Raw genomic sequence first — 115,343 nt, forward strand, 5'->3', positions numbered from 1 at the left:
TCCGCTATTCTGATCATATCAGCGAAGAAGGAATCAGCTTTTTTGAGGAAATGAATAAAATGGAGCTGGAAGGCATGATGGCCAAGAAAGCTGACAGCGTTTATACGGAAAACCACAGGACCACCGACTGGCTGAAAATCAAATTTTCCAATACGGATGAAATCATTATTTGCGGCTTTACAGAGCCCAGAGGTTCCAGAGAAGGCTTCGGCGCTTTAATCCTCGGTAAATATATTGACGGAGAACTGGTCTACTGCGGCCACACCGGTACCGGTTTCAGCCGTGAATCCCTGCTGGAACTTCACGAACGCCTTGATAAAATGGTTGTTAAAGATTCACCTTTCAAGCATAAGCCTAAAACCAATTCCCCGGTTACCTGGGTGCTACCCGAACTGGTGTGTGAAATTAAATATTCTGAAATTACCAACGACGGTATTTTCCGGCATCCTGTTTTCCTTACGATCCGTGAAGACAAAGAACCGGAGGAAGTTACAGGAACAATCGGATCCATTACTGAAAAACCTGAAGATATGAAGCCTAAAACCACTGTCCCGAAAAAAAATAAAGTATCTGATGACGAAACAGAAATGACGCTGAACCGACATAAAGTAAAACTCACGAATCAGGATAAAATCTATTTTCCGGAAGATGACGTGACCAAAGGCGATATTGTGGAATACTACCAGTCTATTGCAGAATATATTTTACCATATCTTAAAAAACGGCCATTATCCCTGAACCGTTTTCCCAACGGCATTGAAAAACAGGGATTTTACCAGAAAGATGCCAGTGAGAATATCCCGGACTGGATTAAGACAACCGAAGTATTCTCGGAGTCTACCGATAAGTATATCGATTATATTGTCTGCAATGACAAAGCTACCCTTGCCTATCTTAATAATTTGGGCTGTATTGATATGAACCCGTGGAACAGCGCGATCCCAGACCTGGAACACCCGGATTACCTTGTGCTGGATTTAGATCCTTCAAAAAAGAATACTTTCGATGATGTTATTGAAACGGCTTTGCAGGTAAATGAGGTTTTAAAATCTGTTAAGATAAAGGGATACTGCAAGACTTCAGGAAGCACTGGAATCCACATTTACATTCCGATGGACGGAAATTATGATTATGACCAGGTGAAAGACTTTGCCTACATCCTGATGAAACAGGTCCATGAAAAACTTCCGGAAATTACGACACTTGAAAGGAGCCTGCATAAAAGAAGTACGGATAAAATCTATCTGGATTATCTTCAGAACCGGCAGGGACAGACGCTGGCCAGTGTTTACAGCATAAGGCCAAAAGAAGGTGCAGCCGTCTCTATGCCGCTGGAATGGGATGAGGTAAAGCCAGGATTAAAGCCAACTGATTTTACCATTCATAATGCTTTGGAAAGAATTAAGGAAAAAGGCGATCTGTTCAAACCGGTTTTAGGAAAAGGGATTGATATGATGGAGGCGTTGGAACTGTTGCAGAATATGGAGTAATCCCTTAATTTTGGCAATATTTAATATAACTAATGACCATGGATCAAAACACTATTATCGAATTTGCTTTCAATGAAAAATCAGAAATAGAAAATCAGAACTTTTATTTTAAATATGTCTGGAAAAAAAGATTTAAAAGCTGGTTAAAAATTACGATCTGTGCCATTATATTTTTATTCTTAGGGTTTTATCAGATAGAAAATTTTGACACAAGTTTTCTCTACTATTATTTTAAATATGGCGGAATTTTTCTTGCTGGACTTTCCATTGTTTGGATTATCAATTACTTTAATTCTAAAAAAAAATTCAAAAAGGAAAATAGTAAAACAATTGAAAAATTTAAATTTAAAGATGACCCGCATTTTATAATCCTTAATGAAATAGAAATAGAATTTAAAAACCCGGCGACAACTATAAAATCTATCTGGGAAAATACTTCATATATCTTATCTGGTGATTATATTCTTATTACTCCTTTAAATAATCTATGCTTTATTGTACATAAGTCTGAAATCAGTCAGGAAAAATTTAAAACTATATTAGAATACCTTAAGAAAAATTCTAAGATAACAAAATGACTAAGGCAGTTTCGCCACCAGACGCTCCGGCAATACTTTCAAAATTAAATAAATCAATTTCCATTTAAAATTCGGAACAATGGTGAAAGAATTTCCTGCTTCAACAATATGTTTTGCCACATAGTCCGGTTCCATAATAAGGGATTCATTAAGTTGGAGCCCTTCATTGATTTTGGTACGGATATATCCGATCACCAAGGCATTGACTTTGATATTCCGTAAAGCCAGTTCCTGCCTCAATCCGGCCAGGTATTGCGTAAAAGCCGCTTTTGTGCTTCCATAGACAAAATTGCTTTTTCTTCCTCTGACTCCCGAAAGTGAAGACAGCCCGATAATCCTTTCTAACTTTTTATTGCTTTCATCCATGGCAATGATATTCAGGATGGAAACAGCGCCCATATAATTCACCATCATCATCTGCTGAGTTCCCCTGAAATCCCGCAGTGCTTTTTCATTATCCACCAGAAAACCGGCCGCATATACAACAATATCAGGCTTAACGGCAAGGCTGTCGTAAAATTTCTTGTGTGAATCGAAATCGATTGCATCAAAATATAAAACCGTTACTTGTAATGCCAAATTATTTATCCGTATAAATTCATCCAATGATTTCGTATCTCTGGAAGCCGCGGTTACGGTAAATCCTTTTGCCGCATACTGTCTGATGCATTGCTTGGCCACATCTGAATTGGCACCGAGAATAAGGACGTTTTTTGGGGAATCAGTTTTCATCCGGCAAAGATAATTCAAACCTTAAAATTTCAGGAATAATTGTGGATGAATATGAAGTTATTAAACTTTGACGGAATAATTTTATTGCAGGCTTCTGATCTGCATTTCAAATTATATTTAGGGAAAAGTATAAATGCATTGCCTATGAAACCATTCGGTTTGTATAAAAAAGAATAATGAGGTAAGCGGGATATAAAAAGTTTCGGCGGGGCGGGCTTTGCCCGCCCCGCCGAAACGGATATTTTAAACCGGAAAATTAGTTTTTCTCAGTTTCGATCTCTTTTTTGTCTGCAGCTTTCTCTGCACTTTTTGCTTTATCCCCGAAGCGTGTTTCCGTAAACTCCCTTGAAACAGCCGCTTTTTCAAATTTCAGCTTTCCCGATAGGGTTTCAATAACAAAACCGTCATCCTGAACCTGGGCAATCCTCCCGTGAAGACCGGAAGTAAGCACTACCCTGGTCCCTACTTTTAAGGTTTCCTGGAAGTTTTTTTCCTGCTTCTGCTTTCTCATCTGAGGCCTGATCATCAGGAAATAAAATCCTACGAACATCACTCCCATCATGATCAGCATCATGGATGAATTTCCTCCCTGCGCGGGAACCTGTAAAAAAACGGATAATGTACTCATGTTTTTAAGGTTGGATATTCGCAGTGAATGTTAACTTGATCGGAGCTTTTTCTACGTTGGCAAATACATCGGCAGATTTATTAACGTTTCCGTCAAAGCTCGATGAATCGAAATGCAGGGTAATTTTTCCTTTTTTACCAGGCATGATAGGCTCTTTCGTAAAGTCGGGCACTGTACATCCGCAAGCCGGTTTTACTTCGGAAATTACCAAAGGATTGGTACCGGTATTGGTCACTTCATATACATGCTCTACTTTATTTCCTTTTTTAATGTTTCCGAAATCAAAGTTATTTTCAGAAAGGGCAATCGTTGTGAGTGGCTGATTAGAGGCCGGAGCAGCAGTAGCAGTACCTCCTGAAACCGGAGTTACAGCAGAAGAATCACCGGGAACTGCAGCAGATGTATTCATGGCTGTAGAATCTGCAGCAACGGTTTCCGTACCTGCCGTTTCTTTGTTTTCTTTTTTGCATGAAACTAAACCCAGGCCTATAACAGACAAGGCAATAATTGATAACGTCTTTTTCATATAATTAATTTATATTCTATTTTGATCTTTACAATATTTATCTAAAATCCCGTTAACGAAGATATTTGAACGGTCCGTTGCAAATACTTTGGCAATTTCGATGTATTCATTGATAATAACTCTTGAAGGCGTAAAAGGAAAATTGTCCAGCTCTGTAATGGCTGTTGACAGAATAACCTTATCCATGATGGAAACTCTTTCAAGATCCCAGTTTTCCAGTCTTTCCTTCAGTTTCTTTTCATTGTTTTCCCAGCTGTCCAGTGTATTCCTCAACAATTTCAGGGCGAAAGTCTTATCTTCATCGTCCTTGATCATCTTAATCAAGGTCCTGCTTTCTTCATTTTCCTTCAGGAAACCTATGGTTTTCTGAACCATTGAATTGGCAATGTGGATATCATCATACCAGGAAATTTCCTTATCCCCGAGATAATCATGGAAATCGTCATTCTCAGCAATATACCTTAAAAACAATTTTCCGATGAATTTCTGGTCTTCTTCAAAAGAATACCCCTCTTCTTTCATAAAATCCTGATACCTTTTTCCTCCGGTCATTCGCTGAAAAGTCTTTACCAGAAGATCATCATGAAGATCCCACTTCAGTTCCTTGTGCTGACCTGTAAAAAACAGCCGTTCAGGATTTTCTTCAAGCTTCTTTAAAACCTGATTGTTGATGAATTTCTGGTTAGGATTAGTATTGGCATCAGACTTGATATATTTGTTTTTACCGATTTCAATCTGATGTTCCGCCAATTCTTTAAGCGCAACCAAAAAGTTAAGTTCATAGATGTAAAGATGATAGATTTTCTCTATCCCACTGAACATATTTTTCTCTAATACATCAAACTTTATAGGGTTTTGGTAATATGAGTACACAGCCTGTACTGCTTTTTCACGGATTTGTCGTCTTCCTAACATTCAAAGAGCTTTTTATGGCCGCAAAGATACAAAATTTTAAATTGATGAAATTCTTGGGCTGAAGACATTTTTCGTAATTTTGCAAAACTTTATGAAAGCGCTTAAAACTCTGAACCCTTATTTCTGGAAGCACAAAATATTATTATTTTGGGGGGTATTATTTATCATTACCAGCAATTTTTTCAACATCTATAAAATCCAGTTCGTAGGAAAATCTGTGGATGTATTAAAAAATTCTGCCGAAAATGGAAATCTTGGATTCAATCGCCAGGTTTTAATCTATGTAGCCATCATTGTCGGATGCTCACTGCTGACCGGCTTCTTCACCTTCATGATGCGGCAGACCATCATCGTAGCCTCAAGACGGATTGAGTATGAATTAAAGAATAAGATCTACCGCCATTATCAGGATTTGTCTTTAACAGATTATAAGCAGACAACCATCGGGGATTTAATGAACCGTTTAAGTGAGGACGTTGTTGCTGTAAGGATGTATCTGGGGCCAGGTGTCATGTATGTAGCCAACTTAATCGTCCTTGTAATTATTACAGCCATCTATATGCTGAAGACCGATGTTTCAATGACACTCTGGACATTGCTGCCGCTTCCCATTTTATCGTATGCCATTTATAAAGTAAGTTCTGTAATTAACAGGAAGTCGAAAATTATGCAGAAAAGCCAGTCTGCCATTTCAACCTTTGTCCAGGACAGCTTTTCAGGGATCAGGGTGGTTAAGTTTTTTGCCCGCGAAAAATACATTGAAAAAAATTATGGCGTAAAAGTGACCGATTATCAGGATAAAGCTTTGGATCTGGCAAAAACGGAAGCGTATTTCTTCACCATTATCTTATTTGTCATCGGATTGCTGAACGTAGCCATCATATGGATCGGCGGCCAGAAATATATTGCCGGAGAATTGAGCATCGGTAAGATTGCAGATTTCTTTATGTATATCAATACCCTGATTTTCCCCTTTTCAATGGTTGGCTGGGTAACTTCCGTTAACCAGAGAGCAGAGGCATCCATGCAGCGAATCAATGAATTCATGGATAAGAAATCCGACATCGTCAACACAAACTTTGAAAATTACCCGATTAAGGGCAATATTGAATTCAGAAATGTATCCTATGTTTATCCCAATACAGGAATCAAAGCCTTGGATAATATCAGTTTTACCGTAAAAGCAGGTCAATCATTGGCCATAATGGGGAAAACAGGAAGCGGGAAATCTACCATTGCCCTTTTGCTGTGCAGACTGATTGACCCTACGGAAGGGGAAATTCTAATCGATGGCAAGAACCTGAAAGAACATAATCTTGAAAACTACAGGAGCTTTATCGGATATATCCCGCAGGAAAGTTATCTCTTCTCGGATTCTATTGAAAATAATATCGGTTTTGCGGTTGACCATCCTACCCATGAACAAGTGGTGGAATATGCAAAAATTGCGGATGTAGACAAAAATATTACGGGCTTCAAAGAACAGTACAAAACCATGGTGGGTGAACGCGGGGTAATGCTTTCCGGGGGCCAGAAACAGAGGATCTGTATTGCCAGAGCCCTGATCAAAGACCCTAATATTATCATTTTTGATGATTCTCTTTCTGCTCTGGACACGGAAACAGAACAGAACATCCTTGAAAACATTGAAAGGAAAATCATTAATGCAACTTCCATAATCATCACACACAGAGAATCCAGCGCCCAGAAAGCCGATAAAATTATAAACCTTACGGAAATTAACAATTCCCTAACCACTTAGCAGTTTCATTCACAAATGTTAAATAAATCATAAAAATAATTTTGTGATTAAAAGAAAACTTTTATATTTGTTCTTAACAAGATTAAAAATTATCTAACAATGAGTGAATACAAGGAACGCCATGAAAATGAAATTTTCACCAAGGTGTTAAAAGCAGGGAGAAGAACTTATTTCTTTGATGTGCGCGAGACGAAAGCAGGGGATTATTATCTTACCATTACCGAGAGTAAAAAGAATTTCGGGGAGAATGGAGAAGCCACATTTGAGAAGCACAAAATTTATCTTTACAAAGAAGATTTCAAAAGTTTCCAGGAAATGTTTAATGAAGCTACAGATTTCATCATTAATGAAAAGGGAGAGGACGTAATCTCAGAAAAGCATGACAAAGACTTCAAAAGCAGATCATACACAATTGATTCTGACGACGAGGTTTAAAATATTAAAAAAACACAAGCATCTGGAAAAAGATGCTTTTTTTATGTCCGGACCGGACTATTCAACAGGTAAATGAATACTGATATTTAGCACCATTAAGTTTTTTTCAGCTATGATTTTTGTTTGGATGAAAATAAAAAAGCATACTTTTAAAAAGTATGCTTTTAGGGTGAATGAGGGGTCTCGAACCCCCGACCTTCGGAACCACAATCCGACGCTCTAACCAACTGAGCTACAATCACCGTTTTGTGAGTGCAAATATAGGAAATGTTTTTTAATTACCAAACAATTCCGTCAAAATTTTTCATCGCAATCAGCTTCTCAGACGTAAAACCTTCAGCATAAGTCACTCCCGATAAACGTCCCAGATCCTGGGCCCGGTAGGTCAGGCTTTCAAAAAAGTCCTTTGAAGTAATCGGTGTTTCGGGTTCTTTCGAAGAAGGGTCATAAAACTGGGTTTTATATGCCATACACGCTTCGATTTTCTGGCTGAGATGCTCTGAAATATCAATCACAAACTCGGGTTTGATATTTTTCCACTGGATATAATTAAAAATCAGTTTCGGTCTCCAAACCTCCTGGTTTTCTCCATCCATAACCGTTTCTATCTTCCTCAATCCGGCTAAAAAGCACGCATCCGAGACTAATTTTGCTGCTTTTGCATGATCCGGATGCCTGTCATCAATAGCATTGGCTAAAACGATTTCCGGGCGGTATTTGCGGACCATTTTCACAATTTTCATCTGGTATTCTTCAGAATTCACCAAAAATCCGTCCTTCATCCCAAGATTTTCCCTGGCTGAAACACCGAGAATTTTTGTGGACTCTGCCGCTTCCTCTTTTCTGGTCTCATCAGTTCCGCGGGTTCCGAGTTCTCCTTTGGTAAGATCAATAATAACACAAATTTTTCCTTCTGAAACCATTTTGGCAATTGTGCCGCCACAACCAAGTTCCACATCATCCGGATGGGCACCGAATGCAAGTATATCTGTTTTCATCTGTTTTTTATATTTTTAATTGGTCAGATGGAACGTCCAGACTAGTTAATTTTCTTTTATTTAAGATTCTTTAATGTCTGGGTTTCCTATTTTCAAAGATAAGGTTTAAACAAAAACTTCCCAAACTTAATGTTTGGGAAGTCAGTATTATAATAAGACTAAAATTATTTATTAATTTCTGCGTTCAGTTTTACGGCATCCTGGTAAGTAGGATCCAGCTGTACTGATTTTCCTACATATTCCTTTGCTTTAGCAGCATCAGAATCCTTAGACAGATAAGCTACTGCAAAATAAGCGTAAGCCAATGTCTGCTTATTGGCCTCAACTTCTGCAGGTTTTACCGTGCTGATGTATTTTTCATAAGCCATTTTCGCTGCATCATTATTCGCTGCCTGCTGATAGGAATAGCCTAAGCTGTAATATCCGGGAGCCCAGTCAGGAAGGAGCGCATTCATTTTTTGCCATGTCATAATTGCCCCGTTCCAGTTTTTTGCATCCTGATAAGCAGTTGCCAACTTGAATAATGAATCTGAATCCTGGGCATTGGCTGCTACTTTTTGTTTCAGTCCCTCAATAGTCGGGTTTGTAGGCCCTGCATCTACATCAGACTGGGAAGCTCCTCCCCCGGCAATTTTTACCAGCTCCATATCCCATTTCAGGGTTTCGTCTTTTGCAGCTTTGGCAATTCCTACTTTCTGTTGTGCTTCAGCCATTAAAGCGGTTTTCTTCGCAGCATCTTTCTCTGTTTTTGCCAGACCTGCAGCAATTAACCCCTGTAGCCCCTGATCAGCAGGCTGAACTCTTGATTTTTCCGCCTGTGATACAAAATTATCAAGGTTTTGCTTAGCTTCCGTATAGTTTCCGTCCGCATACAACTGATAAGCTCTTAATTTAAATTTAATAGGATCATTGATCTTATCAAAGATTTTATCTAACACCTGCTTAGAGTTTGCATAATCTTCATTGGTAAAATAAAGCTTTGCGATTTCCAATTGGGTATAGGGATCTTCATCAGCATATTTGGTATAGTTAATCAGATCCTGAGTTGCTTTGGCATTTTGCTGATACCTGATGTCGTATGCTGCCAAAGCTTTATAAGCCGGCGCATATGTAGGATCCGTAGCGATTGCCTTATCTATGCTTGTTTTAGCCTGCTGCCACTGTTGTGCTGCCATCCACAGCGTTCCGATTCTTGTATATACGGACGCTTTGTTCTTAGCTAAAGGAAGTGCCTTGTCATATGCAGTCATAGCATCCCCCGGCATTCTCTTTAATCTGTAAGCATCACCCAGCGTATAGTAATAATAGGCCGGAACTTCTTTTCTCTGGGCCCTTTCAATGGCCTTATTCAAAAACTGAATGGCAAGATCAGGAGAATTGTTTTTTTCAAATAATGTCAAAGCTTCAGCAGCCCTGAACAGTACTTCCGCATCTTTCTCTCTTGAATCACTTACAATTTTCTGAATTTCCGCAATTGCATTCTTATCGCCTTTTCCGAGCTTAACCGTTGCTAAACCAATTTTATTCAAATAACTTTTGCTGTCTGCAGCCATCCCTTTATTGAAACTGTCAGTAGCTGCAGCGAAATCAGGGTCACCCTGCTTCAAATATGTATTCCCTAGGTAAAAATAATTTTCAGCAGTCGGTGCTGAAGCAATCATGTTCGTAAAATTAGTTTTTGCCTGGGCATACTTATCACTGTCCATACTGTTGATTCCATCCTGTGCCGTCTGTGCAAAAGCAAAGTTGGTAAAAAACACCACAGCTGCTCCAAAAGCAATCTTTTTTACATTCATATTCATTATATCTTTCATTTTTTTGTTTATAATTGAGATTAAATATCCACAATTTCCAGACCAAAATAATATATTTATCTGGGTTACAGATACACTTTAATACTTTTTAACGCATTTGTACTTCCCTTCTGTAAATATTATAAGGCTGCAAGCCTTCTTTTTCCACGATCATTTGTCCGAGCTGTGTACAGGAATACCTGATGAATCCGTTTGCCAGATTAAAATTCCCTTCATTTGTTAAAAAATACAGAACCCTGGTGAAAGGGTAATTCATGGTGCGCAGGTTTTCGGCACCTGCAGTATATTGTTTGCCTTTATATTCAACCGGCAGAATTTTAACCATGCTTTTCAGCTGCTCAGATTCCTTGTCATACGGGCGGCTGAATGTATTGAGACCGATTACACCGATTTTACCGGGATATTTATTAAGTTCTTCAATGATATTCTTACTTCCGGGAATAATAGAATACTTCAGGTCTTTAGGCTGCTTTTTAAGCTTCTGCGCTATAAAATTCAGATTGCTTGAATTGGCTCCGTCAAAAATAAATTCTTTACCCTCAGATTGCATTCCCTGCTCTATTTCAGCCATTGAAATACTTTCTTTAGGTGAGTCCTTCGGAACAACAAAAATAACGGCATCTGCAGCAAATTTCGCAGGCAGGAATTTCAGGTCCACCTGTTCTTCGTATGATTTTATTTCTTCTGCTGACAAATCTTTTGACATGACCACAATCCTGGCTTTGTCTTTAAGCAGATCCAAAAAGCCTAGATCTTCTTTTTTGGAGACTACCTTAATTTTGGTTTCAGGATAATTGATCATATATCCCTCTGCCAATGCTTCGGTAACACTTTTAAAGGATTCATCGGTAAGAATCGTCATTTCTCCTTTATGGTAAGACGGGGATTTTTCTTCTTTTTTACAGGCTGTTGCTATGATACTGAAGAGAAACAGCATTATAATTTTAAAATTATCTTTCATCTCCTGCATCTTTAATTCTTGTTACCGCCCTGTAAATTCTGAAGATCCCGTACAGGATCAGCAGGGTACCCAGTGCATACGCAATACCCGGTTCCAGAACTGTAAAGAAAAACTTATAAAGCATTACTACAATTCCCAGAACGATATAAAACAATCCCGTAATCAGGGATAACCAATTGAACATCATATAGCAAAAATACCAAAAAAAATAAAAAGGGAAGCATATGCTTCCCTTTTTTAATAGTATTTAAAGATAATTTATTAATTAACCTTCAAAATTCATCGTCAGAGGTAATCTGAATCTGTAACGTACGGACTGCCCGTTTATTTTAGCAGGAGTCCATTTGTTTTTGATGGATTTGATCGTTCTGATTGCTTCAGAATTAAAATCTGAATTTCCTCCGGAAGCCTTAACGTCTGTGATACTTCCGTCCCTTTCTACTACGAAAGTGATTTCAGTTTTCACCGTACCTTCGTCTCCGTTCATCGCAGAACCGTCAAAGTTACTTGAAACTTTATTTCTGAAGGAATTAATCCCTCCAGGGAATTCCGCAGTCTGTTCTACTTCAGTATATACCTGGTTTTCATTTACCTGTGGCTTAACTTCAGCGGTTGAAGTTCTTGTACCGGTAGATGGCGGCGGCGGCGGCGGTGTATAAGCCGGAGCTTTTACCCCTTCCTGTGCTACCAGACCGGTCTGTGTTTCCAACTGCTTGGAAATCGGCGGCGGCGGCGTTTCAATCTTAGGAGCTTTTACGGGCTCCGGAACAACATTCTGGATCACCTCAATTTTCTCTTCTTCTTTTGGAGGAGGTGGCGGAGGTGGTTCTTCTTCTTTCGGCTGCTCGATAATCGGGTCATCCTCAAGGATATTAATTAAATCAGCCTGTACTTCCTGCTTAGGAGGTTCAGTAAGTCTCTTGATCGTAAGATAAATAAAAGGAGACAAAGCTGCAACAAGGAATAATGCCGTTCCAACAATAAAAGATTTGGTCAGAAGCCTAGGGTACTGATTTCTTAAATCGTATGCACCATACTCTTTGTTTCTATTTTCAAATACAATCTCATCTAAGGTAAGATTAGGATCGTATGCATTTTCGTTTGCCATAGATTTACAATTTTATGGTTAAATTACTTTGTTGCCGTTGCTGCAGGAGCTCCGGAGTTCCCTACTTTTTTATCATAAATGGCTTTTTCCCAAGGCTTAAGATCAGTAACTCCGTACTGCTCACTCTTTGTAATGGCCATTTCATCAAGTATATCAACAAAGTTTTTATATACAGCATCGTCAGTAGGTTTGATAATCACCGTAAATTTGGTTCTATCTGCCGCTCTTGCTTTTGCCTGCTCAATAATCTTTCTGATTCCTTCTCTGTCGAAAGAAGTTTCACTAAGCGTCTGGTCCGTTAAAGACGTGTTGTCCTGCTGGTGCCAGAAAATCTTATTGTCCTTTCCCAACAATAAAGAGATGGAATTTGAAAGCTTAATTTCTGTCGGAGGTGGTTTTTTAGTTTCATCTTTCGGTTTAGCCGGAAGACCCAAATCCATCACATTCGGTTTAGAGAATGTAGTTGTGAACATAAAGAAGGTAATCAATAGAAAACCCAAGTCCACCATCGGAGTCATATCGACTCTGGTACTCTGTTTCTTGGAACGTACCTTCCCGCCTTTGGCGCCTTTTTCCTGTACTTGTACTTCTGCCATTTCTAAATGATATTATTCATTAGGTTTACCTTCTTGTGATGTAATCAACCAAAATTTAAGAAAATCAATATCTCTTAAACCCTCAAACAGGCTTTTAACTTTTGGATATTCAGTAGTAACGTCACCCTTAATCGCTAACTTGTATTCAGGATTCACGCTTAAACTTTCTTTTACCCAATCCACTAATTGCTTATTTGTACTATCCATAGGAATCCCTGTAGGACTCTTGAAATTCTTCTGCTCGTCATCTGGCAAATCAAGATAGCTCTTGAGTTGGTTCATAGGAACCCCAATAGCCTGTACTTTCTGAAATGCAACTTTCTCGTTATTGTCAAAAGTAACACCGTACTTTTTACCCATATTTTCTAAAAGCTGTACTCTCTCTGATGCATTTTCTACCGGTTGAAAATAAAATTTCCCGTCCGGAGTAGCGTTGATGGTCATCAAGCTGGCATCAGGAAGTAACTTCTCTGATATTGAAGATGGCGGTTTGATCTGCTCCACGTCAGGTTTTTTAAACTGAGTGGTCAAGATAAAGAATGTAAGCAGTAGGAATGCAACGTCACACATCGCCGTCATATCCGTAACTACTCCATGTCTTTTTGGTTTGACTCTCGCCATTATTATTAATAATTTTTAATTAAACTTCTTTTACTTAATACCAATTCCCTGCTGATTCTTAGTTGAATTCAGCGAAAGACTGCTGGATGCTCATTGCGATCTCATCGATCTTATAAGTCAGTCCGTCAATTTTAGAAGTAAAGTAGTTGTAAAGCATGATCGCGATTGCTGAAGTACCAATACCTAATGCCGTGTTGATCAAGGCTTCGGAAATACCGGTAGAAAGCGCAGCTGCATCCGGAGTACCACCTCCTGAACCTAATGCAAAGAATGCTTTGATCATCCCGATTACCGTTCCAAGCAGTGCAATTAGGGTTGCAACAGTACCTAGTGTAGAAAGGATCATCATGTTTTTCTCAAGCATTGGCATTTCAAGCGTTGTCGCTTCTTCGATCGCTTTGTTAAGCGCAACCATTTTCTGCTCTTTGTTTAATGTTGTGTCATGAGACAAAGCTTTGTAAGTCGTAAGACCTTCTTTTACTACATTACCAACAGAACCCTGCTGTCTGTCGCACTCTTCTAAAGCTTCATCAACTTTGTTCTGGTTCAGCAAGCTTCTTACCTGTACAACGAAGTTGTCTAGGTTACCTTTTCCGGCAGCTTTGCTAAGCACGAAATATCTTTCAAAAGAGAAAACCACTACCGTAAGCATGAACGTAATCAAGATCGGTACAATTACCCCTCCTTTGTAGATAATTCCTAAGAACGAATCCGGGTGAATGTCTTTTCCTTCAACATCGGAGAAAGCTACAGACGCTGCACCTAACTTGTCAGCATCTTTAAAGTTCCCCGGGCTTCCCAAGACGAATAAATAAATACAAATTCCTATAGCTAAGATGATAGGAATAATAACAGCTGGATTTAAACCTCCCGCCTTTCTAGCAACTAATTGCTCATCATTTTTTGAAACATTCATTTCCATATTTAACTAAATTATATTGTTTTAAAATTTTACAAATGTAAATTAAAGGCAAAAATAATTAAAATACAATAGTCTCAAATAACATTTTACTTTTTTTTGACAATGAAATTTTAATACGATTTCGATATTGTAATTATTTTAACTTTTTTTGGTAATATTCCTTAATTTTAGTGCTTATGTTAAAAATTTAAAAAAAAATCATCTTCATTTTTCTTAAATCCCCAATGTTAATTTTCTTTTAAATTACGATATTGACGATTCTGTGTGGTACAACAATAATTTTTTTCGGTGCTTTACCTTCCATAATCTGCAGGATCCTCTCATCGCTAAGCACTGCAGCCTCTACTTCTTTAGCCGAAAACGGTGCCGGAAGCGATAACTTGAACTTTGTTTTGCCGTTTATGCTCACCGGATACTCTATTTCATCTTCTACGAGATAAGCTTCGTCCAAAACCGGGAACTTTTCAAACTCAACAGATTCCTTATGGCCGAGTAAATTCCATAGCTCTTCACAAATGTGCGGTGCATACGGCGAAATGATAACGGCTAAAGGCTCCAAAATATTGCGCTTATTGCATTTTATTTTTTGAAGTTCATTTACAGCAATCATAAAAGACGATACGGAAGTGTTAAAAGAGAAGTTTTCGATATCATGCACTACCTTCTTTATCAGGGTATGCAGGACTTTATATTCCGCCTTCGTCGGTTCCGCCTCTGATACCTCAAAAACCTCACCATTAAAATATAAGTTCCAGAATTTCTTCAGAAATCCGTATACGCCGCTTAAGCCCTGTGTATTCCAAGGCTTGGATTGTTCCAAAGGCCCTAAGAACATTTCATACAGCCTTAAACCGTCCGCTCCGTATTCTTCACAGATGTCATCCGGATTGACCACATTGTATTTCGACTTGGACATTTTTTCGACTTCGCGACCTGTGATGTATTTTCCGTCCTCCAGAATAAATTCTGCCGCTGCATAATCCGGCCTCCAGGCTTTAAAAGCTTCCGTATCCAGTTCATCTGAAGCTCCTTTCAACAAGGATACGTCAACATGGATTTGCTGGGTCTGATATTCTTTTGCTAAATTTTTAGATACGTATTGATTTGTACCGGTAACTCTATAGACAAAAGCACTCATACCCAAAATCATCCCCTGGTTGATCAGCTTCTGAAAAGGCTCGTCATTATTGATATATTCTCTGTCCTTTAAAAACATATTCCAGAAACGGGAATACAGTAAATGGCCGGTGGCATGTTCGCTTCCCCCGATGTATAAATCTACCTGCCCCCAGTAATCGGCGGTTTCTTTTTTAACAAAGACATGATCATTATGGGCATCCATATATCTCAGGAAATACCATGAGCTTCCTGCCCATCCGGGCATGGTAGACAGTTCCAGCGGGAACACCGTTTTTCCGTCAATCAAATCGGTATCGACTACTTTCCGGTTTGTTTCATCCCAGGCAAATGTTTTTGCATTTCCCAATGGCGGATCTCCGTCTTCCGTCGGTAAGTATTTTTCAACTTCCGGAAGTTCCAGCGGCAGTGCTGAAACCGGCAATGTGTACGGCATCCCATCTTTATAGTAAACAGGAACAGGCTCACCCCAATACCGCTGTCTTGAGAAAATGGCATCACGCTGCCTGTAATTTGTGGTTCCGTGACCGATTCCTTTTTTCTCAATGGTTGCAATACTCATCAGTTTTGCCTCTTCATAGCTCAATCCATTCAGAAAATCAGAATTGACACAGGTACTGGTTTTGGAATCAAAGGATTTTTCCTGAATATCTTCATCCGTCTCAACCACTTTCGTAATTTCCAGATTGAATTTTTTTGCAAACCGGTGGTCACGCTCATCATGTGCGGGAACTGCCATTACAGCTCCTGTTCCGTAACCCATTAAAACATAATCCGAGATATAAACCGGCATGCTTTTGTTGCTGAACGGATTGGCAGCATAAGCTCCCGTGAAGGCACCTGAAACATTTTTCACATCAGACATCCTGTCTCTTTCCGTTTTTTTGGAAGTTTCTTCAATATACTCATTTACCTCAGCTTTCTGTTCTGCTGTGGTAATGGTTTCCACCAAAGGATGTTCCGGGGCCAGCACCATAAAGGTAGCACCGAAAATAGTATCGGGCCTGGTGGTAAATACTTCTATATAATTAATGGCTGCAGGCTCAGAGCCGTCTTCACCGTCTTTGGTTGATGCCAGTCCTTCAACTTCAAATCTCACCTGTGCACCCTGGGATTTCCCGATCCAGTATTCCTGGGAATCTTTTAACGGCTGCGGCCAGTCCAATGTTTTAAGGCCCTGCAGCAATCTTTCAGAGTAAGCGGAAATCCGCATGCTCCACTGCATCATTTTTTTCTGGAAGACCGGGAAACCTCCTCTTTCGGATTTTCCGTCTTTCACCTCATCATTGGCCAGCACGGTTCCCAAAGCAGGGCACCAGTTTACGGTTGTTTCCGCCCTGTAGGCGAGACGATAATTCAATAAGATATCTTCTTTATCAATTTCAGAAGCGGCATTCCATTCTTCTGCTTTAAAGTGCAGTTCTTCGTTTTGATTGGCATTGACTCCTTCCGTCCCTTTTGATTCAAAATGACTGATCAGAGTGGATATAGGCTCTGCCTTATCCGTATCTTTGTTGTACCATGAATGAAAAAGTTCAATGAAGATCCACTGTGTCCATTTATAATAAGAGGCGTCTGAAGTTCTCAGCTCCCTGCTCCAGTCGAAAGAAAAACCGATCTTTCTCAGCTGCTCTTCGTATCTCGTGATATTCTGTTCCGTTGTAACTGCAGGATGCTGCCCGGTCTGGATCGCATACTGTTCAGCAGGAAGCCCGAAACTGTCATACCCTACCGGATGCAGAACATTGAACCCCTGATGTCTTTTATACCGCGCATAAATATCAGATGCAATATATCCCAGCGGATGGCCCACGTGGAGGCCTGCCCCGGACGGATACGGAAACATATCGAGAACATAAAATTTAGGTTTATCTGTCTGATCAGAAGTTTTATAGGTATGGTTATCCTCCCAATATTTCTGCCACTTTTTTTCTATCTGCTGATGATCGTAAAACACTTTTTATATTTAGATATTAGATGTTAGAACCGGATCCCGGACTTAAATTTACTTAACTCCAAAAATCAGGATTCACAAAAATAATGATTTTAAAAGAAATGGAAATTGAATTTCGGCTTAAATATGATAAAACAAAAAAATCCCATCCGGAGACGAGATTTATAATATTTATCAATAACCTGATCCTTATTGAGGTATTCTTTTCAATGTAAAGGTCTCAGAATGAAATTCAGTAGGGTCTGTTGTATCTTCAAAAGAGATATTTAAAGTAGTTTCATTAAGCAAGGTTACCTTTCCTTTACCCGGCTCTACGATTCCCTGGTATTTAACCTGAATCGCCTTACTCTCCCTGTCATAGGTATAGGTGAAGTTTCTGTCGAAATTAGGCTGACATGTTCCCGGGGTTGCACTGTCGCCGTTATCTGTCCTTTTACCTGCTGAACCTTCCTTAAATACCCATCTTGATGTTTTCTGGCACGCAGTGTCAAAAGAAATACCGTCGGACACAGGCGTGCCTCCTATAGGAACACTTGTCACCACTTTTTTTATAGGCTGCCATGTCCCGACAATAGGATATTCTATGGTATTATTATCGTCATTGTTATCACATCCGGTAGCAACGAATAATGATAAGCCTGCAAACAGTAATGCTAATTTCTTCATGTATCAAATTTTTGAAGCCCTAAAATTATAATTTTTTTGATGTATTTAATCATTTTTTATCAAAAATTTATAACAAAGCCCTTTATTTTCAAAAATATAATGGTGGAACGATATGCTATTACCTTTATTTAATAAATTATAAACGGGGGACTCAACCTGTATTCTTTAAAAAAAACTATTTTTGCACAAAACAATGCAAATGCAAGACATTACGAAAAACAACTTTGACTTCTTACGTGTTCTTCTCGCTTTTATCGTTTTCGTAGGACACCTGGGAGCACTGAGTGCCTCTGAAGAACTTAAGATTTTCGAGAAAAGTCCTGTAGAAGTTGCCGTTTTCGGCTTTTTTATTGTCAGTGGATTTCTTATTGCCAGAAGCTATGACCGGTCTTCAAGTTTAAAAAGCTATTTAAAAAAGAGGATCAAAAGAATTGTCCCTGCTTACCTGCTGGTTGTTTTTCTATGTGCCATCTTATTAAGCCTCGTCAGCACACTTCCTTTTAAAGAATATTTCAGCAATCCCCAAGTTTATAAATACCTGTTCTGGAATTCTATGTTTTTAAATTTCCAGGCACCATGGCTTCCCGGCGTTTTCGGCAATCAGGCGGTGAACGGTGCACTCTGGACCCTTAAGGTAGAAATGTGCTATTATTTTTCCGTTCCGCTGCTGTTCATGTTTTTCGGCAAAAACAATAAATACAGGAACATCAGTTTAATGGTCATTTATTTCCTGTCACTGGTTTATCTAAATTATTTTGAATCCCTGGATAAAATTTCACTGTCTAAGCAGATTCCCGGAGTACTGTGTTATTTCATACCCGGAATGCTGATCTATTTTAATTTTGACAAATTTATCCGGCATAAAAATATCCTGTTCCTCATTGCTGTTGTGACAGTCTGGATTGATCTGATTTTCGACATTAAGCTTTTCTCTCCGATGATGATCGGCATTATTGTTCTTTATATTGCTTATTCCCTCAAATTCCTGAACAATTTCGGAAAATACGGAGACTTTACCTACGGGATTTATATTTTCCATTTTCCTATCATCCGGGTTTTTACCACTCTGGGACTTTTTAAAGACTACAACCCTTTTTTCATGGCATTTGTCTGCATGCTGGTGGTTATTGCAGTAGGCGTCAGCTCTTGGCACCTGTATGAGAAAAAATTTTTATAATTAATTGCAAAACACGAATGAAAGATCTGGTATCCATTATTACGCCGTCATACAATTCCGCAGAATTTATTGAGGAGACAATACAGTCCGTGCTAAACCAGACCTATGAACACTGGGAATGGCTGATTACAGACGACCTTTCCAGGGATCAAACTGTAGAAATTCTGAGGAAATACAATGATCCGAGAATCAAATTACAGGTCCTGGAGCAGAACGGGGGCGCAGGGAATGCCAGAAACAAAAGTTTGGAAAGAGCACAGGGAAGATATATTGCTTTCCTGGATTCAGATGATTACTGGTATCCGGAATATCTGCAGACTATGACGGCTTATATGAAAGAAAATGGTGCTGAACTGGTGTACTGTAATTATTCAAGATGCGACGAGCATACCATGCAGCCTATATTAAAAGATTTTCTGGCGGATAAAATTGTAACCTTTTCTAATCTGCTTAAAACCTGCAGGCTGGCGCCGGTCTCAACAGTCTACGATACGAAAAGGGTCGGGAAATTTTTCTTTCCGGTAAAAAGCAAGCGTGAAGACCATGTAATGTGGCTGAATTTACTGAAAGAAATACCGGAAGGATATCCTGTGCAGAAAACCATGGCCAAATACAGGATGCGTGAAAACAGTGTCTCCAGGAATAAGAAAAATATCATTAAAGACCAGTATCTTGTTTATAAGGATTTTATGGGGTTTTCTACTGTAACATCATTATACTATACCGCTAACTGGGCATTGAACGGATTTCTAAAATATTCTAAAATTTTCAACTGATGGAATACTCCAAAGAGTTTAAAGCTGCATTAAGCGCATTTTCAGGCTTAGAAAAGGACCGCCTTATCTTCAGGCTGTTAAAAAAAGACCCGCTGCTGTCTAAAAAACTATATTTTGAACTGATTGATCCTGAAACTACGGATGACAAGAGAAATGCCATGGAAGAACACATCCGGGAGAAAGTATACATGGCTTCGAAATACATCGGCAACCCCAAATATTTCCTGACCATCATCCGGAAAATAAGCGGGGAAATCACGGAGCATGTTAAAATAACCACCGATAAATTCGGAGACGTATCTCTTAATTTGCTGTTGATTGATACAATCCTGACCCATCATGAAGACCTCAGCCGGCAGCGGTTCGATAATGTCTACAAGCTCTACCTTTACCTCATCAACAAAACGGTAAGGTCATTGCTTCTGATTAAAAAACTGGATGAGGATTACTGGATGGAATTTGATGAGCAGCTGGAAGGCCTGAAGGAAAAAGTACTTAAGAATCATTATTTATCAAAGCTTTTTACCAATAATGAAATTGATTTCAACTGGCTCAGGACAGAGAACATCCCTGATCATTTTGACCTGATCATTAAAGAAATAAAGAGCCAGGGTTTCTTACGATAGCATTTTCCTGATGATTAAATCTGTTGAGTTCGGCTTTTCGCTGATAAACTTTTCAGCTTTGGCAGACATCGCCTGAAGCATCTCTTCATTATTGATCAGGAAGATTACAAAATCGGCAGCAAGACCCGCATTTTCAAAAGACTTCCCTCCCTCCACGGAAATCAGTTCATCCGCCTCGGGATTTTTTCTGTAACGGTTCCCGAAAATCACCGGAACGCCAAAAGTGGCCGCTTCAAGAATATTGTGCAGTCCGGCATTATGAAAACCTCCGCCTACAACGGCAATGTCTGCATAGGAATACAATTTGGACAACAGGCCGATGCTGTCAATGATTAAAACCCTTGATCTGAATTTTTCATCCGGTTTCTTGATTTCACTGTATAAGACGGCCTCGGGGAAAACCTGTTTCAAGTGCTGTACCCCTTTCAGGTCATGCGGTGCAATAATCAGCTTTACATAAGGGCTGGATAATAAAACTTCCTCTGCCATTTTTTCCTCAGCCTGCCAGGAACTCCCGAAAACCACAGCTTTATCATCCCCGATAAAATCTTTGATGAAAGGAACATGGTTATCCCGTTGCCTCAATTGTTTTACCCGGTCAAACCTTGTGTCTCCGGTAACGGAGGCCTGCATCAGGCCAATGCTTCTTGCCAGCGCAAAAGACATATCCGTCTGATGGAAAAACCAGTCGATATTTTTCTGCAGCTGCTGTACAAACCATTTTCCGTAAGAGGTAAAGAAAGACTGCCCGTCATAAAACAGCGCTGAAATCACATATGTTTTTGCTCCCCGGTTTTTCAGTTCCTGAAGCAGGTGATACCAGTACTCATACTTTACCGTAAAAAACAGTTCAACGGAAAACTGTGATATAAATTCCTTAACATGGGATTTTTTGTCAAAAGGCAGGTAACAGACAACATCTGCAATGTGTTTCTTTTTAACAATGTTCTCATATCCTGACGGTGAAAAGAAAGTGACAAGGATTTTACGGCCAGGAAATTTTTCTTTCAGCTGCTCCAGAACAGGAAGCCCCTGCTCATATTCCCCCAGGCTGGCCGCATGCATCCAGATCACCCGGTCGGTCTCTGAAAAAACTGATTTTACTTTATATAATGATTCTTTTCTCCCTTCAACGCCTTTTTTAGTTTTGTCATTGAACCAAGAGAAGACCTTCATCCCGAAGATGAGCAGATTAATGAATATGTGGTAAAGAAATGACATGGGTTCTGATATTATTTAAATAGGCCTGCGAAAATGAAAGCAATAACTAAACTTCCGATTACGGCGAGAAATGAAATTGCCAGGGGAACCTTTGGCTTCACCTTTTCATCAAAAGAATACCTGAACGTATAATCCTGACTGTTCAGGAAAATCAGTGCGATTAAAACATACAGCCACCGGATGAATATTTCCATGATAAGAAACTGTGCATATTTATTCTCTTCAGTAATTTCCACAGGAAAGTTGGCAGCGCCGGCATCTCTGCTTACCCATGTGAATATCAAATAAAATACAGTAAGCATGACCGGCAGCAAAAAAGAATACTTCCTGTTCCCGAAACGGTCTGCTTTACCGTCAAAGTCAAAATGAACGGGAATGGTCTGCGGCAACGCAACAAAATGTTTTACGGTAAATCCCCATAAAAAAACCAGCAGCCCGAAATTAAAAACATCAAAAATAACCAGAAATGCATCTTTCATTTCAGAGGAATTAAAACGTTATAAAATATTTTTGATCACCCTCAGCTTATGGGTGTGCTTATTCATTTCTTTATTGAAAATGCCGGTGGAATCCAGCGTATCAATTCTTACTTTTCCCGAAGCGTGGATGATTCTCTGATTGTCCAGCATGATGCCTACGTGAATGATCTTTCCTTCTGCATTTTCGAAAAATGCCAGGTCGCCCGGACGGCTCTCTTCTACAAAGGTAAGCGATTCCCCCACTTCTATCTGCCGGGAAGTATCCCTCGGCAGTTTTACCCCGTGAATTTTATAAACCAGCTGGGTAAATCCGGAACAGTCTACCGCGAAATAACTTTTCCCGCCCCACAGATAAGGGACATTTAAAAATTCCTTAGCCGTAAGGGAAACACTTTCACGCAAATCATGGCTCCTCCTGGAAGCGACTGCAGGAAACTCAACCTCTGAACCCATAGAGAGCAGCATCTTCCCGTCATGCATTAAAACAGAAGAGAAATCTTCAGTAATAACCGTAATTTTCCGCCTGGCCAGGTCCTGTTCTGTCACAGGCTTCAACTGCTTGGTATCCATCCATCCTTCATAGCCATCATAGTGCATTTTTATCCGGGTCCAGTTTTTATTGACTTCCAGAATATCCGCACTTTCCCCGAACAGTATTTCCGTAACGATCTCCGCCCGGTCAGAACTTTCCGCACGAACGGGGGCTACGGTAACCACACAAATTCCTTTATCCATCAAGTTATATTATTGAATGATTATTTTCTGCGGAGAAAATTCACTCCGTCCCGCAAAGGTAAAATAAGATTTTCAAAATCGTCATCTTTTGCAATCAAATCATTTAATTCCTTAATCACCTGTGTAGATTTCTGTTTCGGGTTTTCTTCCAGTACTTTCCCGTACCAGAGCACATTATCGAACATGACAACCGATCCGGATGCTGTTCTTGGTTTTATAAGTCTGAAATATTCTGCGTAATTCTCTTTATCTGCATCGATGAAAACCAGATCGAAAATTTCATCCGTTTCTCTTAAAAATTCTTTGGCATCCCGAAGCTTAAAATCAATCTTCGAAGAATATTCGCTTTCGGCAAAATATTTCCTTGGCAGGTGCGCAAGATCTTCATTAACATCCAGTGTCGTGATTTTTCCGTCTTCTGCAAGGCCCTCTGCAAGGCATAATGCAGCATATCCGGTAAAGGTCCCGATTTCAAGGATATTTTTTGGGCGGAGCATCCGGGAAACTATCGTTAACAGCCTTCCCTGCTGGTAACCGGAAATCATGTGCGGCTGCGTGGTTTTCTGATAGGTCTCCCGTCTTAGCTTTTTCAGAATTTCAGGTTCTGAAGAAGCATGTGTTTCCAGATACCGGTCCATTTCCGGATTTTTTTCTTCAAAAAAACTCATGATACAAATTTTGTGATTCAAAATTACTTAAATATAGGCAAAAACCATGAATTATGTGGAAGACCACGGAAATGCGAGAAAAATTCACTTGAAATACCGTAGAAATACGGATAGTTTAACATGGTAATAATTTTAATTTTGCAACTCAGGGTAAACACTAAGACCAAGATGAAGGCAGGAGAAAAACAAACTAACCACAAGAATCAGAGAATCGCAGTGCCGCAAGGTACTGCGCATTCTTATCCGGGTACTGCCAAACTAAAGAGATCCGGATCACTCTTTAAACGGATCATCCTGATACTTAAAAAAGAAGAACTTATCTGATAAAAAAATGACTCCCGAATTGCTTCGGGAGTTATTTTTATTGATTGATTGAATGTTGTTTTAATTATTTCTTCGGCGTGATGTCCATCAGTTTCATGAACTCATCCAGTTTAGGCATGATGATGATTTCCGTCCTTCTGTTTTCGGCTCTTCCGGAAACGCTCATGTTGGTTGCTTTAGGATTAAACTCAGAACGCCCTCCTGCTGTAATTCTTGCCGGGTCTACGCCAAACTGGGTCTGCAGTACTTTAGCTACCGAAGCTCCTCTCAGAGCAGAAAGATCCCAGTTGTCTCTCGGTAAATTCGAAGAATTTAAAGGAGCATTATCGGTATTTCCTTCGATCAGTACAGAATATTTGTCATAGTCGTTGATTACCTTAGCCACTTTACCCAGTACTTCCTGGGCAGCAGGCAATATGCTGTAATCTCCTGTTTTGTATAACATTTTGTCTGAAAGTGAAATCATTACCACTCCTTTCAGCACTTTTACCTGAACATCGCCGTCCGCTACATTATCCAAAGATCTTTTCAGCTTGTTTGATAAAGCCAGGTTTAAGCTGTCGTTTTTTGCATTGCTTGAAATCAGCTGCTTGATATAAGAATTGGAAGAATTGATCTCTCCCACTAACTTGTCAATGTTTGCAGAACTTTTTCCTGTATTTGAAAGACACGCATCCAATGAAGATTTTAAAGCGTCATGCTGGCTTTTCAACAAACCGTTTTCGCTTGCCAAAGCAGAGTTCTGGGATTTCAGATCCTGGATTTCCCTTTGTCTTTCACCAACGTTTTCAATACATTGTTTGTAATTCGAGCTTAATGCATCATACTGCTTTTTGCTGATACAAGATGTCATCCCCAACACCATTGCAGATACTGCTAAGATTTTAAATATTTTCATAAATAATCATTTTTAGACGGTCCAAAGGTAAAAAATTCATTTTAATTATATGGATTATCTTTGTACAAAGAAATTCTCAGCATCCATGTTGAACCCATCTGGCTTAAAAAAACAATTAGATCACCTTATTCCTTTTCCTGAACAGCGAAGCTATCTTCTTGCAGTAAGCGGCGGTGCCGATTCTATGGTGCTGGCCTGGCTGTTTAACCAGTTAAAAGATGTAGGATATACGTTTCAGGTTGCCCATATTAATTACGGGCTCAGGGGCAGTGATTCTGATCTGGACCAGCAAACGGTTGAAGATTTCTGTACAAAAAACAACATCAGATTTCATTTATATAAAGTTTCTGAAAAAGATGAGAAGCCCGGGAACTCCATCCAGCTCTGGGCGCGGGAATTAAGGTACCGTTTCTTCAGAGAAGTTCAGGAAAAAGAACATCTGGAATTTCTGGTAACTGCCCATCACCTGAACGACCAGCTGGAAACATTCATCATCAATCTCTCCAAAGCAGCTGGAATCAAAGGACTGAGCGGGATTCCTGCAAATAGCAACAGTATTTTACGCCCTCTTTTAAACTTCACAAAAGAAGAGATTTATCGTTTCGCAAGAGAAAACAACATCGCCTACCGTGAAGACCTGTCCAATCAGAAAAATGATTACCTGAGGAACAGGATCAGGAACCGCATTGTTCCGGAACTGCTGGAAACCAACAACCATTTTATGGAGAATTTCAGCAAAAGCCTTTCTTATTTAAACCAGGCCAGGGATTTTATTCAGGAACAGATCCACGAGATAGAAAACCGGATCTCTATTGCGGATGATCCGTATGTAATTTTATCCCGGGAAAAACTGGCTCAGGAAAGCGATTTTGTAAAATTTGAAATTTTAAAGAAATACGGTTTTAATCAGGAAAACGAGATTCCTAAGATTTTTAATGCTGAAAACGGGAGCTCTTTTTTTTCAACGGATTACCGGCTCATCATCAACCGGGAACAACTGATCTTCAAAAAGAGGACAGATGATGAAGAGAATAATCCGGAGGAAGAAATCGTTCTGATTGAACATTTTGATTTTTCTGAAAACCAAATCCTCGTTAATCTCGAAAGTAATATAGGGAACATTGAAGAAATCAATAAAACTTTTGAATGGCATTTTGATGCCCGAAAACTTCGCTTTCCTCTGCGGTTAAGACGGCAACAGGACGGCGATGAATTTTTTCCGTACGGTTTTTCGGGGAAAAAGAAAGTCTCCAAGTTTTTTAGGGACGAAAAAATATCTATTTTAGCGAGGCAAAAAATATGGGTTCTGGCAGACTATGAAAATTCCGTACTTGGGGTTATTCCGTACAGGCAGGACCGGAGATATGCAGGGGATGAGAAAACCGATAATATTCTCAAAATTTTTAATAAAAGCAAAAATGAAATTTAGAAACTGGTTTTTACTGGTCCTTCTGTTTTTGGCAGCGGGAATTAATGCACAAATCAAAAATCCTGTAAAATTTAAATTTACAATCAACGAATTAGGGAACAACCAGTATGAAGCCGTGCTGAATGCGACCATGGAAAGCGGCTGGCATATTTATTCCAAAGACATTCCGGAAGATACGGGGATTCCGACTGAGTATAAAGTTTCGGGGAAAAACATTGAACTGATCGGAAAGTTTACGGAAGTTGGGAAAAAGCATGAAGAATTCTCTGAAGCTTTCGGAGGAAACATTGTATATTATTCCAATACAGCGGGTTTTAAGCAAAAGTTTAAATTAAAGGATGGGACCAAGCCCGGTGATATAGTTGCCGAAATTACCTATCAGACCTGTGACGACCGGGTCTGCCTGGCACCCAATACACTGGAATTCAATAAACAGGTTACACCTGAAGGCACTCCGGAAGAAACTACCACAACGGCAACAGCAGAACCTGTAAAAGATTCTGTAAAAACAGCGGATACCGTTGCTGTAAATCCTAAAGGGAATGAAGCTGCGGTTACGGAAACGTCAAAGCTGGACCCGAAACAATTAAAAATAACCTCCATTGATTTTCAGAAACCCCTGACCGACTGCGGAACCGCTGCAACAAAAGTGGATGAAAATTACTGGACTTATCTGTTTCTGGGATTCATCGGAGGACTTATTGCTCTTCTGACGCCATGCGTGTTCCCTATGATTCCGCTTACGGTTTCATTTTTTACCAAAGGCAATAAAAACAAGGCAAAAGGAAAAAGAGATGCTTTGATCTACGGATTTTTCATCTTTATGATCTTTGTTTTATTAAGTGTCCCTTTTCATATCATTGACGGAATTGCGGGAAATGTCTTCAACGAGATTTCTACCAGTGTATGGCTGAATATCGCGTTCTTTATTATATTCATTTTCTTTGCGGGAAGCTTCTTCGGATATTATGATATCACTTTGCCGAGCTCCATTGCAAACAAATCTTCAAAGGCAGAAGAGGCCGGCGGAATTATCGGTATTTTCTTTATGGCCCTAACGCTTGTTATTGTTTCATTCTCCTGTACAGGCCCTATTCTGGGAAGCTTACTGGGAAGTGCTGTAACAGGTTCTACCAATGTCCCGATGCTGCTTACCTTTGCACTGGCCGGTTTCGGGCTTGCCTGGGCAATTATTTTCGGATTGCTGGCCCTGTTTCCGCAGGCCCTGCAGAGCCTTCCGAAATCAGGCGGCTGGATGAATACGGTAAAAGTGGTTTTAGGGTTTGTAGAGCTGGCTTTAGCCTTAAAATTCTTATCCAAAGCAGACTTGGTTTCTAAGACATTCCTTTTAAAAAGGGAACTTTTCATTGCCATCTGGATTGTTGTTGCCCTCGGATTGACACTGTATTTGTTCGGGCTTATCAGATTCCCGCACGATGATAAAAAACCGAAAATTTCGGCAGGCAGAAAAATTCTGGGTGTCCTGGGATTGGGTTTTGTGATCTATCTGGTACAGGGATTGATTCCTTCAGACCGCCCGAAGCTCCAGCTGCTGAGCGGGATCCTGCCTCCGCTGAATGTAAGCTACTTCCATGACGAAAAAGACGGAATCCTGGGAATGCACCCGGAGCATGATTTCTTTACCGCTGTAGAACTGGCCAAAAAAGAAAACAAGCCTGTTTTAATTGATTTTACAGGGTATGGCTGTGAAAACTGCCGTAAAATGGAAGAATTCGTATGGAGCGAGGCCGATATTCTGCCGATTCTTCAGAATGATATCGTTCTGGCCTCTCTGTATGTTGATGACAAAGAAGAACTTCCTGAAGACCAGAAAACAAAAATTGATCTGGGCGACGGGCAGGTAAAAAAGGTGAAAACCATCGGTGACCGCTGGAGCCTGTTCCAGCAGGTGAATTTCAACAACAATTCCCAGCCGCATTATGTGCTGATCACGCCGGACGGAAAAGTAATCAATACGCCGGTTTCAGGATATATGCCGAAAGAAGATTTCAAAAAATTCCTGGAATGTGGTGTCAATTTCTATAAAAAGAATAAATAACCGCTCCTGTATAAAAACAAAAGCCTTATCATTCAACCGGTAAGGCTTTTTTATTGTTCTGATTTCTAAGCTGCTGCCGGAACAATTATTTAAAGAATATAAAATTAATATTCATTTGCGTCATCAGGTATGAAATTTGCATCAAAAATAATTAATAGAGAAACTATTCTTATCTCTATGAAATAATTGTTTAATATTTAAAAACTATAACCATGGCAGAAATTATTGCACAAGAAAAGCAGGGAGCAGGTAAACAGAGAAAAAAACAAATCCGTGTGGACATGACTCCGATGGTAGACTTAGGATTTTTATTGATCACATTCTTTATGTTTACGACCAATTTTACAAAACCCAATGTGATGGATTTAGGATTGCCGGCAAAAGGGCCACAGCCACCTCATCATTTTGTAAAAGACAAAAATCAGGTTACCTTTATTTTGGGTAAAGACAACCGTGTTTTTTATCATCAGAGCAATCAGGAAGAATTAAACAAAAACAATTTAAAAGAAACTGATTTCAGCGGAATCAACATCACTAAAATCATTTCTGAAGCCTATGATAATGCTCCGGCAAAAGAAAACTTTACCATCATTATTGAACCAACGGATGATGCGAATTATAAGAATTTCGTAGACGTTTTGGATAATGTTGCAATTTCCAAGAAAGAACGCTACGGAGTGACAGACATTAAGCCTTGGGAAAAGAAAGTGTATGATGAGTTAACAAAATAATAAATATCTGACAGTCTAAAATCCCACTTTAATAAGAAAGCTGTCCAAACAGCACATTCAGATACAAAAAATTCAGGCAAGTTTAATATCAAAGGGCATTTCAGAATGCCCTTTTTTTATTTATTTTTGGGGATAATTTTATTCAATGAAAAACTTTTTAACCACTGCTGCAGTCTTAGTTCTTATGGTTTCATGTACTAAAAAAGAAACATCTTCTGCCAACAACCGTACCGACAGTATAAAGATCGTAGATTCCATCAATGCCGCAAGAACCAAAATAAATGACAGCATTACATCTAAAAACCGTTTCAAAGATTTCAGCGGGACCCATAAATTCACCCATAACCTGATCAAGAATCCGGGTTCTGTTAATTTCTTAAAAATTAATGGCGAAGCAGATCATTATCATATTTCAGGCAATATCACCTCCGGAAAAAATAATCTGAAGATTAAAGGTTTTATGGCTGTTGTTTCTGATAAATACATGAATTTCACCGGGGAAATCACCCAGCACATTCCTGAAAACGACGGCGGGAAACCATATACACGAAAAGGCACAAAGACATTTATGTCCAAAGACGGCGGAAAAACATTCAGGCTTCAGGATATGGTCAATGGTTCGGGATTTGTTGATTATATCGATATCCATTTTTAATTATTGAATTATGCTGAATTTTGAAAGAAAAGGAAACGGCAAGGAAATCCTGGTGCTGCTTCACGGCTTCATGGAAAACCTTACGATATGGCGTGATATGGAGCCTCATCTTTCCGAAGATTTTTCTTTGCTGAAAATTGATCTTCCCGGCCACGGGCAGTCTGAAATAATGGCAGAAGTCCAGACCATGGAACTGATGGCAGAAGAAGTGAAAAAAGTACTGGATGATCAGAATATAAAAGAAATGCACCTGCTGGGACATTCAATGGGAGGCTATGTTTCGCTGGTATTTGCTGAAAAACATCCCGGATACCTGAAAAGCCTCACCCTGTTTTTTTCCACCTATTTTCCGGATGACGAAGATAAGAAAGAACAACGTATGAAAAGCTACCGGATCATAAAGGATGCTTTTCCCCATTATGCCAAAGCGGGAATCCCTAATCTGTTCAACCCGAATGAACGGGATATCCTGGAAGGGAAAATTGAAACAGCACTAGAAACGGCACTTTCTACAAATAACCTCGGCGCATTGGCTTCTGTAAAAGGTATGGTGGAACGAACCGATAAAAAAAATGTCCTTGAAAACCTTGACGCTAAAATTTTGATTCTTGCCGGAAAACATGACAATGCCGTAAAAACGGATATGCTGATCAAAAACCTTCCGGACAGGACCAATATCAAATCTTATATCCTGGATTGCGGGCACAACGGGCATTGGGAAAAATCGGGTATCTGTGCAGCCATTATCAACACGGAACTGCTTCACAACCTTCCTAAAAACTTAATCTTGTAAATACCTGTTATGAAGAACTACATTTTATCTGCCGTTTTCCTGATTATTTCAGGCTGTAAAAAAGAAAACACCACGACATCCGTGCGACAAAGTAGTCCTGCAGAAGCCGTTTCCGGAAACACACGGAAGGATTCGGTTAATACCCAACAAAACAAAGAAGAGGTATTTATTTTCACTACTGAACTTTGTGAAAACAAAGGCATTTTCAACCCGGATAAATACTCAAAAAAAGAACTGGAAGACACCTATAAACTTTATTTCCAGATGGGCGGTGCATTACTCAGCACACCCTCGGTCTTCAATCTCAATGACCTTCGGAAAGTAAGGACTGAAAAAGATCAAATCTTAACTAAACTTGATAAAGATTTTGCACAGCAGAAAAAATTGTTAGAAAATTTAACAGTAGTCAGAGATCCTTACTGGGAAAATATAAAAACCCGGAAACTGCAGGAACTTAAGGACGAATATGAATTCCGAAAAACTGAAATCCAGGCTTTTTCAAACCCTTCCCTCCTACTTCATCATCAACTTTCGAAGGGCTGCGAAAATTTTGCAAAAGCGCTGTATTCGGGTGGACCACAAATGATTGAAGAATGGAGGAAACTCCGCGAAGCAATGGGCAAAAGAAACAGTGACCAGCAGAGAATCATGAATGAATTTCAAGAACGATTAAACTCACCTGATCAAAAAGATTATGCCATTGTGGATTTAATTACTTTCGGCTGGGGCAACTGCGCGAATGACGCCCTTAAAAAGACTGAGCATGATGAAAGAATGTATAAAAAATTCAATTCCCTCTTCATAAAAATAGATTCTGAATGCGATGAACCTTAGCCAGGTTTTATCAAAAATCGTGTATCTTAGTCGTACCTAACTGCTTTCATGGGAATTTTCACTTTAAAAAAAAAGAAACCGGTCATCGGCCTGACACTTTCAGGCGGAGGCATGCGCGGGATTGCCCATATTGCAGTCCTGAAAGCTTTGGAAGAGTATAACCTGAAGCCGGATCTTATTTCAGGAACCAGTGCAGGATCAATTGTCGGAGCCTTCTATTCTTTCGGGAAAACCCCTGATGAAATGATGGACATTGTCAGAAAGACCACTTTTTTCTCAAGATCCTATTTGAGACTTACCAAAAATGGGATCTTCAGCTCAAAATTCATTTTACAGCTTTTCCATGATTATTTTCCGGAAGATGATTTTAAAATCCTGAAAATTCCGGTTTATGTAGCTGCTACGGAAATGACCCACGGCATCGTGGACTTCTTCTCGGAGGGCGAGCTTTTTACGCCGCTTCTGGCTTCGTCCAGCGTTCCTTTTATTTTATCGCCGGTAAGAATCGGAGAGAAAATATATGTTGACGGCGGCGTTTTGGATAACCTGCCGATTGAACCCATTATTGATAAATGTGATTTTTTAATTGCCTCGCATGTTAACTCAATCAGTTATGACAGCCTGGAAAAGATGAGCCTAATGAAGGAATTTGACAGGATCCTGCACCTGGCGATCGCCAAATCGGTATACTCCAAGGCAAAATCCTGCGATATCTTTTTAGACCCGCCTAAGATGACACAGTTCAGCTTATTCAACAAAAAATTTCTTGATGTAATGTTTCAGGAAGCTTATGAATATACCTGTAAAGCACTTGAAGAAAAAGGATATTCAAGGGTTACATAATTATTTTTCAGAAATAAAGAGCAAACCTTTCTTTTATCTTTACAGATGATCCTCTCCTTCTATCCTGCTCTTGAAAGTTTCAATGGTTTCCTGCAGAGATTCGTGGGATTTTCCTCCTGCTGCATTGATATGCCCTCCTCCGCTGAAATATTTTCTTGAAAACTGGTTAACATCCATATCATCTTTGCTCCGGAAGGAAATCTTAACAAAATCGTCATACAGGTCTTCCATGAAAAATGCCGCCATCTTAACGCCCAGAATGCTTAATCCGTAGTTAACGAAACCTTCCGTATCCCCTTTCTGGAAACCATATTCTTTCAGCTCTTCCCTGGTAAGGTATAAGATGGCCACTTTTCCGTCTTTTACCACCTGGATGCGTCCTAAGATCAAAGCAAGCAGATGAAGGCGTGAAACGGTATTGGTATCCCAGGTATTGGAAGTGATCATGGCAGGATCTGCACCTTTTTCTATTAAACTGGCAACAATCCTGTGTGTGGTTGCGCTTGTGGAACGGAAACGGAACCCTCCGGTATCGGTCATAATACCTGTATACAGACATTCGGCAACATCTCTGTTTACCAGCTTTTCATCCTCCATCGCTTCGATAAAATGATAGATCATCTGGCAGGTTGCCGGGATAACGGTGTCTGAATAGACATAATCAAACGGCTCCGGCTGCTGGTGGTGATCAATAAGTATTTTTTTACCTCCTGCATGGGTTAGCCATTCTCCCAACAGTCCGATCCTTGAAGGCGAGTTGAAATCTAAACAGAAAATGACATCCGCTTCATTAATCAGGTCGGAAGCCACTTTTCTTTTGTATTCTGCAATAAGCGTTTTCCTTGCTTCAGGCATCCATTTCAGGAATTTCGGAAAATCATTGGGAACAATAACTTCAGCATGGATTCCCTTGGCTTTCAGATAATGTTTTAACCCCAGACTGGAACCAATAGCATCACCATCAGGATTATAATGCGTAAGAATTACTATTTTATTTTCCGGGATCAGTAAAGTATTGATTTCTAAAAGTTCTGCAGCTGTAAACATCATGATGTTTATTTTTTTAAATTTGAGTTTCCAAAGATAGAGCTTTTAGATAAATCATCCGTATTTTTGTTACCGATATAAAATTCATCCGGCCATCAGCCTTAAGCCGGAAAGCAGAAAAAAAAAAGATCATATTAATTAAAAAAAGATTTGCTAAAATTTGCAACTTTTAAAAAAAACCATATCTTTGCAACCTGAAAAATAATAGATAATTACGATTTAAACATATAGTAATGAGTAAAAGAACGTTCCAGCCATCAGAAAGAAAAAGAAGAAACAAACACGGTTTCAGAGAAAGAATGTCTACGCCAAATGGAAGAAGAGTTTTGGCTGCGAGAAGAGCTAAAGGCAGAAAGAGTTTAACTGTAAGTGCAGCACGCGCTAAGAGATAATCTTTATTATTATCATATACAAATCATGCTTGAAAAGAAGTTTTTCAGGCATTTTTTGTTGTTAAAATTTGCCAAAATTAAAAGTTATTCATCTTCTTTTTCCTATTTTTAAGTTCTGAAAAATTTCTTACAAAAAGCCATATTAAAACTGAATTATGCCACATACCAATATATCAGGAGATAATATCATAACCCTTCAGCATGCAAAAATTGCACAGAAGAACTTTACGGTTCTTTCCGATGTGAATCTGAATATTAAAAAAGGAAGGTTCTGTTACCTTATCGGAAAAACAGGCTCCGGAAAAAGTTCACTGCTGAAAACCCTGTACGGGCACATCCCGCTGGTTTCAGGCCACGGAGCTGTGGTGGGTTTTGATCTGGCAAAGTTAAGAGCTTCCGACATCCCCAACCTGAGAAGGAAACTGGGAATCGTATTTCAGGACTTCCAGCTGCTTTCTGACAGAACGGTTGAAAAAAACCTGAAATTCGTTCTTGAAGCTACAGGCTGGAACGATAAAATAAAGATTGAGGACCGGATCAATGAAGTATTGGGGAGTGTGAATATGAAAAGCAAAAAGCACAAAATGCCGCATGAACTTTCCGGTGGTGAGCAGCAGCGTGTGGCAATTGCCAGAGCTCTTCTGAATCATCCTGACCTCATCCTGGCAGATGAGCCGACCGGAAACCTGGACCCGGAAACATCAAATGAAATCATGACCGTTCTTAAGCAGGTTGCCCTTGAAAACGGGGCGGCTGTCGTAATGGCCACCCATGATTACCATATGATCCAGAATTTCCCTGGAGAAGCCATCCGATGCGAAGACGGAAAAGTTTCCGTACTGGATACCGCAGAATTGTTTGAATAAAATGAAAGATTGAGAAATTCAGACATTCAGAAATCACTAGTTTCTAAAATCTAATTTCCAGCTTCTATCCTTTAAAAACATGAAACGCTTTGGTAAGTTCAAGATATTGGTCCGAGTATTGTCTCGGACTTTTTTCTATGATGAATTCAGATTCATCCAATGCTTTTCCGGTCAATGAGAACTCGAGAACCAGCCTTTTGACTTTAGAATTTTCAATTCCTTTGATATTTATTTTCCGGATTAAAAACAAATGATATTCCTCTGCTGTTTTAATAAATTCGTTTCCGGCTTCTGCGGGGATAATTACAGAGAAAACACCTTGCTCGGAAATAAATTCCGAAGATTTTGAAATGAGTTCGCGGAAATTTAATTCTATCGTCTGCCTTGCGATTTTATCTTTACCGGAACCGGAAACTTCAAAGTATGGCGGATTGGTAACAATTGCGTCAAATTTTTCCTGTGTGCTAAAACTTTTAAAGTCCTGGTGAATATTTTTCAGCCTTGAATGAAAAGGCGAATTCACAAAATTAAGCCGGGTAAGCTGTACGGCTTCCTGATTGATCTCAAGCCCTAAGAATGCTGCATTCGGGTTTCTCTGGGCCAGCATTAATGAAATAACCCCAGTTCCCGTTCCTACCTCCAATACTTTGCGGGCATTGCGGATATCTGCCAAGGCTCCCAGCAGGACGCCGTCTGTTCCTACCCGGAATACCTCTGCCGACTGCCGGATTTCAAACTGCCTGAATATAAAAGATTTCACTATAAATTCGTCGGTAAAGTAATGGTGAATGTCGAGCCCTTCCCAACTTCAGACTTTACGGTAATTTCCCCTTTGTAATCTTCCACCATTTTTCTTACCATGGACAAGCCCAATCCCATTCCGCTGTTTTTAGATGTAAAGTTCGGTTCAAAAATCCTTTCGTAAATATTTTCGGGGATTCCTATGCCGTTATCCTGTATCGAGATGATTACCCTGCGTTGGTGCTGCTCTATATCTACATTGACCATTAATTTCCGTTCATCGCTCTCTGCCTGCCTTGCATTGGTTACAAGGTTGGTGATAATCCTGGAAAGGTAGACCTTGTCCATATTAATCATGATACTGCTTTTATTGGCATGCATAAAAATGCCTTCATCATTAAAGATCCTGAGAATATCTTCTACCTCGTTGTTCAGGTTAATTATCTCATTATTTTTTTCAGGAAGCTTGGCAAATTCTGAGAATGCAGAAGCCACCGTGGCAATTACATCGATCTGATCAACCATGGTTTTGCTCATCTGCTTTACTTTTTCCCTTATATTGGGATCGGCGGGATCAAATTTCCGTTCAAAATTCTGTATGGTCAGTTTCATCGGTGTCAGAGGATTCTTTACTTCATGTGCTACCTGTTTGGCCATTTCACGCCAGGCTTCTTCAGAAGCTATGAAACGGAGCCGTTCTTTCTGGTCCTGAATCTGAAGGATCATACGGTTATAAGCTCTGGCCAAAGCATTCAGTTCATCATTTTTATAATACCTGATCGGACGCATTTCATTCTCGAACAATGTAATGCGGGTGATCATATCGGAAAATTTAGTAATGTTTTTTGCCAGGCTGTTAGACATGACCCAACTGAACCAGATGCTGAACAGTATCAGGAATATATCTACAATGGCAATATATTTCACGTATATATCAAGAAGGTCAAAATATGCAGATTCATCATGATAAAGCGGAATATAGACAATGGCAATAGGTTCCAGGTCATTGTTTTTCAAAAGCAGATATGAAGAAGTGAGGACTGCATCTTTTGCAGCATCATACCCTTTGATGTCATACCTTGACTTTGAAGAAAGGACCCGGTTGACAATATTGATCGGGATTTTTCTCTGCCCGACAAGATTTTCTTCTTTATTGGAGAGAAGATAATCGCCTTTTAAGTTGTATAAAATAATATCATGCTGGTTAATATCTGCAATTTCGAAAATTTTGTTTTCCAATACTTCCTTCAGGTCACCGGTCTGCACGCGGGTCCGGCTTACTGCGTAATCAAGATATCTCATTACGGCACCGGTTTTCTCCTGCATATCTATCCTGCTGTTTTTGACAGAATTTTTCCTTAAAATAAAATAAGGAACCAATGAAGAAGCCACAACACTTAAAAGACATACCAATAAGAAACCAAAAAAGACACGGTTTCTCAGGCTATATCCTTTATACATACTTATTGACATTCTGTTTATTAATTAACTTAGCAATATACTTACCAATTATATCGAATTCCAAATTAACTTTATCACCGGTTTTAAGATGTTTCATATTGGTAAATTCCCATGTATACGGAATAATCGCTACGGAAAACTGATGCTCTTCACTGTTGGCAACCGTAAGACTGATCCCGTTCACTGTAATGGACCCCTGGGGAACCGTTACAAAGCTTCCGTCGGTATTATTATAAGTAATGGTAATGTAATAGCTTCCATCTTTGTTTTCAATGCTCAGCACTTCCCCTGTCCTATCAACATGGCCCTGCACAATATGTCCGTCCAGCCTTCCGTCCATTTTCATGCAGCGTTCAAGGTTCACCACAGTCCCCACTTCCCATTTTCCGAGATTGGTTTTTTCCAGTGTTTCCTGGATTGCCGTTACGATGTATTGATGGCCTTCCGTTTTTACTACAGTCAAGCAGCAGCCGTTATGCGCCAGGCTCTGATCTATTTTTAACTCATTTGTAAAAGGGCAGGACAAAGTAAAATCAATGTTGCTTCCGTTCCCCTGAATCTCCTCAATTATCCCAACTGCTTCAATTATTCCTGTGAACATATTATTTTTTGCTAAATTTGTAGTTTATTAATCTTCAAAGATAATCAAAATGAGCCCAAAAAACCATAAAGTACGAGTAGGAATTTCAATCGGAGATTTCAATGGCATCGGTCCGGAAATCATCATGAAATCCCTATCAGACAAAACCATTACGGACTTTTTTACGCCTGTAATTTTCGGCTCTGGAAAATTATTTACGTACCAGAAAAACATTTTCAAGCTTAACGTAAATTTCAACTATATCAATGAGGCTTCACAGGCACAGGAAGGCAAGATCAATATGGTTAACCTCGTGAAGGAAAACTCGATGGTAGAATTGGGAACCCCTACTGAAGAATCCACAAAAATGGCAATTGATTCCCTGGAAGCGGCTACTGAAGCTTTGATAAAAGGGGAGATTGATGTTTTGGTTACGGCCCCTATCAATAAAGACGAGATGGTGAAGATGGGCTTTAAACATGCCGGGCATACCGGATATTTTGAAGAAAAATTCAACAAAAAGGGACTGATGTTCCTGGTGACTGAAGATTTGAAGGTAGCCGTACTGACGCACCACATTCCCATCGCACAGGTTGCGGAGAATATCTCAAAGGAGAAAATAAAAAAACAGATCCGGCTTCTGAACCAGACGCTCATTGAAGATTTTAATGTATCAAGGCCGAAGATTGCCGTTCTGGGATTAAATCCGCACTCAGGAGACGGCGGCGTAATCGGGAACGAAGAAATTGAAATCATTGCACCGGCTATTAAAGAACTCTCTGACAACGGAATCCTTGCCTTCGGGCCTTTCCCTGCAGACAGCTATTTCCAGCCAAGCAAATACAAGAGCTTCGATGCCGTTCTTGCCATGTACCACGATCAAGGATTGGCTCCGTTTAAAACGCTTGCGTATGAAGAAGGGGTAAACTATACGGCCGGGCTTCCGTTTATCAGAACTTCTCCGGATCACGGAACCGCGTATGATATTGCAGGCAAAGGCATTGCAGATGAACAAAGCTTCAGCGAAGCTATCTTTACTGCCATCAGAATTTTTAAAAACAGGAGCGAATACAATGATTTGACGAGCAACCGGCTGCAGCTGAGAAAAATGGCTGTAGATAACGGGATTGATGAAGATTTGCCGCAGGAAACTGAGGGTTAAATCTTTAATACAGATTTTAAATTTATTTGTTATAAAATTTATTTGTTATTATAAAAAAATTGCATATTTTTGCACACTCATTTTATGGACAAGTTAAGAAACTATGATATCAGCTTTTCCGGACTGAAAACCGGCAAGCACGAGTTCAGACTTGAGATAGATAAAGGGTTCTTTCAATTGTTTGACACTGAACAGGAATTTACAAATCCCAGAATTACAGCAGATGTTTTATTAGATAAACATTCTACATTTCTGGAATTTGATATTAAAATTAAGGGAACGGTAGAATTGGTCTGTGACATCACAACTGAAAATTTTGATCACCCTGTTGAAAATGATATACGGGTTCTGGTGAAATTCGGCGAGGAATATGATGACAGCGAAGAAGACGTTATTACAATCCCAGCCAATGACCATGCTTTCAATATATCGCAGCTGATTTACGAAAGTGTCGTACTTTCCATCCCTATGAAGAAAGTATCACCGGAGGTAAGCGATGAAGATCTGGCCATACTGGATAAGTTCAGCCCGAAAGAAGAAGAAGAACACAAGAGCGATCCCCGATGGGACGCATTAAAGAATTTAAAGAATAAAAATTAAATAGTTTAATGATGAGATGGTGAATCTCATCACTCATCAATTAAAAAAGTTATCAGAAAATGGCACATCCAAAGAGAAGACAGTCGTCCACAAGAAGAGATAAGAGAAGAACTCACTACAAAGCGGTAGTTCCTCAATTGGCTAAAGATGCAACAACAGGAGAGCTTCACCTGTACCACAGGGCTCACTGGCATGAAGGGAAATTATACTACAGAGGAAAAGTAGTACTGGAAAAAGAAGTAGCTGCTACTGAAGAAAATTAAGAGTTGTTTTTCACCGAAAAACACCCGTTTTAATACAAAAACCGTCTGATTTTTATAAAATTTGACGGTTTTTTGTTGTTTTTTATGTTTTTTTGGTATCTTTGGCACCAAATCAAATATCAAATTTATGGACATTAAAGACATACAAAATCTTATTAAGTTTGTATCCAAAGCAGAAGTTTCTGAAGTAAAGTACAAAACCAAAGATTTCGAAATCACTATTAAAACTCCATTGGCAGGAAGTGATGTTGCTTATGCTCAGCCTGCAGTTTACCATACTGCACCACAGCAGATGGCTGCGGCGCCGGCACCTGCTGCTGCATCACCGATATCTTCTGAAAAAACGGAAGCGGCATCTGATGACAGTAAATATGTAACCATCAAATCCCCTATGATCGGTACTTTCTACAGAAAGCCTTCGCCGGATAAAGAAGTGTTCATAAATGTTGGTGATGAGGTTTCAGACGGAAAAGTAGTATGCGTTATTGAAGCCATGAAGCTGTTTAACCAGATTGAATCTGAAGTAAGCGGAAAGATCGTTAAGATCTTAGTGGATGATGCTACTCCGGTAGAATATGACCAACCTTTATTCTTGGTAGATCCATCTTAATTTAGAAATTAGACGTTAGACATTAGATGTTAGATTTTTCTTGCATTCAACATAACATGGTCTGATTTTCAAATTATCTAATTTTCAAATTTAAGAAAATGTTCAAAAAAATATTAATTGCCAATCGTGGCGAAATTGCAATGCGTATTTTACGTACTTGTAAAGAAATGGGGATTAAGACCGTTGCGGTATATTCTACTGCCGATAAAGACAGCCTTCATGTAAGGTTTGCCGATGAGGCCGTTTGCATCGGCCCTGCAATGAGTAAAGATTCCTACCTGAAAATCCCCAATATTATTGCTGCGGCAGAGATTACCAATGCCGATGCGATACATCCAGGTTACGGGTTTTTATCTGAAAACGCCAATTTCTCAAGAATCTGCCAGAAGAACGGTATTAAATTCATCGGTGCCACGCCTGAACAGATTGAAAAAATGGGCGACAAAGCCAATGCAAAGGCAACCATGAAAGCGGCCGGCGTGCCTTGTGTGCCCGGTTCAGACGGATTGATTGAATCCTACGAGCATGCCGTAAAAATTGCTGAAGAAACCGGTTATCCGGTAATGATAAAAGCTACTGCAGGCGGCGGCGGAAAAGGGATGAGAGCCGTCTGGAAAGCCGAAGACCTTAAAGACCACTGGGAATCTGCAATCCAGGAAGCCGTGGCAGCATTCGGAAACGGAGGCATGTATATGGAAAAACTGATCGAAGAACCGAGGCATATTGAGATCCAGGTAGCCGGCGACCAGTTCGGTAAAGCCTGCCATCTTTCTGAAAGAGACTGTTCCGTACAAAGAAGAAACCAGAAATTGACGGAAGAAACCCCTTCTCCGTTCATGACAGACGAACTCCGTGAAAAAATGGGTGAGGCAGCTGTAAAAGCGGCGGAATTCATCAGTTACGAAGGGGTCGGGACGATTGAATTCCTTGTGGACAAGCACAGAAATTTCTATTTTATGGAAATGAACACCAGGATCCAGGTAGAGCACCCGATTACAGAACAGGTAATTGATTATGACCTGATCAGGGAGCAGATTCTCCTGGCTGCAGGAACTCCGATTTCAGGAGTTAACCATTATCCTAAACTGCATTCTATTGAGTGCAGGATCAATGCGGAAGACCCGTATGTTGATTTCAGGCCTTCTCCGGGAAAAATCACCGGATTGAATATTCCCGGAGGGCACGGAGTAAGGGTGGACACGCATGTCTATTCAGGATATACAATTCCTTCTAATTATGATTCCATGATTGCAAAGCTTATTACTACGGCCCAGACCCGTGAAGAAGCCATTGCAAAGATGAGACGTGCTCTGGAAGAGTTTTATATTGAAGGGGTAAAAACTACGATCCCTTTCCACAGGCAGCTGATGGATAATGAAGATTATCTTGCCGGAAACTACACGACAAAATTCATGGAAGATTTTGTAATGGACAGAAAATATGATAATCACTAAGATTATTTAATTATATATTATAAACTGCCTCATTCCGGGGCAGTTTTTTTTTACTTATTCCTGATTTTCTATGGCCCAATATCCAGTCAGGACTCCTCCGGTTCTGCTTGTCTCCGCTGATCAGTTCTGATATCAGCCCGTAAGATTCTGATCTGCAATAATAATTTTACCTAACAGTTGCTAGTCGCAGAACTACTACAGTTTTCAAAGTTTCTTCCATTTCCTGGTACTTATTGTTTAATTACTTCTATTTTTGGTGATATAGATACCCTATCACATCATATTAACAATTAAAATTTACGATCATGGCAGAAAAAAATTCAAGAGGAATTTTAAAATTCAACGGCGGAGAAGGACAGAAGCTATTAAAGCTTAACTACAGTGTATCCCGTTCCACAGACGTATCAGGAAGAGTGGCATCTGACCCTTCTGATGCACTGATTAAAATTACAGTGGAAGCTACAGAAAAATCAGACATTCTGGAAAGCCTACTTAACGGCAAATACAAGCCAACCACCGGAGAAATTACTTTTAACAAGTCTCACGAAGAAGGAACATTAACTACTTTGAAGTGGGAAAACGGATATGTAATCCAGCATGAAGTAGATTTCGATGCCGTAGATGACAACAGCATGTACATTTCATTTGTTGTGAGTGCAGAGCAGATTGATCTTGGAACTTCTTCTTACAGAGGAGAATGGCCGACTTCTTAAGGATAAAATTTCTTAAAGCAATAAAACAGCAGACAGAACGGCAAACCAAGCATCAGGGATGCTGTTCTGTTTTTCAGCTATGCAGCCTGTCTTTTAATTTCTGATGAAAGGCAGATGATCCAGGATTTTCATATCCGGTTTTTAACTGACACCAAAACATCAATGATCATGGAAGAAAGCAATTTTTCATTCCGCCCTAACTCCTATAAGACCCCTGACAATGCAGATAAGATCTCCGGGAACCATATTTCCGGGATTAACCGTGTGGTAAAGCTTGATATTGTAATAGAAGGAAAATCCGTCAGTCACTTCAAGCATTTCCGGTTACAGCAGAGTGCAAGGCGGCATCATCATTTTGAGCTTATTCTCGCTCATGATTCTCTAGGAGCCACACAGAACCATAATCTTGAGGAGGCCCGCCAGTTCTTAGGCAAGCGGATCACCGTAATTTTTAAATACAAGGATTATGAAAATGAAAGCCCTGAAAGAACTTTTGTAGGGGTTATTACCAAAGCGGCATTCAGCCAGGAAAAGATGAGCCTCGGCAATATTGTCCTTAAAGGCCAGAGCCCTACCATCCTCATGGATTCTGCCCCTCATACACAGAGCTTTGGAGGCACACAGGCTGTGAATACGGGAATTATTGCAGATAAAATTATTAAAGAAGCATTAAGTTCTTCTAAATTCGACTTTAGGGTGGATCCCCAGAATAAAAGTTATATCAATTACAGCTCACAGTACAACGAAACGCATTATAATTTCCTTGCAAGAACTGCAGAAGCGTATGGTGAACAGTTTTATTATGACGGCGAAGTCCTTCATTTCGGGAAACTCCCGCCATCTGAAAAACCGGTCCGTCTTATTTACGGCAGCAATGTAAGCGATGTACAGGTAGAACTGAAAGCAGTACATATAAAGCCTGAATTTTTCGGGTATAACAGCAGCAGCCACACTAAAATGGAAGGTGCTGAAAACAGCATCCGGCATCCGGGGGAAATTCCGGCTAAGGCCTATGAACTGAACAGCAATATCTTTAAGACACGCTCACTCTCCCCTGCCCCGGTTAATGCTAATATGATTGTAGATCTTGATGATTCGCAGAAAAGTGCGGCAGGAAGTGCGGCAGTAGAAGTTTTTACCGTTTCAGGGAATACTACGGTTCCGTTTCTGTATCCGGGGTGCTGTGCAGATATTGAAATGCGCAGGCCCGATACCAGCGATACCTCTTATTTTACAAAAGTAACGGTTACAGAAGTTATCCATGATGTCAATGCAAGAGGATATTACACCGGAAGTTTTGAAGCAGTGGCTGAGGGAACAGGGTTTATGCCTAAACCGGATTTTATTATTCCTGATGCACAGCCGCAGATCGCAACAGTCATTTCCAATACCGATCCTATGAACCAGGGAAGGATACAGGTACAGTTTGACTGGCAGAGAAATCCTGATATGACCCATTTTATCAGAATGATGAGCCCTGATGCAGGCGGGACGGATGCCGTTAGCCAGAACAGGGGCTTTGTAGCCATTCCTGAAGTAGGAGACCAGGTGATGGTAGGTTTTGAATACCATCACCCGGACTTTCCCTTTGCCATGGGCGGAATGTTTCATGGACAGGTAGCTTTGGGAGGCGGACTTAATAACCATATCAAATCCATTCAGACCAGAAGCGGCAATAAAATTATCTTCAATGATCAGGATGGAAGCATTTTTATAGAAGATCCTAGCGGAAACACCTATTTAATGGACGGGAAAGGAAATATTACCGTAAATGCACCTAAAAATATGACATTTACTGCAGGAGAAAATATACAGATCAATGCAGGCCGCAACATTATTGCTTCCGCACAGAGAAACGTCAACATTATGGCTGGTGAGGATATTACTGAAACGGCAAACGACGATTATAACCTGACAGCCAGCAACATTATTGAAACGGCAGAAGCGGGCAGAAGCTCCAGGGCAAAAAACATTGCGGAAAATATGGAAGCCGGCTCTTATATCAGCACTAAGGATGCAATCAATGTAGAAAGCGCTAAGGAGGTTAACATCAATAGCGGCAAACAGGTAAAAATGCAGTAACATGGCTGGCGAGGGCGGAAATATCATAAGGAATGTCTTTGGCAAATCTTACAAGGAAGCAGAACACATCATGAAAGATGCTTCCCGGGGAAGCCTTGACTTTAAATCACCACAGGAAAATACTTTTTACGGTAAAAAAGGAGGAAAGAAACTGGATGAGTACCAGGCTAAAAAAGACAATACGCTGCTGGTAACGAAACTGGAAGGCCCGCTTGATGACGGCGGTGGAAAAATACGCAAACCTAGAGAGGGGGAAAAACACTGGTTCAGGGCCACGTTCAACAGGCCTGCCGCAAAAAGTGAATACAAAAAGCTATTGTGGCAGCTGAAGATCAACGGAGCCTCTATCCCTTTCTTTATAGATTATTCTTCCCTGGAAGGAAATACACAGACCATACAGGTGAAACTGCCTTGCTATGATATGCGTGCTTATGCCTATTTTAAAAGCCCGATTGACAAAGTAAGTGTAGAGATAAAAACAAACAACCCACTCCCTGTTTATATTGACAGATTTAAAGTCAAAGGAAAAGACAGGCAGGGGGTCAATTTAGCAGATGATTTATGTTACGGCCTCGGAATATCCAATCAGTATCCGTCAAGATACACGCTTCAGGATATAGAAAGTAAAGGAATCTGGATTAAATCAGAGATCAGCAATAAAACGAATGAAGAATTGTGGACAGGCTTTAAGCGGATGGTGACTGATCTTTTCTCCGTAGGGGAACTGGAAACGGTTGCATTGGATATGATTGAAAAATTCAGGAGAAGTGAAGGTGGTGAGTATACCAATCCTGTTTTGACAAAGCATGTGCAGGAACACCCTTCAAGTAAAAGGTTCTGCATAAGTATTGAAGATGAAATTGCTGACAGAATTAAAAAGAACAACGGGAATACAGCTTCCATTGAGGATGATGAAATACACTTCACCGATAATGAAAGTGGAAAATTCGGGAACCGCGGCTGGGGACACCCGCAGTTTTCAACATTGAAAGATACGTTTTTAGGCGGCCTTACCATCTGTATGAATGATACATGGGCATATGAGGTAAAGTTAACGGGATTCAGCAAAACAGGTAACGGAGCTTATGATGCTACCTACAAAGTAACGTTATATGACCATTTTGGCCTTGATATGCCTGATATAGAAAAGAAATACTATTACCTGCTCGGGTTCAGATATTGGTTTATCCTGCAGCACATCAGGGGATACAAACCTTTTATCACTAAAGTGGAATTTGAAAAGACCTTTAGAGAGAATATTTCTGCCGGAAAAGCTGAGCGCCAAAGCCGGAGAAGGGCTGTAAAAGAACGGGAAGACCATCTTAGAAATATGGGGCGGAGAAGACCGGGAGAATATTAACCGTCAGTCAATTTATCAATAAGAAAAGTTATTACAACAAAAAATGAAACATTTGCCATTTATAAAAATTTTCATCACACTCGTTTTTCTTTTAACCACAATATGCTGTGACAAAAAGAAGAATGAATTTATCCCTCTGGATCATATGACCTTTACAAATTCCTATTATAAAAATTCGGTGAAGATTTCATATTATGTGCTGATCAATGATCCTGATTCTGAAGATAACCTATTGAAAACTGAAATTATCCGATATGTTAAAAACAGGCTGCAGAACAACCAGGCCCTGAAAGATACCAATACAGTTTCCCTGAACTTCGTATTTTATAAAAAGACAGGCAATACCTCTTATTTTATAACCCATAAGGAAGATCCCGGCGGATTGATGAGTGAAGAAATATCTCATTACAAAGAAGATTATATTGCCAATTATAATATCAGTAAATGCAACGGAGGAGAAACGGAAAAAATCTACCTGCATGATCTGCCGGAAGAGATTGTAGTGAATGACTGTAAATAACAGTAAAATATCAAGCAACACACATGGAAGCAAACCGGGTAAGGCCTTTTCAGAAATATTCGTCAGAAGTATACACCTATCAGGTGGAAAACATGCTTGAAATACGGTTTGGTCAGAGCAAGGGCTTCCATTCATCTTATAAAATCACCTTACAGGAAACTGAAAATGAAGACCGGGCGAAAACCTGGACAATAGACAAAACAGAAGATATTCCCCTGCTCTCTGAAAATAACTTCATGGAAATTCTTCACGAACTGGAAAAGAGCTCTTATCCTGTAAAAATAAAGGTAGATGAAAAAGGGGTATTCCTAAAAGCAACAGATCATCAGAAATACATAGAAAGCTGGAAACAGAAAACCGAAGCCATTCATGAAAAATACGGGAACTGCGAACTGTTTAGAGACCAATATCTCACGGCTTTGGAGAATGAGGAACTTTTTTACAAAAATAAATACAAGGAGCCTTTTTGGAATCTTGTGCTTTTTGCACCGTCTTACATAGATAACGGAGGTGAAAATCCGGAATCTGTAGTATGGCATATCAAAGGAATAGGAAATCTGCAATGTACCGGAATTATCCGTGCTGAGCAAAGAGATTACGGTTTTGATTCTTTTTTTATTTCGGCAGTAAACATACCGGATACAATCAAAGAAGAGATCAATAAGAAATATCTGCGTCAGGCAGGGCAATACAAAGCAGAGCTGACCATACAGATGCAATATCTTTCCCGGAAAAAGCAGTATACAGAAAAGAAAGCAGCATTCATCCTGTCAGACGGAGATGAAACCGTGTATTGGGAGACATGCAGTATTACATAACTTTATGAACATCATATGATATGGCGAATAAAGGATTTATCATTGTAGAAGGAGCTGCCGCATACTGCAGCAGTTCCGTAACCAATAATTCCAAAGGAACCGCTGTTCCGATGGAAGTAAAAAGCCAGAAAAAAAAGCTCGGCAAAAACAAATACTTCGCCCAAAGCAAGCCTGTGGCTACCTACCTGGATGATAAGGCTGAAAGCTTTGGCGGAGGAAACGGATTTGGCAGCTGCAAAGGCTCAGACGGTAAAACATATCCCTGCAAAGGAAAATGCAGCCTTAAGTATAAGGATTATTACGAAAATGTCGAGTTCAATAAAAGCATGAAAGTCCTGCTGGATGTTTCTACAGCTACCTGCCCGGGATATGGTGTTCCCGGAAATATTGCATTTGCGACCACCGGACAGGCCAACAACGTTTCGCAGATTGATGTAAAGGAAGCAGATGAATTTTCTGTAGCCAATACTTCGCCGCAATGGGAATCATCAGGCCCATCTTCCGCTGCAACATCCGTGAACAGTGTTTCAATGACACTTCCGGTTCCTGCTGCAAAACCAACCGGGACCTATTACTATGTCCAGCAGCGTGAAAATCCTTTTGCTCCTTTCTTAAATTCGTTTTCCGCGGACAATATTATCCTCAATGCACAGTTTAAGGGCGATGCCACAAAAATCATATGGGCCCTTTTCAAAGGAGAAGATATCACAGACAAAGTAAAAACTTTTATTGGTCTGGGAAGTGTTTTCAATCAATCTTTAAGCAAGACTTTTGACAGCCTTCCGGAAGGAAAATACAGGCTTGAAGCTTACGGAAAAAGAGCCGGTGATAAAAACTGTGCGCTTATTATTGAAGTCGTAAAAGATTTCGTTAAAAAAATTGTTATTCCGGGAGCTTCTACCCTCGTCAATATCCCGATTCCCGTATCCGTAGAATACAAGATGAATACCAATGCTGACCGGATGAAAATCCTGACCGGAAATACATTTATGCCTCTGGCCAATACAGCGCACTGGCGGATAAAACAAGGTACTACGGTACTGTATAACAGTCATTCAGGCACCTCCTCGCCTCACCTTGTCAGTGTCTTCAGAGCCGGAGGGACAGCAACCTTCACTTTTAAGAATGCCGGAAAATATACCGTAGAAGCCTTTACAGATCCCAATGATCCCAAACCGGAATCTGTGGAAATCAAAATTGAGAATGCATTAGGCATAATGGGCGTCAGCGGAGAAGCCGGGCTGCTCCGATCTGTGGACATGCTTAAAGTACAGGCTTCCAAATTCAACGTAGCTTATCTTCCGGCCGTGGGGAAGACAGTCCACTGGTACCTTAAAAAAGAAGGAAAAGGAAGAATCGCGGCGTTTGAAAGTTCATCCTCTTTTAAAACTGCAGTACTCAACAAAAGAGCCGATGCCTTTCTCAGCCAGGATGCCCGGCTTTCTACCGGAGACTATCTGGGGAAATATGTTCTGGAAGCCTATGCCAATCCTCTTGGAGCAGAAAAGCAGCCTGCGTTTACCGGATCTGACACCTTCCACTTTGAGATTATTAAAAATTCCATTGATAAATTTACACTTCCGGCAGGAAGCATTCCTAAAGGAACAAAAGTAAAATATACAGCCACTGCGAGAATTGCGGCACTGGCAGGAAACGAAGCCATAAAAACAGAAATTCCGCAAGGCGTTACCGACAATGGAGACGGAATCCTTACCTTCAGTGAACTTGGAGAATTTACCGTTTCCGCTTATTTAACAGGTGACAGTACGGATAATAAAAAAATTGAAACCAAAATAAAAGTTTCCCAACCTGCCGTAAAAAGAGCACTTTGGGCTTATGGAACCGGTGTAAAACGCGCAGAAACCGGTTTTGGGGAAGATACGTACGGCTTTCTGGAAATTGACGGGCTTCAGAATCAAAATCTGAAAGTAAAAATCTGGGTAAAAGGAGAAGGCGATGATTTCTACAAAGAAAAAGATAAATATATGCTGGAGGAAAAAAGCATTACGCTTAATAACGAAGGCAAAGCTTCTTTCCTGATCAATACCAGTGAAGAGTATAAGAAAAAACTGGATGCTGCCATTCCCAAAACGGCAGAAAATCCTACACCCCGATACCGGTTGGTATTTACTGTAGAACTGCAGGCAGGTACCTCAACAGATGTTGTGCTTCCGGCGGGCATTTCAATCGAAGGGACACGTCCGGTGTCTATAGACGCGGGTACCACTTATCTTGAAGTCCTGGATTCTAATGAGGAACTTTCCATCACTTCTGAGCAGAAAATTGTTTCCATTATGTTTTCTACAGAGAACGGAAAAGACATACAGCGCCAACAGACTTTTTATGGGAAAACCCATAAAATCTGGATACACACCGTTAATATGACCGAAGAAACATTAAAGATTGATGTTTTTAAAGAAGTTCCCAAAGAAGGCCTTAACGAAAAAGACCATATTGTCTACACCCATGAAAGCAAAGAGTCCTACAAGGAAGAAAAAGCGGGTAAAGACGGACTGTTGGAAGTTTCATTCACCGCCAAAGAAGAATGGAAAAACCCACCCAAAAACTTCGATTATTATATTGCACAGGTTTCAAGGCAACTGAAAGATCCCGCTGATCCCAATAAAAAGATCTGGAAAGCTGAAAAAATCCAGGTCACCGTGAACAATACTCTTCCGGCTGATCTGGTGCGGACTGAAGATATGGAAAAACTGGGAATCAGGGCCCGTAAAAAAGACGGAACTCCTTTTACACAGGATGAAATGCTGGAACTCAGAAAACAGTTTATCTTCTATGAAGCCGGCTGCTTGAAGGTTTCCCAGAAAGAAACCCCGGAAGCTATTGATAATGATGTGATGCCGGTAGTAGTGGAAATGGCGGAGGTGAGAAAGCAGAAGACCTGTTATTGCAACAGAGATTTTACTGAAACGGAAATGGAAGATCTTATTAAAACAATGACGGGCGGCACTGAAATATGGAAAGGAATTAAAGAAAAGTGTGACATCACGGATAAAACAATTAAAAGTTTAACTGCAGAGGTGAATATGATGTTTAAGGGTAACGGAATTAACCGATGTATGCAAAAAATTTCCTTTTTGGCCAATGTTTCAGAAGAAACAGGTTTTTTTGTACAAAGCAAAGAGGAGGAAAGTAATAATCTATCAAGCAAAAGCAAATACAAAGGTCGTGGCATTTTGCAGATAACAGGCATTGATGACGGAACGGGTCTTTATAACCTTCCCGGGCCTTATAAAAGCTATGGAAAAGCCAGATATGCAGATGAAAATAAATTTCTTAATGACAATGCAGACCTTATCTCCAAAAACCTACACCTTACTGTAGATGTAGGAGGATGGATATTCAACTATAAAGAAGTACCTTCATGGGAACTTAACCCTCAAAAGACATATTCTCAAGAACTTAAAGAAACCTTAGCATGGAAACGCAGTTACTTCAGTAAGGGTCTTGGAAAAAATCTTAATCAACTGGGATTATTGATGGAACAGGAAGAAGAGAAATATTTTTTTCTGCAGGGAAAAATATTGAACGGATACTCTCCCTCCCACAGGCTTGAGAGACCACCTAATGGATGGGCAGGGCGCAAGAAAGCTTTAGAAAAACTAAAAACATGGTTTAAGTATGATCTAAAAGTTTGTGATGGAGAAGAGGTTGCCATGCCAAATCTTGAAGGAAGAGCTCCATGGATGGAACTGGTATGGAAAGAAGAGGCAAAAAATCTGGTAGAAACTGGCAGTAATAAGGAAATTCAAAAATTCTTTAATGGCACACCCTATGAAAGCCAGATGAAAAACGGCACAAAAAATGAGACAGATATCGCATGGTGTGCAGCATTCATAAACTGGATCATGAAACATTACGGATATGAAGGAGTTACCACAGATAAAGGATACGATGCCGTACGGGCTTTAAAATGGGCTACCTGGGCGGAAGGAAAAGATTTAAGGAAGCCTGTATACGGAGCTATTGCTGTTAAAACAAGATCCGGAGGAGGCCATGTAGGATTTGTAGCAGGCAAAAAAGGAGATAAAGTCGTTATATTAGGAGGAAATCAATCACAAAAACTGTATTGCGTGTCTTATAATACTTCTGACTATTTTGCTTATTTAATCCCTAAAAATTATGAAATTACGGAGGCAGATTATAACCTGCCGGAATATAAAGGAAATCCGGGGGCAAAAGGATCTGAACAATAAAAAGATTAAAATGGAAAATAAATTTTTAGTCGGCTTACTTTTTATATTATCATTTCTGGTTTCATGCCAGGAAAAAAAAGCCGGCAATATAGATATTCAGCCAAGCAAGAATAGTTTAAAACCTGATCAAGACATTAATATTATGCTGAAAAAACAATTAGAGTACGGAAAACCTTCCTTTGACAATCCATATCAATATTCAGAAAAAGATCTGGATGTAACGGTACCGGTATTAAGCCAGATTCTTACGGACAATGGTTATAAACCGATCAGTAATGATGAATTCAATACCAAAATAAAACAGATATTCAACAGGATTATCGACCCAAAATCAGCCGGCAGTTTTCTATATGTCAATTTTCTAGATCAATGTGAGCGATCTTCCAATTATGCTCCTAATGATGCAGAAAATAATGGAATATTCATCATAAAGAACCTAAACTTTATTACTGATCTCTATCCTATTCCATATATTATTGATTATCAGAAATTATATAATGAAGCAGCACAAAAGGAAGATATCTCTTCAAAAACCTACAAGGATGCAAACGGTAATGAAGTGAAAAAATATTTATGGAAAGACATTTCCAATCTGAAAGAACAGCGTAAAAAAAACATTCAGACATTAGCAGCCCGAAATATGTATTTATTCAATGATAGCAGAGCTCAATATAAATGGCTTGTTATTAATGATCAGTATTTCATGGAAAGATTGGTGAAAAATTTTGGTTATACTGAAGATTCAGAACTGCTAAAATGGGTAATTGAAAAAACTGAATTTGATAAAAATAATCCATCAGACTACGGCAAATTATTCTGGACAAAAGAGTGTAATGGAAATATGAAATTACATGCTGACACATTTAAATTACTGCAAAAATTATATATTCCGAATGATTCTTCAGAAAACAGATTTATCTTGGATCATATAAAAGATTATTTCGAGTATTTAGGGAATAAAGAAATATCTCAAACTGAGAATCTGACCCCGGTGGAAAGAATAAAAATAATGTCAAATCTAGCTTATTTTGTAGAACAGTATAAATATGATCCGAAATTTAATGAAGATAATAAAATGATGGGAAGACTGCGTTTTTTCTTAGGTGATAAAGATAGAGAGATTTTGAAAGAGAATAATTATTTCGGGCTCCCAAAATTCAGAGAATGGTGGGGCAATGCAGACTATGATGAATACTTTGTAACTCAATGTGAATATGAAGGAACCTGCGGCCCAGACTATCAACCTGTAAACTACACAGAATGGCGAAAACAACATCCTAAAAAATAAGACAAAAGCACAGCACTACCGGCTGTGCTTTTATTTATAAACAATGGTAATTCTATCCTACCCGCAGATAAGGTAAGTAAAGTATAATGAAGAGCCAAAACAGGGAGTTATGACAAAAACGGATAAGGATCTTGCGGCTCAGGAAACCAGCCTTTAAATGTAACGGATTGGCGGAAACAGTACGATGAAAAATAATAAAAAGCAGTGTAAAAGATATAAAATCTGTATTGCTTTATTTATAAAACAGATATTCTCTTTAACCCTATCATTCTCAATTAAAATACACTTTAAATCCTCTTATTTACTGCATTGCGTTTTTGTTAATGCATCTCATTAATAATGCTTAAATTTGCGGAAAACCTAAAAGAATATGTCAGCAGTAGAATTAACAGAAAAAAACTCACCGTATTTCATTGATCTTGAAGATAAGCATGGCGCCCATAATTACCACCCTCTTCCCGTAGTTTTAGATAAAGGAGAAGGTGTTTTTGTATGGGATGTGGAAGGCAAGAAGTATTATGATTTTCTTTCAGCATATTCTGCGGTAAACCAGGGGCATTCCCATCCTAAGATTGTAGAAGCACTGGTAAACCAGGCTAAGAAATTAGCTTTGACATCAAGAGCATTTTATAATTCAAATCTGGGAGAATACGAACAGAAGATCACTGCCTTGTTCGGTTTTGATAAAGTCCTGCCTATGAATTCCGGAGCAGAAGCCGTAGAAACGGCCGTAAAATTAGCCCGGAAATGGAGCTATGAAATCAAGGGAATTCCGGAAAATGCAGCAAAAATTATTGTCTGTGAAAATAATTTCCACGGAAGGACCACAACAATTGTTTCATTTTCCAACGATCCGGATGCAAACCAGAATTACGGGCCTTTCACGCCGGGTTTTATTAAAATTCCCTACAATGACATTGCAGCCTTAGAAGAAATTTTAAACAGGGAAGCCGGAAATATTGCCGCCTTTTTAGTGGAGCCTATCCAGGGTGAAGCAGGGGTGTATGTTCCGGATGAAGGTTTCCTGAAAAATGCTTCGGAAATCTGTAAAAAACATAATGTCCTGTTCATTGCGGATGAGGTGCAGACGGGAATTGCAAGGACGGGAAAATTAATTGCCTGTCATCACGAAGATGTTCAGCCGGACATCCTCATCTTAGGGAAAGCCCTTTCGGGAGGAATGTATCCTGTTTCAGCGGTTTTGGCCAACAATGAAATCATGAATGTCATCAAACCCGGGCAGCACGGTTCAACTTTTGGGGGCAATCCGATTGCCTGTGCCGTGGCTATTGCTGCATTGGATGTTGTAAAAGAAGAAAACCTCTCTGAAAGAGCTGAGGAATTAGGCCGGCTGTTCAGATTTGAGATTGAAAAAATTATAGGGAAAAGCTCCCTGATTACCAAAGTGAGGGGAAAAGGCCTGTTAAATGCCATTCTGATCAATGATACCCCGGAAAGCTCCACGGCATGGAACCTTTGCCTTCAATTAAAGGAAAACGGCCTTCTGGCCAAACCTACCCACGGAAATATTATCAGGTTGGCACCGCCGCTGGTTATTACGGAAGAACAGCTGATGGAATGTGTAGGAATTATTGAGAAAACCATTTTATCATACCGGTAAATGGGACTGTCACTTGTGGTTATCACCTATAACGAGGAAGATAACATTGTAAGACTGCTGGACGCTGTTAAAAATGAAGCAGATGAAATTATTATCGTAGACAGTTTTTCAACAGACAGGACAAAAGAAATATGCATGCAGCATTATCCTGAAGTGAGTTTTTTTGAGAAAAAATTCAACGGATACGGCGAACAGAAAAATTATGCACTCAGTTTGTGCTCAGAAGAATGGATTCTCTTTTTAGATGCAGATGAAGTACCGGATGAAGCATTAAAACAGTCAATACAGAACATTGTGCTTTCTGAGAACACTGAATTTGACGTGTATAAAGCCAAGTTCATCAACCATCTCGGTATCCATCTTATAAAATTCGGGGGCTGGGGAAACGTCTGCAGGGAAAGGCTTTTTAAAAAAGGCTGCGCAAAATACTCTGATGATAAGGTACATGAATTTTTAATTACTGATAAAAGAGCAGGAATTTTAGAGGGGAAGCTGGATCATTATACCTATAAAAGTATTTACCACCATGTGACAAAAATCAATAAATACTCTGATATGATGGCTGAAAAGATGTTCGAAAGGGGGAAAAAAATCAACAGGTTCAAGATTATTGTAAGTCCGGTTTTTGAATTTTTAAAAGTCTTCATCTTTAAGCTCGGCTTCTTGGATGGCTTTGCCGGTTTTTATGTAGCTAAAACAATGTCTTATTACACTTTTCTGAAATATATAAAACTCCGTGAAAGAATAAGGCTGACAGAACTCGGAAAAAAAACATCGTGAATTAATGCTATTTTATCTTATCCTGTCCGCGTTCCTCTTCTTCATTCTTTATTTCCGGATGTATCTCTTTCTTTTCCCCAAAAACCGGCTGGTCATTTTAATGTACCACCAGATCGAGAAAGAAAGCCGGGAAGACCTTACGGTAAGCCTGAAAAATATTGAAGAACAATTTAAATATTTAAGTACTAAAAAGTATACATCTAAGTTTTTCAGTGACATACACACTCTTACGCCGAAGAGCATCATCATTACCTTCGATGACGGGTATAAAAACAACTATACTTATTTACCTGAATTATTAAAAAAATACAACTTAAAGGCAACTATTTTTATTCCCACAGAATTTATCCGGGCAGGATATAAGGATAATGAAATGATGACTTTTAAAGACATCCGGAATTTAGATAAAAATTATTTTGAAATTGCGCTTCACAGCCATTCCCATCAGAATTTCAGAAACAGTACGGCAGATTTCATAGCACATGATCTTAAGGAAAATATGCAGATCCTGGATCGCGAAGGCATCACTTACTCCAAAGTCCTTGCGTATCCCTATGGGAAATACACGAAGGGAAACCCGGAAAAATCTGTCATATTTTCCGTTTTTAAAAAGCTGGGCATCACCTATGCCGTCAGAATTGGCAACAAGGTTAACTATTTCCCTTCACAAAGCCCCTATGAATTATGCAGGATTGATATAAAGGGCAAAGATTCATTGATCCATTTCAAATTAAAACTTATCTTTGGGAGATTAAAACTGTTTTAGAACAGGTAAATTGATTTGGAATGACAGAAAAAGTTGTGATGGACGTAAGTGCACTGATCATAACATATAATGAAGAAAAAAATATCCAGGAGGTACTTGAATGTTTCGATTTCTGCAGTGAAATTATTGTAGTGGACTCATTCAGCACTGACAAAACCATAGAAATTGCAGAAAATTTCCCGAATACGAAAATAATTCAGAATACATTTGAGGATTTTACAATGCAGAGAAATATAGCATTGGATGCTGCAAAAAATGATTGGGTTTTATTCCTTGATGGAGACGAACGTATTACGCCTGTCCTGAGAAAAGAAATTATAGAAGAGCTGAATAAGGTTAAAGTAGAACAGAAAGATGCCTATTATTTTTACAGGAAATTTTATTTTGGTAAAAAGCCGGTTCATTATTCAGGAACACAGACTGATAAAAACATAAGGCTTTTCAGAAAATCCAAAGCGAGATATGCAGAAGGAAAAAAGGTTCACGAAACACTGGAAATTAACGGAAGCATTGGTCACTTAAAAAATAAACTTCTCCATTTTTCCGTTAGTGATTATCAGTCTTACAAAGAAAAAATGATTCATTACGGAATATTGAAAGGCCAGGAGATGGCTGCAAAAGGAAAAAAGTTCAGCCTTTTGACCCAATATGCTAAGACCGCTTTTAAATTCTTTAAGGCATATATTCTGCGCTTGGGGATTTTAGACGGAAAAGAAGGCTATCAGCTTTCTTACCTGCAGTCGCTAAGCGTGTTTGAAACCTATGAATCATTAAAAAAAGAGCAAAAACCAACTGGATGAAAATTTGTGTTATCAGTTATGATTTCTGGGGCTATGACCAATATATTGTCGGGGCACTACGGGCTAAGCGCATCAATGCCCATCACATTAAAATAGCTGATGTAACCTATGCTAACTTTAGTGAAAGGGCGACCAATGCGGTAAGTAAAATATTTTTAAATAAAAATCTGAAAGCAGAAAAACGGCAGAAATTCGTTTTGGATTCCCTGGAGACATTAGGACATCAGGATCAGATTCTGGTATTGAACCCTGACACATTTGATTTATCTACCCTGAAACAGATAAGAAAATGTTCAGACCGTCTGATTACTTATCTTTATGACAGCCTCGACAGGATTCCGGTAGATCAGAATAAACTGAACCTTTTTGACAAAATTTTCTCTTTCGATAGCATCGACACGCAACGGTACGGATTTGAAAAACTGACCAATTATATTTATCTCCCTCACATTTCCTGCAATATACAAAATCCTGAAACGGATCTTTTCTACATTACTTCCTATGATCAGAAAAGAGTTGCATTTATTAAATTACTCACAAAACGGCTCCTTGAATTACAGCTCAGATTTCAGATCATGGTAATCGGTAAAAAATCATGGAAACACCAGTTTAAAAACCTTTTCATGGCTATTCCGGAGAACCTTCATATTGTATTCAGTGCAAAAAAGGTAAGCCATAAAAAACTTCCTGAATATTATAAAAATTCCCGTGTTTTGCTTGATCTCACCCGCGAAAACCAATATGGACTGAGCTTCAGGATCTTCGAAGCTATGGCAATGGAGAAAAAAATCATTACAGACAACAAAATGATCAGAAACTATGATTTTTACAGTCCCAATAATATTTTAGTGTTAAATGAAACCTGCAGCAACCTGAGCCTGTCTTTTTTTGAATCGCCTTACGAAAAAATCCCGGAAGACGTATATCTTAAGTATACATTGGAAAATTGGACAGACAGAGTTTTTGATATATATAACTATAACTCATGAAAAAAAGATTATTATTTATCGCTCCAGGCTATTATGGTTTTAATGAAGTTGTTTATGACGGATTAAAAAAATATAGTGGTTATGAAGTAACCCATATTAACTCTACACTTCCTTATCAGTATAAAAATATTTTAGAAAAAGTCTATAATTTTTTCTTGAAATTATTTTTTAAAAAAAACATAAAGAATATAAAGCGAGGAGAACATATACAAAGGATAATCAACAGCCATAATTATGATATAGTACTTATCAACAGACCCGATGTTTTAACTGAAAATGATCTATTATCAGCTATTCAAAAAAGTAAAAGATCAATCGCGCTTTTTTGGGATAGTATCCAAAAAATTCCTTCGCAAAAGAATTACATTAAAAAATTTGATGTTTGTTGTAGCTTCGATTCGGAAGATTGTAAAAAATATAAATTAAATTATATCACTAATTTTTATTTTATAGAACATCATAAAAAAGAAGAAAAATATAATATTGGCTATTTGGCAACTTATGATAAAAGGATTAAAGAAACAATAACATTATTTAATTATTTCAAAGAAAAAAATATTTCAGCAAGAGGAAAAATTTTCACATATAAATCAATTCCTGTTAAGGAAAAACTCCCTTCAAATCTTGAAATTATTCATGAAATTATTCCATTCTCAACATCATATAAGTATTATTTTGATTTCAAAATAATACTCGATATTGCACATCCTCATCAGAAAGGCCTTTCATTCAGACCATATGAAGCTATTGGATTAAATAAGAAATTAATCACAACCAATCAGGAAATATTACATTGTGACTTTTATAATCCTAATAATATTTTGGTCGTTAATGATGTACAAAACATTTTAATTCCGGAAAGTTTTATCAGTAATGATTATGAACAGCCAGAACAATGGATAAAGGAAAAATATTATATTAAAAACTGGATAAAAACTATACTTTCACTTAATGAAAACTAAAATATATTTCATCTGTCCTACTAATAAATTTGCCAGTGGTGGGGTAAAACAAATATACCGGCAAGTTGAAACATTGAATAAAAATGGTTTTGAAGCATATTTATTACTTAAAAAACCTGGAAAAAAGGAAAATTGGTTTAATACAAATGTTACAATAAAGTACAGTCCATATATATTTAAGCAATTAAAATATTTCTATAAGGGAAAGAAAATTAATTTCCTGCAAAAATTAGTTTTATTTTTTTTGAAAAATAAAAGTGAAGAGATTGATAAAAATGGTATTTTAGTTTTTCCTGAAATCTACGGCCCTGACATTCATAAAGTAGAGCCGGAAGTATCTAAGGTTATTTTTAATCAAAATTGTTATTATACTTTCGGATATTTTTCTCTTTATGAAGATTATAAAATAAATCCATATAATCATTCTAAAACTTTAGCAACAATTGTTGCCTCCGAAGACGCTGAGAAATATATCAATTACTCTTTTCCTAATTTAAAAATTTTGAAAATGAGATTAGGCATTGATTATAAAATATTCAGTTACTCCGAAGACAAGGAAAAACAGATTTCTTTCATGCCAAGAAAACTTAGTGATGATGTAACGCAAGTAATCAACATCCTGAAACAAAGAAATTCATTAAAAGGTTGGAATCTTATACCTATTGACAATAAATCGGAATTTGAGGTTGCTGAAATCATGAAGAAAAGCACCCTTTTTTTAAGTTTCAATCATAAAGAAGGATTTGGACTTCCTCCTGCAGAAGCGATGTCTTGTGGATGTTATGTGATAGGTTATACAGGACAGGGAGGAAAAGAATATTTAAAACCTGAGTTTTCTACACCTATAGAAGATGGAAATATTATAGAGTTTGTGCAAAAAATTGAGGAGACTATAGAAGCTTATGAAAATAATCCTCAGGAAATTTTAAATAAGGGGAAAATAGCTTCTAATTTTATTTCAGAAAATTATAGTATAGAACATGAAACGAATGATACAATAAATATCTGGAATAAAATAAGCCAAGATTATTACATTTGATTTAGAAAAATGTCACTTAAAATACTTTGTAATGATAAATTAGCTCTGCATGTTTGAAGCAATTTTCGGCAGTCACTAGTCACTTCTAAACGAATATTTCTTACATGAAATTCTAATATTAGCTGATAGCCAAGTACACTACTTATGTAATCCGAAAAATTAAATAAATGCCAAATATACATTATTAGGCATTTTCTATTTATTCGTAAAAGTATAGACAATCTTTTCTTTAACTTTAGAAAATATAATTTGACAGAATTTTTAATTCCTATCATACTCATCTTCAATCCTCACAATATCATCTTCCCCAAAATAAGTTCCGGTCTGAACTTCTATGAAAACAACAGGTTTTTCGGAAAGATTCATCATACGGTGCTTTGCACCCAAGGGAATGAAAATACTTTCCCCGTACGCCAATTTAATTTCTTTATCATCCAGCACAACGGTTGCGTCACCTTCAATGATTGTCCATTGCTCTTGTCTTTTGTGATGGTACTGGTAAGACAGCTTCTGACCCGGATCTACTTCGATCCTTTTTAATTTGTAATTGGGCTCATCTGCCAAGACAAAATATTTTCCCCAGGGTCTTTCTCCGATTTCCAACATAATTGTTTTTCATTAATTTATACAAATGTAAATATTCAAATCAAAAAACCCAACAACCTAAACATTAAACCGCCCTAAAACACATAATTTTAAGTAAATTTGCACCAAAATTTTTATTGATATGGGGAAAGTAAGAGTACGTTTTGCTCCAAGTCCTACCGGACCTTTGCATTTGGGAGGCGTAAGAACGGCATTATATGATTATCTTTTTGCCAAAAACCAGGGCGGTGAGTTTGTATTGAGAATAGAAGATACAGATACTGCGAGATACGTGGAAGGCGCAGAAGAGTATATTGAGGAAGCCTTGGAATGGTGCGGGATTATTGCTGATGAAAGCCCTAAAAAAGGAGGTAAATTTGCGCCATACAGACAATCTGAAAGAAGGGATATTTATGACCGGTATACTGCGCAGATCCTGAAAACGGACTATGCTTACATCGCTTTCGATACTGCTGAAGAACTGGATGCCATCCGTGCTGAATACGAAGCCAGAGGCGACGTGTTCTCTTATGATAACAAAACCAGAAACCGACTAAAAAACAGCATGACCCTTTCTGAAGAGGAGGTTCAGAAATTACTGGATGAAAATACGCCCTATGTGGTAAGGTTTAAGATGCCCGTTGACAGAACTTTGAATCTTGTGGATATCATCCGCGGGAATTCTTCCGTAAATACCAATACATTAGACGATAAGGTTCTGGTAAAAAACGACGGAATGCCGACGTATCATTTCGCCAATATCATCGATGATCATGAAATGGAAATTTCCCACGTTATCCGCGGTGAAGAATGGCTGCCTTCTTTAGGTCTACATACTTTATTATATGAGGCGATGGGTTGGAAAGCACCTCAGTTTGCCCACCTCTCTTTAATCCTGAAACCTGAAGGCAAAGGAAAACTCAGCAAAAGGGACGGCGATAAATTCGGGTTCCCGGTGTTTCCTTTAAACTTTACCGATCCTGCTACAGGAAATATTTCCAAAGGATACCGGGAAAGCGGTTACCTTCCGGAAGCATTTATCAATATGGTGGCACTTTTAGGCTGGTCGCCTGCCGATGATAAGGAAATCCTCTCTCTTGACGAAATGGCAAAAGAATTTGACTTGTATAAAGTGCATAAAGCCGGAGCCAGATTCAGCAAAGAAAAAGCGGAATGGTTCAATCACCAGTACATCCAGTTGAAATCTGACGAAGAACTGCTGAAGATATTAAAGAAATCTGATCTGAATTTAAATATTGAAGATGAAAAATTGTTAAGAATTATTCATCTGATGAAAGAAAGGGCAACGTTCCCCACCGATATTTATGAAAACGGAAAGTTTTTCTTTGAGGCACCAGCTGCTTATGACGAGAAAGCTTCAAAAAAGGCATGGAATGATGAAACTTCTACCGTTTTAAGCGAACTGGCCTCTAATCTGGAAACAGCAGAATTCAGTGCGGAAAGCCTGAAGAAAGCAGTACATGATTTCGCGGAACATAAAGGCCTGGGGATGGGTAAAGTGATGATGCCACTGCGTTTGGCGCTGGTAGGGGAACTGAAGGGCCCCGATGTGCCGGATATCCTGGAAATCCTTGGTAGAGAGGAAAGTATCTCCAGAATACATAATGCGATCAATAATATTAAATAGAATTTCATAATTTTTCATACATTTGAAAGATTTAATTTACTTCAAGAAATGGAATATTTAAGTTTCGAGCTTCCTATCAAAGAACTGGTGGATCAACTTCAGACCTGTTCTTTAGTAGGGGAAGAAAGTGGTGTTGATGTAAAATTAGCATGCAGCCAGATTGAGGACAAGATCATAGAAAAGAAAAAAGAAATCTATTCTAATCTTACACCTTGGCAGAGAGTACAGCTGTCCCGTCATCCGGACCGTCCTTATACATTAGACTATATCAACGGAATGGTGGATAAAGGGAGCTTCCTGGAGCTGCACGGGGACAGGAATTTCGCAGATGATCCTGCCATGATCGGCGGCCTGGCTACGCTGGACGGGCAGAAAATTATGATTATCGGGACACAGAAAGGCAGGACCACCAAAGAAAGGCAGCACAGAAGATTCGGGATGCCCAATCCTGAAGGATACCGGAAAGCATTAAGGCTGATGAAGCTGGCTGAAAAGTTCAGGATTCCTGTAGTTACTTTGGTAGATACCCCGGGAGCTTATCCGGGACTGGAAGCTGAAGAAAGAGGACAGGGTGAGGCCATTGCCCGTAATATTTTTGAAATGACCATGCTGAAAACGCCTATTTTCACCTACATCATCGGTGAAGGAGCCAGCGGCGGGGCATTAGGAATCGGTGTAGGGAATAAGGTGTATATGCTGGAAAATACCTGGTATACAGTAATTGCACCGGAAAGCTGTTCCTCCATTCTGTGGAGAAACTGGGACCACAAGGAAGATGCGGCCAACGCCCTGAACCTTACCCCACAGGATGCCTTAAGAGAAAAATTTATTGACGGAATCGTTGAAGAGCCTCTTGGAGGTGCACACTATGACCCGCAAGCCACTTTTCTGCATTTGAAGAGTTCAATTTTACAGAACATCAAGGCATTCTCAAAATTCACAGGTAAGGAACTGGAAACCCAAAGGCAGGACAAGTTCATTGCGATGGGGCAATATAAAGGATAAAATAAAAAACGGTTAAGAAATTCTTAACCGTTTTTTATTGTTTTGTTTTATTTACAAACTATATTTAATCCTCCCTCAGATTCAGTTCAATTTCAATATCCTTATTGATTTTCTTTAAAGAAGAATATTTGGCATCACATACCATGGTAGTCAGGATGTACTCTCCTTTTTCTACCAGCAGGAAGTTCTGTCCGTTGGCCGGAACATCAAGGTTGTAATATTTTTTTCCGTTGATCTTTACGATCAGGTTGCATTTGGATCTGTTTTTAATATTGATATAAGCCTCTTTCTCCATCGGGTCATTATTGAAGAGATGGGTCAGCATTGCGGCTGTTTTTTTATTCTGTTCGCTTGGGCCAGCTACTTTTTTACCGGTTGCCGGTGCCACGCTTGCATAATTTACCGTTCTTTCGGGAGCTGCTGCAGATCCTGTATTGGATGCCAGTGTTTTTGAACTGTTCAGACTGTTGTTTTCCAGAATCATTTGCTTTACCTTATCTTCGCTCAGAGGCTTTATCGTAGGCTTGGCTTCAGGGGAGTTGCTGGCCATCACAATCTTCATCAGCTTTCTTTTGAAATAGTCTGTTTTGGCGTGTCCCGGGTTCTGCTTCAGGAACCCTGCAACAATCCTGGCTTCCGCAGTGGCTTCCGCATCATTTTCCGTATAGATGATCACGGTTTCCTTTTCTACGATGGCTTTGGATTTCGTCTTTTTCTTTTTCTGCGAGAAGCCCAAGGCAAATATGCATAAAAACAGGAGAAGAAATATTTTTTTCATTAACTGGACGTTTAAAATTTTATTAAATATATAAATAACGCGAAAAGTCATTTTTTAGTTTATCATTAAAATCATTATCTTTGCACTGCTTTAAAATTAAGCTAAAAATTAATACTAATCTTAAATATAAAAAATAATAGATAATTATGTCTTATACACCAGTAGCTGCTGACGTAGCAAAATTGAGAAACCAAACGGGTGCAGGTATGATGGACTGCAAGAAAGCTTTAGTTGAAGCAGAAGGAGATTTCGAAAAAGCGGTAGATATCCTTAGAAAAAAAGGACAGAAAGTTGCGGCTAACAGAGCGGACAGAGAAACTACTGAAGGAGTGGTAATCGCAAGAGTAAACGAAGACAATACATTAGGTGTTGTAATCTCCCTGAACTGCGAAACTGATTTCGTGGCTAAAAACGAAGCGTTCATTGAACTGGCTTACGAACTGGCTGAAATCGCAATCACAGCTGCTACCAAAGAAGAACTTTTAGCTACGGATTTCCACGGGATCACTGTTGCAGAGAAATTAGTGGAGCAGACAGGTGTTATCGGTGAAAAAATCGAAATCGGAGCATTTGAAAGACTTGACGGTCCTTTCCTGGGAGCTTATATCCACGCCGGAAACAAAATCGCTTCGATCACTGCACTTTCTGCTAACGTAGAAGGAGCTGCTGAAGCGGCTAAATCCGTTTCTATGCAGGTAGCTGCCATGAACCCGATCGCTCTTGACGAAACTATGGTTTCCCAGGAAATAATCAACAAAGAATTGGAGATCGAAAGAGAACTGTTAACCAAGGAAGGTAAGCCTGAAAACATTATCGAAAACATCCTTAAAGGTAAAATGCAGAGATTCTACAAAGATAATACTTTGGTGCACCAGTCTTTCATTAAAGACGGCAGCATGTCTGTAGCAGACTATGTGAAATCTGTAAACGGTGACCTTAAAGTAACCGGATTTGTAAGAGTAAGCTTATAATTAATCTTTTCAGATTCAAAATATTAGTCCCGGTGATTTTCACCGGGACTTTTTTATTTACACCATTATGAGATTATTCTACATATGAACGGATAATTAAATATTCATTAAAATCAGCAAATAAGTATTGATAACAATAAAATTTATGTAAATATTTGATTATTAATATTTACATTTGCAGCCCTTATTGATAAACATGAAAAAAATTTTACTGGTTATTTGTACTTTTTTTTGCTTATTATGTAATGCCCAGCTGGACACGGACCATTGGTTTGCGCCTATGGCGGCCAGATCCGGAATGGCCAACCTGCAGGGGTATCTGTACCTCTCCACCAATGAAACTACTCCTTTTTCCGTACAGATTTTCAGCGGCAATACACTTTACAATACCGTTCAGGTAAGCAAGGGAAACCCGGTACAGGTTAATATTCCCAATTATTTCATGATTGCTGACCAACAGGGAGATCTTTTTACACCCAATTCAATGGGGATGTTTGTGAAAGGCACTAAAAAGTTTTTTGCCAATTACCGTTTTTCGGTTCCCAATCATGCTGAAATCATTACTTCCAAAGGCCTGGCCGGCCTCGGAACAAAATTTTACGCAGGCGTTGTCCCGCTTACAGGCTCAAATTATTACATCAACTCCACCATAGGAATCACTGCAACGGAAGACAATACTTCTGTGGTGCTTTCAGGCTATGATCCGAACGTTGTTTTTTCAGACGGCACTTCTGCAGCTACCAAAACATTTATCTTAAACCGCGGACAGTCTTATATTATCGATGCCGTAAGCAGTGATTCCGGTTCCAATATGGCCGGCCTGACAGGAGCAAAAATAGAAGCTACGAAGCCTGTTTCGGTAACCAACGGAAATTTTAACGGGATCTACAATGTACTCAATACAACCAACAATGACATCCTGATGGATCAGGCCGTGCCTGTTGACCGCCTGGGAAAAGATTTTGTGCTGGTAAAAGGGAACGGAAATATCATCTACCAGATGGAAACAGCCCTGATCATTGCCACAGAAGACAATACGCAGGTTGCTTTCAATGGCGGTACTGCGGCGGTTACTCTTAATGCAGGACAATACTTTATGGTTCCGAGCAGCAATTACCTCAACCAGGGAAGCGGAAATTATAATATGGGGATTTCTGCCACCAAGAATATTTATGTATATCAGCTGCTGGCAGGGATTACCGGAAGTGCTTCCGTAAATGAATATGCTACCGGAGGAATGAATTTCATACCGCCTTTAAGCTGTTTTATGCCGAATAAAGTGGATGAAATTGGTTTCATCAATAAAATAGGCAGCCAGACTTTCAACACCAGATTAAATATCATCACCCAGACCGGTGCTGCGGTTACTTTAAACGGGAACCCGATTGCAGCTGTCAACGGCCCTTACCCTGTAACGGGGAACCCGAACTGGGTAACCTATTCCGTACTGAATGTATCGGGCACCGTTGCAGTAAGCTCTACCAAATCCGTTACCGCAGGAATTGCAGCAGGAAGCGGCGCGGTAGGCTATGGCGGATATTTTGCAGGCTTCTCGTCTATCCCTGTCATTTCAAAAACCGGAGATTGTTACACAGGCCTTCTGTTGCAGGTTGACAATACGTATGATGCCTATCAGTGGTACCTTAACGGAGTGGCAATTCCAGGTGCTGCTTCTTATTCCCTTAACCCTGAACTGTACGGAGCCGGGACCTACACCTGCCTGATCACAAAAAACAATTGTGAGTCTAAACTTACCACACCGTATGCTTATATGGCCTGTCCACCGATAACCACAACAACCTATACCATCGGGTCCTGCAGCACAAAAACCATTACTCCTGCCTTTACGAATTCTACCCAGACAATTATTCCTGTCAATACAAGCATTACTTTAGCACCAGTTTCAGGTACAGCAACCGTAAACCCTGTAACAGGTCAGATTACCTATACCCCAAACCCGGGGATCACTGCCAATATAACCGATTCGTTTATTTACTATATACAGGGCAACGGAAACCCTTACGATTTTGAATATTTTAAAATCAATATCAACATCAATGTCCTGCAGACAGTCAACGGTACTTTAACATCCTGTGCCGATGCCAGTGGAAACGGTACTTTTAACCTGACTTCTGTCAATGTTTCTCCGGATCCGGGAACTGCGGTCCAGTATTTTACAAATCCTGCACTCACAGGAGCACCTATTGCAGTACCGGCAGCGTACACCGGGCCTGCAGGAACCATTTATGCGAATGTAACCTCTCAGTACGGATGTACAAAAGTGGCCCAGATTATGCTTTCCACTACTCCATCTCCTAACATCAATACCGGTAATTTTAATGCTGCCCTTTGTGATGATAATTTTGACGGGACCATGAACGTTAATTTTTTAAATGTCACATCTGCTATCGTAACCAATCCGGCCAGTTTCAATGTAAGGTATTACCTTACCCAGGCAGATGCTACCGCCGGAAATGCAAACAATTTACCTGCAAACTGGACGTATACAGCAAATACAACCGTTTATGTAAGAATGGACGCGCTTACCGGAGTTTGTCCTGCGGTGTTCGGTCAGATTAATTTCAAGATCGGAAACAGAATTACCCTGATTACCGATAACCTGATTAATGAGATCTGCGATAACGACCTCAACGGTTCGGAAAATGTAAACCTTAATGACTATAAAAATTTATTCACCACCAATACAGGTGTTGCCTTATCATTTTATTCCACTTTAGCCGATGCCCGTAACGGCGTCAATACAATTTCCCCGAATCAGGCCATTATTACTGTAAGCACATTTTATATCCGGTTTACAAGCGCTTCCGAATGCCCCAATACAGCTGTTTTAAAAATAACACTGAAATCACCTAAAAAATCAGACCGTCTGAAAGACCAGCTGGTATGCAGCAATGACAAAGCTATACTGGATGCCGGTTCCGGGTTTACATCTTATGCATGGAGCACCGGAGCAACAACGCAGACCATTAGTGCAGGAACAGGAAACTACTGGGTCGATCTAGGATTTAACGGCTGTGTTTACCGTCAGTATGTGAATGTTACAACAGCACAGGCACCAACAATTACCAAGATTGAGGTTTCCGGCTCCGATGCCACGGTATCGGTTTCCGGAGGAACCCCTCCATATCGATATTCCCTGAACGGAATTGATTATCAGACGCATAATGTCTTCCAGGGACTATCAAGAGGCATGCATATGGTGTATGTTTTAAGTGCAGACGGCTGCTCTCCGGTAATCAAAGAATTCCTGATACTGAATCTCGTGAATACCATAACCCCTAACGGAGACGGCCTCAACGATGTGCTGAATTATTCTGACCTGAGGATCAAGCAGAATGTTTCCATAGAAGTAGCAGACCGCTACGGAGCACCGGTCTATAAATCATCAGATAAAAACTATATCTGGGACGGAAAGGTAAACGGAAGGCTGCTTTCTACCGGAACTTACTGGTATTTACTGAGATGGACAGAACCCGACACCAAATTGCCGGTTTCATATTCAGGATGGTTATTAATTAAGAATCGGGAATAGAAATTTAACTCTGTTTATAATTTATTAACAATATTTCAGATTTTATGTTAAATTTGTAGAAATCATAATTCCTGATATATGAAAAGATTTCTACTCGGCTTAGTATTGGTTTTTTTAACAATTAATACTTTATCTGCACAGAGAGATACAGAGCATTGGTTTGCACCGGTAGCCGCATCTTCATCTGTGATGTCAGCCTTTAATCAAGGATTGTACTTTTCTACAGATTCAGTAGATCCGTTTGATGTAAATATATACACCAATGACACTTCCGGAAACAGTGTGGTTATAGGAACGGTAACAATTAAGAAAGGAGATCCTAAGGTTTTCAATTTCTCGACTCCTACCCCGCCCGTACCCGGAGTTACTATGGGAACTATAATGGTTACAACTGCAGCTGCTGATAAGTTTACCAAAGTAAATAAAGGGATCTATACACATGCCAGCAAACCCTATTTTGTAAATTACAGATTTGGTGTTTCCAGCCATGGTGAAATTCTCACCTCAAAAGGCAAAGCAGGTATCGGCAAGTTATTCCGTGCAGTAGTTGCGCCGGTTACATACCTGAGCGCCGGTTCATTATTAAACTTTACAACCGGGATCATGGCCACTGAAAACAATACCACGGTTACCGTTTCAGGATACAACCCCACGGTTCAGTTCTCCAATGGTGTAACAGGAGCTGCCAGCCCTACACTTACAATAAATCTTAATAAGGGACAATCATATATTATTGAAGGAGCAGGTACTGTTGCAGGAAACCCTACCGGATTTATCGGAGCCAAGATAGAAGCCGACAAACCTGTTTCCGTAACCAATGGAAATTTTAACGGTCAGTTTGCAGTCCTCGCCCCGAATAATAGTTTCGACGGTTCGGATATTATCATGGACCAATCCGTACCTGTTGACAGATTAGGAAATGAATTTGTTCTTGTAAAAGGAAACGGAGATATCTCGGAAGGCATGGAAGACGCTCTTATTGTAGCAACGGAAGACAATACAGAAGTGTATGTAAATAATGAAACCACTCCTGTTTTTACCCTTAATGCCGGTCAGGGAAAACGGGTCTGTTCCCCTGATAATTTAGTTTTTACCAATAAATATATCGATCAGGGAAGCGGCCATTATAACATGCGCGTGAAAACTTCTAAGAATGTATATGTATACCAGCTTTTAGCAGGGATCAGCAACAGTAATGCAACGGTTGGTTTTAATTATGTTCCTCCTTTAAACTGCTTCCTGCCGAGAAAAATTGATGAGATTGCGATGGTGAATATTTTACCTCCGACTACCAATACCGTCAAGCTTAATATTCTTACTGAGGCAGGTGCAGCCGTTACCGTTAATGGTTTACCTTTACCGGCTAATCAAGGTCCGTATCCGGTTTCAGGAACTACGGCATGGGTATCTTACTCAGTGCCCAATGCATCCGGCAATATAACCGTACAATCAACAAAAGCCGTTACAGCAGGCATTGCAGGCGGAAGTGGAGCCGTAGGATACGGAGGCTATTTTGCAGGCTTTTCTTCAATTCCCGTTATTGCGAAAAAATCAGGAGAATGTGTACCGGGTATTGTCCTGGAAGTGGATGACAGTTATGAAGGCTATCAGTGGTCCCTTAATAACGTAATAATACCCGGTGCCACTCAAAATACCTATACCCCTACACAGGCAGGAAATTATACGGTCAAGGTATCAATGGGAACATGTCCCCCAATTACAACTCCTGTCTACAAAGTGTTTGCATGTTTAAGAAATACAACGGCTGCTTTAAATGCCTGTGCCACTAAAGTAATTGCTCCCGCATTCTCATTCACTACATCGCAGATCCCTGTAGCCAGTACCGTAGCTATACTTACCTATCCTACCCACGGAACTGCTACAGTAAACGCGTCAACAGGGCAGATCACTTACATCCCGAATCCCGGTTACGTAGGCCCGGATACCATAGTATACCAGTTCTGCGGCAATGCCCCCGAATTCATTGACTGTGAACATGTTACTTTAAATCTGACAGTTGTCCCTTTTATCTTAACGGACAGGACCATTAAAGCCTGCCAGTACAACGGAAAAGGGTTCTTCGATCTTACTACGGCTAATGTAACGGACTATACTCCTGTGGTGAAGAAATTCTATCCTACCCTGGCTGATCTTAATGCATCATCCAACGAAATAACCAACCCTACCAATTACTTTTCTTCAGAAGGATCGGTCTATGTAAAAGTAACCACCAGCGAAGGGTGCGTAGGAAACGCCAAGATCACCCTTGCTTTCCTTCCTGCTCCGATAGTCAACGAAGCTACTATGAGTGAATGTTTCCTTGAAACGGATGAAACCAGAGCTGTATTTAACCTGACCACTGCAAATGTCTCTTCGGAAACCCCTATTACGAAAAAATATTATCCTACCTTCACGGATGCCAGCAACAATACCAATGAAATACTGAATGCCGACACTTATATTTCCGGAAATACAACCGTTTATGTAAGGGTATTCAACAGCAACCAATGCTACGCCATTGCCAAACTGAACTTAAAGGTAATTCCTCCGAAAAGGTCTGCTATACTGACTGATAAGATGATCTGTATCGACGGCAGGACAAATCTGGATGCAGGGCCGGGATACACCTCTTACGAGTGGAATACAGGAGCTACAACCCAGATTCTGGAAGGAGCAACAGTCGGGGAATACTGGGTAATCCTTGAAGATAACGGATGTTTTGTAAAACAGATGGTAAGCGTTAAAAAAGCACCGGATCCCGTGATTTCAGAAATTGAAATTTCCAACAATACGGTAACCGTTCAGGTAACGGGAGGCAAAGCACCTTACCAGTATGCAGTGGATGCACCAACCAACTGGCAGGATTCCAATGTATTCACCGGGCTTACCAGAGGGCAGCACACGTTTTATGTAAAAGATTCCTACAACTGTACGCCGGTTTCTGTGGAAGTTACCGTACCGAACCTGATCAATGCCATTACTCCGAACGGAGACAACAAGAATGATTTTATTGATTACAGTGAGCTGGCTTATAAGGAGAACCTTTCGTTCGTCATCTATGACCGGTACGGCAACAAGATCTTTACCGGAGACAAGTTCAACAACTACAAATGGGACGGTAAACATTACGACAAGAAATTAGTCACCGGAACCTACTGGTATCACATCAACTGGAATGAACCGAATAAAGACAAAACACCTATTAAATACACCGGATGGATCCTGGTGAAAAATATAAATTAAGTATCCATATCAATTCAAACCGAACGATAACTGCTTAAGCAGCCTATAAAAAACACTAAAGTTTTCTTTAGTGTTTTTTTTATTAAGCTTCAGATCCGGTATAATAAAATATTAAAACACCATCTGGACCTCTGCATTTCAAATTAAGTTCTGCTCCATAAACAAGTACTCAATACACTTAAACAGAAGAAGCAGGAACTCCCTTTATTATTCCTGCAAGCATTCCTGATTTTGCCCTAATTATTCAAATTCTTTCCGGTAAGAGTCAGTATCTCTTACTCAGCAGGCTGTCGGAGATGTACGCACTGGATAGTTCCGATTGCCTACTGACTGGAGTTCATGAAGTCAGGACAGGCTTATGTTAATATTCGGGCTGGAATATACAAAGGGTTCTTTAACCATAACATCCGTTTTAACGGTAAGACGTGTTCAGCATATCTTAATACAACATTTCCGATCCGTTATTATAAAATACAGAATGACATCATTTATCATAAATTATTAGAAATACGGCTTTAAAACTGTGTTTTTTTTATGTTTTTTACAAAATTTAGGAAATAATACTTTACTTTTGTCAATACTAACTGATCAACCATGAAAAAGCAGTTCTATTTTATTATTCTATTCACGCTTACGTTTATTAAACTTTCAGCCCAAAGAGATACAGAACATTGGTTTGCTCCTTTTTCAGCTTCCAATTTATCTTCTACGGCAAAGCAGGCACTGTACCTTTCTACGGATTCAGTAACTCCTTTTACCGTTACCATTTACAATAACGGAGCCGTTCTGGGAACATCAACCATCAGTAAAGGCAGTCCGCAGGTATACGACATCAATGCTTCTGATATGATCAGCTCTACAGTAGGGGAACTTTTTACAGTCGGCACCAAAGGGCTCTATCTTAAAGGCACCAAACCTTTCTTTGCAACCTTCAGGTTTGTGGTTCCTGCGCATGGTGAAATCTTAACATCCAAAGGAAAAGCAGGGATCGGAAAGAAATTTTATGCCGTTGTGGCACCGATTACAAACTCCAGCTCAGGGATGAATTTCACAACCGGAATTCTGGCTACGGAAGACAATACCACCGTTACGGTTTCAGGATATTCCCCTGCTGTGGTGTTTAGCAACGGCGTTAACGGTACGGCTTCTCCTACTTTAACCATGACTCTCAACAAGGGGAAATCCTACATCATTGAGGGAAGAGGGAACCAATCCGGCAACCAGTCCGGTTTTATCGGGGCTAAAATAATTTCAGACAAGCCGGTCTCCGTAACCAACGGGAACTTCCTGGGTGAATACAACATCGGTACCGGATTAACGGGCGGGGATATCATAATGGACCAGTCTGTTCCTACAGATAGGTTAGGAAAAGAATTCGTTATTGTAAAAGGATTCGGTAATATCGCCGCTAAAACAGAAGATGTATTGGTGGTTGCAACGGAAGACAATACCGGAATATTTGTTAACGATAACCCTGTTGCTGTTGCTACTATTAATGAAGGGCAGCATTACCGGGTAAATGAGCCCAATAATACCAACTACATAGACCAGGGAAGCGGCCATTACAATATGTACGTAAGAACTACGAAAAATGCTTACGTTTATCAGCTTCTTGCCGGTACTGCCACTTCCAGCGCAACGGTCGGGTTTAATTATATTCCTCCGCTAAACTGCCTGCTGCCCAGAAAAATTGACGAGATCGGGATGATAGAAATGCTTCCCCAGGCTGCCAATAACATCAAACTTAATATTTTAACGGAAAAAGGAGCATCAGTGACAGTCAATGGTGTGACGCCGACTGCCGCACAGGGACCTTATAATGTAACGGGAACTATGGATTGGGAGTCTTATTCCCTTACCGGAGTTACCGGAAATGTTACCATTATTTCCAACAAAGCGGTTACGGCAGGGATCGCCGGCGGAAGCGGTGTCGTGGGATACGGAGGTTATTTTGCAGGTTTTTCTTCTGTTCCGGCAATCAGCAAAACGGGAGAATGTATTCCGGGAGCAGTACTGGAAACGGGTGACAGTTTTGAATCTTACCAGTGGTTCCTGGGCAATAGTCCTATTATGGGTGCCAATACCTACACCTACACTCCGATGCAGGCAGGAAATTATACCGTAAAAGTAGGCATGGGGGGATGCTTTGCAACAACACCTGTCTTCTTAGTAGAATCCTGCTATGAACAGATTACAAAAAGCTTGATTATCTGTGATTCCCAGAAAACAATTATTCCGAAATTCACCAATTATGCCAACATTCCGGTTATTTTAGGCACGGTACAGATTGATACGCCGCCTACAAAAGGAACAGCAACTGTAGATCCTGCAACGGGAATCATTACCTACACCGCAAATTCCGGATTTTCAGGCAATGACCTCATGGTGTATCATTTCTGTGCGAATCCTGCTACCGGAGTAGGCTGCGAACAGGTAACGATGACCCTGATTGTGGCTCCAAATCCTGTAGTAAAAAACGTATCCATCAGATCGTGCTATATTGAAGGACGCCCTACCATGGCCATGTTCAATCTTGAAACATCAGGGTTCACAACGCAACCGGGGCTTACCAAGAAATATTATGCTACCCTCGCAGACCTTTCCAGCGGAATCAATGAAATCAACCCGATAGACTATATTGCTTCAAACACAAAAGTATACGTAAAAGTAATCAACTCCAACGGATGTTTCAGCATTGCGGAAATTACGTTAAACGTGATTCCTCCGGTACAGTCTGCTGTCCTGAGTGATAAAATTATCTGTATAGAAAATAAAGCCACGCTGGACGCAGGACCCGGATTTGACGGCTACCAGTGGAGCACCGGGGCAACAACCCAGACCATCAGTGCAGGAGTAGGCACCTATTGGGTCAGCCTTAAAACCGGAGAATGCTTTACCAGGCAGAATGTAAAGGTAATCCCTGCAGTACAGCCCGTAATCTCAAATCTTGAAATTAAAAACAACACCATTACCGTGAGTGTGATCGGGGGAACACCTCCTTACAAATATTCACTGGACGGCATCAAGTGGCAGGATTCAAACTTTTTCGAAAATCTTCCGAGAGGTGAAAACAGTATCTATGTGAAGGACTTTTATAACTGTGAGCCTATCGATGTAACCGTAACCGTTCCGAACCTGCTTAATGCCATTACTCCGAACGGGGACAATAAAAACGATTACATTGACTATTCTGAGCTGGCTTACAAGAAAAACCTGATATTCAATATTTATGACCGGTATGGGAACAAAGTACATCAGGCCCATCAATTCAATGCTTATAAATGGGATGGAACCATGTACGGTAAAAAGATCCCGACTGCCACATACTGGTACGAGATCACATGGACAGAACCCAACAAAGCACAGACCCAGGTAAAATATTCAGGATGGATCCTTGTAAAAAACATGGAATAATATCTCACAATAATGTACTGAAAACCATGATTTTAAAATCATGGTTTTTTATTTATTTTTTAAGCCGCTAAAACTTTTTATTATTAAATTTGTAATAAATACGACCTCTGAATGAAAAAAGTTCTATCTTTTTTGTTTATATTTTATTTTTTCATTTCTGCATTTGCACAATTGGACAGGGAGCATTGGTTTGCGCCTATGGTAGACCGCACGGGAAACCCGAATCCCAATCAGAAGCTTTATCTCTCCACCAATCGAACTACTCCTTTTCCTGTAAGCATTTATAACAATAACATCCTGATTGCTACGGCAATAATCAGCAAGGGCAATCCGCAGAAAGTCGATATCCTACGCGATTATATCATCACCACCCAGCAGACTGACCTTTTCACACCGATTACGAAAGGCCTCTACGTAAAAGCCGAATTCCCTTTTTATGCCAACCTCAGATTTTCCGTGTATAACCACGCAGAAATCATAACCTCAAAAGGGATCCCTTCCACCGGGAAGCTTTTCTATGCTGCCAATGCCCCGATTACGGTGAGCAATTCAATCCTGAATTTTATGGCGAGCGTACTGGCAACGGAAGACAATACTACGGTTACCGTATCAGGGTATAAGCCTGCCGTGCAGTTTTCAAACGGTACCACAGGTACTACGACACCTTCAATGACTTTTACTCTAAATAAAGGACAGTCTTATATCATTGACGGCAGCGGGAGCAATACCGGAAATTCCGACGGTTTTATCGGGGCCAAGATCGTCTCCGATAAACCTGTGAATGTCACGAACGGAAATTTTAACGGCCAGTATGCCGGAAACTATCCCAGCAGTTCGGATATTTTAATGGACCAGGCCGTACCCGTAGAAAGATTGGGAAATGAATTCGCCCTGGTAAAAGGGAACGGAAGCATTACTTCAAATATGGAAGGCGCGCTTGTCGTGGCCACTGAAAACAACACGGAAGTCCGGGTTAATGATGAGGTTGTTCCTATTGCTACTTTAAATACCGGACAGTATTTTATGATCCCGGGCAATAAATACCAGCTTCAGGGGAACAGCCATTATAATTTATACATCCGGACCTCCAAAAATGCTTACATTTATCAGGTATTGGCGGGAGATTCCAACGCAACAGGAAATGAAGTGGCCACAGGCGGCTTTAATTTTATTCCTTCGCTGAACTGCTATCTGCCCAAACAGATCAACGAGCTGGGCTTGATCAATGAGAATTTTGTCTACTCCGGAGGGAATCCGTCTGGCATATTAAATATCCCGACAAAGCTTAACCTGATCACGGAAAGAGGAGCAGTAGTTACGGTCAACGGTGCTGTACCACCGGCAGCCACCGGCCCTTTTAACATGACCGGAACCAATAACTGGGTAACCTACGGAATCCCAAACACAACAGGAACCATTACGGTGGTTTCTTCCAAAGCGATTACCGGAGGAATTACGGCAGGAAGCGATGCGGTGGGCTACGGCGGTTTTTTTGCAGGTTTTCCTACCCAGCCTGTGATCCTGAAATCCGGAGGCGACTGTATTCCGGGGATTATTCTTACCGTAGACCCGGTTATTTATGAGACCTATCAGTGGTACATCAACGGAACGCTTATTCCGGGTGCCACAGGACCATCCATCACGCCTGCCCAGTCAGGATACTACACCTGTTCAGTAACGATGGGAAGCTGTGCGCCTCTGGTAACCGAACAATTCAAAGTATTGAACTGTACCAGACTGACAGCAGCAGCATATGATGTCTGTACCACAAAGACCATTGTGCCTGCATTTACAGCATCTGCGCAGACACCGGTTCCTTCAACAGTAGCCATCCTTACGCCGCCCACTTCAGGAACAGCAACTATAAATGCTGCAACAGGCATTATCACTTATAACGTAACCAGTCCGGGAACAGTAGGAACCGATACCTTTACCTATACATTCTGCGCGAATAATCCTGATTTCCCTGATTGTGAAACCGTAACGGTAACCATCAGCATTCAAACTTTAACCGTTAACAATGCCACACTGAATGCATGCGATACAGGATCCGGACAGGGAATATTCAATCTGACAACGGCCAACGTCACCGGCAGTTCACCGGTAACCGTTACCTATTATCCTACATTGCTGAATGCCCAGAATGAAACCCCCGGAACATTAATAGCTACCCCTACAGTTTATCCTGCAACTAACGGGACTATTGTCTATGCCGTGGTGAAAAACAATATAGGATGTAAAAGCATTGCACAAATCACGCTTAACGTATATCCTTTTGCAAACGTAATCAATAATTATACGGGGGCTTTCTGTGATGATAATTTAGATGGTGTGGTCAATATAACCTTATCCGCCATTACTCCGCTTGTTGTGGGTAACCCGTCTTATTTCACTGGCGTGAGGTATTATGCAAATATAACGGATGCCAATGCCGGAAATGCGAATACCCTTCCGAACAGCTGGTCTTATACGGCAACAACCACCATTTATATCCGGGTAGATTCTCCGGACGGATGCCCACCTGTCATCAAACCTCTTATATTTACCATCGGGGCTAAAATCCCATTGATCAAGACCAGCCATACTGTTACCCTGTGTGATGACAATTTAGACGGGATTAAATCCATAGACTTAACTTCCTACATCAGCCAGTACACCGCTGACCCTCTGGTTACCGCAACTTTTCATCCTACCCTGGCAGATGCACAGAACAATACCGCCCAGCTGTCAAGCCCGGTAAACTTAACGGGAACCCAGACCATTTACATCCGGTTTGAGAAACCGGGGGTCTGCCCCAATATCGCTTCCATCAGCATTACAGTAACCATCCCTAAGCACTCCACTGTTTTAACAGATAAAATCATCTGTCCGAAAACACTGACGACATTGGATGCAGGGCAGGGATTCGACAGTTATCTTTGGAATACGGGAGCAACCACTCCTTCCATTACAAATGTTACGGCAGGGACTTATTGGGTAGATCTTACTTCGGGAGGATGTACGTACAGGCAGACCGTTACCGTAACTGAATCTGTGCTTCCGGTGATCAGCCTGATTGAAATCAGCGAGAATACGGTGACCATAGGAGTCAGCGGAGGAACGCCCCCTTATGAATATTCTTTGGACGGAAACATCTGGCAGGCTTCAAATGTATTTATGAATGTACCGAGAGGAAACCATATCATTCATGTCCGCGATGCCAACCGGTGCGATGAGGTGACCAGGACTTTTGTTATTATCAATCTTATCAATACCATTACTCCGAATATGGACGGGTATAATGATGCCATAGATTATTCGGCATTAATGGATAACGACCGTATCGAGTTCCGGATTTTCGACAGATACGGTTCGGAAATTTTCAGGGGCAGCAAGGCCAACCGGTTTATCTGGGACGGAAAAATTACCGGAAGGTCGGTAAATACAGCTACGTATTGGTATTTTATCAGCTGGACGGAATTCGGGGGAAGTACAACGGTAAAATATTCAAGCTGGCTTCTGGTAAAGAACTATTAAACCGATTATAATTTTGAAAAAGACTTATTATATTTAAACCATTCTTATAACATTCATTAACAGTTTTAAACTAAAGTTTAATATAACTTTAACCACGGGAACTGTCTTCACAAGATATAAATTGATGCAATTGTGCGTAATTTTGTATTCACTTATATGAAGAAGCTATTTACCCTATTGCTGTTGGTTTTTCTGGCAAAAATTAACGCCCAGCTCTACTCCGGAGAAGTTTTTCTGAAAGACAATTCCGTTTTATATCTCAACCAGGTATACGTTACCAACCTCACCACGCAGAAGACTGTTCTGAGTGATTACAACGGTGATTTCAACCTTCCTGCCAATGCCGGCGATATTGTACGTTTCACTTCTATTGTTACGGAAAGAAAAGATATTAAGCTTACGCCTCAGATGGTCGACCAGAAAAATCTGGTCGAGTTGAAAATTGCGTATCATGATATTCAGGAAATTGTCATCAACAGATTTAAGCCTACGGGAAACCTGAGGTATGATGTAAATGCCCTGAAGAAAGAAGATAAGGGACTTGCCATAAAAAAAGTGATCGGCTTGCCTGAACCTAAGGGTGACGGCACTCCTCCGCAGCTTCCGGTGGCGGGATTAAGGGACGGCGGCCTTACCTTCAGCCTGGAAAGCATATACGATATCCTTTCCGGAGAAAGGAAAAAGAAACAGCGTTACCTGGCATATGAACGGATGAACAATTCTGTAGCACAGATCAGAAATTATCTCGGTAAAGAGTATTTCACAAGATTAAAAATTCCGGAAAATCTTATTGATAACTTTATTCAGTTTGTCTATACTTCAGAAAATGTTGATCCGTATGTGGCAGCCGGCAATTTTGAGGCGGTAAAAATCCCAATAGAGAAGTACCTGCCGATTTATCAGAAACGGTTAAGAAACTCCCATCTTCAGGAAATCCTGAAATAAATCCCTGCTTTTATCAGGCCGGAAAATGTATATGGCAAAAATTGCGGTATACATTTTTTGTTTTTATCTAAATTATAGTAATTTTATCGATAAATCTGGGAATGGAGAAAAATCACACTGCTTTCACAGAATGCATTTATACTGATAACCTGAATTCAATGAGGCTGAGAAGATGTTTTTATTATAAATTAATTTTAGTAAATGAAAAAGCTGCTTTTATTTTTTAGTGCCTTTCTTTTTATGAATCTTTCAGCCCAGTCAACAGGAAAAGATTACCATAATATTTTAAAAAGCAAAAATATTTACGAGATCAATGCTTTCTTAAGAGATGCCCATCCGGATGATCCCCGCAGGTCTGTCCTGAAACCCCGCGTGATGGAGATGATGAAGGAATATATTAAAGATGCCAAGCCTGGAGATACCAAAGTACGGCAGATGCAGGATTGGCTGGCCATGCTGAAAAGGCGTTCTTCCACCAAGATATCCTTTGATGAGATGAATGCGATCATTAAACAGAAGCAGATTGCAAAATATCAGAAAGAACTGCAGGCCGGGCAGTCTGCCGTGGTCTATACCCCGAGTAATCCTCAGAACGTTTATATTGCGCCTGTAGCAGCTGCAAAACCTGCCGCGGCCATCCCGGATACGGAAGCTTCAGAATTCAACATGCTGATGGCCGAAAACCCGGTAGAGCATAAAAACAAAACGGTAAAAATCCTGAATTCCCTTTTCGATAATGATCCCAATGCCAAAGAATGCATCATCATGATCGAAAATAAATCCGACTGTAATATTATCGTCCGGATCGAAGGCATCGGAACTACAAAATACAGGCTTCCGGTCCCTTCACATGGTGATAATTCAATTGTGGTACAGAAAGGCGACTATCTGTTCACCAGTATTGTCTGCGGTGTGCAGTATGCCTCACAAAAGACCATCCAGAAACCTCTGATGGTTGCCTTAGGCAGTTCTTCAAAAAAATAAGCATCAGTTTTCTATTTTTAATATTAACCATAAGGCATTTGTGTAATTTTCGTTATTTTTGCGGGATTTTAAATTTCTCATGGGTAAAAACAAATTAGTAAGATTCGCAGAAAACAAAGTATTACCGAATGTAATCCAGCCGACAAGGGAGGAAGCACTGAACGGCTTTGGCCTCAAAGGGAAATGGAGAACGGACTTCTTCAAAAACGACAACCCGATTGTTCTGGAGCTAGGATGCGGAAAGGGTGAATATTCTGTAGGACTTGCCAAGACTTTCACTGAGAAAAATTTTATCGGGATCGATATAAAAGGGGCAAGATTCTGGTTCGGGGCCAAAGAAGCGGTTGAAAGCGGCATGAAAAATGTTGCTTTTTTAAGAAGCCAGATCGAATTGGTTGACCATTTTTTCGGGGAAAATGAAGTGGATGAAATCTGGATTACGTTTCCGGATCCGCAGATCAAATACAGGCGCACAAAGCACAGGCTCACCCATCCTGACTTTTTAGAGAGGTACAAAAAATTCCTTAAGCCCGGCGGAATCGTTCATTTAAAAACAGATTCTGAATTCCTTCACGGCTACACATTGGGGTTCTTACAGGGCGCAGGCTATGAAATCATTACGGCGCACAATGATATTTACGGAGCTCCGGAATATGACCCGGATACGCCTCATTTAAGGGATATCAGGACCTATTATGAAGAACTGTTTTCGGCCAAAGGAAAAACAATTACCTATATTAAATTCAGGATCAATTAAAAAAATTTAATCGTTCCGATTAGTTATAATAAGGGATGCCCATAAAAGAGGCATCCTTTTTTTATTCATTATTTATTTAATTGCTGCCTAAAAAAGATGACCGAATGTATGCGAAAGAAAATTTTCAATAAAAACAATTGTATATAATCCGGAAAAAAGGCTGCTGAAAAAAGTAAAAATATTACATTTACACCCAGATACTTTGTCAATGAAAATACTACTTTCCTTTTCTGTCATGGCTGCTTTATTTCTGAACAGCTGCGGCAGCACAGCTCCGAAGAAACCTGCTTATCCTGTAAGAAAAACGGTTCCTGCCGTTGTTCCTGCGGTTTCAAATACGGGAAGCAGTACTACGCCTGCGGCGCAGGCAGAAAGAGAATATCAGGCATTAACTAAAACCTACAAATCCGAAACGGCTGCGGTTTTAACGGATATGCTGAACGGTTCCTCGGATCCGACCAGAACATCGGTTACGGCAGAAAATAAATCCCGCTGTAATATCGTGCTGACCGTCAGCGGAAACAACTACTTTAAGAAAATTCCGATCGGGATCAATAAAAAGGCTGCCGTTATGGTTCCGAAAAACCAGAATTACAACTTTTCAGGGATGATCTGTGATGCAGTGTACCAGAAAACCAAATTCGTAAGCAGTGCTTACAGCCTGGTGCTTTCAAATCAGGCCGACTGATTAAAATGAACTGTGACACTGAAGATTAACCTAAATCCCTCAGCTTTATCAAATAAAAAAACCACTGAATCTGAGATCCGGTGGTTTTTTGTATGGTAAGGAAAACCTTAATTATTCTCCGTCAAAGTCAGCATCTTTATCAGCAGATACTGCTTCTCCTTCTTCTTTAGATTTTTCTTTATCAGCTTTTCTCTGAGACTGACCTTCTTTGATAGAATCTGAAACAATGTTCAGGATCATATCGATGGATTTAGAAGCATCATCGTTTCCTGGGATAACGAAGTCTACTTTTCTAGGGTCAGAATTGGTATCAACAATACCGAAAACAGGAATTCCTAATTTCTTAGCTTCCGTTACAGCGATGTGCTCTCTCATGATATCTACAACGAAGATTGCAGAAGGAAGACGAACCATGTCAGAGATAGAACCTAAGTTTTTCTCCAGGTTAGCTCTTTGTCTGTCTACCTGTAATCTTTCTTTTTTAGATAAAGTTTCGAACGTACCGTCTTTTTTCATTTTGTCGATAGAGTTCATCTTCTTTACAGCCTTTCTGATCGTAACGAAGTTCGTTAACATACCTCCCGGCCATCTTTCTGTGATATAAGGCATATTAAGTTCAGCAGCATGCTTAGCAACTACTTCTTTCGCCTGCTTTTTAGTGGCTACGAAAAGAACTTTTTTACCTGCAGAAGTTAATTTTTCCAAAGCGCTGCACGCTTCATCCAGTTTAACTGCTGTTTTATGTAAGTCTACAATGTGAATACCGTTTTTCTCCATAAAAATGTATGGAGCCATATTTGGATTCCACTTTCTGGTCATGTGACCGAAGTGTACGCCAGCCTCTAGAAGGTCTTTTACATTTGCTTTTGCCATGTTTTCTGTTTTTGTTAGTTTACTTTCCGTCTCTTAAACAATCAACAACTTCTTTAGATGGGAGAAGCGTTTGGATGCTAAACGTAACGGGCAATTTTAAAATTAGATTAATAGATTTCAGATACAAGATAACAGACGAAAAAAAGTCTGAAATCTGATATCTCCAATCTGAAGTCTGAAAATTAACGTTTTGAGAACTGGAATCTCTTTCTTGCTTTTTTCTGACCTGGCTTCTTTCTTTCCACCATTCTTGCGTCTCTTGTAAGTAAACCAGCAGGTTTCAAAGCTAATCTGAATTCAGCATTGATTTCACATAAAGCTCTTGAAATACCTAATCTGATAGCCTCTGCCTGACCTGTATTACCACCACCGAAAACATTAACGGTAACGTCATACTGACCAACAGTTTCAGAAAGGATAAACGGCTGGTTTAATTTATAAACCATCACGTCTGTAGAGAAATAAGTTGCAGCATCTTTACCGTTTACTGTAATGTTACCGGTTCCCGGCTTTACATAAACTCTAGCTACAGAAGTTTTTCTTCTTCCGATTTTGTGAACTATAGACATAATTAATTATTTAAATTCGTTAACATTAATTGTTTTAGGCTGTTGAGCTTCGTGCTTGTGCTCAGTTCCTTCATATAAATAAAGGTTCTTCAGCAATGCAGATCCTAATCTGTTTTTCGGAAGCATTCCTTTTACGGATTTTTCCAATACTTTTAAAGAATCTTTCTTTTGAAGTTCAGCCGCAGTCATAGACTTCTGACCACCAGGATAACCTGTATGCCAGATGTACGTCTTATCGTCCCACTTGTTTCCGGAAAGGGTAACTTTCCCAGCATTCAAAACAATTACATTATCACCGCAATCTACATGGGGTGTAAAGTTTGTTTTGTGCTTACCTCTCAAAATCTTTGCAACCGTAGAAGCTAGTCTTCCTAACGGCTGTCCTTCAGCGTCTACCACAACCCATTCTTTATTAGCAGTAGCTTTGTTCGCTGAAACAGTTTTGTAACTTAATGTATTCACACGTTTTAGTTAAAGATTAAACATAATTTTCCCCTAAAAGGGTGTGCAAAGGTACACATTATTTTCAGAATGCAAAAACATATTTTGTTTTAAATACTCAGGCCCTTTATTTGTGTTATTTTGTTAAGAACGTGCATACTACACAATGAAGGCGTAAATATGATAAAAAAATTATGCGTTTTAATTACGCTGAGAATAAAAAGTATGTTACTGTTCCTCTATAATTTATAAAGGAAATATTCATATAAATCTGCTTCTTCTGCTTATAATGGAAAGCAAGCTGCATCAAAGTTCTAATGAAACAATGAATATAACGGAATGTGATGGGATAAGAATTACTTCCTGAGCGTTTTATTTGCCCGGAAACTGGCAATCAGGTAATAAGCCACAAAAACCGTTGAGAATTTCAGGATGGAAGGAATCGCAAGTTCAAGATTGAAAAGCAGGGTTCCAACCATGACAAGTGCTCCCATGGCAGAAAAAGAATATCCCATTTTCTGAGACAGGGTAAAGTCAGGCGTATCCAGGTAATAAGCAATCCCCCACGCAAAACCGAAAGCAAGTGCGTAATAAATATCGAGTCCGATATTTTCTGAACTGTAAAAGAAATAATTGATCAAAAAACTGACAACCGTTCCCAACGCAAAATATAAGAGTGCCTTTTTCATACTCAAGATAAATAAAATAATAAGATGCAAAAATAGAGATTTTTAATTTGGAGAGCCTGAAATTAATCAATCAGGAAATAAAACGGTTGAAACAGGCCTGCAGCCCGGCAGTGATATATTTAAGTATTTTCTTTTAAATCCAAAATACTAAAAACCAATTATTTAAATATAAAGCACAGGTTGTTATTTTATTATTATATTTGAAAATTCAGAAAATTTCTAGATTTTTTATGGAAACCCAAAAATATACTCCAATAAATAAAGTAAGAATCGTTACCGCGGCTTCATTGTTTGACGGCCACGATGCAGCGATTAATATCATGCGGCGCGTGATCCAGGGAACAGGATGTGAAGTCATCCACCTTGGCCATGATAAGTCGGCAGAAGAAGTAGTGAATACGGCCATTCAGGAAGATGCGAATGCCATTGCCCTTACCTCTTACCAGGGCGGCCACAACGAATATTTCAAATACATCTATGACCTTTTGAGGGAAAAAAATTCTCCACAGATCAAGATTTTCGGCGGCGGCGGCGGTGTAATTCTTCCTGAAGAAATCGAAGACATCATGTCTTACGGAATCGACAGGATCTATTCTCCGGACGACGGGCGGGAACTCGGTTTACAGGGCATGATTGATGATCTGGTGAAAAGATCAGACTTCGCAACCGGAAAAGAAGTTACGGCTGAAGACCTAGATTCCATCAGTTTTGAGAATTCTACCAGCATTGCTAAAATTATTTCGGCTGTTGAAAATTTCTCGGAAGAAAAACCGGATTTGGTAAAAGCGATTGACGAAAAATCAAAAGATTTAAATATTCCAATCATCGGGATCACAGGTACAGGCGGAGCTGGGAAATCTTCTTTGACAGACGAGCTGGTAAGACGTTTTATCCGTTCAAATCCCGACAAAAAAATTGCTATCATCTCCATTGACCCTTCCAAAAAGAAAACCGGCGGTGCACTTTTAGGAGACCGAATCCGTATGAATGCGATCAACGATCCGAGGGTATATATGCGTTCAATGGCAACAAGGGAAAACAATGTTTCCGTTTCTCCGTTCATCCATTCTGCTCTGAATGTCCTGAAACTGGCTCATCCTGATGTGATCATTTTAGAAACTTCAGGTATTGGACAATCCGGCTCGGAAGTATCTGATTTTGCAGACGTTTCCATGTATGTCATGACTCCTGAGTACGGAGCTTCCACGCAGCTGGAAAAAATCGACATGCTGGATTATGCAGATCTGGTCGCTTTGAATAAATCCGACAAACGCGGCGCTTTGGATGCCCTTCAGGCCGTAAAGAAACAGTTCCAGAGAAACCATTTGTTATGGGAAAGTCCGCTGGATGACATGCCGGTGTATGCAACAAAAGCATCTCAGTTCAACGATCACGGAACCACTGATTTATACAATAGATTAATTGAAAAAGTTAACGACAAATATTCTGATTTAAATCTAAAAGGTTTTGTTGAACAAGAAGTTTCTGAAGACATCACTATAATTCCTCCCAAAAGAGTTCGTTATTTATCAGAAATTGTTGAAAATAATAGAATTTATGACGCCAATGTTGAAAAACAGGCTGATTTAGCAAGGAAAATGTATCACATTGAAGGCGTGAGAAGCTTCCTTTCCAACGAAGTGCTGGATGCCGAATATCAGAAAGCTGAAAAAGAGCTTCAGCAGGAGAATATCGACTTTCTACAGACATGGGATGATACAAAAGAGGCTTTCAAAGCCGAGTTTTATTCTTATTTCGTCCGCGGAAAAGAAATCAAGGTGGAAACCTCAACAGAATCTTTGTCACACTTAAGAATTCCAAAAATTTCTTTACCGAAATATACCGACTGGGGCGACCTGATCAAATGGAAAGGCCAGGAAAACCTTCCGGGAGGATTTCCTTACACCGCCGGAATTTATCCTTTTAAAAGAACCGGAGAAGATCCCACGAGGATGTTTGCCGGAGAAGGCGGGCCTGAAAGAACCAACAGAAGGTTCCATTATGTTTCTGCGGAAATGGATGCCAAACGTCTGTCAACCGCTTTTGATTCGGTAACTTTATACGGCCAGGATCCTGCCCTGCCACCGGATATTTACGGCAAAATCGGGAATGCGGGGGTTTCCATCGCCACTTTGGATGATGCCAAAAAATTATATTCCGGATTTGACCTGGTGAATGCCATGACTTCGGTTTCCATGACGATCAACGGCCCGGCACCAATGCTGTTGGCCTTTTTCATGAATGCAGCCATTGACCAGAATGTTGAAAAATATATTGCTGAAAACGGACTGGAAGCTAAAGTAGAAGAAGTTTTAAAAGCAAAATTTGACGATAAAGGCTTGGCCAGGCCGAAATATAACGTAGAATTGCCTCCGTCCAATAACGGTTTGGGCTTAAAATTATTAGGAATCACAGGGGATGAAGTCATTCCTGCGGAAGTTTATGCTGAAATTAAAGCTAAGACGATCGCAACCGTTCGCGGTACCGTCCAGGCTGATATCTTAAAAGAAGACCAGGCCCAGAACACCTGTATTTTCTCTACTGAATTTGCCCTTAGATTGATGGGTGACGTCCAGGAATATTTCATCACGGAAAAAGTAAGGAACTTCTACTCCGTTTCTATTTCCGGATATCACATTGCAGAAGCGGGCGCAAACCCGGTTTCCCAGCTGGCATTTACCTTAGCCAACGGTTTCACGTATGTTGAATATTACCTGTCAAGAGGGATGGACATCAATGATTTTGCCCCGAATTTATCCTTCTTCTTTTCCAACGGGATCGATCCTGAATACTCCGTGATCGGACGTGTAGCCAGAAGGGTCTGGGCAAAAGCCATGAAGCTTAAATACGGTGCGGATGAAAGAAGCCAGATGCTGAAATACCACATCCAGACTTCCGGACGTTCGCTTCACGCACAGGAAATTGATTTCAATGATATCAGGACCACGCTTCAGGCGCTTTATGCCATCTATGACAACTGTAATTCACTGCACACCAATGCTTATGACGAAGCCATTACGACTCCTACAGAGCAGTCAGTAAGAAGAGCCATGGCCATTCAGCTGATCATCAATAAAGAACTGGGACTGGCGAAAAACGAAAACCCGCTTCAGGGTTCATTTATTATTGAGGAACTAACTGATCTGGTGGAAGAAGCCGTGTATGCGGAATTCGACAGAATCACGGAAAGAGGCGGCGTTTTAGGAGCCATGGAAACCATGTACCAGCGTTCAAAAATCCAGGAAGAATCCATGCATTACGAATGGCTGAAGCATACGGGGGAATATCCGATCATCGGAGTAAATACGTTCCTTGGGAAAGACGGTTCGCCGACAGTACGCCCGGGAGAAGTAATCCGTTCGACGGAGGAAGAAAAGCAGGTTCAGATTGAAACGCTTCACAACTTCCAGAAATCGAATGAAGATAAATCCGAAGACGCTTTAAAAACATTGCAGCATGCAGCCATCAACCAGCAGAACTTATTCAATGTCATGATGGATGCCGTTAAATACTGCTCGCTTGGGCAGATTACCAACGCACTTTTTGAAGTGGGCGGTAAATACAGAAGGAATATGTGATGACAAAGAAATATAAAAAAGGCTGTTCAATGAACAGCCTTTATAATTTTATGAAATTTCTAAAATTAGCTTTATAGATATTTCTACAAATTTATCAAGAGGAATTTCACCTTTCATACTTTCATCATCTAACATTGATGTAATATCAATTTCCGACCTAATTTTTGTTTTATTCTTCACAAAAAATGTTTTCGTAATCTTATTTAGCTGAAATGTAAATGAAACTTCGTCATAAAAATTCCCTTCAATCTCAACTTGCTCATCACCTGTATAACTTTTACTATGAATATTAAACAAAACTTGTTTAAAGTTATCCTTTGTAGATGATTTTTGGAATACCAACTGAGTCGTCATTGTCCCATTATTAGAATCACTTACACCGTCGAACAATTCTGAAAAACTATTTGGAATGATATTTTTTTCAAGATTAATTTCTTTCAGCTCTCCAAACTCCATCATTCTTTGCATCAATTTTGAATTTGGTGCGTGTGAAAGTTTAATTCTGATTCTATTCTCACCTTCAAAACCTTTGCTCACTAAAAAATTATTAAAGCAGTCTTCTAAGCTCTTTTGAATACTATGAGTGGACTTTCTTTGTAATACAATAAAGCCTTCTTGTTTATTTTTAGGAATTTGAGCATAGAAATTCAAAATTCTAGCTTGAAGTTCATCAGGACCAACAGAATAGTTGGTTTCATTAGTTTCTGGGTCGTTAATATTAACGGGGTCACCTGTCGTTCCCGCATCAAATTTACCAAAAATTTGTCTTTTTTCTTTGTCAAATTTATGTGGTTCTCTTAATGTAAGACTTTTATCTTTCCCGTTTTCATTAAACTTTTTAGTATTTGAAAAAATGTCTGTACAAAATTCGTCAAATAAATTTTGAAAATCAATTTTCCCAGGTAAGTTCGCTAAAAAGTGTTTTTCTCCTCTTTTATTTAAAATGGAGAATTTAAAAGTTGATACTTTGTAATTCATAATGCATTTTTTCTTTTATAAATTTCTTAATAAATAATAATCTCATTTTTTAAATATTATTATTACTCTAACGTTCGTGAGTGTTAAAAACGAATTTAATTTTGGAAAAAAGAAACATTTGAAGTATCTTTACACAACAAAAGTAGATGAGGTAATCTCACTTCTTCTTAAGTAATTTTGTTTAAAAAAATTAGGGGTCGCAATCCAAATTAAAACAAAATTTGATAAATTTTCCTCGGCTGTTTATTCAGCCTTTTTTTATATTTTCTTTCCCTCGATATTATTTTTTTCTTTTAGTTAAAATAAAAAATTCTGCACGCTCAGAATTTTCTTTCCTTATATCATATATATAACTTTTATTTTTGTAATCAATTCCTTTTCTATCAAAAACATTTTTCAAATTAATGTAATAATATGAACCTGCTTTGGAAACTTTAAATGCCCCCTCTTCTGTTGTAGATGAAACCATATATATTATTTCTCCCGCATTTTCACTATTAAATCCTATTTTAAAATAAGGTGTATCTTTTAATCCCATAAATTCTTCAGCACCAGAAGAAAAACCAATCTTACCAGTTTTCTGAATTGTTGCTTTTATTGAACCTCCTATTTTATCAGGATCTTCAAATATAATATCTTTTAAAAAATCCATACTATAATATTTAGTTACAAATTTAAATAAATTATTTCATATATCAAAATATATAAAATAATTTATTAGATATACATCAATTTTATTTCAGTTTATTATAATTTAAAATCAAATTAAATATATAATTCTTTATACTATTATTTATATAACAATAAATTATTCTTACTTATAAAAATCTTCTGTGGCTTTATAAATGTTATTTATTAGGCAGATTACCAACGCTTTGTTTGAAGTAGGTGGTAAGTACAGAAGAAATATGTAGTCCGTAGCTGGACGGGCAATTTTGACACCAACCGTTTCAATAATTATAAATCAACCTCAAGGAATTTCTTTGAGGTTTTTTCTTACTTTTACTCTCGTAAAAATTTCAAATGACAAAGTCCATTTTATTTCTTATAGGAATTATTTACTGCGGATATTTCAATGCACAACAGGCTGACAATAATCTGCAGGGTTATTTTATAACAAATGCTAAAGAAACTTTATATCCGTATTTTGCCTTTGACGGTAACGGGAAAGTCAATATTGCAGGCTATGGTAAAGGTGATTATTTTGTAAAGAATGACTCGGTAGTGGTATTTCCGGATAAGGATGTTTTTGTATTTAAAATATCTAAGAACCGTTTAACAGGGATTTCCTCATGGGTACAGAATACCAAATGGGACATGAAGAAAGACAGCATCGCTGAAAACAACAGGAAAGATGACGCTTTGGCTAAAAAAAATGCACAGCTGCTGGATGAATATTACCATAAGACCAGAGCAAAATCCAAATCCAATGATTTTGACAAGCTGTTTGATGACAGCGCAATGGGCAATTATTCCAAAAACATAGACGACTTATGTACCAGAGGCCTTGCAAAAGCCTGTATGGAGAAATTCGGAATCATGGTCATGCAGGATGCCGGCGGCATAGGAGCCATCTTAAAAAACAAACCTAAAAAACTTAAGCAGAACCCTGAAATTATAAAACTGGGACAGAAAATCATCGGCATGGGTGAGATTGAAGGGCATACTGTTCTCGGAAGCTATTATTACAGTCTGGAGACAAGATCAAAGCTGAAAAAGAATGGCAGAAAGCCGTTTGACAAAGGCAGCATGAAAGCGGGCCTTGTACAGGCGGAAGCAGAAATGAAAAATGTACAGGAATAAAATAATCTGTTAATCAGACTTTATCAACCAATGAAACCGAAAGCCATCTTCAACTGGAGCAGCGGAAAAGATTCTGCGCTTGCCCTGTATACCATCTTAAAGGAAGACCGATTTGAAGTTTCCTCCCTGCTGACGAGTATCAATAAGGAATTCCAGAGAATTTCCATGCATGGCGTTCATGTTTCACTGCTGGAACAGCAGGCGGAAAGCTTAGGATTGCCTTTGATTAAAATGGAGCTTCCGCAGGAACCTTCCATGGAAGAATATCATCAGATCATGACCAAAACCATGAATGAAATACAAGCCCGCGGCGTAACACATTCCATTTTCGGGGATATTTTTCTGGAAGACTTACGCAGATACCGTGAAGACCAGCTGCAGACTATCGGCATGGAAGCCGTTTTCCCATTATGGAAAAAGAACACCACAGACCTCATCCATGAATTTTTAGACTTAGGCTTTAAAACGATTGTTACCTGCGTCAACGAAACGTTTCTCGACAAAAGTTTTGCAGGCAGAATTATTGATCAGGATTTTATTAAAGATTTACCTGCAAATGTTGATCCCTGCGGAGAAAACGGGGAATTCCATACCTTCACTTTCGACGGGCCTATTTTTAAAAACCCGGTGCAGTTTGAAATTGGCGAAACCGTTAGAAAAACATATCCGAAACCTAAATCTGATGAAAATAAAGGTGATGAAGAAGGAGAATATATTTTCTGGTTCTGTGATCTGATTCCTTCATAATTCCAGGAACTGTTATTCTGATGCCTTGCTTAAGAAATCCCGCATTTTATACAATGATTTCTTATGCTTGAAAAAATTAATAAGTACAAAAATAATCATTACCTGTAAAATAAAAGGAACGAGCAGCGAAATCATTAACGGCAGCAAGGCTACTGAATCTTCAGTTCTGAAAAATTTAAAAACGTATCGGTCTTTCCTTAGTATAATCTGGAACATGACATTGGCACAAATGATATATAGGCCTAGATTCCGCTGATATAGCGTATAAAACAGCTTTCCCTGATATTTGAAATCCCATCTTACATATTTCCGCATTTCCGGACTAAAAACCCAGAACAGAAAGGGGCTCAGGACAAACAGGGAATTATACAATCTGAAAAGATCGTTATAAACTTCCTGATCTGCGGACAGATAAATAAGCATGAGATTAACTGCAAATGACAGTATTCCGAAACACAGCGATTTCTTAATGATGCCGTTATACTTTTCTTTTATTATTTTTTTAACTATTACCGGGATCTCTTCACGATAAAAACCCGGGTAACCTGTCATTTTAAACTCATCTGCCCAAAGCTTCTGTGTTTTTAAAAAAGCTTTGTCAAAATCCGGGTTTTCCTGCCTCTGAATATCAGAAACCTGTTCTGCCATATGGTCTTTTACTTCCAGCAGAATATCTACAGGAAGCCTGTGCAGGATCAAATAATCAATAATCTGTTGTTCCTGTTCTTCTGATATCATTGTTTAGGATTTAACATAATCAATTCAGACTAAAACATTTATTCTTTTTACCTTAAAATATAAGATCTGCAGCTGTACAAGAGTGGCGTATACGAGGAAGAACCGGTTGATTTCCACATCTGTAAGAGCCGTAATAAAATCAACAGGAATAAACCCGACTAAAAAAACTAAAGCCACTGACAGCAGTATATTCCGGATTACCAGCGGATGGAAGCAGATCGCTACGTAATGAGAGAATGTAATTTTTTTAGTTAAAAAACTATAGCCTAACAGGCTTATCCAGCTTCCCATTAATACAAGCTGCAGAACTGTAGAAATTTCTGCACTCATAAAGAAGAACGCGATGAATAGCAAAGTCCAGGCAGCAGAAGAAAAGATGATTTTCCTGAATCTTTTTTTCAGGACCTGCTTTTCAATCCTTGCAATCTTCTTAAAGGAGAAAATATCGGCACGCACCATTTCAAGTTCTTTTCCCCAGTCTGATTTTGTTTTTAAAAATGCCTCCTGAAAACCGATGTCATGATTTGCCATTTCATCAGAAATCTGAGACATAAAATGGTCTTTTATTTCCAAATGCAGTTCATGGTAAAGTTTTTTTGATTGCAGATAAGTTTCAATCTGAAGTTCATGGTCCTGAGTAATCATATATTAAAAATGGTATTTAGGTTAAATAAATAGTTCTGCATTTCCTGTTCCTGCTCAATCTGCTGTTTTTTTCCTTTGTCTGTTAAAAGGTAATATTTGCGGTCTCTTCCGCTTACTTTTCGGATTTCAGAAGCAATCATCCCTTCTGCTTCCAGCTTATGGAGAAGCGGATACAATGCGCCTTCGGTCATTTCCAGCTCGCCTTTTGTAAGTTCTTTAGCACGCTGGGTAATCTGGTACCCGTACATTTTCACTTCCTTGGCAAGCAGCTTTAGGATAATATTCTGGAGCGTTCCTTTATAAAGGCTGTTCTTTTTCAATACTGTTCTTTTATACCTAGCAAATCTATACATAATTTTCTTATGTATCAAAATTATTTTATATTTTATGTCTAAAATTTCCTATCCGGAAAATGCAGAAGCCTTATCTTTGCCGTAATGACTGCAGAGAAGATTATTTTAGGGATTGACCCGGGCACTACGATAATGGGGTTTGGACTGATTTCCGTGAAAAAAGGAAATATGGAGATGGTTTCCATTCATGAACTGATTCTTAAAAAATACCCCAACCACGAAACCAAGCTTAAATATATTTTTGAAAAAACCCTGGCGCTGATTGATGAGTACCATCCTGATGAGGTGGCCCTGGAAGCTCCTTTCTACGGCAAAAATGTCCAGAGTATGCTGAAGCTGGGCCGTGCCCAGGGTGTTGCCATGGCAGCAAGCCTGTACCGCAATATCCCGATTACAGAGTATTCACCGAAAAAAATAAAGATGGCGATTACCGGGAACGGAAACGCAAGCAAGGAACAGGTGGCAGGCATGCTGCAGAACCTTTTGAAACTGAAAGAATTCCCTACAAAATATCTTGATGCTTCTGACGGACTGGCGGTTGCGGTATGCCATCATTTTAATTCCGGCACCATTGCCGATACCAAATCATACACCGGCTGGGACAGCTTTTTAAAGCAGAATCCGGACCGTCTGAAATAATCAGTCAATCCGGATTAAGTATCTATTTAAAATTTCAGTATTGAAACTTTTAAATCTTATTTTTAAATATTTCCTACGGGTTAACACAACCTGGAAATATGCGGAAAATTATTTACGGGATATGTTTATTTATCTGCTTTGTATTCGGCAGGAGCAATGATAAAATCCATGGTTGGTTTCCCGTTTTTATCGTAATAAAAATAAGTCATGGTAACATCATTGTCACGGAATTCCTTAATCTCCGGCGAGGTTTTTACAACAGACAGCGCTCCTTCTTTGGCCTGTTTTTTAAAGGCTTCTATTTCTTCGGGGCTTACACTTTCTTTTAAGGCTTCCGTTAAAGTATAATTGTACTTGAAGATTTTTCCGGGCTGTGCGGAAACACTGTCGAGGCGGATCCCGTTACTCATCATCTGCGGGCCCAGCTTGTTCATTCCTGCCGCCGCTTGTTTCAGCTCATTATCAAAGGTTTTTTCCTGGTTACACGAAACCAGCGTCAGTGCCAAGCAGACAGCTGAAAGTCTTAGTACATTTTTCATAATAATTTTTTTGATTGATATTTAAATATAAGATTTTTTTCCGATATAAATTTAATTTATTGATTTTCAATTTAATGACGGTTACAATAAGCATACTGGGTTAAACATAATACTATCTTTTGCATTGGTATGGTTTTTAGTAGTACCTTTGTATAAATTTTCAATAATGAAAAACAATCAACAAACTATAAATCAAGCCAATCATAAGATCAATTGGTTTCAGAAGTTTCTGATGGTCTGTTCCGGAGGAAACATTCATATCCTCAGAAAAACACCCAGTGAATGGAACAAGTTTGCTGGTATCGGTGGTATTGTCCTTTTTACGGCGGTTTTTGCCACACTGTCTGCCGGTTATGCAATGTACACCGTTTTTGATGAGATCTGGACAGCAGTCGGCTTCGGCCTTCTTTGGGGATTGATGATTTTTAACCTTGACCGGTATATTGTGTCTTCCATCAAGAAAACAGGAACCTGGTGGAACCAGATCCTGATGGCCATTCCGAGACTGATCCTGGCCACTTTTTTAGGCATTATCATTTCCAAGCCGTTAGAGCTTAAAATTTTTGAAAAGGAAGTGAACAAACAGCTGAATACCATTATCCAGAGGAATAAAAAACAGCTTCAGGGCGAGATGAGCGGAAGGATCCTTCAGCAGAGCGGCCCTTTTGAGACGGAGAAAAAACAGATTTCAGACAAGATTATCCAATACCAGAAATCCTATGATTCTGCAGCGGTAGAGCTTGAAAAGGAAATCCTTGGGAAGCAGTCCGGACTCACCAGCGGAAAAGAAGGTTTCGGCCCGAATGCCAAACGTAAGCAGGAACTGAAGGAACAGCGAAGGCTGGATCTTGAAAACTATCAGAAACAGGTGACCCCGAGACTGGCGTACCTGGACAAGGAAATCTCAAAAGTCTATACCAACCTGGAAACCGAAAGGAAATCTACGGAAACTTTTGAAGACCGCTTCAACGGTTTTGCGGCAAGGCTGCAGGCGCTGGATGAACTGGGTAAAAACTCGGCCATCATTGGCCTGGCGGCAACATTTATTATGGGACTTTTTATCTGCCTGGAAATTTCTCCGGTCCTGGTGAAACTGATTTCCCAGGTCGGGCCTTATGATTACCTGTTGGAAAAAACGGAAAATGATTTCCGCCTTTATTCCAAGGAAAAAATTGAAAAGGGAAATGCCCTGACGGACTATCGGATTGATGATTTTAAAGATAATCTAAATCAATAAATCCACTAACCGGAAATAAAATATAATCTTTAAATACTAAGAATTACCTTTTTAACCTAAGAAGACTGCCCAGAATTTGGACAGTCTTCTTATTTTTTATATCGAAATGATTTTATTATAAAGAATAATTCGGGGCTTCCTGCGTGATGATTACGTCGTGAGGATGGGATTCTTTCAATCCGCTTCCTGTGATCATTACCATTTTGGTATCTTCCTGCAATGCCTTGATATCTTTGGCACCGCAATACCCCATTCCGGCCCTCAGGCCTCCGGTCAGTTGGAAAATTACTTCTTCCAATGACCCTTTGCTAGGTACTCTTCCCTCAATTCCTTCCGGAACGAATTTCTTGGCTTCACTCTGGAAATACCTCTCCTTACCTCCCCTTTTCATGGCAGAAAGGCTCCCCATTCCCTGGTAGGTTTTAAATTTCCTGCCCTGGAATATGATTTCTTCACCCGGTGCTTCGTCTGTGCCTGCCAGGAGAGATCCCAGCATCACGGCTCCTGCCCCGCTTGCAATGGCTTTTACAATATCACCGGAAAGTTTAATCCCTCCGTCGGCAATTACCGCCACATTTTTAGAACGGGCATATTCGTAAACATTATAGATCGCAGATAACTGGGGAACCCCAACGCCTGCAACTACCCTTGTCGTACAGATGGAACCGGGCCCTACTCCTACTTTTAGGACATTTGCCCCTGCCTTGATCAGGTCTTCCGCAGCTTCAGCAGTTACGATATTCCCTCCGACAATATCCAGATCCGGATAGGCCTTCCTGATTTCAGAAATCTTATCCAGTACGCCTTTTGAGTGCCCGTGAGCAGAATCGATCCCGATAATATCAACACCGGCTTTTACCAGAGCTTCAATCCGGTCCAGTGTATCTTCACCGACTCCAACGCCTGCACCGACAATCAGGCGGCCGTTATCGTCTTTATTCGCGTTCGGATACTCAAGCTGGTTATCAATGTCCTTAATTGTAATCAGGCCCACCAATTTGTTATTTTTATCAACGATAGGAAGTTTTTCAATCCTGCTTTTAAGAAGGATTTCTTTTGCTTTTTCCAGGTTGGTATCTTTATCCGAAGTGATGAGGTTCTCTTTGGTCATGATCTCCTCCACCTTCATCGTAAGGTTTTCCTGATATTTCACATCTCTGTTGGTAATGATCCCGATCAGAGTATTTTCAGCATCTACTACGGGAAGACCGGAAATTTTATATTTTGCCATGGTCTCCTTGGCTTCAGCCAGCGTATGGTCTTTTGAAAGCGTAACAGGATCTGAAATCATTCCGTTTTCCGAACGCTTTACACGGTTCACCTGTGCAGCCTGCTCCTCAATCGTCATGTTTTTATGAATAAATCCCAGACCGCCTACCCTCGCCAGCGCAATTGCCAGTTCAGCTTCCGTAACGGTGTCCATGGCAGCAGAAACAATTGGAACATTAAGCGTAATTTTGTCAGTAAGTCTTGATTTTAGTGAAACCTGGTTAGGTAAAACTTCTGAATAAGAAGGGACTAGAAGCACGTCATCGAAAGTGATGGCTGTCTCTACAATTTTGTTATGAATAGACATCTTTACTTTCTTGCAAAATTAAGGTATTTTACTGAATTACGAAAATCGATTTTAATAGTTTAAATAAAACTTAACAATCAATAACTTAAATCAAAAAAGCCGCTCCAAAAATCCGGAACGGCCTTTATAAAAAAATACAATTTAATATAATTTGAATATGAAATTACCTATTTATCTCTTGCAGCAGCAATCATTTTTGAAATATCATCAGCCGTAAAACTTCCTTTTATGTCCAGGAAAACCAGTTCTTTATCGGAGTTTACGGTAATCAGCATATTTTTAATGGTTTCACCTTTCTGCTTTACACGGATGTTTACGTTTTCGCCGTCATGCTTTATGGTTGCCCAGTCTTCGTAATGGTTATCGTTCAGATAACCGGCAAAGTCTTTCAGCATGGCACGGTCCCCGTTTTCAACGGTCAGAACTTTGATCTTAGAGACTTTTCTAATCATCCGGATAACCTCTTCATTGTCATTGCCATCTTCTCTCAGTGCTTTTTTAATAACAGGCTTGGCCAAAAACATCGGAACATTGATGCTGGTAAATTTCGCTCCCTTAAAATCGTTTCCGGAATCTGAAAAGTATGCGATATTCGCTTTTTCGGAGACAATGCATGACTGCATCAAAAATAGGGCACAAACGGTTATAAAAAGATATTTAAGTATTTTCATGGCTATAATTTTTAATTAATTTGTCTTAAAGATCCTCCTGAACTTTTGCTGATCTTGGAATCAATCTCAGGATTGCCCTTGTATTTTACCGAAGCGCCTGATGAAGCCTCCACTTTGAGTTTATCTTTCACGCCTAAGCTGATACTTGCACCTGATGAAGATTCTACATCCGCCGTGCTGATATTTAAATTTTCTGCCCTGCACATGGCTCCGCTGGTCACCTCAAATATTCCCATGCCTGCCGTTCCTTCGAGATTGGTATTGGAACCGCTCGTTCCCTTAAAAACGATTTTCCCTGAAGTTACCCCTGCTCTTATGTTTGAACCTGAATCTACGGATACATTCATGTTATCAGACACATCAAACTTTCCGTTTATATTGGATCCTGATGAAGCCTCCACATTCAAGTTGTTTTCCCGTATGGTATTTACCACGATGAAGCTTGCCCCGGAAGTAGTCTGGATATTTTCCATGCGCGGAGACGAAACACTGACACTTAAGTTTTTAAACTTGAGGTTTTTTACGCCTTTGTTATCAATATATATTTTTAAGATCCCGTTTTCTACTTTGGTAACCACATATTGAAGTTTATCGGCATCGGCAGTTACCTTTACGCTGGCCGGGCTTTCCTGTTTAAAAACCACATTTACCCCTGTGCTCACCTGGATTCCTGTAAAGTCCTTTACATTTCTGGATTCTACGTTCAGGTATGAAGAATTCCCCTGGGAGGAAAGATCATTTCTTGTATTGGTAACAGGATTGGTTTTCGTCTCGTTTGAATTGACAATCTTACTGATATCGTCCATGGAAAGCCTTCCGTCCAGCTTCACCAGAATACTTTCTTCGCCGCCGCTGTCTATACTTAACAGCACATCATCCAGAATGCCGTTTTTTTCCTCTGCCGACATAAATTTTATTTTGGCGCCACCACTGTTTATGGACATGATTTCACTGTAGTCCATGCTTTTCAGGTAAGATGAAATATCTTTACCGATCTGCGAAAGCTGCCTGCCTTTAGCCGATTTTCCATCGGTTGATTTTTCCGCAATCAGAACTTTCAGCCCTGTAATTTTTGACAGCAGGGGCTTGATCTGATCCAGCTCTGCATCTCCCAGATCCAGGCTGCTCAGCATCCCGAACATAGGTTTTGAAATCTTAATGGAAGTTACGCCTTCCACATCCTGGTATTTTTCAAATAGCAGGTCTAGTTTATCCTGCGCGTACACATTAAAGAAATGTGAAAAAGCGAGTGCGAATATGAAGAATATTTTTTTCATGAGTCAATTTTTTTATTTTGATTATGTGTGCCTGATCAGGAAATATAATCGGTTAAGGTTAATTAATAATCGTCGTCAACGACTTTGGGTTGTGCTAATTTTTCACTGACGTTATTTGCAAATATCTGAAATGAATACTTAGTTACATTAATGGCTTCTTCCACATTTTCGATTCTTTTTCCGTTTACAATCACGTAAGAATCCTGATAGGCTGCTGCATCTGAAGCGGTAGGTTTGCCCGGAGAGTTATCTACGAACTTGGGTTTTCTTTCTTTTTTAAGACGGCCTCTCTTAGGCAGGATTTCATCCATAACATCTTTTTCGGCAACGGTTGTTTCCTGAAGTATCGAATCTTTTTTAGCTCCGGAAACAGAGTCTGAAGGCTGGTTCAAGGCTACTTGCTCCTGATGATCTGTATTTTCTTCAATGAAATCACCTTTCTGCTGCTTGATCTGATTTTCAACCAGCTGTGCCTGTTCCTCAACCCCATTTTTCTGATTATGGCTGAATATAAACCCGATGCTCATCAGTACAGCCACACCTGCTGCCATCCAGAACCATTTCGGGAACGAAGGTTTTGCTTTTGTCCCCATCGGAATAATGGGTGTCTTATTATCCTGAACCTCATCATTGTTCCCCTCTGCTTTTTTCAGGAAATCTTCAAAATCCCAGTCCATCTTTTCTTCCTTGATGTTCTGGAAGACTTCGTTATATTTATCTTGAAATTTGTCTTTGCTCATAGCTCATCAGTTGTGAAATTTGTTCTTTTACTTTCTGTCTTGCCCGCATAAGGTTTACCCTTACTGCATTTTCTTCCATTTCCAGCATTTCCGCTATTTCTGAAACTTCATATTCTTCTACATCTTTCAAATGGATCACGGCCTTCTGTTTTTCCGGAAGCTGATTGATAAAACCTATGATATGTTCCTTCAGGTTATTGACTTCCATGCTGTACAGTTCTGACCGATGAAGCTGCATATCTGCAAACCCCAGCTTTACATCGTGGTGCTTCAGGCGGTTCAGGCATTCATTCCGGACGGCTTTCAAAGCATAGGATTTTAAATTCCCAAACTGTGCCAGTTCTTCCCGTTTCTGCCAGAATTTAATCATCAGGTCCTGCACCACATCTTCTGCCTCGTCACTGCTCATGACAAACCTTTTCGCAAAGCGATACATCTCATTTTTGAGAACGAATACCGAATCCTTAAAGATTTCCTGGGTCATAAGCTTGTTTCTATAAGTAAGACAACGGGCTTTTACATTTTATTACATCAAAAATAAAAAAACTTCAAAAAAAATTGAAGTTTTTATTTTTTACCGAGAAGCTGCCTAAGAAATTCGATCTCCGTGTCTTTGTCTTTCAGCCTTTGTTCGTATTGTTCTATCAGCTTTTCGGATAATGTGATAGGTGCATAATTCTGTGCTACTGCGATCTCATTATTATTTTGATTTACTGTAATACTGTCCCCGCTCAAAAAATCAAGGATGCTTGTTTCCAATACTTTTGCAATGTCTTCTACCTGGTGGAAATCCGGTTTGGTTTTATCATTTTCAAAGTTGGAATAGGTTTTTTGTGAGATATTCAGCATCTCAGCTAAATATTCCTGTGTAAAGTTTTTATGAATTCTCGCTTTTTTCAGTTTTTCACCTAATGTCATAGCACAAAATATTTACCTCAAAAGTACATAATTTTTTCTTTTAGAAAAATCCTACGGAAATCAGTAATTTCTTACTGTATTTTCTCAGATTGTTTTTCACACCTTTGTTGAGTAAAAAAAATATTTTATCTTTAACCCATTAAAAACAAAATGACTATGACGAAAAAAATTGTTTCATGGCTGGCCTTTGTAGCCGTTTTCTGTTTACTGCTTTACTCCTGCAGAACTGATGAATCCATTTATGAAAGCCGGGTACGTCCTGAAAATGACAAAATTGAAGCTTTCAGTAAATTTGAAAGCCTTCTTCGTTCGGTAAGCCTTCTTGGTAAAAGCACTTCGGATTATGTGAGCTACCATGAACCCTTTAAAGAAATTATCCAGAATTTTATGAAGAACAATCCTGCATATGCTGCGCGGTTCCAAAGGGAAGCCGGGGATATTTATTTTGATCTCCGGAGCCTTACTTATGGAGAAACCACAAAAGGCCTGGCTTATCCCATTATGAAAGATGGAATGGTAAATGCCGTTCTTGTAGCTATGGTAAATGAGCAAAGGGACTGGATTACTTTTATCGTCCTGAAAAATTCTTCCCCAGAAGTAACAGAGATGATTTCAAAGTTTCAGAAATTTTATGATACTCCAAGTGCAGCCAGAGGAAGGGAACAGATGCAGGAGGAACAGATTGAAGAAGTAGTGATTGTTGTTTATCAGTCGATTCCTGGTCCTTCATACATATATTACCAGCCATATACGGATTACGGCAGCTCAGGCGGTCTTGGACTAGGCATGAGCGGCGGGCCTACAATACATCAGGGAGGCGGGTTTTATAATCCATCGCAGAATAATAATCCGTGTGCAAAACTGAAGGCACAGAATAATGATGCTACATTCAAAGCAAAAATTGATTATTTAAAAACAAAAACTGGAGAATCGTTTGAATATGGATTTAGAGTTAATAATCCTCCCCCCGGGCAAACGGCAACACAATATCAGCAACTGAGTAATGTAGTGGGATCAAATACCATCGATTTTAAGTTTTTCAATACAACCTATGGATACATGCATAGTCATTTTGAAAGATTAATCCCCATATTTTCGCCTGATGACATTAATACTTTTATTAAATTGCTGATTAATGCACATAATAATAACATTCCACAAGAAAACGTTTTTATGAATGTTGTGAATCCTGATGGTACTATTTACCAACTTAGAGGTGATAATATAAATGTTGGAAGCCTTACAATATATGAGCAAAATATAATTGATAAAGAATTGAATAACATTTATGTTAATGATTATAAACTTGGAGAGCCTAATCAATCTCCTGAATTTTATCAAGAAAATTTTTTGAAATTTATGAAAGATAATATGAATATCAATGGAGCAAAAATGTATTCTATTGATAATAATGGAAAGGCGTCACAGCTCTCATTGAACGGAAATTCATTAGATAATTCAATACCTTGCCCAAATTAATAAATTTAAACCAATTAAAATGAAAAATATATTTTTAATAGTAATAACGTTATTTAGTTCATTATTTTTTTCACAACAAATATATCCTCTTACTACAAATGTATCAGAAGTGCCTAATGGATCTTACATTAAAGATCTTGATGGAGAATATAATCCTTATATAGGTTTATGGAAAGGGAATTGGGATGGTAAAATAATATATTTAAAATTTAAAATAGTTAAAGACTCTTCTTTAGGAAACCATTTTTACTATAAAGATAGATTATTTGGTGAGAGAAAAATTGTAGAATCAAATGGTAGCATTTCTGTGGATAGAATTTCAAATTTTGATGATAACCAGTATCATGAATTTAGTGGTATTAACAAAAAGTTCTCTGATCCTTTTCAGAAACAGTTATATTTCTCGCCTAATAATATGTGTGGAAAAACAGCCAATATGGACATAACATTTTTAGATACAGCTAAAACTCAAATGAGTCTACATCTTATTTATAATCCAAGCACAATAGATGATTCATGTCCTCATTATAATTCTGTAATGCAAGGAAATGATTTTCCTATAAACTTTCCTAAAGATATTGTACTTTTAAAACAATGAAAAATACATGAATAACTGCAATACATGAAGTATATTCTAATTATTTTTTTTATGCTTTCAATTTCTATAAGAGCACAAAATAGTTTAGAAATCATTAAAGGTTATGAAGAAAAAGCAATTAATTATGAAAACGAAGAAAGGCTTATAGAAGCTTTAAATTATTACTCTGTGATCTCAAGGCAAGATACATTAGACATTGGAAAAAGAGCAATTAAAAAAATAGAACTTCTCCTTCCAAAATGCCGTGAATTATTTTATAACGAAATCAAAGGTAATTGGAAGTTGAAAAAAAAATTTGATTTAGATTATTACTCCAATATAAAATATACGGACTTTATTAAAGTAGAAAATAACAGAATATTTTTTATTAATAGTAAAAAAATTGTATCAGAAATAGATTTGGAAAGTAATCCTTTTTCATATAATGCCATTGCAGGTTTTCCATCGATAAAATTAGAAAAAGAAATCTGGTATTTTTCTATAAGAGTTGTTAACGGGCAAAAAAGATTGCGATTAAGAAAAAAAACTGATAAAAACGGAAATCTTATTGCCACATTAGACCATAGAGGCGTAATTATAAATGAGAGGAAAACAAAAAAAGCATTAAAGAAAGAAATTAATACCTATTATATTAAAAGATAGTAGTTCATGCAATTTTTGTTTATATAATCAAAATCAGCTAAGTGAAATAAAAAGTAAACAAAGGTATATCTAAGGCAATATAAGTGGGGATTTTTTATGGATATCAGACCCTAATTTTTTAAGAAATGAAAGAATCGATAACAAAAGATATGAAATTTGAGAAATAATAATCGTAAATAATCCGCCACCAGACTATTACTATTTCAATTGTAAAAACGTTAAAGAAGGATTTGAAGAACTAAGAAAAGCTAACACAAATTATCAGTACTTTATGTTTAAAGACAAAACTGCTAATGTTATTTTCCATGATGAATTCATTGATAAACTTTACCTATTATATTCAAACTAAAAAGTAAACCTCAGCACTAACTGAGGTTTTTTTATTTAATAATTATCAAAGATATACTTAAAAATGGCCTTATCTTCCCCTGTTAAAGACACTTTTCTCCTCGCCATTACCTTTTCGGCGACTTCGTAGGCTTTGTCTAATTTGAAACGCTCGTCATCCTTAAATCCGCCCCATGAAAAGTTTTCAATCAGATTCGGGGGGAAACCTTCTTTAAAAATATTGGAAGCCACGCCTATAACGGTTCCGGTATTCAGCTGGGTATTGATAGCTGTTTTGGAATGATCGCCCATAATTAATCCGGCAAACTGCAGTCCCGTATCTTCAAAAGCTTTGGTCCTGTAGCTCCATAATTTTACATGGCCGTAATTGTTTTTCAGGTTGGATGAATTGGTGTCCGCTCCCAGGTTGCACCATTCTCCGATCACGGAGTTTCCTACAAAGCCGTCATGCCCTTTATTGGAATAGCCGAAAATAATAATATTGCTGACTTCCCCTCCTACTTTAGAGTGCGGGCCGATGGTTGTGGCGCCGTAAATTTTAGCGCCTAAGTTAAATTTGGATTCCTCGCAAAGTGCAATCGGGCCGCGGAGGTGGCATCCTTCCATGACCTCCGCATTTTTGCCGATGTAGATTTTTCCTGTTTTGGTATTCAAGGTAGAAAATTCAACCTGGGCCCCTTCTTCGATGAACAGGTCTTGCTTATTGCCTAAAAATCCGTTGGTTGCCGAAAGCTCCTGCGAGGTCCTTCCCTGGGTCAACAGTTCAAAATCAAAATCGATGGCTTCTTTATTATAGGTAAAAAGATCAGACGGTTTTTTAAAGAATACCAGTTCCTCCTTAATATCGGTCATCTTTTCAATCTGGTGCAGCGAAAAACCATCCATATTGATTTTTGCAGCCACCAGTTCATCTTCATACACCAAAGCTTCGCCCTGCTTCAGCTCTTTAATCTGCTGAATGATATGTTCAGTCGGTAAAAAATTCGTTACCAGAAAAAGGCTTTCTTTTTTTTCAGGTTCTGCAAATTTATCCTGTAAATAGGTTTCCGTAAAATAGGAGACTTCCGTATTGCCTAAAATTTTCTGCCATCTTTCGGAGAAGGTAAGGATCCCGCACCGCATTTCTGCAACAGGGCGGGTAAAAGTAAGCGGAAGGAAATCTTCCCAGTATTGTGCATCTGAAAATACCAATTGCATCGTTCAGTCAGGTTTAAGGTTTAACATTCAATAAGGACAAAATTACAATAAAAAAAGCCTTCCGAAAATCGAAAGGCTTTTAAATATTTTTTATCCAAAAAATTACTTAGCGAATTTTTTGTATTTGTTCATGAATTTATCTACTCTACCTGCAGTATCAACCAATTTGGTTTTTCCTGTGTAAAAAGGGTGGGAAGTTGAAGAGATCTCCATTTTGATTAATGGATATTCCTGTCCTTCGTATTCGATGGTGTCTTTTGTCTCAGCAGTAGATTTGCTAAGAAATACTTCGTCGTTACTCATATCTTTGAAAACAACAAGTCTATAATTTTCTGGGTGAAGTCCTTTTTTCATAATACAATTTTTAAAAAAAAATTAAAGTTTTTGCTTTCGAAATAGTAATGGTATTTCTCTGCTGATTTTAGGTTGCAAAAATACAATATTTTTTAAAATATACAAATACCTGATCAATAATTTTTTAGAGATATGAAAATTAAAGTATTTTCGTTACATTTGAAATCTATTTAAACTTTAATTTCGATGAAATTCAAATTAGTACTGGCTTTTTCTTTCTGGATGCTTGTCATGGCTGTATCATGTAATAAGGATGACATCAGTTTTGATGCACCTTCACAGGAATTAAGCTTTTCAAGGGATACCGTTTTCTGCGATACCGTTTATCACCAGGTCCGTTCTGAAACCTATGCGGTGAAAGTATACAATAATGAAGATAAAGACATTCTGATCCCGAGAATCCATCTTGAAAAAGGCACTTCTTCTCTGTATAAAATCAATGTAGACGGAAAACCGGGACATGATTTTAAAGATATCCCGCTGAGAAAGAAAGACAGTTTATATATTTTCGTGGAAATTGCACCGGAAGCCACGGGCCCTGAGGCTATTGCCGAAGATAAAATTTTATTTCAGAGCCCTGCGGGGGAACAGCATGTGGTTTTGTTTTCTGTGGTTCAGGATGCAGAGTTCTTTATCAAGAGTTCCACCAACCCGAATATAATTACTTCTGATGCGACCTGGACCAATAACAAAGCTAAAATAATTTATGGCGACCTAACCGTAGATCAGAATGTTAACCTGAATATCCAGCCGGGAACCAAAGTATATTTCCATAAAAACAGCGGAATGAAAGTTTTGTCCGGAGCTTCTTTAAACATCAATGGAACCTTAGCCAATAATGTCATTCTGCGGGGAGACCGGAATGACCCGGCTTATGATACCATTCCTAAAAACTGGAACTCCATTAAAATGGAAGCGGGATCTGCTCTTACCATGAATTATGCAAGGCTTTTCGGTGGCACTACAGGACTGGAACTGAAGCAGGCCAATGCTACGATAAACAATTCCTTTATCCATACATTTCAGGAATACGGTATTTATGCCGTAGCTTCTACCGTAAATGCCAGAAACCTGGTGACGAACAACTGCGGCGAATCTGCTGTAGGGATTTTTAAAGGCGGAACCCATAATTACACCCATTCTACCATTGTTAATTATTCCGATATCCTGAGTTCTTACAACAGGAACGGGATTTTTGCCACCAACGAATGGAAAAATGCATCAGGGCAAACAGAACAGGGTGCTTTGATCCTCAATGTACGAAACAGTATTGTATATTCCGACCGTGATAATGCCGTAAATTTTGAGCAGACTCCGGGACAAATGTTCAATTTTACTTTTCAGAACTGCCTGCTGAAATATTCCGGTACTTCTGAAGCTGGTTTCCCGTTTGAAAACAATACCAGCGTGATTCAGTCGGTTAAAAACCTGGATCCTATGTTTGTCAACTATTTTGTTGCACAGATGAACTTGAGGGTAAAGCAGAATTCCCCGGCTATCGGAAAAGGAAATGCCGCCGTTGCAGCAACCATCCCTACGGATATTGCAGGGATTTCCAGAACTTCCAATCCTACTTTAGGAGCCTATCAATATTTCTAAATCAATACGTAATGGATATCAATATCTTTAAAACAGCCTTTTTTATCGTACTGGTCTCGGCCTACCTTGTTATAAGAAAGTTCTTTAAAAAAGTTGCTGACTTTACAGAAAATATTGGAAAATCAGCTGATCATGAAGATGAACTGAAAGAGCTGAATACAAAAATTGCCGTTTTAGAACAATGGATCAACAATAAACCATAATGGAAATTACCCATCTGCAGCAGCAAGTTGATGAATGGATCAAAACGATCGGTGTCCGCTATTTCAATGAGCTGACCAATATGGCCATGCTGACGGAAGAAGTGGGCGAAGTGGCAAGGATTATCGCAAGAAGGTATGGCGAACAGAGCGAAAAGGAAAGCGACAGAACCAAAGACCTGGGCGAAGAGCTGGCAGATGTGCTGTTTGTCACGCTATGTTTAGCCAACCAGACCGGAGTAAATCTACAGGAAGCTTTCGACAAAAAGATGAAGGCTAAGACAGACCGGGATAAAGACCGGCATCAGAATAATGAAAAATTAAAATAAGATCTTAGATTTCAGATTTCAGGCACCAGACGGTCTATGTCTGAAATCTGAGGTCTTGAATCTGAAATCCGAAGAAACAATGAAGTTAGAAAAATCAAAATTAATAAAAGATAAGACCATACAAATCAGCGGTTCGAAAAGTATTTCGAATCGTTTGTTGATTTTGGAAAGCCTGTTTAAAGATATACAGATCGGGAATCTCTCCAATGCCCAGGATACACAACTACTGAAAAAAGCACTGTCTGAAAACACAGAAACGGTGGATATCCACCATGCAGGAACTGCCATGCGTTTCCTTACTTCCTACTATTCTATTATGGAAGGGAAAACCACTGTTCTTACCGGTTCCAAAAGAATGAAGGAAAGGCCGATTAAAAACCTGGTCACAGCTTTACAGAGCCTGGGCGTTGAAATTGAATATCTGGAGAATGAGGGTTTTCCGCCTCTGAAAATTACCGGGAAGAAAATCACACAGGCTCAGGTGGAGGTTCCTGCCGATATTTCCAGCCAGTTTATTACTTCTCTCCTGCTGATTGCTGGAAAACTGGAAAATGGCTTGAAAATAAACCTTGTCGGTGAAGTAACTTCAAGGTCATACATCGAAATGACGCTTGATATTTTATCCAAATTCGGAATTAAAAACAGTTTCATCGGAAATACAATCAAGGTTGAATCATTTATCAATAATCATTCATCAATTATAAATTATGAAGTGGAAAGTGACTGGAGCTCCGCATCCTATTTCTACTCTTTTGCAGCTTTAGGACGGGAAACTATTCATTTAAAAAGCTTTTATAAAGCTTCTACCCAGGGAGATGCTGCCATTGCCGAGATATATAATGAATTTTTCGGGATCAATACTGTTTTTACGGAAAGCGAGCATAAAATTTCCCTTCAGCCTGTCCCTGATTTCCGGTTTCCGGAAAAGATTGTCCTGGACATGAACAACTGTCCGGATATTGCCCAGACCCTCTGCGTAACCGCATCAGCATTGAAAATCCCTTTTGAAATTTCAGGATTGGGAACGTTACGGGTAAAAGAGACCGACCGGTTGCTGGCCCTTTACAATGAACTGAAAAAACTGGGCGCTGAAACTGAAATTACAGAGTCTGCCATTAAATCAGTAAACTTCAATGATCCGGAAGAAAATATTTCCATTAAAACCTACCAGGATCACAGAATGGCGATGAGCTTTGCTCCATTCTGCCTGATTAAAGAACTGACTATTGAAGACGAAAATGTAGTGGAAAAATCATATCCGATGTTTTGGGAGGACTTATCTGAGATATTTGCTGTATAATGAAAAAAGCACTATTTTTCTTAGTCTTCTTAATTTCAATATCAGTTTTATTAAGCGTGGCAGTTTTAAAAAAAGACTATCAGGTTATTATTGCAAGATTCGAAAAAGATTCTTTTAAGATTTATCCAAAAGATTGTTTTGTGAGATTTGAAAATAAAAACTATCTAGCAGTAAACCGATGGATTTATCACTGGAATATTTTGTCTAAAAGAATAACCCCTCACAATGAAAGCATTGTTGTGGAAAAGTTTAATTTTTTTGATCATCCTTATTCAACTGAAGAAAAAGAATTTGCTTTTTTACATTTAAAAGAGAAAGATAAATCTATTAAATATAATGGGAAATTGTATTCAATAGATCATGCAAACGGAGATTCAATATTCTCAAAATCTCATACTGATGAAATTATTATTTTTATAAACTCAAAAAATTCAGACTGAATGTCAAAAACAATCATCATTACCGGGACTTCATCAGGAATCGGTTTCGCATTAGCAGAATATTTCGGGAAGAAAGGCCATAGGGTTTATGGCTTAAGCCGGAAGCATACGGAAAGCCCGTATTTCACATCTATCCCAACCGATGTTACAGATCTTGGTGCAGTGCAGAATGCCATTGGAGAAGTCCTGAAAACGGAAACCAGGATTGACGTGCTGATTAACAATGCCGGAATGGGAATGGTAGGCTCGGTAGAAGATTCCACCAAAGAAGATATCCTGAAATTATTTAATCTGAACCTGGTTGGTGCCGTTCAGATGATGACTGCCGTAATGCCGAAAATGCGTGAACACCGGTTCGGGCAGATCATCAATGTCTCCAGCATCGGAAGTGAAATGGGGCTGCCTTTCCGCGGCTTTTATTCAGCTTCAAAATCAGCACTGGATAAAGTGACCGAGGCCATGAGATACGAAGTGTATTCCTGGAACATCCATGTCTGTTCGCTTCACCTGGGGGACATTAAAACCAATATCGCGGAAAACCGTGTAAAGACAAAAGTTTCGGAGCCTTACAGAAATGTCTTTGATAAAGTATATGCTTTAATGAATTCCCATGTCGGCGACGGGACAGAACCATTGGAAGTAGCGGAATATATTGACGGACTTTTAACTAAAAATAAATGGAAAGCTCATTATTATTTCGGTAAATTCGGGCAGAAAATCGGCGTTCCCTTGAAATGGATCCTGCCACAGGGAACGTATGAGAATTTAATGAAGAAATATAATAAACTGGCTTAGTTTCAGTTAAACTTATTAGGCTTTTTATTTTAATGGTAATCCTTAATCAAAATAAACGGCATTAGTCATTCCATGGGAATTGTGCAAAGCATTTGCTTGACTTCCTGCGGGATGACAAACAACAATATCTTTTTAAACTTTTGTATTAATTGAAATTATTTCTAAACATATTCTTTATCCTGTTTTGCGTCGTTATACAGGCGCAGAAGAAAAGCTATTTCCTTATTGATGCCGAAACAAAGGTCAGAAAAAAAGTAAATGACTCTGCTTCTGCCGTAAAGTTCCTGGATTCCCTTGCCCAGAACAATTATTTTTTTACCCGGCTGAAAGAAGTCAGGAAGAAAGGAGACAGTACGGAAATTATATATGATAAAGGGAAAAATTTTAATGAAACCTATGTCAGCCTTTCAGATTCAATTACCTTGCGCACAAAGATCCAGAAAGAGTTTTTCACTAAAAATTTAGATTCTACCAAGAAGAAAATCAGCAAAACCTATATTGATGACGGTTTTGCCTTCAGCAGGATCAAGTCCAAATACAAAGGCCAGAAAAACGGTTATCCCGTGGTAGAGCTTGATATCAACAAAAACAATAAAAGAACGATTGACGGTTTTGTGGTAAAGGGCTATACCGGTGTCCCGAAGAGGTTTATCAAAAACCTCGAAAAGGAATTCAAAGGGAAAACCTATGACGATAAAAACCTTATCGCGATTAATAAAAGTTTCCAGAGCCACCAGTTTATTACATTGGAACGCCCTCCGCAGACTTTATTTACAAAAGACTCCACGAGTATCTATCTATTCATGGAGAAGAAAAAGACAAACAGCTTCGACGGGGTCATCGGTTTCGGTAATGATAAAACCGATAAATTTACCTTGAACGGAACCCTGAACGTGAATTTCAGGAATATATTCAACGGTTTTGAAACCGTAAATCTGTACTGGCAGAGAAACCCGGACAAAGGCCAGACCTTTGACCTTCAGACGGACGTCCCGTACCTTTTCAAGTCCAATGTCGGGCTGAATATGAAGGTAAATATCTTCAGGCAGGATTCCACTTTTGCGAATGTAAAAGCACTCCCCGCATTTTACTATCATCTTAATTCAAGGAACAAACTGGGGCTGAGAGGAACTTTTGAAAGCTCGAGCATTATTGATACGCTGTATGTCCAGGGGAAAGATTACAACAAAAAAGGAATCGGGGTCTGGTTTGAAATGGTGGAACCTACGGATATTGATCTTTTTCTGTACAAGACCAGGATCAATGCGGGTTATGATTATCTGACGACTACGTATACAAAAGACAACATCAGGTCTCCGCAGAACCAGTTTTACTTTTTCGGAGAGCACAACTACCACATCAACGGCAACCATTTTCTCAATATGAAAGCAGAGGGTGCCATGATGGACTCAAAGATCGACTTTTCCGCCAATGAACTCTACCGCTTCGGGGGTTGGAATTCCATGCGGGGCTTCAATGAAAATTCCCTGGCCGCCGACTTTTATTATTACGGAGGCTTAGAGTACCGTTATCTCATCGGAAGCCAGGCTTTCTTTGATGTTTTCGGGCAGTATGGCCAGCTCAACAACAAATCGCTGAATGTAAAGCCAAAACTTTACAGTGTCGGGCTCGGCTTTAATTTCTTTATTCCAATCGGTCTGATGAGCTTCCAGCTTTCCAACGGTAACGAGTTCGGAAACCCTTTTAAATTCAATGATATTAAAATCCACTGGGGGATTCTGAGCAGATTTTAAACACTTCTATACCCGAAAAAATAAAAGTCTTACCCATCTGATGTGTAAGACTTTTTTTGTGAAATTGACTGAAATCATAAATCATTAGTATAAAAATCAACAAATTGCACTAAAATATATTTCATCGCATGTTGAATTTTACTATCTTTTTAAAACAAAATCATACCACCATGAAAAAAGTTACCTTTACTTTAGTGCTGTCTTTGTGTGCATTTGCAGCCTCTTCAAAACTTAATGCACAGGACACGAATACGGACAACCACACGATTGCCATTACCATTCCTGAAGTCGCACTGGTAGACATAGAACCGGCCGCCAACAAGAATATTACTTTAGGATTTACTGCTCCTACTGAAGCCGGATTACCTATTGTAACAAGCGGGACTGACAATACGCTATGGCTTAATTATTCTTCGATTAAATCTGCTACTGATGCCACCCGGAATGTTTCCGTAAGATTGGATGCCCTGGTTCCCGGAATTGATATCAGGGTGACTGCCGCTACGGCAACGGGAGCCGGCGGAGGAACTTTGGGCGTACCTTCTGCACAATTAACACTGAGCGCAGCCGACCAGACTCTTATTTCAGGGATCGGAAGTGCCTATACGGGCGACGGTGCAAATAACGGCCATAACCTTACCTATGACCTGGCTCCGGGAAGCGGAACCGGTACTGTTGCTGCGTATGCGGACCTGGAAGCAACAACTACAGCTGTAGCCACTGTAACCTATACGATCTCTGATAACTAAGGCCTGAAAGCCGTGTGTTTTAATCTGGAGAAGCTGTCACCGGCCTCTCAACATTTACTGTGATTTTTTCTGAACTTAAACTTTACACTGAAATGATAAAGCACATCTCTTTTTTGCTGATTTTTTCAATCCTGTCCTGCTCTTTAAAGGGTAATATTGTGATCCTTAACGGCCTTACCCATCACTATAAGGTAGAAAACGGACAGGTTTACAAAGGGAAAATCTCAATAGAAAATACAAGCAGCCAGCCTCAAAATGTGAAACTGTTTTTACAGGATTATGTTTATCACTCAGACGGATCTGCAAGTTATACCATTCCGGACAGGGTTAAAAATCTAAAAAGCAATACAGGCTGGATCATGCTTAATACGGATCTTGTCTCTTTAAAAGGGAAAGAAAAGACAGAAATTTTCTATGAAATAAAAGTCCCGGAACAGACTCCGGACGGAGGGAGCTATTGGAGTGTTATTATTGCAGAGCCTGTGGAAGACATTAAGCCGAGCAATGACCAGCAGCAGGGTGTCAATATCACATCCATCGTCCGGTATGCCATACAGATTATAACTGATGTAAATTCTGAAAAAGCGAAACCGGACCTGAAATTTGAAGGTATAAAAATTGAAAAAGAAGTCGGCAGGAAATTCCTGAAAGTGGCGATGGCCAATACGGGAAATCTCTACTGCAAGCTAACCGTAACTGCCGAAATCTACCATAAAAAGAACGGACAGAAAATCGGTAGCTTTTCCAGCCAGGCCATGGGATTGTTGCCCCAGACTTCCAAATCTTTCCTTATTGATCTGGATAAAATACCGCCTGCCGAATATAATGCCGTACTGATTGCCACGGATGAAGACGACAATGCTTTTGCCCTCAATGTGGAACTTGAAGTAAAGAATGATTAGAAAATATGTATTATATTTTACTTTGTTATTTCCGGTACTGATTATTGCCCAAGGAAAAAATCCTGACCACAATAAAGACAGTCTGCAGCCGGGGACATCCACCTCCGTTCTTTTTGTAATAGAAAACGGTACTTCCGGAAGTGTTGTTTATGAAATCCGTGTGGCTGCTTCAGATCCATTCATTCAACCCATTTTAAAAAATGGAGAGTTAAAAATAAATGCCTATGAAAAAAGCATCTATCCCGTACCTATAAAAATTGCTGCAGAAGCTCCTCAGGGAAAATACAATGTCACTTTATATGGGACAGAGAAAAATACCGGTGAAAAATGGGTTAAAAATTCCGAATTCACAGTCTCCGGAAGCCGGAAGATTTCAGTAAGTATGCTAAATTCTCCGGAATATGTAAAAGCAGGAGAAACCATTAATGCCTCTTTCCTGTTAAAAAATAAAGGAAATGTATCTGAAAATGTCATTCTGGAAAGCACAAATGCGGCTGTTATTGAAGGAACCCCTTTAACATTATTACCGGGAGAAGAAAGAATAATTACCATCCAGAAAAAAACAAACCCGGATCTGGGTAAAAATGAATATCAGAATTTAAGCCTGTCTGTATATTCTGAAGATAACATAAAGCAGAAGCAAACCACCTATACCAGCGTGAGAATAATTTCAGTACAACCGGCAGAAGATGATATTTTCCATCGGCTTCCAGTAACAGCTTCTGCTTCATTCATCGGAATGCGGAACCGTGGCGAATACAATAACGGCTTTCAGGGGGAGATATATGGAAAAGGAAGCCTTGATAAAAACAATGAGCACCTGCTGGAATTTAGGGCCGTTACAAAAAACCCTGTGGAATTTAATTCTTTTACGCAGTATGAAGAATATTTTATCAATTACAAAAAGGATCATTTTTTTATTCATTTGGGAGATAAGAATTATTCATCTTCTTTTTTAACGGAATATGCACGGTACGGCCGCGGTGCAGAAATCCGTTTTGATATGAAGAATGTAAGCCTGGGCGGATTTTACAATCACCCGAGATTTTTCCGGGATATCAAAGATGAGTTTAATATTTACTCGAAAGTTAGGCTCGCCGGAGCATCGGAAATTACAGCAGGGTATTTATACAAGGTACCGAGAAGGGAAAATTTGGGGCTCCGTTTTTCAGGTTTCAGGCTGAATTCTGATGCGCATCTGCCCTATCTTGCCGGAAAGTTTAAACTTAACAGCCATCTTGAAGTATCCGGGGAAGCTTCGTACAGTAAAACCCATAATACGGACGGGACTGCCTTTATATTTCAGGCTGCTACAGCTTTTGAAAAGATCAATGGAAATATTATGTATACGAGATCAAGCCCTGAATATGCCGGGTATTTTAATAATACCAGTACATTTAACGGAAACCTTCAGTACAGGCTTTCAAAAAAAATAAATGTGCTGGCAAATTATGTACAGGATGCCAGGAATTTCCAGAGAGATACGCTGTTGCTTGCTGCTCCTTACCGGAAATTCCTGCAGTATGGCGTACAATACAGATATTTGAAAAGCGGATCTGTAATGCTGCACAGCGGATTTCAAAGGTATGAGGATCGGCTGATGCCCAAAGAATTTGATTATAAAGAACGGTTTTTCAAAATAAGCATTGACCAGCAGATCGGAATTTTCCAGCTGAATATGGAAGGACAATTCGGAAAAACGGATAATTACCTGAGTGGATTTTCAGGGAATTCAGGCTTCTATACGATGAATATAGGATTTGAAAAATTTAAAACTTCATTTAATCTCTACGGAAGTTATGCCAATACGTCCCGGTACCAGATGCAGGAGCAGAAGCAATTCTATTACGGAGCGAGAATCTTCAGCCGCTTTTCAGATCGCATGAGCTTCAGCATTTTCTATCAAAACAATTACATACCGGAAGATTACTATGCGGACCGGAACCTTTTCGAGATCCTTTTTCGCCGCCGGTTATTTCCGGGACATGAAATTGATATTTCAGGAAGATATGCTTTACAACGCAGAGACCTGAATCATAAAGATTTTATTTTTTCCCTGCGCTATGCCGTACACTTTAATATACCTATGCAAAAGACGGCAGATTATACAGCCCTCTCGGGAACCGTCAGGAACCTTGGAGTGAAAAAGATTGAAGGAATCCGCCTGATATTAGGCAACCATCTTTCAGTAACTGATAAAGACGGGAATTATACCTTTAAAAATATTATCCCCGGAAATTATATTTTAGAGATTGACAGATCCACAACAGATATGAATGATATTCCTGATGTTAATTTTCCTGCTTCATTAATGCTTGCCGGTAAAGAAAACATATTCAA

107 protein-coding genes and 1 tRNA gene (2 of these 108 running past the window's edge) are annotated in these 115,343 nt (G+C 39.4%); 64 read left to right on the forward strand and 44 right to left on the reverse strand.

Annotation, left to right across the window (positions count from 1 at the left end; all coding sequences use genetic code 11):
* A protein-coding gene (gene ligD, locus SD427_RS16530) for a DNA ligase D (RefSeq protein WP_320558885.1) crosses the window boundary here: on the forward strand, window positions 1-1,490 show its 3' portion. 391 nt of this gene lie to the left of the window's left edge; the window shows 1,490 of its 1,881 coding nt (coding positions 392-1,881); its start codon lies beyond the left edge, outside the window; it ends in the stop codon at window positions 1,488-1,490.
* Between the two features lie 38 nt (window positions 1,491-1,528).
* The gene (locus tag SD427_RS16535) at window positions 1,529-2,068 is read left to right on the forward strand and encodes a hypothetical protein (RefSeq protein WP_320558886.1); all 540 of its coding nucleotides are present in this window, start codon (window positions 1,529-1,531) and stop codon (window positions 2,066-2,068) included.
* Here the strand turns inward: SD427_RS16535 and SD427_RS16540 are convergent, their stop codons facing one another.
* From SD427_RS16540 to SD427_RS16555, 4 genes are all read right to left on the reverse strand, one after another.
* The gene (locus SD427_RS16540; RefSeq protein ID WP_320558887.1) at window positions 2,069-2,800 is read right to left on the reverse strand and encodes an SDR family NAD(P)-dependent oxidoreductase; all 732 of its coding nucleotides are present in this window, start codon (window positions 2,798-2,800) and stop codon (window positions 2,069-2,071) included. It lies immediately after the preceding gene.
* Between the two features lie 256 nt (window positions 2,801-3,056).
* The gene (gene yajC / locus SD427_RS16545) at window positions 3,057-3,428 is read right to left on the reverse strand and encodes a preprotein translocase subunit YajC (protein WP_320558888.1); all 372 of its coding nucleotides are present in this window, start codon (window positions 3,426-3,428) and stop codon (window positions 3,057-3,059) included.
* Between the two features lie 4 nt (window positions 3,429-3,432).
* The gene (locus SD427_RS16550) at window positions 3,433-3,954 is read right to left on the reverse strand and encodes a DUF1573 domain-containing protein (protein WP_320558889.1); all 522 of its coding nucleotides are present in this window, start codon (window positions 3,952-3,954) and stop codon (window positions 3,433-3,435) included.
* Window positions 3,955-3,963: 9 nt separating this feature from the next.
* Entirely contained in the window at window positions 3,964-4,869 is a 906-nt protein-coding gene (locus tag SD427_RS16555; RefSeq protein WP_320558890.1) for a transcription antitermination protein NusB, read from the reverse strand.
* A 91-nt stretch (window positions 4,870-4,960) separates the two neighbouring features.
* On the opposite strand from SD427_RS16555, the gene SD427_RS16560 reads away from it, so the two are divergent.
* Window positions 4,961-6,631, forward strand: a complete 1,671-nt coding sequence (locus SD427_RS16560; protein ID WP_320558891.1) for an ABC transporter ATP-binding protein — start codon at window positions 4,961-4,963, stop codon at window positions 6,629-6,631.
* A 99-nt stretch (window positions 6,632-6,730) separates the two neighbouring features.
* Window positions 6,731-7,066 (forward strand): DUF3276 family protein, encoded by a 336-nt coding sequence (locus SD427_RS16565; protein ID WP_320558893.1) that lies wholly within the window; start codon window positions 6,731-6,733, stop codon window positions 7,064-7,066.
* Between the two features lie 167 nt (window positions 7,067-7,233).
* On the opposite strand, the gene SD427_RS16570 is transcribed toward SD427_RS16565, so the two are convergent.
* From SD427_RS16570 to SD427_RS16620, 11 genes are all read right to left on the reverse strand, one after another.
* Window positions 7,234-7,309, reverse strand: a tRNA-His gene (locus SD427_RS16570).
* Between the two features lie 35 nt (window positions 7,310-7,344).
* On the reverse strand, window positions 7,345-8,064 hold the full coding sequence (bshB1, locus tag SD427_RS16575) for a bacillithiol biosynthesis deacetylase BshB1 (RefSeq protein ID WP_320558894.1): 720 nt from the start codon (window positions 8,062-8,064) through the stop codon (window positions 7,345-7,347).
* 164 nt (window positions 8,065-8,228) lie between these two features.
* Window positions 8,229-9,878, reverse strand: a complete 1,650-nt coding sequence (locus SD427_RS16580) for a tetratricopeptide repeat protein (protein WP_320558895.1) — start codon at window positions 9,876-9,878, stop codon at window positions 8,229-8,231.
* Window positions 9,879-9,966: 88 nt separating this feature from the next.
* Window positions 9,967-10,839, reverse strand: coding sequence for a substrate-binding domain-containing protein (locus tag SD427_RS16585; protein WP_320558896.1), 873 nt, complete (start codon window positions 10,837-10,839; stop codon window positions 9,967-9,969).
* Window positions 10,829-11,026 carry a C4-dicarboxylate ABC transporter gene (locus tag SD427_RS16590; protein ID WP_320558897.1) on the reverse strand — a complete coding sequence of 66 codons (198 nt, stop codon included), beginning with the start codon at window positions 11,024-11,026 and terminating at the stop codon, window positions 10,829-10,831. Before SD427_RS16590 ends, SD427_RS16585 begins: the two co-directional genes overlap by 11 nt.
* A 78-nt stretch (window positions 11,027-11,104) precedes the next feature.
* Window positions 11,105-11,947, reverse strand: coding sequence for an energy transducer TonB (locus tag SD427_RS16595; protein WP_320558898.1), 843 nt, complete (start codon window positions 11,945-11,947; stop codon window positions 11,105-11,107).
* A 23-nt stretch (window positions 11,948-11,970) separates the two neighbouring features.
* Window positions 11,971-12,543, reverse strand: a complete 573-nt coding sequence (locus SD427_RS16600) for an ExbD/TolR family protein (RefSeq protein ID WP_320558899.1) — start codon at window positions 12,541-12,543, stop codon at window positions 11,971-11,973.
* Window positions 12,544-12,555: 12 nt separating this feature from the next.
* The gene (locus SD427_RS16605) at window positions 12,556-13,164 is read right to left on the reverse strand and encodes an ExbD/TolR family protein (RefSeq protein WP_056214690.1); all 609 of its coding nucleotides are present in this window, start codon (window positions 13,162-13,164) and stop codon (window positions 12,556-12,558) included.
* A 58-nt stretch (window positions 13,165-13,222) separates the two neighbouring features.
* Entirely contained in the window at window positions 13,223-14,086 is an 864-nt protein-coding gene (locus SD427_RS16610) for a MotA/TolQ/ExbB proton channel family protein (protein WP_056214693.1), read from the reverse strand.
* 238 nt (window positions 14,087-14,324) lie between these two features.
* A complete protein-coding gene (gene leuS, locus SD427_RS16615) occupies window positions 14,325-17,180 on the reverse strand; it encodes a leucine--tRNA ligase (RefSeq protein ID WP_320558900.1) in 2,856 nt (951 codons plus the stop codon).
* A 186-nt stretch (window positions 17,181-17,366) separates the two neighbouring features.
* Window positions 17,367-17,843, reverse strand: a complete 477-nt coding sequence (locus SD427_RS16620; protein ID WP_320558901.1) for a lipocalin family protein — start codon at window positions 17,841-17,843, stop codon at window positions 17,367-17,369.
* A gap of 199 nt (window positions 17,844-18,042) precedes the next feature.
* Between SD427_RS16620 and SD427_RS16625 the strand changes: the two genes are divergently transcribed.
* From SD427_RS16625 to SD427_RS16635, 3 genes are read left to right on the forward strand one after another with little or no spacing between them, the layout of a single operon-like run.
* The gene (locus SD427_RS16625; RefSeq protein ID WP_320558902.1) at window positions 18,043-19,020 is read left to right on the forward strand and encodes an acyltransferase; all 978 of its coding nucleotides are present in this window, start codon (window positions 18,043-18,045) and stop codon (window positions 19,018-19,020) included.
* A 17-nt stretch (window positions 19,021-19,037) separates the two neighbouring features.
* Entirely contained in the window at window positions 19,038-19,796 is a 759-nt protein-coding gene (locus SD427_RS16630; RefSeq protein WP_320558903.1) for a glycosyltransferase family 2 protein, read from the forward strand.
* Window positions 19,796-20,422 carry a deoxyuridine 5'-triphosphate nucleotidohydrolase gene (locus tag SD427_RS16635; protein ID WP_320558905.1) on the forward strand — a complete coding sequence of 209 codons (627 nt, stop codon included), beginning with the start codon at window positions 19,796-19,798 and terminating at the stop codon, window positions 20,420-20,422. Before SD427_RS16630 ends, SD427_RS16635 begins: the two co-directional genes overlap by 1 nt.
* Here the strand turns inward: SD427_RS16635 and SD427_RS16640 are convergent.
* The 5 genes from SD427_RS16640 to SD427_RS16660 all read right to left on the reverse strand — a co-directional run bounded on the left by SD427_RS16640 (window position 20,414) and on the right by SD427_RS16660 (window position 24,747).
* Window positions 20,414-21,643, reverse strand: a complete 1,230-nt coding sequence (locus tag SD427_RS16640) for a 3-deoxy-D-manno-octulosonic acid transferase (RefSeq protein ID WP_320558906.1) — start codon at window positions 21,641-21,643, stop codon at window positions 20,414-20,416. The two genes, SD427_RS16635 and SD427_RS16640, sit on opposite strands and share 9 nt — an antisense overlap.
* Before the next feature lie 11 nt (window positions 21,644-21,654).
* Window positions 21,655-22,122 (reverse strand): DUF1648 domain-containing protein, encoded by a 468-nt coding sequence (locus SD427_RS16645; protein ID WP_320558907.1) that lies wholly within the window; start codon window positions 22,120-22,122, stop codon window positions 21,655-21,657.
* An 18-nt stretch (window positions 22,123-22,140) separates the two neighbouring features.
* A complete protein-coding gene (locus tag SD427_RS16650; RefSeq protein ID WP_320558908.1) occupies window positions 22,141-22,857 on the reverse strand; it encodes a C40 family peptidase in 717 nt (238 codons plus the stop codon).
* 20 nt (window positions 22,858-22,877) lie between these two features.
* The gene (locus tag SD427_RS16655; protein ID WP_320558909.1) at window positions 22,878-23,525 is read right to left on the reverse strand and encodes an O-methyltransferase; all 648 of its coding nucleotides are present in this window, start codon (window positions 23,523-23,525) and stop codon (window positions 22,878-22,880) included.
* Between the two features lie 388 nt (window positions 23,526-23,913).
* Window positions 23,914-24,747 (reverse strand): OmpA family protein, encoded by an 834-nt coding sequence (locus SD427_RS16660; RefSeq protein WP_320558910.1) that lies wholly within the window; start codon window positions 24,745-24,747, stop codon window positions 23,914-23,916.
* 85 nt (window positions 24,748-24,832) lie between these two features.
* Here SD427_RS16660 and tilS point away from each other — a divergent pair, with 85 nt between their 5' ends.
* The 7 genes from tilS to SD427_RS16695 all read left to right on the forward strand — a co-directional run bounded on the left by tilS (window position 24,833) and on the right by SD427_RS16695 (window position 32,091).
* Window positions 24,833-26,176, forward strand: a complete 1,344-nt coding sequence (gene tilS / locus SD427_RS16665; RefSeq protein ID WP_320558911.1) for a tRNA lysidine(34) synthetase TilS — start codon at window positions 24,833-24,835, stop codon at window positions 26,174-26,176.
* Window positions 26,166-28,235: a protein-disulfide reductase DsbD family protein gene (locus SD427_RS16670; protein WP_320558912.1), complete on the forward strand. Its 2,070-nt coding sequence runs from the start codon at window positions 26,166-26,168 to the stop codon at window positions 28,233-28,235. Before tilS ends, SD427_RS16670 begins: the two co-directional genes overlap by 11 nt.
* Before the next feature lie 212 nt (window positions 28,236-28,447).
* The gene (locus tag SD427_RS16675; protein ID WP_320558913.1) at window positions 28,448-28,966 is read left to right on the forward strand and encodes a biopolymer transporter ExbD; all 519 of its coding nucleotides are present in this window, start codon (window positions 28,448-28,450) and stop codon (window positions 28,964-28,966) included.
* Between the two features lie 145 nt (window positions 28,967-29,111).
* The gene (locus tag SD427_RS16680) at window positions 29,112-29,621 is read left to right on the forward strand and encodes a hypothetical protein (RefSeq protein WP_320558914.1); all 510 of its coding nucleotides are present in this window, start codon (window positions 29,112-29,114) and stop codon (window positions 29,619-29,621) included.
* A 10-nt stretch (window positions 29,622-29,631) separates the two neighbouring features.
* Complete coding sequence (locus tag SD427_RS16685; protein WP_320558915.1) at window positions 29,632-30,414, forward strand: alpha/beta hydrolase; 783 nt, start codon at window positions 29,632-29,634, stop codon at window positions 30,412-30,414.
* Between the two features lie 9 nt (window positions 30,415-30,423).
* Window positions 30,424-31,248, forward strand: coding sequence for a hypothetical protein (locus SD427_RS16690; RefSeq protein WP_320558916.1), 825 nt, complete (start codon window positions 30,424-30,426; stop codon window positions 31,246-31,248).
* Between the two features lie 48 nt (window positions 31,249-31,296).
* Window positions 31,297-32,091, forward strand: a complete 795-nt coding sequence (locus SD427_RS16695) for a patatin-like phospholipase family protein (protein WP_320558917.1) — start codon at window positions 31,297-31,299, stop codon at window positions 32,089-32,091.
* Window positions 32,092-32,130: 39 nt separating this feature from the next.
* Here the strand turns inward: SD427_RS16695 and SD427_RS16700 are convergent, their stop codons facing one another.
* Complete coding sequence (locus SD427_RS16700; RefSeq protein ID WP_320561055.1) at window positions 32,131-33,138, reverse strand: bifunctional oligoribonuclease/PAP phosphatase NrnA; 1,008 nt, start codon at window positions 33,136-33,138, stop codon at window positions 32,131-32,133.
* A 233-nt stretch (window positions 33,139-33,371) separates the two neighbouring features.
* Between SD427_RS16700 and rpmH the strand changes: the two genes are divergently transcribed.
* Together rpmH and SD427_RS16710 are read left to right on the forward strand one after the other, a co-directional pair.
* Window positions 33,372-33,530 carry a 50S ribosomal protein L34 gene (gene rpmH, locus SD427_RS16705; RefSeq protein ID WP_039365072.1) on the forward strand — a complete coding sequence of 53 codons (159 nt, stop codon included), beginning with the start codon at window positions 33,372-33,374 and terminating at the stop codon, window positions 33,528-33,530.
* A 155-nt stretch (window positions 33,531-33,685) separates the two neighbouring features.
* Window positions 33,686-34,396, forward strand: coding sequence for a cell division ATP-binding protein FtsE (locus SD427_RS16710; protein WP_056214739.1), 711 nt, complete (start codon window positions 33,686-33,688; stop codon window positions 34,394-34,396).
* A gap of 64 nt (window positions 34,397-34,460) precedes the next feature.
* On the opposite strand, the gene SD427_RS16715 is transcribed toward SD427_RS16710, so the two are convergent.
* From SD427_RS16715 to SD427_RS16725, 3 genes are read right to left on the reverse strand one after another with little or no spacing between them, the layout of a single operon-like run.
* Entirely contained in the window at window positions 34,461-35,156 is a 696-nt protein-coding gene (locus SD427_RS16715) for a tRNA1(Val) (adenine(37)-N6)-methyltransferase (RefSeq protein WP_320558918.1), read from the reverse strand.
* Window positions 35,156-36,598 (reverse strand): HAMP domain-containing sensor histidine kinase, encoded by a 1,443-nt coding sequence (locus tag SD427_RS16720; RefSeq protein ID WP_320558919.1) that lies wholly within the window; start codon window positions 36,596-36,598, stop codon window positions 35,156-35,158. The genes SD427_RS16715 and SD427_RS16720 overlap by 1 nt, the downstream gene beginning before the upstream one ends.
* The gene (locus tag SD427_RS16725) at window positions 36,591-37,199 is read right to left on the reverse strand and encodes a riboflavin synthase (protein ID WP_320558920.1); all 609 of its coding nucleotides are present in this window, start codon (window positions 37,197-37,199) and stop codon (window positions 36,591-36,593) included. The genes SD427_RS16720 and SD427_RS16725 overlap by 8 nt, the downstream gene beginning before the upstream one ends.
* 49 nt (window positions 37,200-37,248) lie before the next feature.
* Between SD427_RS16725 and pdxA the strand changes: the two genes are divergently transcribed.
* The 19 genes from pdxA to SD427_RS16820 all read left to right on the forward strand — a co-directional run bounded on the left by pdxA (window position 37,249) and on the right by SD427_RS16820 (window position 59,219).
* Complete coding sequence (gene pdxA, locus SD427_RS16730; RefSeq protein ID WP_320558921.1) at window positions 37,249-38,340, forward strand: 4-hydroxythreonine-4-phosphate dehydrogenase PdxA; 1,092 nt, start codon at window positions 37,249-37,251, stop codon at window positions 38,338-38,340.
* A gap of 84 nt (window positions 38,341-38,424) precedes the next feature.
* Entirely contained in the window at window positions 38,425-38,940 is a 516-nt protein-coding gene (locus SD427_RS16735) for a DUF177 domain-containing protein (protein WP_320558922.1), read from the forward strand.
* A 59-nt stretch (window positions 38,941-38,999) separates the two neighbouring features.
* Complete coding sequence (gene rpmF, locus SD427_RS16740; protein WP_002976251.1) at window positions 39,000-39,203, forward strand: 50S ribosomal protein L32; 204 nt, start codon at window positions 39,000-39,002, stop codon at window positions 39,201-39,203.
* A 127-nt stretch (window positions 39,204-39,330) separates the two neighbouring features.
* On the forward strand, window positions 39,331-39,813 hold the full coding sequence (accB, locus tag SD427_RS16745) for an acetyl-CoA carboxylase biotin carboxyl carrier protein (protein WP_320558923.1): 483 nt from the start codon (window positions 39,331-39,333) through the stop codon (window positions 39,811-39,813).
* Window positions 39,814-39,911: 98 nt separating this feature from the next.
* The gene (accC, locus tag SD427_RS16750; protein ID WP_320558924.1) at window positions 39,912-41,267 is read left to right on the forward strand and encodes an acetyl-CoA carboxylase biotin carboxylase subunit; all 1,356 of its coding nucleotides are present in this window, start codon (window positions 39,912-39,914) and stop codon (window positions 41,265-41,267) included.
* A gap of 305 nt (window positions 41,268-41,572) precedes the next feature.
* A complete protein-coding gene (tssD, locus tag SD427_RS16755; protein WP_320558925.1) occupies window positions 41,573-41,980 on the forward strand; it encodes a type VI secretion system tube protein TssD in 408 nt (135 codons plus the stop codon).
* A gap of 168 nt (window positions 41,981-42,148) precedes the next feature.
* Entirely contained in the window at window positions 42,149-44,062 is a 1,914-nt protein-coding gene (locus tag SD427_RS16760) for a type VI secretion system Vgr family protein (RefSeq protein WP_320558926.1), read from the forward strand.
* Window position 44,063: 1 nt separating this feature from the next.
* Window positions 44,064-45,422 (forward strand): DUF3289 family protein, encoded by a 1,359-nt coding sequence (locus SD427_RS16765; RefSeq protein ID WP_320558927.1) that lies wholly within the window; start codon window positions 44,064-44,066, stop codon window positions 45,420-45,422.
* A gap of 43 nt (window positions 45,423-45,465) precedes the next feature.
* Entirely contained in the window at window positions 45,466-45,942 is a 477-nt protein-coding gene (locus SD427_RS16770) for a hypothetical protein (RefSeq protein WP_320558928.1), read from the forward strand.
* A gap of 23 nt (window positions 45,943-45,965) precedes the next feature.
* On the forward strand, window positions 45,966-46,760 hold the full coding sequence (locus tag SD427_RS16775; protein WP_320558929.1) for a hypothetical protein: 795 nt from the start codon (window positions 45,966-45,968) through the stop codon (window positions 46,758-46,760).
* Between the two features lie 20 nt (window positions 46,761-46,780).
* The gene (locus SD427_RS16780) at window positions 46,781-50,974 is read left to right on the forward strand and encodes a TIGR02594 family protein (protein WP_320558930.1); all 4,194 of its coding nucleotides are present in this window, start codon (window positions 46,781-46,783) and stop codon (window positions 50,972-50,974) included.
* A 10-nt stretch (window positions 50,975-50,984) separates the two neighbouring features.
* Window positions 50,985-52,262 carry a hypothetical protein gene (locus SD427_RS16785; RefSeq protein WP_320558931.1) on the forward strand — a complete coding sequence of 426 codons (1,278 nt, stop codon included), beginning with the start codon at window positions 50,985-50,987 and terminating at the stop codon, window positions 52,260-52,262.
* A gap of 370 nt (window positions 52,263-52,632) precedes the next feature.
* Complete coding sequence (gene rocD, locus SD427_RS16790; RefSeq protein ID WP_320558932.1) at window positions 52,633-53,883, forward strand: ornithine--oxo-acid transaminase; 1,251 nt, start codon at window positions 52,633-52,635, stop codon at window positions 53,881-53,883.
* Window positions 53,884-54,663 carry a glycosyltransferase family 2 protein gene (locus SD427_RS16795; RefSeq protein WP_320558933.1) on the forward strand — a complete coding sequence of 260 codons (780 nt, stop codon included), beginning with the start codon at window positions 53,884-53,886 and terminating at the stop codon, window positions 54,661-54,663.
* Window positions 54,664-54,667: 4 nt separating this feature from the next.
* The gene (locus tag SD427_RS16800) at window positions 54,668-55,429 is read left to right on the forward strand and encodes a polysaccharide deacetylase family protein (protein ID WP_320558934.1); all 762 of its coding nucleotides are present in this window, start codon (window positions 54,668-54,670) and stop codon (window positions 55,427-55,429) included.
* A gap of 20 nt (window positions 55,430-55,449) precedes the next feature.
* Entirely contained in the window at window positions 55,450-56,229 is a 780-nt protein-coding gene (locus SD427_RS16805) for a glycosyltransferase family 2 protein (protein WP_320558935.1), read from the forward strand.
* Window positions 56,226-57,218, forward strand: coding sequence for a hypothetical protein (locus tag SD427_RS16810; protein ID WP_320558936.1), 993 nt, complete (start codon window positions 56,226-56,228; stop codon window positions 57,216-57,218). The genes SD427_RS16805 and SD427_RS16810 overlap by 4 nt, the downstream gene beginning before the upstream one ends.
* Entirely contained in the window at window positions 57,215-58,180 is a 966-nt protein-coding gene (locus SD427_RS16815; RefSeq protein WP_320558937.1) for a lipopolysaccharide core biosynthesis protein rfaS, read from the forward strand. Before SD427_RS16810 ends, SD427_RS16815 begins: the two co-directional genes overlap by 4 nt.
* The gene (locus tag SD427_RS16820; protein ID WP_320558938.1) at window positions 58,170-59,219 is read left to right on the forward strand and encodes a glycosyltransferase; all 1,050 of its coding nucleotides are present in this window, start codon (window positions 58,170-58,172) and stop codon (window positions 59,217-59,219) included. Before SD427_RS16815 ends, SD427_RS16820 begins: the two co-directional genes overlap by 11 nt.
* A gap of 261 nt (window positions 59,220-59,480) precedes the next feature.
* Here SD427_RS16820 and SD427_RS16825 read toward each other — a convergent pair whose 3' ends face one another.
* On the reverse strand, window positions 59,481-59,822 hold the full coding sequence (locus SD427_RS16825) for a phosphomannose isomerase type II C-terminal cupin domain (protein ID WP_320561056.1): 342 nt from the start codon (window positions 59,820-59,822) through the stop codon (window positions 59,481-59,483).
* Window positions 59,823-59,946: 124 nt separating this feature from the next.
* On the opposite strand from SD427_RS16825, the gene gltX reads away from it, so the two are divergent.
* A complete protein-coding gene (gene gltX / locus SD427_RS16830; RefSeq protein ID WP_320558939.1) occupies window positions 59,947-61,452 on the forward strand; it encodes a glutamate--tRNA ligase in 1,506 nt (501 codons plus the stop codon).
* 48 nt (window positions 61,453-61,500) lie between these two features.
* Window positions 61,501-62,457 carry an acetyl-CoA carboxylase carboxyltransferase subunit alpha gene (locus SD427_RS16835; RefSeq protein WP_056223612.1) on the forward strand — a complete coding sequence of 319 codons (957 nt, stop codon included), beginning with the start codon at window positions 61,501-61,503 and terminating at the stop codon, window positions 62,455-62,457.
* 64 nt (window positions 62,458-62,521) lie between these two features.
* Here the strand turns inward: SD427_RS16835 and SD427_RS16840 are convergent, their stop codons facing one another.
* Window positions 62,522-63,235, reverse strand: a complete 714-nt coding sequence (locus SD427_RS16840; RefSeq protein ID WP_320558940.1) for a DUF6759 domain-containing protein — start codon at window positions 63,233-63,235, stop codon at window positions 62,522-62,524.
* 146 nt (window positions 63,236-63,381) lie between these two features.
* Between SD427_RS16840 and tsf the strand changes: the two genes are divergently transcribed.
* The 9 genes from tsf to SD427_RS16885 all read left to right on the forward strand — a co-directional run bounded on the left by tsf (window position 63,382) and on the right by SD427_RS16885 (window position 81,306).
* Window positions 63,382-64,206, forward strand: a complete 825-nt coding sequence (gene tsf / locus SD427_RS16845) for a translation elongation factor Ts (protein WP_056217020.1) — start codon at window positions 63,382-63,384, stop codon at window positions 64,204-64,206.
* 196 nt (window positions 64,207-64,402) lie between these two features.
* Window positions 64,403-67,759 carry a T9SS type B sorting domain-containing protein gene (locus tag SD427_RS16850; RefSeq protein WP_320558941.1) on the forward strand — a complete coding sequence of 1,119 codons (3,357 nt, stop codon included), beginning with the start codon at window positions 64,403-64,405 and terminating at the stop codon, window positions 67,757-67,759.
* A gap of 78 nt (window positions 67,760-67,837) precedes the next feature.
* Window positions 67,838-71,002, forward strand: coding sequence for a gliding motility-associated C-terminal domain-containing protein (locus SD427_RS16855; RefSeq protein WP_320558942.1), 3,165 nt, complete (start codon window positions 67,838-67,840; stop codon window positions 71,000-71,002).
* 594 nt (window positions 71,003-71,596) lie between these two features.
* Complete coding sequence (locus tag SD427_RS16860; protein WP_320558943.1) at window positions 71,597-74,416, forward strand: T9SS type B sorting domain-containing protein; 2,820 nt, start codon at window positions 71,597-71,599, stop codon at window positions 74,414-74,416.
* 111 nt (window positions 74,417-74,527) lie between these two features.
* Window positions 74,528-77,932 carry a T9SS type B sorting domain-containing protein gene (locus SD427_RS16865; protein ID WP_320558944.1) on the forward strand — a complete coding sequence of 1,135 codons (3,405 nt, stop codon included), beginning with the start codon at window positions 74,528-74,530 and terminating at the stop codon, window positions 77,930-77,932.
* A 156-nt stretch (window positions 77,933-78,088) separates the two neighbouring features.
* Entirely contained in the window at window positions 78,089-78,877 is a 789-nt protein-coding gene (locus tag SD427_RS16870; RefSeq protein WP_320558945.1) for a hypothetical protein, read from the forward strand.
* A 201-nt stretch (window positions 78,878-79,078) separates the two neighbouring features.
* A complete protein-coding gene (locus tag SD427_RS16875) occupies window positions 79,079-79,861 on the forward strand; it encodes a DUF6759 domain-containing protein (protein ID WP_320558946.1) in 783 nt (260 codons plus the stop codon).
* A 79-nt stretch (window positions 79,862-79,940) separates the two neighbouring features.
* A complete protein-coding gene (gene trmB, locus SD427_RS16880; RefSeq protein WP_320558947.1) occupies window positions 79,941-80,618 on the forward strand; it encodes a tRNA (guanosine(46)-N7)-methyltransferase TrmB in 678 nt (225 codons plus the stop codon).
* Between the two features lie 208 nt (window positions 80,619-80,826).
* The gene (locus tag SD427_RS16885; protein WP_320558948.1) at window positions 80,827-81,306 is read left to right on the forward strand and encodes a DUF6759 domain-containing protein; all 480 of its coding nucleotides are present in this window, start codon (window positions 80,827-80,829) and stop codon (window positions 81,304-81,306) included.
* A gap of 111 nt (window positions 81,307-81,417) precedes the next feature.
* Here SD427_RS16885 and rpsB read toward each other — a convergent pair whose 3' ends face one another.
* The 4 genes from rpsB to SD427_RS16905 all read right to left on the reverse strand — a co-directional run bounded on the left by rpsB (window position 81,418) and on the right by SD427_RS16905 (window position 83,878).
* Window positions 81,418-82,179 (reverse strand): 30S ribosomal protein S2, encoded by a 762-nt coding sequence (rpsB, locus tag SD427_RS16890; RefSeq protein WP_320558949.1) that lies wholly within the window; start codon window positions 82,177-82,179, stop codon window positions 81,418-81,420.
* A gap of 182 nt (window positions 82,180-82,361) precedes the next feature.
* A complete protein-coding gene (rpsI, locus tag SD427_RS16895; RefSeq protein ID WP_034678948.1) occupies window positions 82,362-82,748 on the reverse strand; it encodes a 30S ribosomal protein S9 in 387 nt (128 codons plus the stop codon).
* Window positions 82,749-82,754: 6 nt separating this feature from the next.
* Window positions 82,755-83,210, reverse strand: a complete 456-nt coding sequence (gene rplM, locus SD427_RS16900; RefSeq protein ID WP_027387549.1) for a 50S ribosomal protein L13 — start codon at window positions 83,208-83,210, stop codon at window positions 82,755-82,757.
* A gap of 335 nt (window positions 83,211-83,545) precedes the next feature.
* Window positions 83,546-83,878, reverse strand: coding sequence for a hypothetical protein (locus tag SD427_RS16905; protein ID WP_320558950.1), 333 nt, complete (start codon window positions 83,876-83,878; stop codon window positions 83,546-83,548).
* A 230-nt stretch (window positions 83,879-84,108) separates the two neighbouring features.
* On the opposite strand from SD427_RS16905, the gene SD427_RS16910 reads away from it, so the two are divergent.
* Window positions 84,109-87,456, forward strand: a complete 3,348-nt coding sequence (locus tag SD427_RS16910) for a methylmalonyl-CoA mutase family protein (RefSeq protein ID WP_320558951.1) — start codon at window positions 84,109-84,111, stop codon at window positions 87,454-87,456.
* Window positions 87,457-87,504: 48 nt separating this feature from the next.
* On the opposite strand, the gene SD427_RS16915 is transcribed toward SD427_RS16910, so the two are convergent.
* Both SD427_RS16915 and SD427_RS16920 read right to left on the reverse strand, forming a co-directional pair.
* Complete coding sequence (locus tag SD427_RS16915; RefSeq protein ID WP_320558952.1) at window positions 87,505-88,434, reverse strand: hypothetical protein; 930 nt, start codon at window positions 88,432-88,434, stop codon at window positions 87,505-87,507.
* Window positions 88,435-88,714: 280 nt separating this feature from the next.
* Window positions 88,715-89,086, reverse strand: a complete 372-nt coding sequence (locus SD427_RS16920; protein WP_320558953.1) for a hypothetical protein — start codon at window positions 89,084-89,086, stop codon at window positions 88,715-88,717.
* 371 nt (window positions 89,087-89,457) lie between these two features.
* Between SD427_RS16920 and SD427_RS16925 the strand changes: the two genes are divergently transcribed.
* Entirely contained in the window at window positions 89,458-90,237 is a 780-nt protein-coding gene (locus tag SD427_RS16925; RefSeq protein WP_320558954.1) for a hypothetical protein, read from the forward strand.
* A 30-nt stretch (window positions 90,238-90,267) separates the two neighbouring features.
* Window positions 90,268-90,984 (forward strand): diphthine--ammonia ligase, encoded by a 717-nt coding sequence (locus tag SD427_RS16930; protein ID WP_320558955.1) that lies wholly within the window; start codon window positions 90,268-90,270, stop codon window positions 90,982-90,984.
* Between the two features lie 12 nt (window positions 90,985-90,996).
* Here SD427_RS16930 and SD427_RS16935 read toward each other — a convergent pair whose 3' ends face one another.
* Genes SD427_RS16935 through SD427_RS16945 form a run of 3 tightly spaced genes read right to left on the reverse strand, consistent with a single transcriptional unit; the run spans window position 90,997 to window position 92,687 of the window.
* Complete coding sequence (locus SD427_RS16935) at window positions 90,997-91,722, reverse strand: hypothetical protein (protein WP_320558956.1); 726 nt, start codon at window positions 91,720-91,722, stop codon at window positions 90,997-90,999.
* Window positions 91,723-91,746: 24 nt separating this feature from the next.
* The gene (locus SD427_RS16940; RefSeq protein ID WP_320558957.1) at window positions 91,747-92,367 is read right to left on the reverse strand and encodes a hypothetical protein; all 621 of its coding nucleotides are present in this window, start codon (window positions 92,365-92,367) and stop codon (window positions 91,747-91,749) included.
* Window positions 92,364-92,687, reverse strand: a complete 324-nt coding sequence (locus tag SD427_RS16945) for a PadR family transcriptional regulator (RefSeq protein ID WP_414017696.1) — start codon at window positions 92,685-92,687, stop codon at window positions 92,364-92,366. Before SD427_RS16945 ends, SD427_RS16940 begins: the two co-directional genes overlap by 4 nt.
* A gap of 117 nt (window positions 92,688-92,804) precedes the next feature.
* Here SD427_RS16945 and ruvC point away from each other — a divergent pair, with 117 nt between their 5' ends.
* Window positions 92,805-93,359, forward strand: a complete 555-nt coding sequence (gene ruvC, locus SD427_RS16950) for a crossover junction endodeoxyribonuclease RuvC (protein WP_320558959.1) — start codon at window positions 92,805-92,807, stop codon at window positions 93,357-93,359.
* Between the two features lie 125 nt (window positions 93,360-93,484).
* On the opposite strand, the gene SD427_RS16955 is transcribed toward ruvC, so the two are convergent.
* Window positions 93,485-93,898, reverse strand: coding sequence for a hypothetical protein (locus SD427_RS16955; RefSeq protein ID WP_320558960.1), 414 nt, complete (start codon window positions 93,896-93,898; stop codon window positions 93,485-93,487).
* Window positions 93,899-94,064: 166 nt separating this feature from the next.
* Between SD427_RS16955 and SD427_RS16960 the strand changes: the two genes are divergently transcribed.
* Complete coding sequence (locus tag SD427_RS16960; RefSeq protein ID WP_320558961.1) at window positions 94,065-95,135, forward strand: DUF4407 domain-containing protein; 1,071 nt, start codon at window positions 94,065-94,067, stop codon at window positions 95,133-95,135.
* Between the two features lie 115 nt (window positions 95,136-95,250).
* Here the strand turns inward: SD427_RS16960 and guaB are convergent, their stop codons facing one another.
* The 6 genes from guaB to SD427_RS16990 form a co-directional block, all read right to left on the reverse strand.
* Entirely contained in the window at window positions 95,251-96,711 is a 1,461-nt protein-coding gene (gene guaB / locus SD427_RS16965; protein WP_320558962.1) for an IMP dehydrogenase, read from the reverse strand.
* 167 nt (window positions 96,712-96,878) lie between these two features.
* Complete coding sequence (locus SD427_RS16970) at window positions 96,879-97,382, reverse strand: DUF4252 domain-containing protein (protein WP_320558963.1); 504 nt, start codon at window positions 97,380-97,382, stop codon at window positions 96,879-96,881.
* Window positions 97,383-97,393: 11 nt separating this feature from the next.
* Complete coding sequence (locus SD427_RS16975) at window positions 97,394-98,659, reverse strand: DUF4252 domain-containing protein (RefSeq protein WP_320558964.1); 1,266 nt, start codon at window positions 98,657-98,659, stop codon at window positions 97,394-97,396.
* A 62-nt stretch (window positions 98,660-98,721) separates the two neighbouring features.
* Window positions 98,722-99,399 carry a hypothetical protein gene (locus SD427_RS16980; protein WP_320558965.1) on the reverse strand — a complete coding sequence of 226 codons (678 nt, stop codon included), beginning with the start codon at window positions 99,397-99,399 and terminating at the stop codon, window positions 98,722-98,724.
* Window positions 99,374-99,883, reverse strand: coding sequence for an RNA polymerase sigma factor (locus SD427_RS16985; RefSeq protein ID WP_320558966.1), 510 nt, complete (start codon window positions 99,881-99,883; stop codon window positions 99,374-99,376). Before SD427_RS16985 ends, SD427_RS16980 begins: the two co-directional genes overlap by 26 nt.
* A gap of 83 nt (window positions 99,884-99,966) precedes the next feature.
* Window positions 99,967-100,317, reverse strand: a complete 351-nt coding sequence (locus SD427_RS16990) for a helix-turn-helix transcriptional regulator (RefSeq protein ID WP_320558967.1) — start codon at window positions 100,315-100,317, stop codon at window positions 99,967-99,969.
* Between the two features lie 387 nt (window positions 100,318-100,704).
* Here SD427_RS16990 and SD427_RS16995 point away from each other — a divergent pair, with 387 nt between their 5' ends.
* From SD427_RS16995 to SD427_RS17005, 3 genes are read left to right on the forward strand one after another with little or no spacing between them, the layout of a single operon-like run.
* The gene (locus tag SD427_RS16995; protein WP_320558968.1) at window positions 100,705-101,796 is read left to right on the forward strand and encodes a hypothetical protein; all 1,092 of its coding nucleotides are present in this window, start codon (window positions 100,705-100,707) and stop codon (window positions 101,794-101,796) included.
* A 19-nt stretch (window positions 101,797-101,815) separates the two neighbouring features.
* A complete protein-coding gene (locus SD427_RS17000) occupies window positions 101,816-102,394 on the forward strand; it encodes a DUF6705 family protein (protein ID WP_320558969.1) in 579 nt (192 codons plus the stop codon).
* A 51-nt stretch (window positions 102,395-102,445) separates the two neighbouring features.
* Window positions 102,446-103,036 (forward strand): hypothetical protein, encoded by a 591-nt coding sequence (locus tag SD427_RS17005; protein ID WP_320558970.1) that lies wholly within the window; start codon window positions 102,446-102,448, stop codon window positions 103,034-103,036.
* A 384-nt stretch (window positions 103,037-103,420) separates the two neighbouring features.
* Here the strand turns inward: SD427_RS17005 and SD427_RS17010 are convergent, their stop codons facing one another.
* Both SD427_RS17010 and SD427_RS17015 read right to left on the reverse strand, forming a co-directional pair.
* Window positions 103,421-104,581, reverse strand: coding sequence for a GlmU family protein (locus SD427_RS17010; protein WP_320558971.1), 1,161 nt, complete (start codon window positions 104,579-104,581; stop codon window positions 103,421-103,423).
* Between the two features lie 102 nt (window positions 104,582-104,683).
* Window positions 104,684-104,935: a type B 50S ribosomal protein L31 gene (locus SD427_RS17015; protein ID WP_027387566.1), complete on the reverse strand. Its 252-nt coding sequence runs from the start codon at window positions 104,933-104,935 to the stop codon at window positions 104,684-104,686.
* A 186-nt stretch (window positions 104,936-105,121) separates the two neighbouring features.
* Between SD427_RS17015 and SD427_RS17020 the strand changes: the two genes are divergently transcribed.
* The 10 genes from SD427_RS17020 to SD427_RS17065 form a co-directional block, all read left to right on the forward strand.
* Window positions 105,122-106,534, forward strand: coding sequence for a hypothetical protein (locus tag SD427_RS17020; RefSeq protein ID WP_320558972.1), 1,413 nt, complete (start codon window positions 105,122-105,124; stop codon window positions 106,532-106,534).
* Between the two features lie 11 nt (window positions 106,535-106,545).
* Window positions 106,546-106,737, forward strand: a complete 192-nt coding sequence (locus SD427_RS17025) for a hypothetical protein (protein WP_320558973.1) — start codon at window positions 106,546-106,548, stop codon at window positions 106,735-106,737.
* Window positions 106,737-107,063, forward strand: a complete 327-nt coding sequence (locus SD427_RS17030; RefSeq protein WP_320558974.1) for a nucleotide pyrophosphohydrolase — start codon at window positions 106,737-106,739, stop codon at window positions 107,061-107,063. The genes SD427_RS17025 and SD427_RS17030 overlap by 1 nt, the downstream gene beginning before the upstream one ends.
* Before the next feature lie 79 nt (window positions 107,064-107,142).
* Window positions 107,143-108,363, forward strand: a complete 1,221-nt coding sequence (locus SD427_RS17035) for a 3-phosphoshikimate 1-carboxyvinyltransferase (RefSeq protein ID WP_320558975.1) — start codon at window positions 107,143-107,145, stop codon at window positions 108,361-108,363.
* Complete coding sequence (locus SD427_RS17040) at window positions 108,363-108,803, forward strand: hypothetical protein (RefSeq protein ID WP_320558976.1); 441 nt, start codon at window positions 108,363-108,365, stop codon at window positions 108,801-108,803. Before SD427_RS17035 ends, SD427_RS17040 begins: the two co-directional genes overlap by 1 nt.
* The gene (locus tag SD427_RS17045) at window positions 108,804-109,598 is read left to right on the forward strand and encodes an SDR family oxidoreductase (protein ID WP_320558977.1); all 795 of its coding nucleotides are present in this window, start codon (window positions 108,804-108,806) and stop codon (window positions 109,596-109,598) included.
* A gap of 149 nt (window positions 109,599-109,747) precedes the next feature.
* Window positions 109,748-111,352, forward strand: coding sequence for a hypothetical protein (locus tag SD427_RS17050; RefSeq protein WP_320558978.1), 1,605 nt, complete (start codon window positions 109,748-109,750; stop codon window positions 111,350-111,352).
* Window positions 111,353-111,522: 170 nt separating this feature from the next.
* Window positions 111,523-112,101, forward strand: a complete 579-nt coding sequence (locus SD427_RS17055) for a hypothetical protein (RefSeq protein WP_320558979.1) — start codon at window positions 111,523-111,525, stop codon at window positions 112,099-112,101.
* 92 nt (window positions 112,102-112,193) lie between these two features.
* The gene (locus SD427_RS17060) at window positions 112,194-113,003 is read left to right on the forward strand and encodes a WxL protein host-binding domain-containing protein (protein ID WP_320558980.1); all 810 of its coding nucleotides are present in this window, start codon (window positions 112,194-112,196) and stop codon (window positions 113,001-113,003) included.
* On the forward strand, window positions 112,996-115,343 hold the 5' portion of the coding sequence (locus SD427_RS17065; protein ID WP_320558981.1) for a hypothetical protein. 385 nt of this gene lie beyond the right edge of the window; the window shows 2,348 of its 2,733 coding nt (coding positions 1-2,348); it begins with the start codon at window positions 112,996-112,998; the stop codon falls past the right edge of the window. The genes SD427_RS17060 and SD427_RS17065 overlap by 8 nt, the downstream gene beginning before the upstream one ends.

The sequence above is a fragment of the Chryseobacterium sp. JJR-5R genome, from assembly GCF_034047335.1.
Taxonomy (GTDB): domain Bacteria; phylum Bacteroidota; class Bacteroidia; order Flavobacteriales; family Weeksellaceae; genus Chryseobacterium.

Excerpts from the sequence above, each read along its gene's own strand:
- SD427_RS16535 (WP_320558886.1), top strand. The coding sequence starts at position 1,529 with ATGGATCAAAACACTATTATCGAATTTGCTTTCAATGAAAAATCAGAA.
- SD427_RS16540 (WP_320558887.1), bottom strand. The coding sequence starts at position 2,800 with ATGAAAACTGATTCCCCAAAAAACGTCCTTATTCTCGGTGCCAATTCA.
- yajC (WP_320558888.1), bottom strand. The coding sequence starts at position 3,428 with ATGAGTACATTATCCGTTTTTTTACAGGTTCCCGCGCAGGGAGGAAAT.
- SD427_RS16550 (WP_320558889.1), bottom strand. The coding sequence starts at position 3,954 with ATGAAAAAGACGTTATCAATTATTGCCTTGTCTGTTATAGGCCTGGGT.
- SD427_RS16555 (WP_320558890.1), bottom strand. The coding sequence starts at position 4,869 with ATGTTAGGAAGACGACAAATCCGTGAAAAAGCAGTACAGGCTGTGTAC.
- SD427_RS16560 (WP_320558891.1), top strand. The coding sequence starts at position 4,961 with ATGAAAGCGCTTAAAACTCTGAACCCTTATTTCTGGAAGCACAAAATA.
- SD427_RS16565 (WP_320558893.1), top strand. The coding sequence starts at position 6,731 with ATGAGTGAATACAAGGAACGCCATGAAAATGAAATTTTCACCAAGGTG.
- bshB1 (WP_320558894.1), bottom strand. The coding sequence starts at position 8,064 with ATGAAAACAGATATACTTGCATTCGGTGCCCATCCGGATGATGTGGAA.
- SD427_RS16580 (WP_320558895.1), bottom strand. The coding sequence starts at position 9,878 with ATGAAAGATATAATGAATATGAATGTAAAAAAGATTGCTTTTGGAGCA.
- SD427_RS16585 (WP_320558896.1), bottom strand. The coding sequence starts at position 10,839 with ATGAAAGATAATTTTAAAATTATAATGCTGTTTCTCTTCAGTATCATA.
- SD427_RS16590 (WP_320558897.1), bottom strand. The coding sequence starts at position 11,026 with ATGATGTTCAATTGGTTATCCCTGATTACGGGATTGTTTTATATCGTT.
- SD427_RS16595 (WP_320558898.1), bottom strand. The coding sequence starts at position 11,947 with ATGGCAAACGAAAATGCATACGATCCTAATCTTACCTTAGATGAGATT.
- SD427_RS16600 (WP_320558899.1), bottom strand. The coding sequence starts at position 12,543 with ATGGCAGAAGTACAAGTACAGGAAAAAGGCGCCAAAGGCGGGAAGGTA.
- SD427_RS16605 (WP_056214690.1), bottom strand. The coding sequence starts at position 13,164 with ATGGCGAGAGTCAAACCAAAAAGACATGGAGTAGTTACGGATATGACG.
- SD427_RS16610 (WP_056214693.1), bottom strand. The coding sequence starts at position 14,086 with ATGGAAATGAATGTTTCAAAAAATGATGAGCAATTAGTTGCTAGAAAG.
- SD427_RS16620 (WP_320558901.1), bottom strand. The coding sequence starts at position 17,843 with ATGAAGAAATTAGCATTACTGTTTGCAGGCTTATCATTATTCGTTGCT.
- SD427_RS16625 (WP_320558902.1), top strand. The coding sequence starts at position 18,043 with ATGCAAGACATTACGAAAAACAACTTTGACTTCTTACGTGTTCTTCTC.
- SD427_RS16630 (WP_320558903.1), top strand. The coding sequence starts at position 19,038 with ATGAAAGATCTGGTATCCATTATTACGCCGTCATACAATTCCGCAGAA.
- SD427_RS16635 (WP_320558905.1), top strand. The coding sequence starts at position 19,796 with ATGGAATACTCCAAAGAGTTTAAAGCTGCATTAAGCGCATTTTCAGGC.
- SD427_RS16640 (WP_320558906.1), bottom strand. The coding sequence starts at position 21,643 with ATGTCATTTCTTTACCACATATTCATTAATCTGCTCATCTTCGGGATG.
- SD427_RS16645 (WP_320558907.1), bottom strand. The coding sequence starts at position 22,122 with ATGAAAGATGCATTTCTGGTTATTTTTGATGTTTTTAATTTCGGGCTG.
- SD427_RS16650 (WP_320558908.1), bottom strand. The coding sequence starts at position 22,857 with ATGGATAAAGGAATTTGTGTGGTTACCGTAGCCCCCGTTCGTGCGGAA.
- SD427_RS16655 (WP_320558909.1), bottom strand. The coding sequence starts at position 23,525 with ATGAGTTTTTTTGAAGAAAAAAATCCGGAAATGGACCGGTATCTGGAA.
- SD427_RS16660 (WP_320558910.1), bottom strand. The coding sequence starts at position 24,747 with ATGAAAATATTTAAAATCTTAGCAGTATCTGCAATGGTGTTGGGGATG.
- tilS (WP_320558911.1), top strand. The coding sequence starts at position 24,833 with ATGTTGAACCCATCTGGCTTAAAAAAACAATTAGATCACCTTATTCCT.
- SD427_RS16670 (WP_320558912.1), top strand. The coding sequence starts at position 26,166 with ATGAAATTTAGAAACTGGTTTTTACTGGTCCTTCTGTTTTTGGCAGCG.
- SD427_RS16675 (WP_320558913.1), top strand. The coding sequence starts at position 28,448 with ATGGCAGAAATTATTGCACAAGAAAAGCAGGGAGCAGGTAAACAGAGA.
- SD427_RS16680 (WP_320558914.1), top strand. The coding sequence starts at position 29,112 with ATGAAAAACTTTTTAACCACTGCTGCAGTCTTAGTTCTTATGGTTTCA.
- SD427_RS16685 (WP_320558915.1), top strand. The coding sequence starts at position 29,632 with ATGCTGAATTTTGAAAGAAAAGGAAACGGCAAGGAAATCCTGGTGCTG.
- SD427_RS16690 (WP_320558916.1), top strand. The coding sequence starts at position 30,424 with ATGAAGAACTACATTTTATCTGCCGTTTTCCTGATTATTTCAGGCTGT.
- SD427_RS16695 (WP_320558917.1), top strand. The coding sequence starts at position 31,297 with ATGGGAATTTTCACTTTAAAAAAAAAGAAACCGGTCATCGGCCTGACA.
- SD427_RS16700 (WP_320561055.1), bottom strand. The coding sequence starts at position 33,138 with ATGTTTACAGCTGCAGAACTTTTAGAAATCAATACTTTACTGATCCCG.
- rpmH (WP_039365072.1), top strand. The coding sequence starts at position 33,372 with ATGAGTAAAAGAACGTTCCAGCCATCAGAAAGAAAAAGAAGAAACAAA.
- SD427_RS16710 (WP_056214739.1), top strand. The coding sequence starts at position 33,686 with ATGCCACATACCAATATATCAGGAGATAATATCATAACCCTTCAGCAT.
- SD427_RS16720 (WP_320558919.1), bottom strand. The coding sequence starts at position 36,598 with ATGTATAAAGGATATAGCCTGAGAAACCGTGTCTTTTTTGGTTTCTTA.
- SD427_RS16725 (WP_320558920.1), bottom strand. The coding sequence starts at position 37,199 with ATGTTCACAGGAATAATTGAAGCAGTTGGGATAATTGAGGAGATTCAG.
- pdxA (WP_320558921.1), top strand. The coding sequence starts at position 37,249 with ATGAGCCCAAAAAACCATAAAGTACGAGTAGGAATTTCAATCGGAGAT.
- SD427_RS16735 (WP_320558922.1), top strand. The coding sequence starts at position 38,425 with ATGGACAAGTTAAGAAACTATGATATCAGCTTTTCCGGACTGAAAACC.
- rpmF (WP_002976251.1), top strand. The coding sequence starts at position 39,000 with ATGGCACATCCAAAGAGAAGACAGTCGTCCACAAGAAGAGATAAGAGA.
- accB (WP_320558923.1), top strand. The coding sequence starts at position 39,331 with ATGGACATTAAAGACATACAAAATCTTATTAAGTTTGTATCCAAAGCA.
- accC (WP_320558924.1), top strand. The coding sequence starts at position 39,912 with ATGTTCAAAAAAATATTAATTGCCAATCGTGGCGAAATTGCAATGCGT.
- tssD (WP_320558925.1), top strand. The coding sequence starts at position 41,573 with ATGGCAGAAAAAAATTCAAGAGGAATTTTAAAATTCAACGGCGGAGAA.
- SD427_RS16760 (WP_320558926.1), top strand. The coding sequence starts at position 42,149 with ATGGAAGAAAGCAATTTTTCATTCCGCCCTAACTCCTATAAGACCCCT.
- SD427_RS16765 (WP_320558927.1), top strand. The coding sequence starts at position 44,064 with ATGGCTGGCGAGGGCGGAAATATCATAAGGAATGTCTTTGGCAAATCT.
- SD427_RS16770 (WP_320558928.1), top strand. The coding sequence starts at position 45,466 with ATGAAACATTTGCCATTTATAAAAATTTTCATCACACTCGTTTTTCTT.
- SD427_RS16775 (WP_320558929.1), top strand. The coding sequence starts at position 45,966 with ATGGAAGCAAACCGGGTAAGGCCTTTTCAGAAATATTCGTCAGAAGTA.
- SD427_RS16780 (WP_320558930.1), top strand. The coding sequence starts at position 46,781 with ATGGCGAATAAAGGATTTATCATTGTAGAAGGAGCTGCCGCATACTGC.
- SD427_RS16785 (WP_320558931.1), top strand. The coding sequence starts at position 50,985 with ATGGAAAATAAATTTTTAGTCGGCTTACTTTTTATATTATCATTTCTG.
- rocD (WP_320558932.1), top strand. The coding sequence starts at position 52,633 with ATGTCAGCAGTAGAATTAACAGAAAAAAACTCACCGTATTTCATTGAT.
- SD427_RS16795 (WP_320558933.1), top strand. The coding sequence starts at position 53,884 with ATGGGACTGTCACTTGTGGTTATCACCTATAACGAGGAAGATAACATT.
- SD427_RS16800 (WP_320558934.1), top strand. The coding sequence starts at position 54,668 with ATGCTATTTTATCTTATCCTGTCCGCGTTCCTCTTCTTCATTCTTTAT.
- SD427_RS16805 (WP_320558935.1), top strand. The coding sequence starts at position 55,450 with ATGACAGAAAAAGTTGTGATGGACGTAAGTGCACTGATCATAACATAT.
- SD427_RS16810 (WP_320558936.1), top strand. The coding sequence starts at position 56,226 with ATGAAAATTTGTGTTATCAGTTATGATTTCTGGGGCTATGACCAATAT.
- SD427_RS16815 (WP_320558937.1), top strand. The coding sequence starts at position 57,215 with ATGAAAAAAAGATTATTATTTATCGCTCCAGGCTATTATGGTTTTAAT.
- SD427_RS16820 (WP_320558938.1), top strand. The coding sequence starts at position 58,170 with ATGAAAACTAAAATATATTTCATCTGTCCTACTAATAAATTTGCCAGT.
- gltX (WP_320558939.1), top strand. The coding sequence starts at position 59,947 with ATGGGGAAAGTAAGAGTACGTTTTGCTCCAAGTCCTACCGGACCTTTG.
- SD427_RS16835 (WP_056223612.1), top strand. The coding sequence starts at position 61,501 with ATGGAATATTTAAGTTTCGAGCTTCCTATCAAAGAACTGGTGGATCAA.
- SD427_RS16840 (WP_320558940.1), bottom strand. The coding sequence starts at position 63,235 with ATGAAAAAAATATTTCTTCTCCTGTTTTTATGCATATTTGCCTTGGGC.
- tsf (WP_056217020.1), top strand. The coding sequence starts at position 63,382 with ATGTCTTATACACCAGTAGCTGCTGACGTAGCAAAATTGAGAAACCAA.
- SD427_RS16850 (WP_320558941.1), top strand. The coding sequence starts at position 64,403 with ATGAAAAAAATTTTACTGGTTATTTGTACTTTTTTTTGCTTATTATGT.
- SD427_RS16855 (WP_320558942.1), top strand. The coding sequence starts at position 67,838 with ATGAAAAGATTTCTACTCGGCTTAGTATTGGTTTTTTTAACAATTAAT.
- SD427_RS16860 (WP_320558943.1), top strand. The coding sequence starts at position 71,597 with ATGAAAAAGCAGTTCTATTTTATTATTCTATTCACGCTTACGTTTATT.
- SD427_RS16865 (WP_320558944.1), top strand. The coding sequence starts at position 74,528 with ATGAAAAAAGTTCTATCTTTTTTGTTTATATTTTATTTTTTCATTTCT.
- SD427_RS16870 (WP_320558945.1), top strand. The coding sequence starts at position 78,089 with ATGAAGAAGCTATTTACCCTATTGCTGTTGGTTTTTCTGGCAAAAATT.
- SD427_RS16875 (WP_320558946.1), top strand. The coding sequence starts at position 79,079 with ATGAAAAAGCTGCTTTTATTTTTTAGTGCCTTTCTTTTTATGAATCTT.
- trmB (WP_320558947.1), top strand. The coding sequence starts at position 79,941 with ATGGGTAAAAACAAATTAGTAAGATTCGCAGAAAACAAAGTATTACCG.
- SD427_RS16885 (WP_320558948.1), top strand. The coding sequence starts at position 80,827 with ATGAAAATACTACTTTCCTTTTCTGTCATGGCTGCTTTATTTCTGAAC.
- rpsB (WP_320558949.1), bottom strand. The coding sequence starts at position 82,179 with ATGGCAAAAGCAAATGTAAAAGACCTTCTAGAGGCTGGCGTACACTTC.
- rpsI (WP_034678948.1), bottom strand. The coding sequence starts at position 82,748 with ATGTCTATAGTTCACAAAATCGGAAGAAGAAAAACTTCTGTAGCTAGA.
- SD427_RS16905 (WP_320558950.1), bottom strand. The coding sequence starts at position 83,878 with ATGAAAAAGGCACTCTTATATTTTGCGTTGGGAACGGTTGTCAGTTTT.
- SD427_RS16910 (WP_320558951.1), top strand. The coding sequence starts at position 84,109 with ATGGAAACCCAAAAATATACTCCAATAAATAAAGTAAGAATCGTTACC.
- SD427_RS16915 (WP_320558952.1), bottom strand. The coding sequence starts at position 88,434 with ATGAATTACAAAGTATCAACTTTTAAATTCTCCATTTTAAATAAAAGA.
- SD427_RS16920 (WP_320558953.1), bottom strand. The coding sequence starts at position 89,086 with ATGGATTTTTTAAAAGATATTATATTTGAAGATCCTGATAAAATAGGA.
- SD427_RS16925 (WP_320558954.1), top strand. The coding sequence starts at position 89,458 with ATGACAAAGTCCATTTTATTTCTTATAGGAATTATTTACTGCGGATAT.
- SD427_RS16930 (WP_320558955.1), top strand. The coding sequence starts at position 90,268 with ATGAAACCGAAAGCCATCTTCAACTGGAGCAGCGGAAAAGATTCTGCG.
- SD427_RS16935 (WP_320558956.1), bottom strand. The coding sequence starts at position 91,722 with ATGATATCAGAAGAACAGGAACAACAGATTATTGATTATTTGATCCTG.
- SD427_RS16940 (WP_320558957.1), bottom strand. The coding sequence starts at position 92,367 with ATGATTACTCAGGACCATGAACTTCAGATTGAAACTTATCTGCAATCA.
- ruvC (WP_320558959.1), top strand. The coding sequence starts at position 92,805 with ATGACTGCAGAGAAGATTATTTTAGGGATTGACCCGGGCACTACGATA.
- SD427_RS16955 (WP_320558960.1), bottom strand. The coding sequence starts at position 93,898 with ATGAAAAATGTACTAAGACTTTCAGCTGTCTGCTTGGCACTGACGCTG.
- SD427_RS16960 (WP_320558961.1), top strand. The coding sequence starts at position 94,065 with ATGAAAAACAATCAACAAACTATAAATCAAGCCAATCATAAGATCAAT.
- guaB (WP_320558962.1), bottom strand. The coding sequence starts at position 96,711 with ATGTCTATTCATAACAAAATTGTAGAGACAGCCATCACTTTCGATGAC.
- SD427_RS16970 (WP_320558963.1), bottom strand. The coding sequence starts at position 97,382 with ATGAAAATACTTAAATATCTTTTTATAACCGTTTGTGCCCTATTTTTG.
- SD427_RS16975 (WP_320558964.1), bottom strand. The coding sequence starts at position 98,659 with ATGAAAAAAATATTCTTCATATTCGCACTCGCTTTTTCACATTTCTTT.
- SD427_RS16980 (WP_320558965.1), bottom strand. The coding sequence starts at position 99,399 with ATGAGCAAAGACAAATTTCAAGATAAATATAACGAAGTCTTCCAGAAC.
- SD427_RS16985 (WP_320558966.1), bottom strand. The coding sequence starts at position 99,883 with ATGACCCAGGAAATCTTTAAGGATTCGGTATTCGTTCTCAAAAATGAG.
- SD427_RS16990 (WP_320558967.1), bottom strand. The coding sequence starts at position 100,317 with ATGACATTAGGTGAAAAACTGAAAAAAGCGAGAATTCATAAAAACTTT.
- SD427_RS16995 (WP_320558968.1), top strand. The coding sequence starts at position 100,705 with ATGAAGAACAATCCTGCATATGCTGCGCGGTTCCAAAGGGAAGCCGGG.
- SD427_RS17000 (WP_320558969.1), top strand. The coding sequence starts at position 101,816 with ATGAAAAATATATTTTTAATAGTAATAACGTTATTTAGTTCATTATTT.
- SD427_RS17005 (WP_320558970.1), top strand. The coding sequence starts at position 102,446 with ATGCTTTCAATTTCTATAAGAGCACAAAATAGTTTAGAAATCATTAAA.
- SD427_RS17010 (WP_320558971.1), bottom strand. The coding sequence starts at position 104,581 with ATGCAATTGGTATTTTCAGATGCACAATACTGGGAAGATTTCCTTCCG.
- SD427_RS17015 (WP_027387566.1), bottom strand. The coding sequence starts at position 104,935 with ATGAAAAAAGGACTTCACCCAGAAAATTATAGACTTGTTGTTTTCAAA.
- SD427_RS17020 (WP_320558972.1), top strand. The coding sequence starts at position 105,122 with ATGAAATTCAAATTAGTACTGGCTTTTTCTTTCTGGATGCTTGTCATG.
- SD427_RS17025 (WP_320558973.1), top strand. The coding sequence starts at position 106,546 with ATGGATATCAATATCTTTAAAACAGCCTTTTTTATCGTACTGGTCTCG.
- SD427_RS17030 (WP_320558974.1), top strand. The coding sequence starts at position 106,737 with ATGGAAATTACCCATCTGCAGCAGCAAGTTGATGAATGGATCAAAACG.
- SD427_RS17035 (WP_320558975.1), top strand. The coding sequence starts at position 107,143 with ATGAAGTTAGAAAAATCAAAATTAATAAAAGATAAGACCATACAAATC.
- SD427_RS17040 (WP_320558976.1), top strand. The coding sequence starts at position 108,363 with ATGAAAAAAGCACTATTTTTCTTAGTCTTCTTAATTTCAATATCAGTT.
- SD427_RS17045 (WP_320558977.1), top strand. The coding sequence starts at position 108,804 with ATGTCAAAAACAATCATCATTACCGGGACTTCATCAGGAATCGGTTTC.
- SD427_RS17055 (WP_320558979.1), top strand. The coding sequence starts at position 111,523 with ATGAAAAAAGTTACCTTTACTTTAGTGCTGTCTTTGTGTGCATTTGCA.
- SD427_RS17060 (WP_320558980.1), top strand. The coding sequence starts at position 112,194 with ATGATAAAGCACATCTCTTTTTTGCTGATTTTTTCAATCCTGTCCTGC.